This is a genomic window from Amycolatopsis pretoriensis (assembly GCF_900107925.1).
In the GTDB taxonomy this organism is placed as follows: domain Bacteria; phylum Actinomycetota; class Actinomycetes; order Mycobacteriales; family Pseudonocardiaceae; genus Amycolatopsis; species Amycolatopsis pretoriensis.
Map to the genome: position 1 here is coordinate 611,116 of NZ_FNUJ01000006.1, position 115,343 is coordinate 726,458.

General features: G+C 71.7%; 97 protein-coding genes and 3 tRNA genes (2 of these 100 only partly in view). 31 read left to right on the forward strand and 69 right to left on the reverse strand.

The window, feature by feature from the left end; genetic code table 11:
- From BLV96_RS51465 to BLV96_RS29050, 5 genes are all read right to left on the reverse strand, one after another.
- Positions 1-608, reverse strand: partial view of a sugar phosphate isomerase/epimerase family protein gene (locus tag BLV96_RS51465; RefSeq protein WP_086671574.1) — the 5' portion only. 214 nt of this gene lie to the left of the window's left edge; 608 of the gene's 822 nt are visible here — the first part of the coding sequence; its start codon is at positions 606-608; the stop codon falls past the left edge of the window.
- Complete coding sequence (locus BLV96_RS29035; RefSeq protein WP_086671577.1) at positions 605-1,444, reverse strand: SCO3242 family prenyltransferase; 840 nt, start codon at positions 1,442-1,444, stop codon at positions 605-607. The genes BLV96_RS51465 and BLV96_RS29035 overlap by 4 nt, the downstream gene beginning before the upstream one ends.
- On the reverse strand, positions 1,429-2,550 hold the full coding sequence (locus tag BLV96_RS29040) for an inositol-3-phosphate synthase (protein ID WP_086671579.1): 1,122 nt from the start codon (positions 2,548-2,550) through the stop codon (positions 1,429-1,431). The genes BLV96_RS29035 and BLV96_RS29040 overlap by 16 nt, the downstream gene beginning before the upstream one ends.
- Positions 2,551-2,769: 219 nt before the next feature.
- Positions 2,770-4,041 (reverse strand): ROK family transcriptional regulator, encoded by a 1,272-nt coding sequence (locus BLV96_RS29045; protein ID WP_244180542.1) that lies wholly within the window; start codon positions 4,039-4,041, stop codon positions 2,770-2,772.
- A gap of 243 nt (positions 4,042-4,284) precedes the next feature.
- Positions 4,285-4,746 carry a MarR family winged helix-turn-helix transcriptional regulator gene (locus BLV96_RS29050; RefSeq protein ID WP_086671581.1) on the reverse strand — a complete coding sequence of 154 codons (462 nt, stop codon included), beginning with the start codon at positions 4,744-4,746 and terminating at the stop codon, positions 4,285-4,287.
- Between the two features lie 136 nt (positions 4,747-4,882).
- Between BLV96_RS29050 and BLV96_RS29055 the strand changes: the two genes are divergently transcribed.
- Positions 4,883-6,067 (forward strand): MFS transporter, encoded by a 1,185-nt coding sequence (locus tag BLV96_RS29055; protein WP_086671583.1) that lies wholly within the window; start codon positions 4,883-4,885, stop codon positions 6,065-6,067.
- 24 nt (positions 6,068-6,091) lie between these two features.
- Positions 6,092-6,925 (forward strand): aldo/keto reductase, encoded by an 834-nt coding sequence (locus BLV96_RS29060; protein ID WP_086671585.1) that lies wholly within the window; start codon positions 6,092-6,094, stop codon positions 6,923-6,925.
- A 52-nt stretch (positions 6,926-6,977) separates the two neighbouring features.
- Here the strand turns inward: BLV96_RS29060 and BLV96_RS29065 are convergent, their stop codons facing one another.
- The 3 genes from BLV96_RS29065 to BLV96_RS29075 all read right to left on the reverse strand — a co-directional run bounded on the left by BLV96_RS29065 (position 6,978) and on the right by BLV96_RS29075 (position 9,536).
- The gene (locus tag BLV96_RS29065; RefSeq protein ID WP_086671614.1) at positions 6,978-7,817 is read right to left on the reverse strand and encodes an SAM-dependent methyltransferase; all 840 of its coding nucleotides are present in this window, start codon (positions 7,815-7,817) and stop codon (positions 6,978-6,980) included.
- 137 nt (positions 7,818-7,954) lie between these two features.
- On the reverse strand, positions 7,955-9,049 hold the full coding sequence (locus BLV96_RS29070; protein WP_086671587.1) for a beta propeller repeat protein: 1,095 nt from the start codon (positions 9,047-9,049) through the stop codon (positions 7,955-7,957).
- Positions 9,050-9,113: 64 nt separating this feature from the next.
- Positions 9,114-9,536 carry a helix-turn-helix domain-containing protein gene (locus tag BLV96_RS29075; protein WP_086671588.1) on the reverse strand — a complete coding sequence of 141 codons (423 nt, stop codon included), beginning with the start codon at positions 9,534-9,536 and terminating at the stop codon, positions 9,114-9,116.
- Between the two features lie 147 nt (positions 9,537-9,683).
- Between BLV96_RS29075 and BLV96_RS29080 the strand changes: the two genes are divergently transcribed.
- Positions 9,684-10,100 carry a hypothetical protein gene (locus BLV96_RS29080; RefSeq protein WP_086671590.1) on the forward strand — a complete coding sequence of 139 codons (417 nt, stop codon included), beginning with the start codon at positions 9,684-9,686 and terminating at the stop codon, positions 10,098-10,100.
- A gap of 61 nt (positions 10,101-10,161) precedes the next feature.
- Here the strand turns inward: BLV96_RS29080 and BLV96_RS49985 are convergent, their stop codons facing one another.
- The 3 genes from BLV96_RS49985 to BLV96_RS29090 all read right to left on the reverse strand — a co-directional run bounded on the left by BLV96_RS49985 (position 10,162) and on the right by BLV96_RS29090 (position 12,622).
- The gene (locus BLV96_RS49985) at positions 10,162-10,326 is read right to left on the reverse strand and encodes a hypothetical protein (protein ID WP_158104057.1); all 165 of its coding nucleotides are present in this window, start codon (positions 10,324-10,326) and stop codon (positions 10,162-10,164) included.
- Positions 10,327-10,449: 123 nt separating this feature from the next.
- Positions 10,450-10,992 (reverse strand): type 1 glutamine amidotransferase domain-containing protein, encoded by a 543-nt coding sequence (locus tag BLV96_RS29085; protein WP_086671592.1) that lies wholly within the window; start codon positions 10,990-10,992, stop codon positions 10,450-10,452.
- A 76-nt stretch (positions 10,993-11,068) separates the two neighbouring features.
- Entirely contained in the window at positions 11,069-12,622 is a 1,554-nt protein-coding gene (locus BLV96_RS29090; RefSeq protein ID WP_086671595.1) for a SpoIIE family protein phosphatase, read from the reverse strand.
- Positions 12,623-12,761: 139 nt separating this feature from the next.
- Between BLV96_RS29090 and BLV96_RS29095 the strand changes: the two genes are divergently transcribed.
- A complete protein-coding gene (locus BLV96_RS29095) occupies positions 12,762-17,426 on the forward strand; it encodes a HAMP domain-containing protein (RefSeq protein WP_086671616.1) in 4,665 nt (1,554 codons plus the stop codon).
- Here BLV96_RS29095 and BLV96_RS29100 read toward each other — a convergent pair.
- Positions 17,378-17,451 (reverse strand) — tRNA-Gly (locus BLV96_RS29100). The genes BLV96_RS29095 and BLV96_RS29100 overlap by 49 nt on opposite strands.
- 79 nt (positions 17,452-17,530) lie before the next feature.
- Between BLV96_RS29100 and BLV96_RS29105 the strand changes: the two genes are divergently transcribed.
- Positions 17,531-17,604, forward strand: a tRNA-Pro gene (locus BLV96_RS29105).
- 229 nt (positions 17,605-17,833) lie between these two features.
- Here BLV96_RS29105 and BLV96_RS29110 read toward each other — a convergent pair.
- Positions 17,834-20,773 (reverse strand): hypothetical protein, encoded by a 2,940-nt coding sequence (locus tag BLV96_RS29110; protein ID WP_091389633.1) that lies wholly within the window; start codon positions 20,771-20,773, stop codon positions 17,834-17,836.
- A 70-nt stretch (positions 20,774-20,843) separates the two neighbouring features.
- Complete coding sequence (locus BLV96_RS29115; RefSeq protein ID WP_086671600.1) at positions 20,844-21,623, reverse strand: NAD(P)H-binding protein; 780 nt, start codon at positions 21,621-21,623, stop codon at positions 20,844-20,846.
- 67 nt (positions 21,624-21,690) lie between these two features.
- On the opposite strand from BLV96_RS29115, the gene BLV96_RS29120 reads away from it, so the two are divergent.
- Positions 21,691-22,062 carry a winged helix-turn-helix transcriptional regulator gene (locus BLV96_RS29120; RefSeq protein WP_086671602.1) on the forward strand — a complete coding sequence of 124 codons (372 nt, stop codon included), beginning with the start codon at positions 21,691-21,693 and terminating at the stop codon, positions 22,060-22,062.
- Between the two features lie 7 nt (positions 22,063-22,069).
- Here BLV96_RS29120 and BLV96_RS29125 read toward each other — a convergent pair whose 3' ends face one another.
- The 3 genes from BLV96_RS29125 to BLV96_RS29135 form a co-directional block, all read right to left on the reverse strand.
- The gene (locus BLV96_RS29125) at positions 22,070-23,632 is read right to left on the reverse strand and encodes a carbohydrate-binding protein (protein ID WP_086671604.1); all 1,563 of its coding nucleotides are present in this window, start codon (positions 23,630-23,632) and stop codon (positions 22,070-22,072) included.
- Between the two features lie 116 nt (positions 23,633-23,748).
- A complete protein-coding gene (locus tag BLV96_RS29130; RefSeq protein ID WP_086671606.1) occupies positions 23,749-24,195 on the reverse strand; it encodes a nuclear transport factor 2 family protein in 447 nt (148 codons plus the stop codon).
- Positions 24,196-24,200: 5 nt separating this feature from the next.
- Complete coding sequence (locus BLV96_RS29135) at positions 24,201-25,076, reverse strand: TIGR03619 family F420-dependent LLM class oxidoreductase (RefSeq protein ID WP_086671608.1); 876 nt, start codon at positions 25,074-25,076, stop codon at positions 24,201-24,203.
- 147 nt (positions 25,077-25,223) lie between these two features.
- On the opposite strand from BLV96_RS29135, the gene BLV96_RS29140 reads away from it, so the two are divergent.
- Positions 25,224-26,042 (forward strand): hypothetical protein, encoded by an 819-nt coding sequence (locus BLV96_RS29140; RefSeq protein WP_086671610.1) that lies wholly within the window; start codon positions 25,224-25,226, stop codon positions 26,040-26,042.
- Between the two features lie 61 nt (positions 26,043-26,103).
- Here the strand turns inward: BLV96_RS29140 and BLV96_RS29145 are convergent, their stop codons facing one another.
- Together BLV96_RS29145 and BLV96_RS29150 are read right to left on the reverse strand one after the other, a co-directional pair.
- Positions 26,104-26,910, reverse strand: coding sequence for an Fpg/Nei family DNA glycosylase (locus BLV96_RS29145; RefSeq protein WP_086671431.1), 807 nt, complete (start codon positions 26,908-26,910; stop codon positions 26,104-26,106).
- Positions 26,910-27,383, reverse strand: a complete 474-nt coding sequence (locus BLV96_RS29150) for a ribose-5-phosphate isomerase (protein WP_086671433.1) — start codon at positions 27,381-27,383, stop codon at positions 26,910-26,912. The genes BLV96_RS29145 and BLV96_RS29150 overlap by 1 nt, the downstream gene beginning before the upstream one ends.
- Positions 27,384-27,427: 44 nt before the next feature.
- Here BLV96_RS29150 and BLV96_RS29155 point away from each other — a divergent pair, with 44 nt between their 5' ends.
- A complete protein-coding gene (locus tag BLV96_RS29155) occupies positions 27,428-28,150 on the forward strand; it encodes a 2-phosphosulfolactate phosphatase (protein ID WP_167379764.1) in 723 nt (240 codons plus the stop codon).
- Positions 28,147-28,956 (forward strand): MBL fold metallo-hydrolase, encoded by an 810-nt coding sequence (locus tag BLV96_RS29160; protein WP_086671435.1) that lies wholly within the window; start codon positions 28,147-28,149, stop codon positions 28,954-28,956. The genes BLV96_RS29155 and BLV96_RS29160 overlap by 4 nt, the downstream gene beginning before the upstream one ends.
- Here BLV96_RS29160 and BLV96_RS29165 read toward each other — a convergent pair.
- On the reverse strand, positions 28,953-29,573 hold the full coding sequence (locus BLV96_RS29165) for a mycothiol-dependent nitroreductase Rv2466c family protein (RefSeq protein WP_086671437.1): 621 nt from the start codon (positions 29,571-29,573) through the stop codon (positions 28,953-28,955). The two genes, BLV96_RS29160 and BLV96_RS29165, sit on opposite strands and share 4 nt — an antisense overlap.
- A gap of 163 nt (positions 29,574-29,736) precedes the next feature.
- Here BLV96_RS29165 and pepN point away from each other — a divergent pair, with 163 nt between their 5' ends.
- On the forward strand, positions 29,737-32,304 hold the full coding sequence (gene pepN / locus BLV96_RS29170) for an aminopeptidase N (protein WP_086671440.1): 2,568 nt from the start codon (positions 29,737-29,739) through the stop codon (positions 32,302-32,304).
- Positions 32,305-32,370: 66 nt separating this feature from the next.
- Here pepN and BLV96_RS29175 read toward each other — a convergent pair whose 3' ends face one another.
- Positions 32,371-32,859 carry a DUF5130 family protein gene (locus BLV96_RS29175; RefSeq protein ID WP_086671442.1) on the reverse strand — a complete coding sequence of 163 codons (489 nt, stop codon included), beginning with the start codon at positions 32,857-32,859 and terminating at the stop codon, positions 32,371-32,373.
- The gene (gene ctaJ / locus BLV96_RS29180; RefSeq protein ID WP_086671444.1) at positions 32,846-33,100 is read right to left on the reverse strand and encodes an aa3-type cytochrome oxidase subunit CtaJ; all 255 of its coding nucleotides are present in this window, start codon (positions 33,098-33,100) and stop codon (positions 32,846-32,848) included. The genes BLV96_RS29175 and ctaJ overlap by 14 nt, the downstream gene beginning before the upstream one ends.
- A 287-nt stretch (positions 33,101-33,387) precedes the next feature.
- Between ctaJ and BLV96_RS50845 the strand changes: the two genes are divergently transcribed.
- Entirely contained in the window at positions 33,388-33,759 is a 372-nt protein-coding gene (locus BLV96_RS50845) for a hypothetical protein (protein WP_086671446.1), read from the forward strand.
- A 116-nt stretch (positions 33,760-33,875) separates the two neighbouring features.
- Here BLV96_RS50845 and BLV96_RS29190 read toward each other — a convergent pair whose 3' ends face one another.
- Positions 33,876-34,334 carry an HNH endonuclease gene (locus BLV96_RS29190; protein WP_425266197.1) on the reverse strand — a complete coding sequence of 153 codons (459 nt, stop codon included), beginning with the start codon at positions 34,332-34,334 and terminating at the stop codon, positions 33,876-33,878.
- A 385-nt stretch (positions 34,335-34,719) separates the two neighbouring features.
- On the opposite strand from BLV96_RS29190, the gene BLV96_RS29195 reads away from it, so the two are divergent.
- The 3 genes from BLV96_RS29195 to BLV96_RS29205 all read left to right on the forward strand — a co-directional run bounded on the left by BLV96_RS29195 (position 34,720) and on the right by BLV96_RS29205 (position 37,781).
- Positions 34,720-35,709 carry a mechanosensitive ion channel family protein gene (locus BLV96_RS29195; RefSeq protein WP_208608345.1) on the forward strand — a complete coding sequence of 330 codons (990 nt, stop codon included), beginning with the start codon at positions 34,720-34,722 and terminating at the stop codon, positions 35,707-35,709.
- A 141-nt stretch (positions 35,710-35,850) separates the two neighbouring features.
- On the forward strand, positions 35,851-36,234 hold the full coding sequence (locus BLV96_RS29200; RefSeq protein WP_086671448.1) for a globin: 384 nt from the start codon (positions 35,851-35,853) through the stop codon (positions 36,232-36,234).
- Complete coding sequence (locus tag BLV96_RS29205; protein WP_086671450.1) at positions 36,231-37,781, forward strand: glycoside hydrolase family 13 protein; 1,551 nt, start codon at positions 36,231-36,233, stop codon at positions 37,779-37,781. The genes BLV96_RS29200 and BLV96_RS29205 overlap by 4 nt, the downstream gene beginning before the upstream one ends.
- Here BLV96_RS29205 and BLV96_RS29210 read toward each other — a convergent pair.
- The 8 genes from BLV96_RS29210 to BLV96_RS29245 all read right to left on the reverse strand — a co-directional run bounded on the left by BLV96_RS29210 (position 37,778) and on the right by BLV96_RS29245 (position 51,390).
- On the reverse strand, positions 37,778-38,212 hold the full coding sequence (locus BLV96_RS29210) for a hypothetical protein (protein ID WP_086671451.1): 435 nt from the start codon (positions 38,210-38,212) through the stop codon (positions 37,778-37,780). The genes BLV96_RS29205 and BLV96_RS29210 overlap by 4 nt on opposite strands.
- Positions 38,213-38,262: 50 nt before the next feature.
- Positions 38,263-38,511: a hypothetical protein gene (locus BLV96_RS29215; protein ID WP_086671453.1), complete on the reverse strand. Its 249-nt coding sequence runs from the start codon at positions 38,509-38,511 to the stop codon at positions 38,263-38,265.
- Positions 38,512-38,563: 52 nt separating this feature from the next.
- On the reverse strand, positions 38,564-39,199 hold the full coding sequence (locus BLV96_RS29220) for a DUF8010 domain-containing protein (protein ID WP_086671455.1): 636 nt from the start codon (positions 39,197-39,199) through the stop codon (positions 38,564-38,566).
- Positions 39,192-39,611, reverse strand: coding sequence for an acyl-CoA thioesterase (locus BLV96_RS29225; protein WP_086671456.1), 420 nt, complete (start codon positions 39,609-39,611; stop codon positions 39,192-39,194). The genes BLV96_RS29220 and BLV96_RS29225 overlap by 8 nt, the downstream gene beginning before the upstream one ends.
- On the reverse strand, positions 39,608-44,593 hold the full coding sequence (locus BLV96_RS29230) for an NAD-glutamate dehydrogenase (protein WP_086671458.1): 4,986 nt from the start codon (positions 44,591-44,593) through the stop codon (positions 39,608-39,610). The genes BLV96_RS29225 and BLV96_RS29230 overlap by 4 nt, the downstream gene beginning before the upstream one ends.
- A 421-nt stretch (positions 44,594-45,014) precedes the next feature.
- The gene (locus BLV96_RS29235) at positions 45,015-47,561 is read right to left on the reverse strand and encodes a hypothetical protein (protein ID WP_086671460.1); all 2,547 of its coding nucleotides are present in this window, start codon (positions 47,559-47,561) and stop codon (positions 45,015-45,017) included.
- A 16-nt stretch (positions 47,562-47,577) separates the two neighbouring features.
- On the reverse strand, positions 47,578-49,254 hold the full coding sequence (gene ettA, locus BLV96_RS29240) for an energy-dependent translational throttle protein EttA (RefSeq protein WP_086671462.1): 1,677 nt from the start codon (positions 49,252-49,254) through the stop codon (positions 47,578-47,580).
- A 117-nt stretch (positions 49,255-49,371) separates the two neighbouring features.
- Entirely contained in the window at positions 49,372-51,390 is a 2,019-nt protein-coding gene (locus BLV96_RS29245) for a bifunctional copper resistance protein CopD/cytochrome c oxidase assembly protein (protein ID WP_086671463.1), read from the reverse strand.
- Positions 51,391-51,446: 56 nt separating this feature from the next.
- Between BLV96_RS29245 and BLV96_RS29250 the strand changes: the two genes are divergently transcribed.
- Positions 51,447-52,085 carry a phosphoglycerate mutase family protein gene (locus BLV96_RS29250; RefSeq protein ID WP_086671465.1) on the forward strand — a complete coding sequence of 213 codons (639 nt, stop codon included), beginning with the start codon at positions 51,447-51,449 and terminating at the stop codon, positions 52,083-52,085.
- Here BLV96_RS29250 and BLV96_RS29255 read toward each other — a convergent pair.
- Positions 52,059-53,210 (reverse strand): sensor histidine kinase, encoded by a 1,152-nt coding sequence (locus BLV96_RS29255; protein WP_208608357.1) that lies wholly within the window; start codon positions 53,208-53,210, stop codon positions 52,059-52,061. The genes BLV96_RS29250 and BLV96_RS29255 overlap by 27 nt on opposite strands.
- 196 nt (positions 53,211-53,406) lie before the next feature.
- Positions 53,407-54,576 (reverse strand): MFS transporter, encoded by a 1,170-nt coding sequence (locus tag BLV96_RS29260; protein WP_086671467.1) that lies wholly within the window; start codon positions 54,574-54,576, stop codon positions 53,407-53,409.
- 226 nt (positions 54,577-54,802) lie between these two features.
- Between BLV96_RS29260 and BLV96_RS29265 the strand changes: the two genes are divergently transcribed.
- The 6 genes from BLV96_RS29265 (at position 54,803) to BLV96_RS29290 (ending at position 60,179) form a co-directional block, all read left to right on the forward strand.
- Entirely contained in the window at positions 54,803-55,177 is a 375-nt protein-coding gene (locus tag BLV96_RS29265) for a peptidase inhibitor family I36 protein (protein ID WP_086671469.1), read from the forward strand.
- A gap of 796 nt (positions 55,178-55,973) precedes the next feature.
- Positions 55,974-56,050, forward strand: a tRNA-Arg gene (locus tag BLV96_RS29270).
- A gap of 308 nt (positions 56,051-56,358) precedes the next feature.
- Positions 56,359-56,553: a hypothetical protein gene (locus tag BLV96_RS29275; RefSeq protein ID WP_086671471.1), complete on the forward strand. Its 195-nt coding sequence runs from the start codon at positions 56,359-56,361 to the stop codon at positions 56,551-56,553.
- A 517-nt stretch (positions 56,554-57,070) separates the two neighbouring features.
- Positions 57,071-58,444 (forward strand): TrpB-like pyridoxal phosphate-dependent enzyme, encoded by a 1,374-nt coding sequence (locus tag BLV96_RS29280; protein ID WP_086671473.1) that lies wholly within the window; start codon positions 57,071-57,073, stop codon positions 58,442-58,444.
- Positions 58,441-59,673: a hypothetical protein gene (locus BLV96_RS29285; protein ID WP_086671475.1), complete on the forward strand. Its 1,233-nt coding sequence runs from the start codon at positions 58,441-58,443 to the stop codon at positions 59,671-59,673. Before BLV96_RS29280 ends, BLV96_RS29285 begins: the two co-directional genes overlap by 4 nt.
- Positions 59,670-60,179, forward strand: coding sequence for a hypothetical protein (locus tag BLV96_RS29290; protein WP_086671477.1), 510 nt, complete (start codon positions 59,670-59,672; stop codon positions 60,177-60,179). The genes BLV96_RS29285 and BLV96_RS29290 overlap by 4 nt, the downstream gene beginning before the upstream one ends.
- Positions 60,180-60,370: 191 nt before the next feature.
- Here BLV96_RS29290 and BLV96_RS29295 read toward each other — a convergent pair whose 3' ends face one another.
- The 9 genes from BLV96_RS29295 to aroF form a co-directional block, all read right to left on the reverse strand.
- Positions 60,371-61,615, reverse strand: a complete 1,245-nt coding sequence (locus tag BLV96_RS29295) for an ATP-grasp domain-containing protein (RefSeq protein WP_086671479.1) — start codon at positions 61,613-61,615, stop codon at positions 60,371-60,373.
- A gap of 8 nt (positions 61,616-61,623) precedes the next feature.
- Positions 61,624-62,916 (reverse strand): MFS transporter, encoded by a 1,293-nt coding sequence (locus BLV96_RS29300; protein WP_086671481.1) that lies wholly within the window; start codon positions 62,914-62,916, stop codon positions 61,624-61,626.
- Between the two features lie 87 nt (positions 62,917-63,003).
- Positions 63,004-63,711: a transglutaminase-like domain-containing protein gene (locus tag BLV96_RS29305; protein ID WP_086671483.1), complete on the reverse strand. Its 708-nt coding sequence runs from the start codon at positions 63,709-63,711 to the stop codon at positions 63,004-63,006.
- Positions 63,712-63,740: 29 nt separating this feature from the next.
- The gene (locus BLV96_RS29310; RefSeq protein ID WP_086671485.1) at positions 63,741-64,886 is read right to left on the reverse strand and encodes an acyl-CoA dehydrogenase family protein; all 1,146 of its coding nucleotides are present in this window, start codon (positions 64,884-64,886) and stop codon (positions 63,741-63,743) included.
- 15 nt (positions 64,887-64,901) lie between these two features.
- The gene (locus tag BLV96_RS29315; protein ID WP_086671488.1) at positions 64,902-65,273 is read right to left on the reverse strand and encodes an ectoine synthase; all 372 of its coding nucleotides are present in this window, start codon (positions 65,271-65,273) and stop codon (positions 64,902-64,904) included.
- 4 nt (positions 65,274-65,277) lie between these two features.
- The gene (locus tag BLV96_RS29320) at positions 65,278-65,562 is read right to left on the reverse strand and encodes an acyl carrier protein (protein WP_086671490.1); all 285 of its coding nucleotides are present in this window, start codon (positions 65,560-65,562) and stop codon (positions 65,278-65,280) included.
- Position 65,563: 1 nt separating this feature from the next.
- Complete coding sequence (locus BLV96_RS29325) at positions 65,564-67,195, reverse strand: AMP-binding protein (RefSeq protein WP_244180544.1); 1,632 nt, start codon at positions 67,193-67,195, stop codon at positions 65,564-65,566.
- A 49-nt stretch (positions 67,196-67,244) separates the two neighbouring features.
- On the reverse strand, positions 67,245-68,549 hold the full coding sequence (locus BLV96_RS29330) for a PQQ-dependent sugar dehydrogenase (RefSeq protein WP_208608347.1): 1,305 nt from the start codon (positions 68,547-68,549) through the stop codon (positions 67,245-67,247).
- Positions 68,550-68,662: 113 nt separating this feature from the next.
- Positions 68,663-69,697 carry a 3-deoxy-7-phosphoheptulonate synthase gene (aroF, locus tag BLV96_RS29335; RefSeq protein ID WP_244180545.1) on the reverse strand — a complete coding sequence of 345 codons (1,035 nt, stop codon included), beginning with the start codon at positions 69,695-69,697 and terminating at the stop codon, positions 68,663-68,665.
- 244 nt (positions 69,698-69,941) lie between these two features.
- Here aroF and BLV96_RS29340 point away from each other — a divergent pair, with 244 nt between their 5' ends.
- Positions 69,942-70,358 (forward strand): SgcJ/EcaC family oxidoreductase, encoded by a 417-nt coding sequence (locus BLV96_RS29340; protein WP_086671496.1) that lies wholly within the window; start codon positions 69,942-69,944, stop codon positions 70,356-70,358.
- A 123-nt stretch (positions 70,359-70,481) separates the two neighbouring features.
- Positions 70,482-71,729: an RNA polymerase sigma factor gene (locus tag BLV96_RS29345; protein ID WP_086671498.1), complete on the forward strand. Its 1,248-nt coding sequence runs from the start codon at positions 70,482-70,484 to the stop codon at positions 71,727-71,729.
- 14 nt (positions 71,730-71,743) lie between these two features.
- On the opposite strand, the gene BLV96_RS29350 is transcribed toward BLV96_RS29345, so the two are convergent.
- The 3 genes from BLV96_RS29350 to BLV96_RS29360 form a co-directional block, all read right to left on the reverse strand.
- Positions 71,744-72,307 (reverse strand): dihydrofolate reductase family protein, encoded by a 564-nt coding sequence (locus tag BLV96_RS29350; RefSeq protein ID WP_158104054.1) that lies wholly within the window; start codon positions 72,305-72,307, stop codon positions 71,744-71,746.
- A gap of 77 nt (positions 72,308-72,384) precedes the next feature.
- The gene (locus BLV96_RS29355) at positions 72,385-72,714 is read right to left on the reverse strand and encodes a YciI family protein (RefSeq protein WP_086671500.1); all 330 of its coding nucleotides are present in this window, start codon (positions 72,712-72,714) and stop codon (positions 72,385-72,387) included.
- Positions 72,715-72,788: 74 nt separating this feature from the next.
- Positions 72,789-74,372: an MFS transporter gene (locus BLV96_RS29360; RefSeq protein ID WP_244180546.1), complete on the reverse strand. Its 1,584-nt coding sequence runs from the start codon at positions 74,370-74,372 to the stop codon at positions 72,789-72,791.
- Positions 74,373-74,651: 279 nt separating this feature from the next.
- Between BLV96_RS29360 and BLV96_RS29365 the strand changes: the two genes are divergently transcribed.
- The 3 genes from BLV96_RS29365 to BLV96_RS29375 all read left to right on the forward strand — a co-directional run bounded on the left by BLV96_RS29365 (position 74,652) and on the right by BLV96_RS29375 (position 79,149).
- Positions 74,652-76,181, forward strand: a complete 1,530-nt coding sequence (locus tag BLV96_RS29365; RefSeq protein ID WP_086671503.1) for a multicopper oxidase family protein — start codon at positions 74,652-74,654, stop codon at positions 76,179-76,181.
- 62 nt (positions 76,182-76,243) lie between these two features.
- Entirely contained in the window at positions 76,244-77,785 is a 1,542-nt protein-coding gene (locus BLV96_RS29370; protein ID WP_086671506.1) for a class I SAM-dependent methyltransferase, read from the forward strand.
- Positions 77,782-79,149, forward strand: coding sequence for an FAD-binding protein (locus BLV96_RS29375; protein ID WP_086671508.1), 1,368 nt, complete (start codon positions 77,782-77,784; stop codon positions 79,147-79,149). The genes BLV96_RS29370 and BLV96_RS29375 overlap by 4 nt, the downstream gene beginning before the upstream one ends.
- A gap of 302 nt (positions 79,150-79,451) precedes the next feature.
- Here BLV96_RS29375 and BLV96_RS29380 read toward each other — a convergent pair whose 3' ends face one another.
- On the reverse strand, positions 79,452-80,360 hold the full coding sequence (locus BLV96_RS29380) for a TIGR03560 family F420-dependent LLM class oxidoreductase (RefSeq protein WP_244180547.1): 909 nt from the start codon (positions 80,358-80,360) through the stop codon (positions 79,452-79,454).
- A gap of 149 nt (positions 80,361-80,509) precedes the next feature.
- Between BLV96_RS29380 and BLV96_RS29385 the strand changes: the two genes are divergently transcribed.
- The 3 genes from BLV96_RS29385 to BLV96_RS29395 all read left to right on the forward strand — a co-directional run bounded on the left by BLV96_RS29385 (position 80,510) and on the right by BLV96_RS29395 (position 83,938).
- Positions 80,510-81,574 (forward strand): DUF2855 family protein, encoded by a 1,065-nt coding sequence (locus BLV96_RS29385; protein ID WP_158104055.1) that lies wholly within the window; start codon positions 80,510-80,512, stop codon positions 81,572-81,574.
- Between the two features lie 110 nt (positions 81,575-81,684).
- On the forward strand, positions 81,685-82,377 hold the full coding sequence (locus BLV96_RS29390) for a DUF2306 domain-containing protein (RefSeq protein ID WP_086671511.1): 693 nt from the start codon (positions 81,685-81,687) through the stop codon (positions 82,375-82,377).
- 40 nt (positions 82,378-82,417) lie between these two features.
- Positions 82,418-83,938 (forward strand): FAD-binding oxidoreductase, encoded by a 1,521-nt coding sequence (locus BLV96_RS29395; RefSeq protein ID WP_244180548.1) that lies wholly within the window; start codon positions 82,418-82,420, stop codon positions 83,936-83,938.
- A 124-nt stretch (positions 83,939-84,062) separates the two neighbouring features.
- Here the strand turns inward: BLV96_RS29395 and BLV96_RS29400 are convergent, their stop codons facing one another.
- Genes BLV96_RS29400 through BLV96_RS29410 form a run of 3 tightly spaced genes read right to left on the reverse strand, consistent with a single transcriptional unit; the run spans position 84,063 to position 88,728 of the window.
- Entirely contained in the window at positions 84,063-85,391 is a 1,329-nt protein-coding gene (locus tag BLV96_RS29400) for an extracellular solute-binding protein (protein ID WP_086671543.1), read from the reverse strand.
- 20 nt (positions 85,392-85,411) lie between these two features.
- Positions 85,412-87,097 carry a thiamine pyrophosphate-binding protein gene (locus BLV96_RS29405; protein WP_086671513.1) on the reverse strand — a complete coding sequence of 562 codons (1,686 nt, stop codon included), beginning with the start codon at positions 87,095-87,097 and terminating at the stop codon, positions 85,412-85,414.
- A 50-nt stretch (positions 87,098-87,147) separates the two neighbouring features.
- Positions 87,148-88,728: a 4-hydroxyphenylacetate 3-hydroxylase family protein gene (locus BLV96_RS29410; RefSeq protein WP_158104056.1), complete on the reverse strand. Its 1,581-nt coding sequence runs from the start codon at positions 88,726-88,728 to the stop codon at positions 87,148-87,150.
- Positions 88,729-89,011: 283 nt separating this feature from the next.
- On the opposite strand from BLV96_RS29410, the gene BLV96_RS29415 reads away from it, so the two are divergent.
- A complete protein-coding gene (locus BLV96_RS29415) occupies positions 89,012-90,196 on the forward strand; it encodes an acyl-CoA dehydrogenase family protein (RefSeq protein ID WP_086671548.1) in 1,185 nt (394 codons plus the stop codon).
- Between the two features lie 26 nt (positions 90,197-90,222).
- Positions 90,223-91,554 carry an FAD-dependent oxidoreductase gene (locus BLV96_RS29420; protein WP_244180549.1) on the forward strand — a complete coding sequence of 444 codons (1,332 nt, stop codon included), beginning with the start codon at positions 90,223-90,225 and terminating at the stop codon, positions 91,552-91,554.
- A gap of 131 nt (positions 91,555-91,685) precedes the next feature.
- On the opposite strand, the gene BLV96_RS29425 is transcribed toward BLV96_RS29420, so the two are convergent.
- From BLV96_RS29425 to BLV96_RS29520, 20 genes are all read right to left on the reverse strand, one after another.
- Positions 91,686-92,936: a cytochrome P450 family protein gene (locus BLV96_RS29425; protein WP_086671552.1), complete on the reverse strand. Its 1,251-nt coding sequence runs from the start codon at positions 92,934-92,936 to the stop codon at positions 91,686-91,688.
- A gap of 51 nt (positions 92,937-92,987) precedes the next feature.
- The gene (locus tag BLV96_RS29430; protein ID WP_086671515.1) at positions 92,988-94,217 is read right to left on the reverse strand and encodes an acyl-CoA dehydrogenase family protein; all 1,230 of its coding nucleotides are present in this window, start codon (positions 94,215-94,217) and stop codon (positions 92,988-92,990) included.
- Between the two features lie 105 nt (positions 94,218-94,322).
- Positions 94,323-95,678: a condensation domain-containing protein gene (locus tag BLV96_RS29435; RefSeq protein ID WP_086671518.1), complete on the reverse strand. Its 1,356-nt coding sequence runs from the start codon at positions 95,676-95,678 to the stop codon at positions 94,323-94,325.
- Positions 95,675-95,899: an MbtH family protein gene (locus BLV96_RS29440; RefSeq protein WP_086671520.1), complete on the reverse strand. Its 225-nt coding sequence runs from the start codon at positions 95,897-95,899 to the stop codon at positions 95,675-95,677. The genes BLV96_RS29435 and BLV96_RS29440 overlap by 4 nt, the downstream gene beginning before the upstream one ends.
- The gene (locus BLV96_RS29445) at positions 95,896-97,644 is read right to left on the reverse strand and encodes a non-ribosomal peptide synthetase (RefSeq protein ID WP_091389636.1); all 1,749 of its coding nucleotides are present in this window, start codon (positions 97,642-97,644) and stop codon (positions 95,896-95,898) included. The genes BLV96_RS29440 and BLV96_RS29445 overlap by 4 nt, the downstream gene beginning before the upstream one ends.
- Before the next feature lie 27 nt (positions 97,645-97,671).
- Positions 97,672-98,808, reverse strand: coding sequence for an epoxide hydrolase family protein (locus BLV96_RS29450; RefSeq protein WP_086674828.1), 1,137 nt, complete (start codon positions 98,806-98,808; stop codon positions 97,672-97,674).
- 192 nt (positions 98,809-99,000) lie between these two features.
- Positions 99,001-100,545 carry an outer membrane protein assembly factor BamB family protein gene (locus tag BLV96_RS29455; RefSeq protein WP_158104112.1) on the reverse strand — a complete coding sequence of 515 codons (1,545 nt, stop codon included), beginning with the start codon at positions 100,543-100,545 and terminating at the stop codon, positions 99,001-99,003.
- Positions 100,546-100,870: 325 nt separating this feature from the next.
- Positions 100,871-101,419 carry a carboxymuconolactone decarboxylase family protein gene (locus BLV96_RS29460; RefSeq protein WP_086674830.1) on the reverse strand — a complete coding sequence of 183 codons (549 nt, stop codon included), beginning with the start codon at positions 101,417-101,419 and terminating at the stop codon, positions 100,871-100,873.
- Positions 101,391-101,849: a DUF6187 family protein gene (locus BLV96_RS29465; RefSeq protein ID WP_086674833.1), complete on the reverse strand. Its 459-nt coding sequence runs from the start codon at positions 101,847-101,849 to the stop codon at positions 101,391-101,393. Before BLV96_RS29465 ends, BLV96_RS29460 begins: the two co-directional genes overlap by 29 nt.
- The gene (locus BLV96_RS29470; RefSeq protein WP_086674831.1) at positions 101,842-103,170 is read right to left on the reverse strand and encodes an NAD(P)-binding protein; all 1,329 of its coding nucleotides are present in this window, start codon (positions 103,168-103,170) and stop codon (positions 101,842-101,844) included. The genes BLV96_RS29465 and BLV96_RS29470 overlap by 8 nt, the downstream gene beginning before the upstream one ends.
- A 19-nt stretch (positions 103,171-103,189) precedes the next feature.
- Positions 103,190-103,666, reverse strand: coding sequence for a DUF6423 family protein (locus tag BLV96_RS29475; RefSeq protein ID WP_167379778.1), 477 nt, complete (start codon positions 103,664-103,666; stop codon positions 103,190-103,192).
- A 266-nt stretch (positions 103,667-103,932) separates the two neighbouring features.
- On the reverse strand, positions 103,933-104,283 hold the full coding sequence (locus tag BLV96_RS29480) for a DUF6235 family protein (protein WP_425266198.1): 351 nt from the start codon (positions 104,281-104,283) through the stop codon (positions 103,933-103,935).
- Positions 104,284-104,412: 129 nt separating this feature from the next.
- Positions 104,413-104,538, reverse strand: coding sequence for a hypothetical protein (locus tag BLV96_RS51285; protein ID WP_279627558.1), 126 nt, complete (start codon positions 104,536-104,538; stop codon positions 104,413-104,415).
- Positions 104,539-106,006: 1,468 nt separating this feature from the next.
- A complete protein-coding gene (locus tag BLV96_RS29490) occupies positions 106,007-106,204 on the reverse strand; it encodes an acyl-CoA carboxylase subunit epsilon (protein WP_091389639.1) in 198 nt (65 codons plus the stop codon).
- Positions 106,204-107,913: an acyl-CoA carboxylase subunit beta gene (locus BLV96_RS29495; RefSeq protein WP_091389641.1), complete on the reverse strand. Its 1,710-nt coding sequence runs from the start codon at positions 107,911-107,913 to the stop codon at positions 106,204-106,206. Before BLV96_RS29495 ends, BLV96_RS29490 begins: the two co-directional genes overlap by 1 nt.
- A complete protein-coding gene (locus BLV96_RS29500; protein ID WP_086677140.1) occupies positions 107,910-108,089 on the reverse strand; it encodes a DUF6222 family protein in 180 nt (59 codons plus the stop codon). The genes BLV96_RS29495 and BLV96_RS29500 overlap by 4 nt, the downstream gene beginning before the upstream one ends.
- Positions 108,086-109,147 carry an NAD-dependent epimerase/dehydratase family protein gene (locus BLV96_RS29505; protein WP_086677139.1) on the reverse strand — a complete coding sequence of 354 codons (1,062 nt, stop codon included), beginning with the start codon at positions 109,145-109,147 and terminating at the stop codon, positions 108,086-108,088. Before BLV96_RS29505 ends, BLV96_RS29500 begins: the two co-directional genes overlap by 4 nt.
- A gap of 13 nt (positions 109,148-109,160) precedes the next feature.
- Positions 109,161-109,700 (reverse strand): flavin reductase family protein, encoded by a 540-nt coding sequence (locus tag BLV96_RS29510; protein WP_425266201.1) that lies wholly within the window; start codon positions 109,698-109,700, stop codon positions 109,161-109,163.
- 26 nt (positions 109,701-109,726) lie between these two features.
- Positions 109,727-110,176 (reverse strand): acyl-CoA thioesterase, encoded by a 450-nt coding sequence (locus tag BLV96_RS29515; RefSeq protein WP_086677138.1) that lies wholly within the window; start codon positions 110,174-110,176, stop codon positions 109,727-109,729.
- Positions 110,177-110,178: 2 nt separating this feature from the next.
- Positions 110,179-115,343 carry the 3' portion of a type I polyketide synthase gene (locus BLV96_RS29520; RefSeq protein ID WP_086677137.1) on the reverse strand. 664 nt of this gene lie beyond the right edge of the window, so only the last 5,165 of its 5,829 coding nucleotides appear in the window; the start codon falls outside the window, past its right edge; its stop codon occupies positions 110,179-110,181.

Here is a 115,343-nt window from a genome sequence, read left to right on the forward strand (position 1 = left end):
AACGCCCGCCGGACGCAGTCGGGCACGGACGCGGACTCGTTGCACCGGCAGTGCCCGATGTCCAGCGTCAGCCCGAACCGCTCCGGGTCGCCGAGGCGCCGGGACAGCTCGAAGTACCCGTCCAGGTCTTCGACGAGCATGCCCGGCTCGGGTTCGAAGCCGAGCTTGACGTCGTGTTCGTCGGCGGCCTTGAGCACCTCGGCGCACCCGTCGGCCAGGTGCGCCCAGGCGTCCTCTGTGGACAGGTCCGCGGGCTTGTTCCCGCTCCAGAACGACACGGCCTCCGCGCCCAGGTCCGCGGCGATCTCGACCGCTCGCGTCAGGAACTCGACGCGGCGCGCGCGGTCGGGGTCGAGGAACGTCGGCGAGTGCTTGCGCCACGGGTCGAGCAGGAACCGGGCGCCGGTCTCGATGACGACGGCCAGCCCGAGCCGGTCCAGTTCGGCGGCCAGCGACGCGACCTGCCGGGCGAGGTCCGGCCCGAACGGGTCGAGGTGCTGGTGGTCGAGAGTCAGCGCGACGCCGTCGTAGCCGAGGTCCGACAGGACGCGCAGGGCGTCGCCGAGGCGGTGGTTGGCAAAGCCGTTGGTGCCGTACCCGAACCTCATGTCGGCGACACCTTCCGGCTCAGCGCCCGCGCGATCGGGAACGCGGCGGCGACGGCCAGCGCCGAGCGCCACGCCCCGGTCCGCGCGATCAGCCCGGCCTGCAGCGGGATCATGCCGTGGATCCCGGCGCCGACCGCGCGGCGGATCTTCGGCGCGGCCGGGTCGCGGACGGCGTCGTACTGCGCCCGCCCGGTCGTCGCCAGGTACGTCCCGAGCAGCGCCGAGGCCAGCGGCCCGACGCGGCCCGCGGCGACGCGCACCCCGGCCGTGGCGGCGAGGGTGGCCGCCGGCAGCGCCGGCTTCGCACCGTCCACTTCGGACCGCGACAGCGTTGTCACGGCGTAGGTGTGCGCCCCGACGGTCAGCGCCGCCGGCAGGGCCGCCCGGGCCCCACCGCCGCCGAGCAGGACGTCGAGCGTGCGGGCCGCGGCCATCGCGGCCGGCCCGAACACGGTCTCCTTGAGCACGAAGTCGTACGCCCAGACGGTCGCGGCCAGCGGCAAGGCGACGCGCAAGGCACGGCTCCCGCCGGCGGCCGCGGCGATGCCGAGCCCGCCCGCGGTCAGCCCGGTCGCGACGCCGAGCGCGGTGCCCGGGGAGACCCGGCCCGACGGGATCGGCCGCTCGGGCCGTTCCATCGCGTCGAGGTGGCGGTCGGCGTAGTCGTTGAGCGCCATGCCCGCCCAGTAGATGCAGACGGACGCGCCGGTCAGCGCGAGCGTGCGGCGGCCGAACGGCCAGCCCGACGCGGCGGCCCCGGCGACGGCGTCCCCGGGCACGGTCAGCGCGGCGGGCGCGCGGACGAGTTCGACGAGCGCCTTCACCGGTTCGCCCACTCACGCAGAGCCGCGTACTGCGACGCGAGGTCGTGCGGGCCGTCCCCGACCGGATCCTTGAAGAAGAACCCGAACTCGGCCACCGGCCCGGCGACACCGTCGCGGCAGGCCTTGCCGGTCAGCCGGGCCAGGTCGAGCACCAGCGGCGCGGCGAGCGCGGAGTCGCAGCCCTGCCAGGTGAGCTGCAGCGTCATGCGCGTGCCGAGGAAGCCTTCGAACAGCACGTGGTCCCAGGCGGTCTTCCAGTCGCCGAGGGCCGGGACGTAGTCGATGTGGACCTCGCCGTCGACGGGGTGCCCGAGGTTCTGTTCGAGCACCTGCTGCTTCGACGCGTTCTTGCTCGACGCGGCACCCGGGTCGGCGAGCGTGGCGCCGTCCCCGCCGCCGAGCAGGTTCGTGCCCGACCACGCCAGGACGTTCAGCGCGCGCTGGGCGAACATCGGCGCGAGCACCGCCCGCAGCAGCGTCTCGCCGGTCTTGCCGTCCCGGCCCGCGTACGGTAGCCCGGTCTCGCGGGCGAGTTCGTCGAGCGCGGGCAGCCGCGCGCCCGTGGAAGGGGTGAAGTCGACAAAGCCACAGCCCGCCCGGAACGCGGCGTAGGCGTACAGCGCGCTCGCGGGGAGCACGTCCTCACCCGCGTCCAGCGCGGCTTCCAGCGCCGTGAGCGAAGCGTGCGCCGGGTGCGGCGCGCAGGGCGGCTCGGTGGAGGAGACGTTGACGACGACCACGTGGTCCAGTCCTTCGCCGAACGCCGTCAGGTCGGCGACGACCCGGTCGATCGCCGCCCGGCCACCGCCGTCGGGCGCCGGCCGCAGCCGCGCCTCGGCGGCCTCCAGGTCCGCCGCGACCGGGCCCGGCAGCGTCGCCGGCAGCACGCCCGCCGCGACCAGGTGCTCGGCCCGCTTGACCAGCGGCGTGTCGACGACGTCGTGGCCCCCGAAGACCAGGTCCCCCAGCCCGGGCAGCTCGGCCCCCGCGAAGTCCGGCTGCTCGGTCACGCACCCCGTGCGCGCGGCCAGTCCCGCGCGCATCGCGGCCGCCCCGGCGATGGCCGTCGTGGCCACCGACCCGCGGGCCCCGATCAGCCAGACACCGATCTTCCCCATGCTTCCTCCACCTGTTCGGTTCAGCCCGCGCCGAAAGCTCCTCCGGTGCCGCGGGGCAGGGCACCGCACGCGGCGTTCGTGTCGCCGCGCGTGCGGGTGCCCGCCAGAGCTACATCGCCGGAGTCGATCACGTGTTTCCACCCAGTCGTGAATGCGGCCCAGTCTGCCCGCTGGACCCGGCCCTGACACGTCCCATCTTGCGGACCGGTTGAGGGGTCTTCATCCGCTGTCCCTTTCCGCTCGCACCGGCACCAGCGCCGGGTCGTCGAACACCGCCTGGAGCGCGACGTGCGCACCGCCGCGCGAAGCCGCGGAGAACCCGAGCCACGACAGCTCGACGCGGCAGCCCCCGATGCCGGGGGCGATCACCCGGGCCTCGAGCTCGGCCAGCATCGGGCCGAGCAGGTACGGCCCGAGCTGGGCGAAGTAGCCCCCGAGCAGCACCACCCGGGGGTTGAAGACGTTGACCAGCACGGCCGCGCCGACGCCGAGCCCGGTGCCCACCCGAGCCAGCGCGTCGAGCGTCCGCCGGTCCTTCCGCTCGGCACGGCGGCGGATGATGTCGAGCCGCTGCTCGAGGTCGAGCGACGGGTCGTGCACCGGATCGGCGGGCGACGCGGCCAACCGCAGCATCCCGGCCAGCCCGACGAGCGTCTCCCAGCAGCCGCGGCGGCCGCACCCGCAGAGGCGCCCGGCCGGGTCGACCTGGATGTGCCCGATCTCACCGGCGAACCCCTCGGCTCCGCCGAGCAGCCGGCCGCCGGAGATCACCCCGCCGCCGACGCCGATCTCGCCGGTCAGGTAGACCAGGTCGGCGGTCCCGGCGACGCTGCCCATGGCGTACTCGCCGAGCGCGCCGAGGTTGGCGTCGTTGGCCGTGCGGATGGGGAACGACGGCGGGCCGAGCCGCCGGGTCAGCCGGTCGGTGATGCCGCGGACCACCGGGACGTCGGTCCAGTGCAGGTTGGGCGCGAAGGCGACGGTGCCGCTCGCGACGTCGACGAGCGCGGGGATGCCGACGGTCACCCCGGCCGGCATGACGCCGAGGCGCCGGCATTCCCGCAGCGCCCGCGCGGTCAGTTCGGCGCCGGCGTCGAGGACTTTCGCGACGGGGAGCGCCTGGACGTCGAGCGCCACGCGTTGTTCGAACAGGACGGTGCCGGTGAGGTCGAGGGCGAGCGCGGTCAGGTAGTCGACGTTGAGCTCGACGCCGATACCGCCGACCCCCCGGCCGTCCAGTTCGACGATGGTCCCGGGCCGCCCGACGGCGCCGGCGCGTTCCCGTTCGCCTTCCCGCGCCAGCCCGCGGCCGACGAGTTCCGAGACGAGGCTCGACACGGTCCCCTTGGTGAGCCCGGTATCGGCGGCGATCGCCGCGCGCGACCGGGGACCGGCGTCCCGCAGGTGCCGCAGCACCAGCGCCAGGTTGCTCCGGCGGACGGCGGCCTGGTCGGCCGGGCGCACCGGCTTGAGGGAGAAGGAGGAGTCCACGCCGACACCGCCCCGGTTCGTCTGGTGGACCAACAAATTAAGACGGGCGAAACGATCCGGTCAACGCGCCCGGAGACCGGACGAAAGCCGGACAAACGGTGCTGACCAGCGAAACTATCGAACGCGGCAAGCGAAAGTGTCCCTCGGATGGAGCAGGAGTTAGGGCGCGCGGACGCCGTAATCCGCCCGCCGATCGGGATGTCCCGCTCAGCGGGAGTATCGGCGGGGTTGCGCAAGTTTGCGTCAGGCCGAGGGCACGGCCGGGAAGGTGAGCGTGCTCAGCGCGGCGACCAACGGCGAAAGTTCCGGCAAGCTCCCCGCGTCCGCGAGGGCCTCCGCCAACGCCGCATCGTGCGTCGGACGCGCCGCCGTCAACAACGCCTGACCCGCCGGCGTCACCTCCGTGTAGATGCCCCGGCGATCATCCGCGCACAGGTACCGCGCCAGCAACCCCCGCCCCTCCAACCGAGTCACCAGCCGGGTCGTCGCCGACTGGCTGAGGACCACCGCGTTGGCGAGCTGGTTCATCCGCAGGTGGAAGCCGTCCTGGCGGGCCAGCGCGTCGAGCACGCTGTACTCGCTCACCGAAAGCTCGTGGTCGCGCTCCAGGGCGCGTTGCAGCCTGTCCTCGATCCGCGCGTGCAGCGCGGCCAGCGTCCGCCAGCCCTGCGCGCGCGCTTCGACGGCGTCGTCGTCCAGTGACACGGTTCACCTCTCCCCGGCTTGCGCGTGCTCCCTTGCACGCTGCACTATCAAGCCTGTGCAATATACGGCGTCTGCAACTATCTCGGACGCTCGTAGTTGCCAACGCCCTCAGTCTACCTCCGGAAGAAGGAAGTCCATGCCCGCCGCTCTGCTCGCACTGGCGATCAGCGCTTTCGGGATCGGCACCACCGAGTTCGTGATCATGGGCCTGCTGCCCGAGGTCGCGGGCGACTTCGGTGTCTCGATCCCGTCCGCAGGCCTGCTCATCTCGGGTTACGCGCTCGGCGTCGTCGTCGGTGCTCCCCTGCTCACCGCGCTCGCTTCGCGGGTGCCGCGCAAGACCGTCCTCGTCGCCCTGATGGGCCTGTTCATCGTGGGCAACGTGCTCTCGGCGCTGGCGCCGAGCTACGGCCTGCTGATGACCGGCCGGGTCGTCGCGGCGCTGTCGCACGGCGCGTTCTTCGGCGTCGGCTCGGTCGTCGCCGCGTCGCTGGTCGCCCCGGCCAAGCAGGCCGGCGCGATCGCGCTGATGTTCACCGGGCTGACCGTGGCCAACGTCCTCGGCGTGCCGGCCGGCACCGCGCTCGGCCAGGCCTTCGGCTGGCGCTCGACGTTCTGGGTCGTCAGCGCGCTGGGCGTCGTCGGCGCCGTCGGCATCCTCGCGCTCGTGCCGCACCAGCCGAAGAGCGGCAACGTCGGCCTGCGCGGCGAACTCGCCGTCTTCCGCCGCCCGCAGGTGTGGCTCGCCCTCGCCATGACGGCGCTCGGCTTCGCCGGCGTCTTCGCGTCCTTCACCTACATCGCGCCGATGATGACCGAGGTCGCCGGCTTCTCGAGCGGGGCCGTCACCTGGCTGCTCGTGCTGTTCGGCGCCGGCCTGTTCGCCGGCAACCTGCTCGGCGGCCGCGCCGCGGACCGCAAGCTCATGCCGAGCCTCTACGTCATCCTCGCCGCGCTGGCGCTCGTGCTGGTCGCGTTCGTCTTCACCGCGCACGCGAAGGTCCCGGCCGCGATCACCATCGCGCTGTTCGGCGCGGCGGGCTTCGCCACGGTGCCACCGCTGCAGGCCCGCGTCCTGGCCAAGGCCGAGGGCGCCCCGGCGCTGGCGTCGGCGGCGAACATCGCCGCGTTCAACCTCGGCAACGCGGGCGGCGCGTGGCTCGGCGGCCAGGCCATCGAGGCCGGGCTCGGCTACACGGCCCCCAACTGGATCGGCGCCGTGCTCGCCGCGGCGGGCCTCGCCGTGGCACTCGTTTCGGGGCTGCTCGACCGCCGGGCCTCCAGTAGTTTCACACCAGGGGAACGGGTACTCACCCGTTAACCCATGAACCGGAAAGGAAATCACGTGACCAGCGTGCCCGTGATCGAACTCAACAACGGCGTCCGGATGCCCCAGCTCGGCTTCGGCGTCTTCCAGATCCCGGACGACGAGACCGTCGCGGCCGTGCGGACCGCGCTCGACGCCGGTTACCGCAGCATCGACACCGCGTCCATCTACGGCAACGAGGCCGCCGTTGGCCGCGCGCTGGCCGAGTCGGACGTTCCCCGCGACGAACTGTTCGTCACCACCAAGCTGTTCAACAGCGACCAGGGCTACGACGAGACGCTGCGCGCGTTCGACGAGAGCTTGGGCAAGCTGGGCTTGGAGCAGCTGGACCTGTACCTCATCCACTGGCCGCTGCCCGCGCGCGACAAGTACCTCGACACCTGGAAGGCGTTCGAGAAGCTGCAGGCCGACGGCCGCGTCCGCGCGATCGGCGTGTCCAACTTCCAGCCCGCGCACCTCGAGCGGCTGATGGACGCGTCCGACGTCGTCCCGGCGGTCAACCAGGTCGAGCTGCACCCGTACCTGCAGCAGCGGGAGGTCCGCGAGTTCGACGCGAAGCACGGCATCGCGACGGAGGCGTGGAGCCCGCTCGCCAAGGGCGGCTCGCTGCTGGGCGACCCGGTGGTGGCCGAGCTGGCGGTCAAGCACAGCCGGACGCCCGCGCAGATCGTGCTGCGCTGGCACCTGCAGCTGGGCAACGTGGTGATCCCGAAGTCCGCGACGCCGTCGCGGATCGAGGAGAACTTCGACCTGTTCGAATTCACCCTGTCGGAGGACGAGGTGGAGTCGCTGTCCCCCTTGGACCGCGGCGAGCGCACCGGCCCGGACCCGGACACCTTCAACGCCGGCTGACCGCATGACCTGAACGACTCGTTCATGTCGTCCGACGACATGAACGAGTCGTTCATTGCTTGCGGGCCACGCCGCCCAGGGTCAGGAAGTTCAGCTCGCTCAGCGGGTTCAGGCGCGGGCCGTCCGGCCACCACTCGTGCAGGTAGACCAAGCCGGGCCGCAACAGTTCCGTGCCGTCGAAGAAGGCCGCGATCTGCTCGCGCGTGCGGTGCACGCTGCCCAGCCCGGTGCCCTGGAAGCTCGTCTCCAGCAGCCGCGCCAGCTCCTGGCGCGGCGAGTCCTCTTCCGGGTCGAAGTGGTGCGTGAGCAGCAGGAACGAGCCGGGCGCGAGCGCCGCCACGTACTCCGCGACGATCGACTTCGCGCGCTCGTAGTCGTCGATGTGGTGGATGATCGACGTCAGGATCAGCGCCACCGGACGGGTGAAGTCGAGGTACTCCGTCACGACGTCGTCGGTCAGCGTCTCCGCCGGCTTGGTGAGGTCGGCGCCGGTCACGTGGGTCAGGTAGTTCTCTTCCAGCAGCGCCCGGCCGTGCACCTGCACGACCGGGTCGTTGTCGACGTACACCACCTGCGCGTCCGGGTTGTACCGCTGCGCCACCTCGTGCGTGTTTTCCGCCGTGGGCATGCCGGAACCCAGGTCGAGGAACTGGTCGATGCCGCGCTTCCCGGCGAGGAACCGGACCGCGCGCACCAGCCAGTCGCGGTGCTCCTTCGCCATCGTGTGCGCGCCGGGCGCGATCGCCAGCAGGCGCCGCATCGCTTCGCGGTCGACCTCGTAGTGGTCGTGGCCGCCCAGCAAAGCGTCCGACAACCGGGCCAGGCTCGCCTTGGAGAAATCGAGGGACGCCGAGCCCCCCTCGGTTCCGGACCGCAGGTCGCCAGGCGTCATCGGCTGCTCTCCCTCGTCGTGCGGCGCCGGCCCCTGCCCGGGTTCGGCCACCTGTGTCCGGCAACGGACAGTGCTCAGACTACGACATGCCGTTCACCAAGTGAACCGGGCCGAAGGGCCTTAGCTGCCAGGCACAACTACCCGATCACCAGCTCGCGCCACCTGTGTCCGCCGTCCGTGGTGCGGTACAGGGCGGAGCCGCCGTCGGCGTCCGGCTGGCCGTCGACGACCACGCCGGTGCCGCCGCCCGGGAAGTCCAGATCGGTCAGGCTGAACCCGCGGTCCGGCAATTCGGTCGTGGTCCAGGTGCGGCCGCCGTCGGTCGTGCTGTGCAGGAACCCGGTGCCGCCGCCCTCGGCCGCGACGGTCGCCGACGTCGGTGACGCGGCCGCGAAACCCTGGTTGATCCCGAGGTAGGGCACCGGATCCTCGTCGCTGAACGGCCCGCCGAGCCGGTCCGCGTGCCGCAGCCGCCGCTCGGTCGAACCGGGCTGCGGCGAACCGGGGCTGCTGCTGCACAACGCCACGACCTGCCGGTCGCGCACGCCGGCGAGCGACGCGACCGTCCCGGCCGGGCAGGGCGGGGCCGCCGGGGTGAAGCGGACGCCGTCCGGCGAGGTCCAGTACCGCTCGGTGCCGTAGTCCGCGCCGAGCGCGACCTGCAGGCCGCCGCCGACGGCCAGGTCGCCGTAGGTGAGCCCGCCGGTCACCGCGAACCCGGGCACCGGGACCAGCACCGGCGAGCCGGCGGCGCCGGAGTACAGCCGCGTCGAACCGCGGCCTTCGCCGTAGGCGGTGAGCACGGCGAAGACGCGGCCACCGGTTTCGGTGAGCTTCGAGAGGTAGTACGGCTCCCGCGCGCCGATCAGGCCGACCGGGTGCCAGCTCGCGCCGCCGTCGCGGGTCGTGACGACGCGGACGCCGTCGCTGACGTAGGCGACGCGGTCGCCGGTGACCGTCAGGGCGACGTGGTTGTGGTTGTCGGGCAACGACATCGGCGGCGCGCCCAGGCGCCGCCAGTGGGTGCCGCCGTCGGTCGTGGCCAGCAGGGCCGGGCACCACTTCTTCGCGCACGGCGAGTAGCCCAGGACGTACCCGGTGGCGGGGCCGGTCCAGCTCGTCGACGCGGGCCGGAACCCTTGCGGGACCGTGCTTTCCGCGGTCGCGGGCAAGCCGGACACGGCCAGGAGGGTGAGGACGGACGCCAGCAGCGCCGGGATTCTCATGATCACCTGGACGTGTCGCGCGGGGCGGGGTTGCGCGGTCTCGCGAGGTTCCGCCGCGCGGCTCAGCGCGTCACGCCGGCCCCTCGGTGAACGAGGCGACGAACCGCAGCAGATCGGCGCCGGCGGCGAGGTCGCCGAGCACGATGATCTTCACGGTCGCGCGGTCCGGGTCGTAGATGGTCTCGACGCGCAGGGGCCGCCCGCCGGCGTCCCGCGGGCCGTTCACCGAGGCGACGACCACCGTGGCGATCCGATCGGCCATCTCCCGGTCGACGCCGGAGACCTCGGCGACGCTCGAAAGTTCGGCGACGGGCCGGTCCGGCCGCGGTTCCGCCACCGGCAGCCCGGTGAAGGCCTCGAGGTCGTCGGCGGCGATCCGGTACTGCTTGCCGATCCGGACGGCCTTGAGCCGCCCGTCCCGCACGTAGTTCCGCACCGTCCGGACGTGCAGCCCGAGCTTCGCCGCGACCTGTTCGACGGAGTAGACCTCCATGAGCCTCCTTAAACTGCCCTATCAGGCTACCCGTCAGGGCAGTTTGCGGAACTCGGGATTCGCACGACCGGGTCGCGGGTATTCCCCACTGTTGCTTCCACCCGCCAGATACGTCCACATCGGACAGTCGAAAGGACGGCGCCGACGATGCCGTATCCCCCTCCCCAGGAGCCGTACGAACCGCGGTACGAAGAGGCTCAAGCCGAAGAAGTCGTGGAACGCACCCACCCGCGCATCCGGATCGTGCGGACGGTCAACGCCCTGATCCACCTCGTGTGCGCGGTGTTCGCGCTGGTGCTCGCCGTCCACATCGTGCTGGTGCTGGGCGAGGCGAACATGGCGAACGGGTTCGCGCACCTGATCAACGAGTGGTCCGCGGGCGTCTCCCTCGGCCTGCGCAACCTGTTCACGCCGGATTCGGCGAAGCTGGCGACGTTCTTGAACGACGGCCTCGCCGCCGTGATCTGGCTGGTCATCGGCGCGATCCTGACCGACGTCATCACGCGGATCGGCGTGCCGGGGCCCCGGCGGGTCTGGTACCGCCGCGGCTACCGCTACCACTGACCGGTACGTGAAGAAGGCCTCCCCGGACGCGAGCCGGGGAGGCCTTCTTCATGCTTGAAAACTAGCCTTGCGGTTGTTCGACGACCGGTTCGTCGGGCTGCGCCTCGGGCTCCGGCCGCACCTCGGCGGAGTCGGCACCCCGCGGTGCGGGGACGCCCCGGGCGGGGGCGACCACGTCGAAGTGCTCCCGGCACCAGCGGCCGTAGCGGCGGGCCTGCACTGTCATCGCGTCCACCTCCTCTCCACGGGCGATCCTGGTCACACCCTCAGCGTCCTCCGCCGAGGCGGCGAAAGCCAACAGATTTAAGCGGGACTTAACACACGGCCGGGTGAACGTCTACAAAGGACTTCAGCCCGCGAACTCCCGCACGACCGTCCGGCAGAACGCCGGCAGGTCGTCCGGATTGCGGCTGGACACCAAGCCGTTGTCGACCACTACTTCTTCGTCGACGACGGTCGCCCCGGCGTTACGCAGGTCGGTGCGGATGCTCGGGTACGACGTCAGGGTGCGGCCACGGACGACATCCGCTTCGACGAGCGTCCACGGACCGTGGCAGATCACCCCGACCGGCTTGCCCGCGCGCACGAAGTCGCCGGCGAACTTGACCGCCGCGCCGTCCGTGCGCAGGTTGTCGGGGTTCATCGTGCCGCCCGGCAGCAGCAGCGCGTCGAAGTCGCCGACCTCGACGTCGGCCACCTTCCGGTCGACCGGGAACCGGTCGCCCTTGTCGATGTCGCCGTTCATCGCCTGGATCTCGCCGGTGTCGAGGGACACCAGCTCCACCGTCGCGCCCTCGTCGAGGACGGCCTGGCGCGGCTTCTCCAGCTCGACCTGTTCGACGCCGTCCGCGGCCAGGATCGCGACGCGGCGACCTTGCAGTGAGTTCGCCATGGGACTCCTGTCGTGGGGATCAATGCACGGAGGAGTTACCCGCTCGAAACCCGGTCAAACACGGTCCACAATGGACTCAGTCGGAGCACTCGACGGCCAGCACCGCGATGTCGTCGTGGGCCGAGCTCCCCAGCCAGTCGCGCACGGCCTGGCGCAGCCGCCGCACGACCTCGCGGGCCGGTTGCCCCGCCGCGGTCGCCAGTACCGCGCGCAGCCGGTCGTCGCCGAACAGCTCCGTCTGGTCGTGGCGGTTGCGGGCCTCGGTTATGCCGTCGGTGTAGAGCAGGCAGACGTCGCCGCGCTCGAGCCGCACCTGCGCCTCGGCGAAGCGGGCCTGCGGCGAGATGCCGACGAGCGTCCCCGGGACGGTGACCTCTTCGACGACGCCGGCGGCGCGCACGATCAGCGGCGCCGGGTGCCCGCCGGAGGCCAGCGTCAGCTCGACTCCGCCGTCGGACGGCCGCGCCGAGCCCAGCACCAGCGTCGCGAACCGGCTGCTGCCGCCGGCGATGAGCAGTTCGTTGAGCAGCCGCAGCAGCGTCCGGCCGTCGCGCTCGACCATGGCGAGCGCGGTCAGCGCGTGGCGGACCCGCCCGGTCAGCGCCGCGGCTTCGGCGCCCTTGCCGCAGATGTCGCCGAGCACGAGGAACGCGCTGCCGTCGTCGTGGGCGAGGACGTCGAAGAAGTCGCCGCCGACCGCGAGCACCCCGCCGGCCGGCTCGTACCAGGTCTCGAAGCGGGCGCCGTCCAGCTCGGGCGGGTCGACCGGGCGCAGCGTGGTCTCCAGGCCGCGCGTGGCCTCCTCCTGGCGGGCGTAGCGCTGCGCGTTGACCAGCGCCGTTCCGGCCGCCCTGGCGAACTCCGCCACCGCGCGCCCCTGCTCGGCGCCGAAGTCCGGGTCGGCGCGGCGGCCCAGCAGCAGCGCGCCGGTGACACCGGCGCCGGCGTTCGGGCCCAGCGACACCACGGCGACCTCGGCGTGCCCGGCGAACCGGTCGGCGACGACCGGGGGCAGGGTCGCCAGCTCGGGCGCGGGGACCGGGGCGAGCTCGGGCTTGCCGGTGGTCGCGAACGTCGCCGCCAGCACCGGGGCGACCTGCGCCGGGACCCGGCGGATCCGGCCGTGGCCGTGGGCCGACGGGCGCTCGCAGCTCCACCACTCCCACCGGCCGCGGGTGGTCGGCAGCAGCACGAAGACGGTTTCGGCCAGCGCGGACGCGGCCAGCTCGGCGATCACCCGCGCGGTGCCGTGCCGCCCGCGCGCGGCGGCGAGCCTCGGCCCGGCCTCGGCGAGGAAGTCGCCGACGTGCCGCTGCGGGACGTCCTCGGCGGGCACGGTCCAGGCGTGCCAGCCGCCGGGGAGGGCGCGGATCCGCGCGGGACGACGATTACCGGCCACTTCCACATGACCCGAGGTTTCGGCGAGCGGGTGCAGCCGGGGCTCGGCGCCGCCGGTCAGCGTCCGCGCGGCCGGGTTCGCCCAGCGCAGCACGCCGTCGGCGTCGGTGAGGAACACCGCGTCCCGCACGTCTTCGAGGACGGCCCGCCCGAAGGCGTCGAAGCCCGGCGGCGCGTCATCGGCCGTCATCGGTGGCAGGGCCGCCGACGCCGGGGCCGGACGTGACACCATGCACGGACCTCCTGCCTCCGGACTGCTATCGCACGGCTACCGCGTGAGCGGGCGGACTGGCTCGAAGTGTAGGGCGAATCATGACACGCTGGGTCGTGGACCATGGCTGGCGCATGCGTGGTGGAGAGGGTCGGCACACATGACAACGGAATCCCAGAGCGAGGCGGCGGCGCTGGAGCGGCTGCTCGTGGCGGTGCGGGATCTCGGGGACGGCAACTTCCGCCGGCGGCTCGTCCCGCACGGCGACGGCATCTCGGCGCAGCTCGCGGTCGCGTTCAACGACATCGCCGAGCGCAACCAGCGGCTGGTCAGCGAGCTGCTGCGGGTCCGCGCGGCGGTCGGCCAGGACGGCCGGCTCAGCGAGCGGGTGGAGGCCGAGGTCGGTCCCGGCGGCTGGAGCACGGCCGTCGACAGCGTGAACGGCCTGGTCGAGGACCTCACGCGGCCCACGATCGAGCTCGACCGCGTCCTCGGCGCCGTCGCCGAGGGCGACCTCTCCCAGCCGATGACCCTGACCTTGGACGGCCGCCCGTTGCAGGGCGCGTACGCGACGCTGGCCAAGACGGTCAACGGCCTCATCGCGCAGCTGTCGCGCTTCGCCGCCGAAGTGACGAGGCTCTCCCGTGAGATCGCGGGTGAGGGACGTCTCGGCGGCCAGGCGGTCGTCCCGGGCGTGTCCGGCACCTGGCGCGACCTGACCGACTCGGTCAACTTCATGGCCGACAACCTCACCGAGCAGGTCCGCAACATCGCGCAGGTCACCACCGCCGTCGCGCGCGGCGACCTGACCCAGAAGATCAACGTCGACGCCCGCGGCGAGATCCTCGAGCTCAAGAACACCATCAACACGATGGTGGACCAGCTGTCGTCGTTCGCCGACGAGGTCACCCGCGTCTCCCGCGAGGTCGGCTCCGACGGCAAGCTCGGCGGCCAGGCGCAGGTCCCGGGCGTCGCCGGGACGTGGCGCGACCTCACCGACTCGGTCAACCTGATGGCCGACAACCTGACCGACCAGGTCCGCGGGATCTCGCAGGTGGCGACCGCGGTGGCCAACGGCGACCTGACGAAGAAGATCGACGTCGACGCCCGCGGCGAGATCCTGCAGCTGAAGAACACGCTGAACACGATGGTCGACCAGCTCTCGGCGTTCGCCGGCGAGGTCACCCGCGTGGCGCGCGAGGTCGGTTCCGAGGGCAAGCTCGGCGGGCAGGCCGAGGTGGCCGGCGCGGCCGGGACGTGGCGCAGCCTCACCGACTCGGTCAACGGGATGGCCGACAACCTCACCGACCAGGTCCGCAACATCTCCCACGTGACCACGGCCGTGGCGAAGGGCGACCTGACGCAGAAGATCACCGTCGACGCGCGCGGCGAGATCCTCGAGCTCAAGACGACGATGAACACGATGGTGGATCAGCTGTCCGCGTTCGCGGACGAAGTCACCCGAGTGGCGCGCGAAGTCGGCACCGAGGGACAGCTGGGCGGCCAGGCGCAGGTCCCCGGCGTCGCCGGCACCTGGCGCGACCTCACCGGGTCCGTGAACTTCATGGCGAACAACCTGACCACCCAGGTCCGCAACATCGCCCAGGTCGCGACCGCCGTCGCGCGCGGTGACCTGACGCAGAAGATCGCCGTGGACGCGCGCGGCGAGATCCTGGAGCTGAAGGACACCCTCAACACGATGGTGGATCAGCTGTCCGCGTTCGCGGACGAAGTCACCCGAGTGGCGCGTGAGGTCGGTACCGAAGGGAAGCTCGGTGGCCAGGCCGCCGTGCCCGGCGTCGCCGGGACCTGGAAGGACCTCACCGACAACGTCAACTCGATGGCGAACAACCTGACCGACCAGGTCCGGAACATCGCCCAGGTGACGGCGGCGGTCGCGAAGGGCGACCTGACGCAGAAGATCACCGTCGACGCGCGCGGCGAGATCCTCGAGCTCAAGACCACGCTGAACACGATGGTGGATCAGCTGTCCGCGTTCGCGGACGAGGTCACCCGAGTGGCGCGCGAAGTCGGCACCGAAGGCATCCTCGGCGGCCAGGCCCGCGTCCGCGGCGTCGCGGGCACGTGGAAGGACCTCACCGACAACGTCAACGTCATGGCCGACAACCTGACCGACCAGGTGCGCAACATCGCCACCGTGGCGAGCGCGGTGGCCAACGGCGACCTGTCGAAGAAGATCCGGATCGAGGCCCAGGGCGAGGTCGCGGCCCTGGCCGAGACACTGAACGGCATGGTCGAGACGCTGCGCGCGTTCGCCGACGAGGTCACCCGAGTCGCGCGCGAGGTCGGCACCGAAGGCATCCTCGGCGGCCAGGCGCGCGTGCCCGGCGTGGCGGGGACCTGGAAGGACCTCACCGAGAACGTCAACTTCATGGCGCACAACCTGACCAGCCAGGTGCGCAACATCTCGCAGGTGACCACGGCGGTCGCGAAGGGCGACCTGACGAAGAAGATCGACGTCGACGCCCGCGGCGAGATCCTGGAGCTCAAGACCACGATGAACACGATGGTCGACCAGCTCTCGGCGTTCGCCTCCGAGGTCACGCGTGTCGCGCGCGAGGTCGGCACCGAGGGCAAGCTGGGTGGCCAGGCCGAGGTCGGCGGGGTGTCCGGCACCTGGCAGCGGCTCACCGAGAGCGTGAACCAGCTGGCCGGGAACCTGACCACGCAGGTCCGCGCGATCGCGCAGGTCGCGACGGCGGTGACGGCGGGCGACCTGACCCGGCACATCACGGTCGACGCGTCCGGCGAGGTCGCCGACCTCAAGGACAACATCAACCAGATGATCGCGAACCTCAAGGAGACGACGAGGACCAACCGCGAGCAGGACTGGCTGAAGACGAACCTCGCGCAGCTGTCGGGGCGGATGCAGGGCCACCGCGACCTGGCGTCGGTCGCGGCGCTGATCCTCTCCGAGCTGGCGCCGCTGGTCCGCGCGCAGCAGGGCGCGTTCTTCCTGGCCCGCGACGACGACCGCGACGGCACGGTGCTGGAGTGCATCGCCGCGTACGGGCTCGCCCAGTCCCGCGCCGGCCTGCGGTTCGCGATCGGCGAGTCGCTGATCGGCCAGGCCGCGGTCGACCACCGCACGATCCTGGTCCACAACGCACCGCCGGAGTACGCGCTGGTGTCGTCCGGCCTCGGCTCGGCCGCGCCGGTGAACCTGATCGTGCTGCCGGTGCTGTTCCAGGGCGAGGTGCTGGGGGTGCTGGAGCTGGCCTCGGTCAACGAGTTCAGCACGGTCCACCAGGACCTGCTGGAGCAGCTGCGGCACACGATCGGCGTCAACGTGAACACGATCCTGTCGAACTCGCGGACCGAAGCGCTGCTGACGGAGTCGCAGCGGCTGGCCCAGGAGCTGCGGGCGCGGTCGGAGCAGCTGCAGGCCCAGCAGGGCGAGCTGCGGCGGTCCAACACCGAGCTGGCCGAGAAGGCGGCGCTGCTGGCCCAGCAGAACCGCGACATCGAGGTCAAGAACAGCGAGATCGAGCAGGCGCGCCAGGAGCTGGAGGAGCGTGCCGGGCAGCTGACGGTGGCGTCGCAGTACAAGACGGAGTTCATGGCGAACATGTCGCACGAGCTGCGGACGCCGTTGAACAGCGCGTTGATCCTGGCGAAGCTGCTGTCGGAGAACCCGGAAGGGAACCTGACGGAGAAGCAGATCCAGTTCGCGAAGACGATCTACGCGGCCGGGTCGGACCTGCAGCAGCTGATCAACGACATCCTCGACCTGGCGAAGGTCGAAGCGGGCCGGCTCGACCTGCAGATGACCGACATCACGCTGCCGGAGCTGGTGGACTACGTCGAGTCGCTGTGCCGCCCGCTGACGGCGGACAAGGGCCTGGAGTTCGCGGTCCACATCGACCCGCCGGTGCCGGGCAGCGTCCACACGGACGAGCACCGCCTCCAGCAGATCCTGCGCAACCTGCTGTCGAACGCGGCGAAGTTCACCGACGAGGGCAGGGTGCGGCTGCACATCCGCGCGGCGGACCCGGCGGAGGTCGAGCAGGAGGCCCTGCGCGGCGCGCCGGGCATCATCGCGTTCGCGGTCGAGGACACGGGCATCGGCATTCCCGAGGAGAAGCTGGCGGTGATCTTCGAGGCGTTCCGCCAGGCGGACGGCACGACGAGCCGCAAGTACGGCGGCACGGGCCTGGGGCTCAACATCAGCCAGCAGCTGACGGAGCTGCTGGGCGGCGAGCTTCGCGTGGTCAGCGAGCCGGGCGTGGGCTCGACGTTCACGCTGTACCTCCCGGTGGCGGCGGCCAACCTGGTCGACCCGGCAGTGACGGCGCTGTCGTCCCCCCGGCTGCCGGCGGTGCCGAGCACGGTGCTGGTGGCAGCCCCGGACGTGACCCCGAAGCGCTTCCACGGCGAGAAGGTCCTGATCGTCGACGACGACCTGCGCAACGTGTTCGCGCTGGCAGCGGTCCTGGAGCAGGCCGGCCTGGAGGTGATCTACGCGGAGACGGGCGTGGACGGAATCCGGGCATTGGAGCGTCACGAAGACACGGCGCTGGTGTTGATGGACGTGATGATGCCGGAGCTGGACGGCAACGCGACGATCGCGGCGATCAGGGCGGAAGCGACCAACGCGGACCTGCCGGTGATCGCGGTCACAGCGAAGGCAACCCCGGAGGACCGGGCAAGGACCCTGGCCAGCGGCGCGGACGACTACATCACGAAGCCAGTGGACACGGACAAGCTGCTGGACGTGATCGCGGCGTCCTTGGAGGCGGACGCCGCGTCGTACGGTGGAGCGGGTGACGGGAATCGAACCCGCGTAGCTAGTTTGGAAGACTAGGGCTCTACCATTGAGCTACACCCGCGTGCCCCCGTCGGTACCCGGGTGCGAGGGTAGCTTAGCGGGACCCGCTAGGCTGATCACACACCCCCCTGGGGGTGTCACGGGATGTGGCGCAGCTTGGTAGCGCATCCGCTTTGGGAGCGGAGGGTCGCAGGTTCAAATCCTGTCATCCCGACTTGGGTCGAGGCTTCGCTTCGTGGGAGCCTCTTACCTCCTTTCTCCTACCCTGGGCCGCCCCCGGGCCCCCACGGTGCCTTTGGTCAGGCTTGGTGGGTCGTTCCAGCCGCCCTCCAGTCATCCGCGACGGTTCCCACAACCAGACGCACTGCCGGCGCGAAGTTCGCTCGATCAGGAAGACGTCCTGCCAAGTCCCCGCGCGGCACGGGCGACGCTCGGCGGCGATGTCACTCAGCCGGATCCGGCACCGGTCGCGAGACCGCAGCCTCCTCCACAGCCGACTGCCGGGCGCGCAGTGCCTGCATCTCGGTCGCGATCCTGGACAGCCGAACGCTCAACGACCAGCCGTAGCTCATCAGCCGGTTGACAATTGCCTCCGCCCGTCGGTCGCCGGTGGCGGAACTGGCTACAACAGCCGCTTCCAGCTGACTTTCCGTGTCTTCATCCCAATCCAATTCGTCCATTATTCGACCGACATACCGAGCGGCGAACTGGTCGTCGCCGAGCCGCAGGTACAGCTGGGCCATCCTGGCGCAGATGATGCCACCGGCGAAGCCCTCGACGCGTTCCAGCCGTCGAAGCAGCTCGAGTGCGCGCCGATGCTCGCCGTACCGCTCAGACCACCGGCGCGCCAGCTCCAACTCCGCCAGATGATGCATGGGGTTCTCGACGCCGGACAACGAATCGAGCTCAGCCAGAATCGTGTCGGTTTCTGCGCGCACCACTTCACCCGAAGAGCCGTTTGCATCAACGTTGGCCGTTTCCCACTCCGACCGCAACACAACCGCCTTGCTCTGACAATACCATCGATCCGGGCCGTCTGTGAGAGACTCAGCTTTCCGGAGCAGCTCCAACGCAGCCTCCGGCTCACCATCCGAAACCAGGATCCGACACGCCTTGTGCAGCACGAATATATCGGTGGGATAGCGACGAACGATTCGATCCAATAAAACTCGACTTCGACGCACATCACGCAAGCTCCAATAGACCTCGGCCAGGTGCGCGGCGTTCGTGGTCATTCGCTGCCGCTTGACAGCGCGGAAGGCAGCGCGAGGATCGCCGATTCCGTACAGCAAAAGAAGGCACGCCTGGCTGGCCAGCTGCAGATCCCGTGGATACTGCCGGGCCAACTGCTGCGTCAGCGGCCTCGACCGCGCAGCGTCGCGGTGTCCCAAAGCCGCGTCGACGATGTCCGGACCTCGATGGCCGGGAATCGTCCGAACCAACCGGCCGACCCGTCTGTCGTCGCGCACCAAGTCGAGTGCGATCCTGTCGGCGATCTCAAGGTGCACCAGCCGGAACCGATTGCCCTCAGCGTAGATCACACCCAACTCGTCCAAGCCGCGCAGCAAGCGCGGAGACAGACAGCGGACCGAACGTATCCGAACAGCGAAGAAAAGCAAATCCACGGCGCGATAGACCATCGTTGCCAACAAGAACAGCACCATAATAAGAACGAACTGATTATCGAGCCCGAGCGCCAGTACCAGAATGACTACCAATACCGGACGAGCCCACAATTTATCCGCAAAGGGCAGAGCTGACCAGAACGGCAACGCGTGCGCAGCGTCAGCCTTGGTGTCAAAAAGTGAGATCACTCTCCCAATGCTGACCACCTGCAACATCAATCCCAACCAGATGAAGTCGCGATAATTCCACTCGGTCGGCACCACGAGCGATACGTTCACCCAGAACGAGTCCATTATCGAGCCACCATGCCGATATAGCGCAACGATTGGGTCGTTATCGAACATTGCGACTATTTCAGTGAACATACCGACAGCTCGAGTCAGATGCAGAAAAACCGCATAAGTGATCACCGTCCCCAAAAGTGAAACACATATCTGGCCGACTTCTGAACGCTGAACGAACCAGGGCAAGGGAATACCGAAGACCCGCAAGGGCCGATACGGGTTCAGTCCGGCCGCAATGCTCACAGCAGTAGTCAACGCCATGGCGGGGGATCCGACGTACCAGCCTATCGAAAGCGCGGTGAGTGTCACGAGCACGATGGTCGTGCGGCGCACGCGAATGTCGTGATTCACCTCGCTGAGCCGGCCGGTGGACGAACTCGAGGAGAGCGCTACGGCCTCCAACACGCGGCTCAGGCGGGGATCATGCCTGGCCAATGCCGAACCATCCAGACGATCGCGCAAGAAGACCGACCAGAGCGCGGCTCGTGGGTCGGCGGAGTCCAAGATCTGCCGGGGAACTTCGGTTCGCGAACACACTTGGAGGGCGATGTGCAGCAGCAGCGGGTTGGTCAACACCTGCCGGAGCAAGTGGGGCCGACGCGCCTCCGCCAGCTGGTCGAACCAGGTGAACCGCTCACGAAGCAGTTTCGCCACGTCCCGCTCGCGCAATGGCCGGAGCGTGTACTGGCCGAACTCGTAGAACGACAGCCGTTCGGCTGTGACGGCGGATAGCGCGCTCCCCGGCCGGCGCAACACCAGCACCGGAAGCCGGGAGGCGTGGGCGATGATCGCCTGCCACAGCGAATCCGCGCCCTCACTGTCGACTTCATCGAAGCCGTCCACTGCCAGCATGATCCGGCCCTCGTCGACCAGCTGACGCAGGTTCGACCGGCGGAACTGCGGGTACCTGCGGTGGAGGACCCGGCTGGCCCAAACAGCGAGATCCCGGGCCCGGGCGGCCTCGGAATGCCGCCTCCACCGCCGGGGGTGCCAGTCCCGGGCGCTGACCAAGTCGACGACGCATGCCGGTTCATCGCCCGCCGCCAGCCCGGTTCGTCGCACTTCGACGGCCAGATAGGACTTGCCCGCACCGGCGTCACCGACCACCTCCGCACATCGACCCGCGGTGAGCATGGCGAGCAACTCACTGGCGGGTTCGGCCAGCGCGTCGTCGCTCGCATCCACCATCCTGATCGGGAGCTGGAACTCGTCGCGACGCTGTCGAAGTACCAGCGAGCGGTCGTTGCGCATAGTGGTGATCAACAATCGCCAGCGCTCCCGGTCGGACAGCCTGGCCGTTCGCAGCGTTCGGCCGACCTGCCACAGGTAGGGCACGAAGGGCACCAGCAGCGCCAGGAAGCCCCACCAGCCCTGGTTGTTGTTCAGGAAACCGTTCATCAACAGCTGAAGTCGGCCCTGCGCGCTCCGCGTTACGCGTATCACCCAGCCGGCGGTTGTCGGCTGCCAGCTCACCTTCTTGTCACATTGTGCAACTAATCGACAACCTTTAGTGACTACGCCCTCCGTCTCGAGTTGCGCACGGTCATTTGAACGCCACCACGTTTCGCGCCGCCCACTCCGCGAACGGACGCGGTGGGCGGCCCAGCACTCGCGAGACGTCCGGGCTCACCCGCTGCTCCGCCGGCCTCGGTGTCCCCAGGATGTCCAGCGTTGCCTCCGCGACCTCCGGTGGCATGAAGGCCGTCAACGAAGAAAACGCCTCCGCGCGCGTCTGCGGGATGAACTCCACCGGCTCCCCCAGCGCCTCTCCGATCGCCGCCGCTTGGGCGCGCGGCGAGATCAACCCCGGGCCTGTCAGCTCGTACGTACGCCCCGAGTGTGCGGAGTCCAAGAGCGCCGCCGCTGCCACCGCCGCGATGTCCGTTGGGTCGATCACCGGCAAGGCCACGTCGCCGAATGGGGCCGCCAGCTTGCGGGATCTACGCACGCTTTCCGCCCACTGCAACGCGTTTGACGCGAACCCAGCCGGGCGCAACACCGTCCACGGAAGGCCCGACACCCGCACCTCGTCCTCGAAGACCGCCGGGTGACGGCCCGTTCCGACGCCCTGCGACGACAACAACACGACCCGCGCGCCGTCGATCCGGTCCAGCACCGGCTTCAAAGGTCCTTGGAACCCTGGCGGCAGCAGCAAGAACACCGCCGAGGCCCCCTCGAAAGCCGGGCGCAACGTCGCCGCGTCCGACAAGTCACCCTGATGAGGCCCATTGCGGGACACCGCCCGCACCTCTTCACCCGCCGCGGTCAGCGCCTCCACCAACGGCCGTCCGACGTTGCCCGTCGCTCCCATGACTGTGATCATGCGAGCGACGCTACATTCCGACGTATAGTAGGTACCTAGAGGAAAGTAGTGGCTGGAGGCCCCGAAAGTGACCGGAACCACACCCGAGTTGGCCTGTCCGATCGCGCCTGTCGTCGACGTCGTCTTCAGCCGGTGGACCACGCCGATCCTGTGGACGCTCAACGAATACGGGCGGCAGCGGTTCGTCGAACTCGAACGCCGCATCGCCACCATCACGCCGAAAGTGCTCACCCAGCGGCTGCGCCAGATGGAACGCGACGGCCTGATCACCCGGACCTACCACGCCGAGGTCCCGCCGCGCGTCGAGTACGAGATCAGCGACCTGGGTCGCAGCCTTGGCCCGCTCTTCGCCAGTCTCGCCGACTGGTCACCCAACCTCGACAAGGTCGAAGCCGCGCGACAGGCCTACGACGACCGTTCGCGCAGCTCCGCCAGGTAGTTCACCACTAGGGCGAAACGTCCAGGTAGTCGAGGTTCGCCGGACCGTCGGCGGTGGTCGCGGTCAGGCGGATCGTGTGCGGGCCCGCGGCCAGAGCCACCGTGCGCGACACCGTGCTCCACGTCGTCCACGCACCGGTCGATGGGAACGGCACCCCCGCGGCGACGACCGTTCCGTCCACCGAAATGTCCACTGGGCGCGCCGTCGTCGTGCCGTTCGCGTAGCCGAACGTCAGCGTCGATGCCGGTCCGCTCACCTGCCACTCGACGTAGCTGCCGATCGCGTTCGCGCCGTTCGCGAAGCCCGTTCCCGAAAAACCTGCGTGATTCGAGTCGATCGTGCCGCCCGCCGAGAGTGACGCCGACTCCGCTTCGTAGCGAGAAGCACCCGACGACAAGCGGTACAGCACCGTCGCATGTGAAGGCACCGAAGCGCTGATCGACCCCGAAGTCGTGCGGATCGCCTTGGTCCACAAGTCCTTCAGCGTGTACGACGACGCGCTGCCGATGCCCGTCGCGGAAGCCGAAGTGCTGATCGTCGCCGTCGCCGTCGTCTCGTTGGACAGCGCCACCGCGCGGTCGCCGTTGGCCAGGACCTTGCTGTAGACGACCAGACCGCCGTTCGAACTGAGCACCGTCGCCTGCTTGCCCAGCGGATCCTGGTCCAGCGCGATCACGTCGGTGTTCTTCAGGATCGAGAAGCTGTCGTCGGACACCTTGCGCAGGTCGCTGCCGATGAGCAGCGGTGCGGCCATCATCGCCCACAGGCTGAAGTGCGTGCGGTACTCCGCCGCGGTCATGCCGCCGTTGCCGACCTCCAGCATGTCCGGGTCGTTCCAGTGTCCGGGACCGGCGTACTGCGCGAGACCGCGATTCGTCTGAGCTTTGGCGATCATGCTCGACCACTTGTCCGAGATGTCACCGGTGGAGCGCCACAGGTTGCCGACCGGGGCGGCCCAGGTCCACGGCTTGTTCTGGCCCCATTCGCAGATCGAGTACGCGATCGGGCGGCCGGACTTCGCGAGCGCGTCCCGCATCGCCTTGTACCGCTGCTGCGCGTCGACACCCTGGTTGTTGCAGTTGTCGTACTTCAGGTAGTCGACGCCCCAGGAGGCGAACAGGTTCGCGTCCTGCTGCTCGTGGCCGAGCGCGCCCGGGAAGCCCGCCTTGTTGCACGTGTGCGTCCCGGCGCTGGTGTAGATGCCGAACTTCAGCCCCTTCCCGTGGACGTAGTCGGCGAGTGCCTTGATGCCGTGCGGGAAGCGCGCCGGGTCCGGGACGAGGTCGCCCTTCGCGTCGCGGTCCGGCAGTGCCCAGCAGTCGTCGATGTTGACGTAGGTGTAGCCGGCGTCCTTGAGCCCCTTGCTCACGAAGATGTCGGCGATACCCCGGATCATCGTCTCGGTGAAGTCCGCCTTGCACTGCGTGGAGTTCCAGTTGTTGAACCCCATCGGCGGGGTGCGCAGGAGCCCGTTTTCCAAGGCGGAAGCCGGGGTTTGACTCAGGACGGTGCCGCTGGCCGCGAGCGCGAAGGCGGCCGCCGCGACCGCCGTGCGACGGAGGAAGGACATGCTTGCTCCCTGGTGGAGACATCGGAGGTCTACACCAGTTAGTAAAGAGTCCTGCCTAACCGGAGGTCAAGAGATCATGTATCAGATATGAAATTCGGGTTCCGCTGGCCGGGACGCTATTCCGTCACCTGCCGGGCCGTCGCCATCGCGCGTTCGGTCTCCCAGAACGCCCGCATCGACGTGATCAGCCCGTCCTCGCCCACGCGGTAGACGAACACGCCGTCGGTGTCGACGCGGTAGCCGCCCGGCAGGTACGTCGTGATCGTGCCGACGTTGGCGCACTCGTCCCCCGCCGCATGGGAGTCGCGGATCGTGAACTGGAAGCGCTCGACGTTCGCGATCGTCTTGTCCCAGAACGCGCTGATCCCGTCGCGGCCGTGGTGGCCTTTGCCCTCTTCGTCGAAGAGCGACGGCCCGACCGGGTCTTCGACGACCGCGTCACCGGCGAACAAGCCGAGCCACGCCTCCTTGTCCCCCGCCGTCACCGCGGTCATCGACGCGAACGCCGCGCGCCGCGCCGGCGGCTGCTCCGCCGCCGTGTCCCAGCTGACCTGCACGCCCATGGCCGTCACCCCTCGAACTTCGCGATGATCTCGGTGCCGAACTTGCGGATCGCTTCGAGCTTCGGCTCGATCGGCGCGTCGAAGCCGACGCCGTCGAACACCCACGGCATCGTGATGATGTCGGTGACGCCAACCTCGGCCTGCTCGCGGTAGCCGTCGAGGCCGAACTTGTCGATGCAGACGGCCTGGTACTCGAACGGGTCGTCGGCGCGGCCGCGCTCGGCCAGTAGTTCCTTGATCCTTGCGATGGTGTCGCGCAGCTCCTCGAGCTTCATCATCGCCGAGGACCAGCCGTCGGCGACGCGGGCCGCGCGCTTCAGCGCGACCTCGGTGTGGCCGCCGATGTAGAACGGCACCCGCGACGGCGGCGCCGGGCTCATCTGGATCTTGTCGAAGTCGTAGAAGTCGCCGTGGTACTCGACCATTCCGCCGTCGAGGATCAGCCGGAGGACGTCGATGGCCTCGTCGACGCGCTTGCCGCGCTTCTCGAACGGCACGCCGCAGTACTCGAACTCCTGCGGCAGCCAGCCGACGCCGAGCCCGAGGCCGAACCGGCCGCCGGTGAGCACCGACGCCGAGCCGACCTGGCGCGCCAGCAGCACCGGGTTGCGCGAGCCGAGCTTGAGCACGGACGTGTAGAAGTGGATCCGGCTGGTGACCGCACCCATCGCCGCGGTCGCGACGAGCGGGTCCACCCAGGGGGTGTCCGCGGTCCAGAAGCGGCTGCCGTCGGGGGTGTACGGGTAGTCCGTGTCCACCGTTTCGGCGTAGAAGAGCGAGTCCGGCAGGGCGATGGAGGCGAAGCCGGCCTCTTCGGCGGCCCGGGCGAGCCCGCCCAGCTGATCGAGGGGGTTCATCGCGATCGACAGGGTGAACTTCATGGTGTCGAACTATAACGTGTTCTAGTTTCTTCGGCCAGCTCTGACGGTGTGCCGGGTCACTCGCCGGGAACCCTCCGCGTAACGTCCGCGTTGTCCGAATCAAAGGTGACTTCCGGTCACCGAGCCCCGAACTTCTGGGAGTGGTCCATGGGCACCGCGATCTTCCTGATCGTGCTCGTCGTCGTGATCGTCGGTGGCGGCCTCTATTTCTCGCGGCAGCGCGCCGCGGCCCGGCAGCGGGAGCTCGACGACGCCAAGGCCGACGCCCGGCGCCTCGTCGAACGGCTCGGCGGCCAGGTCCTCAACCTCAACGGCAACGACACCGCCTCGATGCAGGCGATGGCCGACGCGAGCGAGCGCTACAACGCCGCCGGCTCGCAGCTGGAGCAGGCGCGCACGATCGAACAGGCCCGGCTGGTGAAGGACACCGCCGTCGAAGGCCTCTACTACGTCCGCGCGGCGCGGGTCGCGATGGGCATGGACCCCGGCCCGCAGCTGCCGGAGGAGGCCGAGCGCGAGCGCGCCGGCAAGGTCACCGAGCGCCGGGACGTCGACGTCGAGGGCCAGCACTACGCGGCCTCGCCCGACGCCGGCCAGGACACGCCGTACTACTACCCCGGCGGCCGCGTCGCCGGGCGGCCGGTGCCGCAGGGCTGGTACAGCGAGCCGTGGTGGAAGCCCGCGCTCGTCGCCGGCGCCTGGGGCCTCGGGTCGATGTTCCTGTTCAGCGCGATGTTCTCCGGCATGGGCGGCATCGCCAGCGCGTCGGCCTGGGAGTCCGGCTACGACGCGGGCCAGCAGGACGCGCTCGAGTCCGGTGACGCGGGCGGCGACGGCGGTGACGGCGGCGGAGACTTCGGTGGCGACGGCGGCGGCGACATGGGCGGCGGCGACTGGGGCGGCGGCGGTTTCGACGGCGGCGGCTTCGACGGTGGGGGCTTCGACGGCGGCGGTTTCGACTTCTGACGCCCGGAAAGCCATGAACGACTCTTTCCTGTCGTCTGACGACAGGAAAGAGTCGTTCATGTCAGTTCTGGCAGGTGGGGCACCAGTACAGGTTGCGGCCCACCAGTTCCGAGTTCGCCACCGGAGTCCCGCACACCAGGCAGGGATCGCCCGCGCGGCGGTAGACGTAGACCTCGCCGCCGTGGCGGTCCACCCTCGCCGCGCGGCCCATCGCCTCGGCCAGGTGCTCGGGCCGGACCGTGTCGATGCGGCCGACGCGGACGCCGTCGCGCATCAGGGCCACCAGGTCGGCCCACATGTCTTCCCACAGCGCCCGGTCGAGCGCGCGGCCCGGCGTCAGTGGGGCGACGCCGTGGCGGAACAGCACCTCGGCGCGGTACACGTTCCCGACGCCGGCCAGCACCGCCTGGTCCATCAGCAGCGCCGCGATCGACGTCTTCGAGCGCGAGATGCGCTCCCACGCCCGCTCGGGCTTCGCGCCGCGGCGCAGCGGATCGGGTCCGAGCCGGGCCTTGATCGCGTCGGCCTGGTCCGGGGACAGCAGTTCGCACCGAGTCGGCCCGCGCAGGTCCGTCCAGTGCGTCCGGCCCGCCAGCCGGAGCCGGACCTGGCCCACCGGTTCCGGCGCGGGCAGCGGGGACTCGCCGAACGTGCCGTAGAGGCCCAGGTGGATGTGCACGATCCCGGCCGGGCCGTAGTCGTGGAAGAGGTGCTTGCCGTACGCCTCGGCGCCGGCGAACACCCGACCGTCCAAACGGGACGCTTCGGCGGCGAACCGGCCCTGCGGGCTGCTCACCGCGACCGGCGCGCCGGCGTACCGGTGCTTGTGCAGCCGCGCGAGCCGGTGGAGCGTGTGCCCCTCGGGCATCAGGCCTCCGGCAGCGCCGGCGGCGTCCCGGTGCGCTCGTAGTCCAGCAGCTGCTGGACGCGGCGGGCGTGCCGCTCCTCCGGTGAAACCTCGGTCGCCAGGAAGGCTTCGACGATCTCGGTGGCCTGCTCGGCGGTGTGCATCCGAGCACCGACGCCGATCAGCTGGGCGTGGTTGTGCTCGCGGCACAGCTGGGCGGTCTCGACGCTCCACGCGAGGCCGGCACGGGCGCCGGGCACCTTGTTCGCGGCGATCTGCTCGCCGTTGCCCGAGCCGCCGACCACGATGCCGCGGCTGCCCTCGTCGGCCACGACGCGCAGCGCCGTCTCGACGCAGAAGGCCGGGTAGTCGTCGGCCGCGTCGTAGACGTGCGGACCGATGTCGGTGACCTCGTGGCCCTGCTTCTCCAGGTGAGCCACCAGGTGGTTCTTCAGCTCGAAACCGGCATGGTCGGATCCCAAGTAGACACGCACGGCTGGAGTCTGCCATCAGGTCCGAATTCGGGCATGCTCCGGGGGTGGGGATCCGGGAGCAGAGCGGGTACGACGTCCGGCTCGACTGGGGTGGCGAAGGCGTGGCCGCGCTCGGCCGGGAATGCGCCGTGCTGGTCGTCGTCGACGTGCTTTCCTTCAGCACCACCACGGATCTCGTGGTCGGGCGCGGCGGCCGCGTGCTGCCGGTGCGGTGGCGAGACGAACGCGGGATCGCCCACGCGCGGGCGGCCGGCGCGGTGATCGCGGGCGAGGGTGCGTTCACCCTCCGGCCGTCTTCTGTGACGGAGATCCCGCCGGGGACGCTGCTCGCGCTCCCGTCGCCCAACGGCGCCACGCTGTGCGACGCGGCCGCGGCGACCGGCGCGCACGTCCTCGCGGGCTGCCTGCGCAACGCGTCCGCCGTCGCCGCGAAGGCACTCGAGCTGGGCGGGCCGGTTGGGCTGATCGCCGCCGGGGAACGCTGGGGTGTGGACATCTTCGGCGGCGGCGAGACCTTCGGGCCGCTGCGGCCGTGCGTCGAAGACCAGATGGGGGCCGGCGCGATCGCCGCCGCCCTGGCCGGACTGGGCGCGAAGCTGTCCCCCGAAGCCGCGCTCGCCGCCCGGTCGGTCGACGTCGGCGCCCTGGCGTCCTGCGTCTCCGGCCGCGAGCTGACCGAGGCGGGCCACGGCGGCGACGTCGCGCTGGCTTCCCGGCGAGACGTGAGCGATGCTGCCCCGATGCGGATCGAAGGAGTACTGGCATGACCGGCCGCTGGATCGAGGTCGCCGACGGCGTGCACGCGCGCCGCTACGAGGAGCTGGACCTGACCGTCGGGCTGGTGGTCGGCGCCGACCGCTGCCTGGTCGTCGACACCCGCGGCGACCTGGAGCAGGGCGCCGAGCTGGCGGCGGCGGTCCGCGAGCTGACGCCGCTGCCGTGGTCGGTCGTCTTCACGCACGCGCACTTCGACCACACCTGGGGCACCGAAGCGTTCGGCCCGTGCGCCGTCTGGGCGCACGAAGGCTGCCGCGCCGAGCTGACCGAATACGCCGAGGGCGCCCGCGCCAAGTGGATCGACTACTACCGCGAACAGGGCAAGGCGCAGACCGCCGACGCCATCGCGCGCACCACGTTCGTGGTGCCCGACCACCTGTTCACCGACCGGACCGAGCTCGACCTCGGCGGCCGCACGGCCGTCCTGCTGCACCCCGGCCGGGCCCACACCGACCATGACGTCGTCGTGCACGTGCCGGACGTGGACGTACTCTTCGCCGGCGACGTCGTCGAGAACGCCGAACACGGCTTCAGCGCGTTCTCCTTCAGCGCCGAATCGGACCTGACCGCCTGGCCGGACACCTTCGACCGGCTCCTCGAGCTGCGGCCGCGGGTGATCGTGCCCGGTCACGGCGACCCCGTCGACGCCGACTTCGTCCGCTACCACCGCCACGGCCTGCACGAGCTGATCGCGCTCAAGGCCGCCATGGGCCGCGGCGAGACGACCGAGGCGGCCGCCGTGGCAGCCTCCCGCTACCCCAGCGACGTCACCTTGGCCGCCCTCGCGACGCCCTAGTCGAAGTTCAGCTCGCCCGAACGAGTGCGCTTGAGCTCGAAGAAGTCCGGGTAGCTCGACAGCGCGACAGCGCCGTCGAACACCTTCAGGGCGTCTTCGCCGCGCGGGATCGAGCTGAGCACCGGGCCGAAGAACGCGACGCCGTCGATGTGGATCGTCGGGGTGCCGACGTCCATGCCGACCGGGTCCATGCCCTCGTGGTGGCTCTTGCGCAGCGCCTCGTCGTACTCGGTGGAGTGGGCGGCGTCGTAGAGCTCGGCCGGCGCGCCGATGGCGGCGAGCGCCTCCTTGATCACCGCGTCGCGGTCCTTGTTGTCCTGGTTGTGGTAGCGCGTGCCGAACTCGGTGTAGTAGTCGCGCAGCACCTCTTCGCCCTTGAGCTGCGACAGCGCGACCGCGACGCGCACCGGGCCCCAGCCCTGCGCCAGCGACTCCTTGTACTTCTCCGGCAGCTCGTCGCGGCCCTCGTTCAGCACCGACAGGCTCATGATCCGGAAGTGCAGGTCGAGGTCCCGGTGCTTCTCCACCTCCAGGATCCAGCGCGAGGTGATCCAGGCGAACGGGCAGATCGGGTCGAAGTAGAAGTCGACCCTCGTGGGCTGCTGGGCAGCGGTCATCAGGTACTCCTGTGCGGTGTCAGGTCCGGTCCCGGGGGCGGGCACACCCCCACACAGCGGGCCAACACCGCCGGGCGCGGGCTTGTTCCCTTATCGCCCGCCACCCCGTCCCCATGATTGGATGCGGGGAGTTGAAAACCGATACCAACGACCAGAGGTGCCTGTGCCCGCCCCCAACCTGACCCGCGACCAAGCCAAGCTGCGCGCGGACCTGCTCGAAGTCACCGCGTACGACGTCGAGCTGGACCTCACCGACGGCCACGGCGGTCCCGGGGAGAAGACCTTCGCGTCGACGACGACCGTCCGGTTCTCCAGCGCCCGGGCCGGCGAAGACACGTGGGTCGACCTCGTCGCCGACCGCGTGCACTCGGCCACCCTGAACGGCGCGGACGTCGACGTCAGCGCGTACATCGAGGACAAGGGCATCGCGCTCGCCGGCCTGGCCGAGGCGAACGAGCTCACGGTCACCGCCGACTGCCGGTACATGAACTCCGGCGAGGGCTTGCACCGGTTCGTCGACCCGGTCGACGACGGCGTCTACCTGTACACGCAGTTCGAGACGGCCGACGCCAAGCGGATGTTCGCCTGCTTCGACCAGCCCGACCTCAAGTCCGTCTACCGGCTCACCGTGATCGCGCCGAAGGACTGGAAGGTCATCTCGAACACCGCGGCCGAATCCACCGAGGAGACGCCCGAAGGCGCCGTCCGCACGGTGTTCAAGGAGTCCGAGCGGCTCTCGACGTACCTGATCGCGCTGATCGCCGGCCCGTACGCCGAGTGGCGCGACGAGTACACCGACGAGCACAAGGCCATCCCGCTCGGCATCTACTGCCGCGCGTCGCTGGCCGAGCACATGGACGCCGATCGCCTCTTCACCGAGACCAAGCAGGGCTTCGGCTTCTACCACGAGAAGTTCGGCACGCCCTACCCGTTCTCCAAGTACGACCAGCTGTTCGTGCCCGAGTTCAACGCGGGCGCGATGGAGAACGCCGGCGCGGTGACCTTCCTGGAGGACTACGTCTTCCGCAGCCGCGTCACCCGCTACGCCTACGAGCGGCGCGCCGAGACGCTGCTGCACGAGATGGCGCACATGTGGTTCGGCGACCTCGTCACCATGCGCTGGTGGGACGACCTGTGGCTGAACGAGTCGTTCGCGACCTTCGCGAGCGTCCTGGCCCAGGCCGAGGCGACCGAGTACAAGAACGCGTGGACCAGCTTCGCGAACATCGAGAAGTCCTGGGCCTACCGGCAGGACCAGCTGCCCTCGACGCACCCGATCGCGGCCGACATCGTCGACCTGCACGCGGTCGAGGTCAACTTCGACGGCATCACCTACGCCAAGGGCGCGAGCGTGCTCAAGCAGCTCGTCGCCTACGTCGGGCTGGACCACTTCCTCGACGGCCTCAAGGTGTACTTCGGCAAGCACGCCTGGGGCAACGCGACCCTGGCCGACCTGCTGGGCGCGCTGGAGGAGGCGTCCGGGCGCGACCTGTCGTGGTGGAGCGCGCAGTGGCTGGAGACGACCGGGCTCAACTCCCTGAGCCCGCGCTACGAGGTCGGCGCGGACGGGAACTTCGCCTCGTTCGCCGTCGTGCAGTCCGGCGCGAAGCCGGGCGCCGGTGAGCTGCGCACGCACCGCGTCGCCGTCGGGATCTACGACGAGGACGGCTCGGGCAAGATCGTCCGGACCCAGCGCGTCGAACTGGACGTCGACGGCGAGCGCACCGAGGTGCCCGACCTGGTCGGGCGGCCCGCGGGCAAGCTCGTGCTGGTCAACGACGACGACCTGACGTACTGCACGATGCGGCTCGACCCGGCGTCCCTGACGACGCTGATCGACCGCGTCGCCGACATCACCGAGCCGCTCCCGCGGACGCTGTGCTGGTCGGCGGCGTGGGAGATGACGCGCGAGGCCGAGCTGAAGGCCCGCGACTTCGTCACGCTGGTCCAGCGCGGCATCCACACGGAGACCGAGGTCGGCGTGGTCCAGCGGCTGCTGCTGCAGGCCCAGACGGCGTTGAACTCCTACGCGGAGCAGGAGTGGGCGGCCTCGACCGGCTGGCCGGCGTTCACGACCCGGCTGCTGGAGCTGGTCCACGGCGCCGAAGCTGGCTCGGACCACCAGCTGGCGTTCGTCAACTCGCTGGCCGGGTCGGTGCTGGACGCTGCTGTCCTGGACGTGGTGGCCGGCTGGCTGGACGGATCGGCGCCGCTCGAGGGTCTGACGGTGGACACGGACCTGCGCTGGCGCCTGCTGCACGCGCTGGTGGCGCACGGCAAGGCCACGGCGTCCGAAATCGACGCCGAGCTGGCCCGCGACAACACGGCGACAGGCCGCCGCCAGGCGGAGCGCGCACGGGCGTTGCGCCCGACGGCGGAGGCCAAGTCCGACGCGTGGCAGCGCGCGGTGTACGACGACGAGCTGCCGAACGCAGTCAGCGACTCGCTCATCTCGGGCTTCTCACACCCGGGTCAGAAGGCGCTGCTGGGCTCGTACGTCGAGAAGTACTTCGAGGTGATCGACGAGGTGTGGCAGCGGCGCTCGAGCGAGCGGGCGCAGCCGATCGCGATCGGGCTGTACCCGTCGTGGGCCGTGGCCCCGGAGACGGTGACGGCCTCGGACGAGTGGCTGAAGGACGAGCACTCGCACGCCCTGCGCCGGTTGGTGTCGGAGGGCCGGGCGGGGATTGTGCGGGCGCTGGCGGCGCGGGACTTCGACGCGCAGGCCTGACTGGACGCGGCAGACATGAGAAGAGCCCCGCACCTGACCGAGGTGCGGGGCTCTTCGTCAAGACACTCAGCGGGGCGCGGGGCCCGCCTGGTCGGACAGCATGCGCAGCGCGTTCACCAGGCCGCTGACCAGCCCGCGCACCAGGTCGCCCTCCTTGAAGGACGCCACCATGCTCGCCACCGCCAGCTTGGCGCCGCGGTCGGGCAGGCGGACGAACGCCGTCTTGCCCGTCACGATCTCGATCAGCTTTTCGCCCGGCGAGACGGCGATCAGGACCGAGTTCGCCGGGTCCGCCATCGTCGCGTGCAGCTTCTCCGCCGCCACCCGGCTGTCCGCGCCCAGCTCGCCGAGGTACAGGCTGAAGTCGAGGCCGGTTTCCCGGCTCGCGAACGTCAGCGCCTCGTCGAGACGGCTCAGCTGGCGGGTGTTGAACGGGCTCGTCGGCGCCTCGGGCTCGTACATCTTCGCGGCCGACACGCGGCCGCTCGACGTCAAAGCCTCGCCGTAGCCCAGCTCGGACTCGTCGACGCGCTTCGTCAGCTCACCAGTTGCCACGAGCGCCTCCCGCCGCGGTCGGGGCGCCCTCGGGCGCGCTGTTCTCGGCTCCGGCGTGCCGGTGCCCCGCGCCGACCCCTTCGGGGTTGGCGCTCCACCACATGGCCGGGTACTCCCAAGCCTGGCCGGACCGGTACCGCGAGGCGCCGGCGGACCTGCGCCGGAGCGTCAGCAGCCCGGCGAGACCGTAGATGGCCAGCGGGATCACGGCGAAGACCACGATCGTCTCGACAACGTTCACGGCGCTGAGCGTATCGGATGACCTCCGAGAACACTTCAGGCACCGCGCGCGCCGCACTCGACCGTTCGTCGTAAGCCGAGTGCCGTCCGCCGCTTGGCTCGCGGTCACTGGAACGTTGGGGCGAAGACCGTCGGGCCGAAAGGTTGCAACTCAACGTACAGGCGGCCGCACCCGCCGCTGTCGTCTTGTCGCAGCCTTGAAATCCTCGTAGCTTTTTCACCTGTACGGGCCTTGCGCCCCGCTCCCCAGCCCCAGCAGGTAACGCACCGGTCCCAGGAGGCCTTGCCATGAACAGCGCCCACACCCCCGCACAGGCGATCACTGAGACCACCTCGTCACCCAGCGACATCGAATTCGTGCCCGGAACGCGTGTGACGGCGGGCACAAGGGTTACCCGGGGTACACGCGTCACTCGCGGTACACGCGTGACGGCGGGAACGCGGGTCACGGCGGGCACCCGGGTGACGGCGGGGACGCGCGTCACGCGGGGTACGCGAGTCACCAGGGGCACTCGCGTCACGATGGGCACGCGTGTGACGGCCGGCACGCGAGTCACGTGCGGCACTCGTGTCACGCGGGGCACGCGGGTGACCCGCGGCACGCGCGTCACGATGGGGACCCGCGTCACCTGCCAGAGCGACTACGCGCTCGCTGCCTGACCCGTACTCCAGGGCCGCCCGCACTACCTGAACACGCGCAAGCACCCGGCTCGCCCCGGCCGCCGCACAGGCAGCCGGGGCGCCGGCATGTTCAGGGCTCCGTCAACCTGCCGACACTAAGCGGCGGAGCCCAGATACGGACGCCAGAGCGGATCGGCCTCCTTGGAGTGCGCGAGCAGCCGCCAATGCGGGCCGTGGGGCGCCCGCGGGACGACGCGCAGCCGCCAGCCGATCTCCGAGAGCAGCCGGTCCGCCTTGCGGTGGTTGCACTTGGCGCAGCAGGCGACGCAGTTCGTCCAGGCGTGAGGTCCGCCACGGCTGCGCGGGATGACGTGGTCGATCGTCTCGGCCCGCCCCCCGCAGTACGCGCAGCGGTACCGGTCGCGGTGCATCAGCCCGGCACGGGTGAGCGGCACCTGCGCCCGGTAGGGCACCCGCACGTACGTGCTGAGCCGGATCACCGACGGCACCGGCAGCGAAACCTTCGCCGAATGCAGCTCGATGCCGCCCGGGTCGCCGTGCACCACTTCGGCCTTGCCGCACATCACCAGCACCACGGCCCGCCGCAACGGCAACGCGGTCAGCGGCTCGAAGGTGGCGTTGAGCAGGAGAACCCGGCGCCGGCCCCAAGACGGGGCGGCTCTACTACGCTGTCCGGGCGGGCGGGTAACTCCCCCTGGGCGGTTCCCCGCTCCGGCCGGGACGGGACCGCCGGATGCGGTACCCCCCGGATAGGCGCGCAGGACCACCTCTGGCGTCTCGTCGGCCATGGCTTGGCCGGAGGCGCCGCGGGGGCTGGGTTGTCGGTCTGGCACTCGACCACCTCCAGGGGCGTAGGCATAGTCGACCACAGAACAGGCCCCCAGCGCACGTGTGTTACAAGACGTGTCACATCCGCGCGACCCAACATCCACTTACAGTTGGGCTCCCCGACCTGATCGGAAGGATGATCGAACTCCCGTGTCCCCCTTGCTCACCGCCGCCGGCCAGACGCCGTGCATCACCGACGCGTCCACCTTGTGCTACCAGGTGTACAAGGCCACCGGCAACGAGTGGCTCGCCGGCTCGACGAACTGGCTGCTGACCAAGCCGCTCAAGATCCTGATGATCATCGTGATCGCGTTCGTCGTCCGGCTGCTGATCAAGCGGCTGATCAACCGCGTCACGACGCTCCCCCGAGGCAGCGGGAAGCTGCCCGCGCTGCTGCGCCCCCTGCGTGAGCGCGCTCCCGAGGTGCTCGGCTCCGCCGTGATCGAACGGCGCCGCCAGCGCGCCCAGACCATCGGCTCGGTGCTCAAGTCGATGTCGACGTTCCTGATCTACGGCCTCGCGTTCATCCTCGTGCTGGGCGAGCTGGGCATCAACCTCGGCCCGATCATCGCCTCGGCCGGCATCATCGGCGTCGCGATCGGGTTCGGCGCGCAGAACCTCGTCAAGGACTTCCTGTCCGGCATCTTCATGATGGTCGAGGACCAGTACGGCGTCGGCGACGTCGTGGACATCGGCGAGGCGACCGGCACGGTCGAGGCCGTCGGCCTGCGGATCACCACGCTGCGCGACCTCAAAGGCACGGTCTGGTACGTCCGCAACGGTGAAGTCCTGCGCGTCGGCAACTCGAGCCAGGGATTCGCGGTCGCGGTCGTCGACGTCCCCCTCGGCTACACGACCGACGTCGAGCGCGCGACGACCGTGCTCGGCGAGGCGGCTTCGGCCGCCGCCGAAAGCGACCTGCTCAAGGACAACGTCCTGGAGCCGCCGGAGATGCTGGGCGTGGAGAGCGTCACCCCGGAGGGCATCCAGCTGCGGCTGACCGTGAAGGTGCGGCCGGGCAAGCAGTGGGCGGTCCAGCGGGCCTTGCGCGCCCAGCTGCTGGCGGCCCTGGAAGAGGCCGGTTTCGAGCCCCCGCTCGGCCGGCTGTTCCCCGGCGCGGCCGCGGCCATCGACAAGTAGCGCCCCGGGCCCGGGCCGTGAGCTGCCTCACGACCCGGGCTTCGTCGTTACGCTGGGAAGCGGGTTCACGACCTTCCGGGCACGGGCGGACCGGGCGTCGGGAACGCGGAACCGAAGGGCAAAATGGAAGGCGTGTCTGCAGTGAGCGAACCGGCGAACCTCTACGAAGCGGTCGGCGGCGAACCGACGTTCCGCCGCATCGTCGGGCGGTTCTACGAGGAAGTCGCGAAGGACGAGATCCTCCGCCCGCTCTACCCCGAGGAGGACCTCGGCCCGGCCGAGGAGCGCTTCCGGCTGTTCCTCATGCAGTACTGGGGCGGCCCGCACACCTACTCCGACCGGCGCGGGCACCCGCGGCTGCGGATGCGCCACGCGCCGTTCAAGATCGGGCCGATCGAGCGGGACGCCTGGCTGCGCTGCATCCGGATCGCCGTCGACGAGGAGAACCTCGAGGAGCCGTACCGCGGTCAGCTCTGGGCGTACCTGGAGATGGCGGCGCACAGCATGATGAACAGCTTCGTATGAGACCCGGAGCCTGGTGGCAGGACGCCGTCTTTTACCAGGTCTACGTGCGCTCGTTCGCCGATTCGGACGGTGACGGCGTCGGAGACCTGGAGGGCATCCACTCCAGGCTCGGTTACCTTGAGCTGCTGGGCGTGGACGCGCTGTGGCTGACGCCGTTCTACCGCTCCCCGATGGCCGACCACGGGTACGACATCGCCGACCCGCGCGACGTCGACCCGATGTTCGGCACCCTCGGCGACTTCGACGTGCTGCTGACCGAGGCGCACAAGCGGAACATCAAGGTCACCGTCGACGTCGTGCCCAACCACACCAGCAACCAGCACGCCTGGTTCAAGTCGGCGATGGCGGCCAAGCCGGGCAGCCCGGAGCGCGACCGGTACATCTTCCGCGACGGCGTCGGCCCCAAGGGCGAAGACCCGCCGAACAACTGGGTCAGCGCGTTCGGCGGCCCGGCGTGGACGCGGGTGCCGGACGGCCAGTGGTACCTGCACCTGTTCGCGCCGCAGCAGCCCGATCTGAACTGGACCAACCCCGAGGTCGCCGCCGATCTGGAGCGCACGCTGCGGTTCTGGCTCGAACGCGGGGTCGACGGCTTCCGCATCGACGTCGCGCACGGCATGGCCAAGCCGCCCGGCCTGCCGGACATGGACCCGCGCGCGGACGCGCTCGGGCCGAGCCACTACTACGACCCGCGCTGGGACCACGACAGCGTCCACGAGATCCACCAGATGATCCGCAAGGTGCTCGACGAGTTCCCGGACGCGATGGCGGTCGGCGAGATCTGGGTGACCGACGAGGAACGCCTCGCCCGCTACCTGCGGCCCGACGAGCTGCACCTGGCGTTCAACTTCCGCCTGGTGCTGACGCACTTCGACGCGGACGCGATGCGCACGGCCATCGACCGGTCCTTGACGGTGCCGGCCCGCTCGGGCGCTCCGGCGACGTGGACGCTCGGCAACCACGATGTCTGGCGCCAGGTCAGCCGCTACGGCGGCGGGGCGGCCGGCGTGCGGCGCGCGCGGGCGATGGCGCTGGTGGAGCTGGCCCTGCCGGGTGCGGTGTACCTGTACAACGGCGAAGAGCTGGGGCTGGCGAACGTCGAGCTGGCGCCGGCCGACATGGCCGACCCGCGCGCGAAGACGAGCGGCGCGGAGTTCGGCCGCGACGTCTCCCGCGTGCCGCTGCCGTGGGAGGGCGACCTGCCGCCGTTCGGGTTCTCGCGCAACCCGCGGACGTGGCTGCCGATGCCGCCGGCGTGGTCCGGGCTGACGGTCGAGAAGCAGATCGAGGACGCGGATTCGACGCTTTCCCTGTACCGGCAGGCGATCGAGCTGCGCAAGACGCATCCGGCGTTCGGCGGCGACGAACTGGAGTGGTACGGCGCCCCGGCGGGCTGCTTCGCGTTCCGGCGCAAGGGCGGCGGGCTGGTGTGCGCGTTGAACACGTCCGCGTCGCCGATCGCGCTGCCGCCGGGTGAGGTGCTGCTGTCCAGCAGCCCGCTCGTGGACGGCAAGCTGCCGGCGGATTCGGCCGCCTGGCTGGTTTAGAGCGGCACCCACCGGCCGGGCTTGACGACGTCGGCCGCCTCGAGTGCGGTGCCGCGCGCGAGCTGGTTGACGCGCTGGTGCGACAGGCCGAGCAGATCGGCGATCGCGCGTTGTGAGAGCTGGCCGTTCAGCGTCGCGACCAGACGGGCGCGGACGCCTTCCCGCCACTCGGCGACGTCCTCGGCGATCCGGTGCGCCTCCTGGTACTGCAGGACGAGGTCGGTGGCGTCCTGGTCCTCGAACTCGTAGCGCCAGCGGAGGTAGAACCGCTCGGGTGGGAGGCCGGTCAGGTTCGCGATGACCTTGCGCATGCCCGGATCGACGTCGGGGAACCGCTTGAACTCACCGGCGGCTTCGACGCCGTCGACCGTCTTCGCGATCCACTGGCCGGCCTCGCGGGTCACGGTCACGGTGAACGCCGGAAACCTCATCGCTCGCCTCTCGCCGTCCCCTCCCACGGGAAGGCGCGGACTCTAACACGTCAACCGCTTTGGTCGCCCGAGCCGTCGTCGAACGCGCCGCTCGCGAGCCACGCGACGAGCGCCGCGGCCTGGAGGTAGGGCGCGGCTTGGGCGGCCGCCCGGCCCGCCGCTCGCGCGCGGCCCCACCTCTCAGGACGCTCGGCGCGCTCCGGCGCCTGCTCCCCCGGCGGACGGTCGCGCCGCCACGGCGTCTCCTCGGCGCGGACACCGTCGAGGAACTCCGCGGTCGGATCGTCATCCGGGGTCATGCCTCCAGCGTGCCACCGTTCTCCGAAAACGGTGGCCGCCGTAAGCAATCCGTCAGAACAGCAACGGCAGCAGCGCGTGCCGGCGCCGGACGATCGCGCCGTACCGGGCGTCCAGGCGCAGCCACGAATCCGTCGCCGACACGCGGACCACGTCCTCGGTCAGGTCCGAATCCACGAACCCCATCCCGGACATCGCGAACAGGCAGCGCATCTGGACCTTGACCTCGGTCGCTTCGCCGGACACCGTCAGCACCGCCTGGTCCATCAGCGACGCGGGCGGGTTGCCGTGCGGGCCGGCGTTGTCCCGGGCCAGCGTCACGCCCCGGTCGGCCAGCTCCGCCACGACCCGCGCCGGCAGCTCGTCGACCAGCGGCCAGCGGCCGGACGGCGGCAGCTCGCCGTGCCACAGCAGGTCGCGGGCCGGGCCCGGGTCCATTCGCGGGCCACCGGCCACCGTCAACGCCGCCAGCAGCTCGTTGCCGGACACCGTGACGTCGCCGGGGGTGACGTCACCGGCGACCGCGCGCGTCGCGAAGCACTCGAACGGCGTCGCCGTCCAGGCCTCGACCACGCCGTCGCCGCGCTGCCGCAACCGGACGGCGGTGGCGCCGTCCAGCCGGACCGCGCGGGCGACGAACGCGCCGAGGGTCTCCCGGTCGGCCGCGTCCGGCACGAACAACTCAGGCATCCGCGAACCCCTGCTTCAGAAACTCCGACTCGGGCGGGCTGAGCCTACGCGGCCGCAACGCGACGGTGTCGTACGGCGCCAGCACCGTCTCCGCCGTCACCGCCACCGGGTCGGCCTCGCCCGGCCCGGTGTGGACCCGGTAGGCCAGCGTGAAGCTCGCCGCCCGCAGTTCCGTCAGGTCGATGTCCACGCGCAGCTGCTGCCCGGACACCACGATCGGCGCCTTGTAGGCCACCTCCAGCTTGACCACGACGATGCCCTTCGGCAGCTGGTCGAGCCCGGCCTCCACGGCCCCCTTGAACAGCAGCGGGATGCGCGCCTCTTCGAGCAGCGTCACCATCTTCGCGTGGTTGATGTGGCCGTAGACGTCCATGTCCGTCCAGCGCGGGCGGACGTGCGAAACGTAGGTCACCGCACCGTGCTCCGGATCTGGCGGGCCGCCACCGAAAGCGTCGCGAGGTCGAGCCGGCCGGAGTTGTGGATCTCTTCCAGCGCGACGCGCGCCCGCTGCAGGCGCGAGGAGTTCGTCTTCTCCCACTGGGCGATCTTCGCGTCGCCGGACGAGCCGGGATCGCTGTGCCGCAACGCGTCCAGCGTGATCGCCCGCAGCGAACCGTAGACGTCGTCGCGCAGCGAAAGCCGGGCGAGCGCGTGCCAGCGGTTGCCGCGTTCGAGCGCGCTGATCTCGGTCAGCATCTTGTCGACGTCCAGGTGGTCCGAAAGCGCGTAGTACAGCTCCGCGGTCTCGGCCGGGCTGTGCGTCGCGTCGACGCCGATCTGCTGCTCGGCGAGCTCGGCGACCTCGGTGACGTCCAGCAGGCCGTACGTGTGCAGCAGCAGCGAGACGCGGCGCGCCAGCTCCTCCGGCACGTTCGCGGCGATCAGCTCGTCCACGTGCTTCTGCACCGACTCCGCCTCGCGGCCGCGCAGCAGATCGCCGATCTTCGGGACGAGCTTGCCCAGCACGCGGCCGAAGCGCTTGATCTCCGACAGCAGCGCCAGTGGCTGCGGCCGGTTGGTGAGGAACCAGCGCGCGGCCCGGTCGAGCAGCCGCCGCGTCTCCAGCACCATCGCGTCGGCGACGTCGGTCGAGACGACGTTGTCCAGCGCGTCGATCTCCGCCCACACGGCAGGCAGGTCGAACACCTGCGTGACCACGGCGTACGCGCGCACCGCGTCGGTCGCGGTCGCGTTCATCTCCTCCATCAGCCGGTAGACGAACGAGATGCCGCCGCCGTCGACCACCTCGTTGGCGATCAGCGTGGTGATGATCTGGCGGCGCAGCGGGTGTTCGCCGATCGCGGAGCCGAACCGCTCGCGCAGCGGCTGCGGGAAGTACTCCGGCAGCCGGGCCGCGAACACCTTCGAGTCGGGCAGGTCGCTGGCCAGCAGCTCGTCCTTCAGCTCCAGCTTGACGTGCGCGAGCAGCGTCGCCAGCTCCGGTGAGGTGAGGCCCTTGCCCGCCTTCTCGAGCTCGCGGAACTCCGAGTTGCTCGGCAGCGCTTCGAGCTTGCGGTCGAACGCGCCCGCCGACACCAGCGCCTGGACCTGGCGCGCGTGCACCGACAGCATCGGCGCGGCGTGCGCCCGGCTGACGCCGAGGACGGCGTTCTGCCGGTAGTTGTCCTTGAGCACCAGCGCGCCGACCTCGTCGGTCATCTCCTCCAGCAGCTCGTTGCGCTGCTCGCGCTCCAGCTTGCCGGTCTGCACGAGGTGGTCGAGCAGGATCTTGATGTTGACCTCGTGGTCGGAGCAGTCGACGCCGGCCGAGTTGTCGAGCGCGTCGGTGTTGATCTTGCCGCCGTTGCGGGCGAACTCGATCCGGCCGAGCTGGGTCAGGCCGAGGTTGCCGCCCTCGCCGAAGACCTTGACGCGCAGCTGCTTGCCGTCGACGCGGATGGCGTCGTTGGCCTTGTCGCCGGCCGCGGCGTGGGTTTCGGTCTCCGCCTTGACGTAGGTGCCGATGCCGCCGTTCCAGAGCAGCTCGACCGGCGCCAGCAGGATCGCCTGGATGAGGTCCATCGGCGCGAGCGCGGTGACGCCCTCTTCGAGCCCGAGCGACGCGCGGACCTGCGGGCTGATCGGGATCGACTTCGCCGTGCGCGGGTAGATCCCGCCGCCTTCGCTGATCAGCGAGCGGTCGTAGTCGTCCCAGGAGCTGCGCGGCAGGTCGAACAGGCGCCGGCGCTCGGCGAACGTCGACGCGGCGTCCGGGTGCGGGTCGAGGAAGACGTGCATGTGGTTGAACGCCGCGACGAGCCGGATGTGCTCGCTCAGCAGCATGCCGTTGCCGAAGACGTCACCCATCATGTCGCCGATGCCGACGACGGTGAAGTCCTCGGTCTGGGTGTCCTTGCCCAGCTCGCGGAAGTGCCGCTTGACGCTCTCCCAGGCACCCTTCGCGGTGATGCCCATGGCCTTGTGGTCGTAGCCGACCGAGCCGCCGGAGGCGAACGCGTCGCCGAGCCAGAAGCCGTACTTCGCCGACATTTCGTTGGCGATGTCGGAGAACTTCGCGGTGCCCTTGTCGGCGGCGACGACCAGGTAGGAGTCGTCGGCGTCGTGCCGGACGACGCCCGGCGCGGGCACGGTCTTGCCCTCGATCCGGTTGTCGGTCAGGTCGAGCAGGCCGGAGATGAACATGCGGTAGCAGGCGATGCCCTCGTTGAGCTGGGCGTCGCGGTCGATGCTCGCGTCGCCGGTCGCGGCGGGCGGGTTCTTCACCACGAAGCCGCCCTTCGCGCCGACCGGCACGATCACCGCGTTCTTCACCGCCTGCGCCTTGACCAGGCCGAGGATCTCGGTGCGGAAGTCCTCCCGCCGGTCCGACCAGCGCAGGCCACCGCGCGCGACCTCGCCGAACCTCAGGTGCACGCCCTCGACGCGCGGCGAGTACACGAAGATCTCGAACCGCGGCCGCGGCTCCGGCAGGTCGGGCACGCCCGCCGGGTCGAGCTTGATCGCCAGGTACTGGCGGGAGTTCCCGTCCTGGTCGCGGACGTGGTAGTTCGTCCGCAGCGTGGCCCGGATGACCGCCATCAGGCGGCGGAGGATCCGGTCCTCGTCGAGGCTGGTGACCTCGTCGATCATCGCGCTCAGCTCGCTCGCCAGCGCGTCGGTCGCGGCTTCGCGATCGGTGTCGCCCAGCTGCGGGTCGAAGCGGGCCTCGAACAGCCGCAGCAGCTTCGTCGCGACCTGGGTGTGGTTCACCAGCGTGTTCTGGATGTAGTCCTGGGAGAACGCGCTGCCGGCCTGGCGCAGGTACCGCGAGTACGCGCGCAGCACGGCGACCTGGCGCCAGGTGAGCCCGGCCCGCAGGACCAGGCCGTTGAGCCCGTCCACCTCGGCGTCGCCGCGCCAGGCGGCCTCGAAGGCGTCCTGGAACCGGGAGCGCAGCTGGTCGACCGCGTGGTCGTCGCCCTCGTCGAGCACCTTCTGCGCGACGCGCAGGCCGAAGTCGTAGATCCAGCAGGCGCCGCCGTCTTCGCGGTGCAGCTCGTACGGCCGCTCGTCGACCACCTCGACGCCCATGGCCTGCAGCACCGGCAGCACCTTCGACAGGGTGACGCCTTCGCCGCGCAGGTACAGCTTGAAGCGCCGTTCGCCCGGCTCGGCGTCGGACGGCCGGTAGAACGACAGCGCGAGGTCGCCCTCGTCGGTCAGCGAGTCGAGGGCGCGCAGGTCGGCGAGCGCTTCCCGGGCCGAGAAGTCTTCCTTGTAGCCCTCCGGGAAGACGGTCGCGAAGCGCTGGCCCTGTTCGGTCGCCGACTCCTCGCCGAGGACGCCGACGGCCACGCCGCCGTCCGACTGCTCGCGGCGCTCGTCGAGGACCGCCTCGACCATCCGGTCGTCCCAGCTGCGGACGGCGTCGTTCAGCCGCTCCTGGATCCGCTGCGTGTCCGGCTCCAGCCGGCGCGCGGGATCGGTGTGGACCATGAAGTGCACCTGGGCCAGGACGGTCTCGCCGATCCGGGCGCTGTACTCGAGCTGGGTACCTTCGAGCTCTTCGAGCAGGACCTCCTGCATGGCCAGCCGCGACCGGGTCGTGTAGCGGTCCTGCGGCAGGTAGACGAGGCAGGAGTAGAAGCGGCCGTACGGGTCGCGGCGCAGGAACAGGCGCAGCCGGCGGCGGTCCGACAGCGTGATCGCGCCGGTGGTCGTCGAGTACAGCGAGTCGGTGTCGGCGGAGAACAGGTCCGCGCGCGGCCAGTTCTGCAGGACCTCCAGCATCCGCTGGCCGGAGAAGGACTCCATCGGGAACCCGGCGCGGTGGATGACCTCGCGGACGCGGTTGCAGACCACCGGGATGTCGAGGACGTTCTCGTGCAGCGCGGTGGTGGTGAACATGCCGAGGAAGCGGTGTTCGCCGGTGACCTTGCCCTCGGCGTCGAAGGTCTTCACGCCGACGTAGTACGGGTAGACCGGCCGGTGCACGGTCGAGGGCGCGCTCGCCTGCGTCAGCACCAGCAGCGTCGGCGAGAGCGCGGACGCGGCGGTGTCCGGGCCCGCGGTGAGGCCGCGGGCGGCGAGGCTGTCCTGGCGCAGCACGCCGAGACCGGACGCGAGGACCGCGCGCAGGGCGGGCTCGTCGGCGTCCGGGTGCGGGTTGTCGATCAGTTCGTAGCGGCGGTACCCGAGGAACGTGAAGTGGCCGTCGGCCAGCCAGCGCAGCAGGCGGGCGCCCTCGGCGACCTCGGCCTCGGGCAGGTGCGGCGGCTCGGTTTCGAGCTCGCTCGCGAGCTGGCAGGCCGTCTGGGCCATCTTCTCGGCGTCCTCGACGACCTCCCGGACGTCCCCGAGGACGCTGGAGAGGCGGTTGTCGAGTTCGCGAGCCCGGTTCGGGTCGGTGACGAAGTCGATCTCGATGTACATCCACGACTCGGCGGCCGAGTTCGCGGGCGGCTCGGCCGGGTCGGCGTCGGGGTGGACTTCCTGGAGCTCGCCGGTCAGGTCGCGGCTGACGACGACGATCGGGTGGACGATCCGCTGCACCTGCACGCCGTCGCGGGCGAACTCGGCGGCGATCGAGTCGACCAGGTAGGGCATGTCGTCGGTGACGACCTGCACGACGGTGGCTTCGCGCGCCCAGCCGTCTTCGGCGACGGTCGGGTTCAGCAGCCGCACGGCCGGGCGGCCGGGCATCCGGGACTTCGCGAGCTGCAGGTGCGAGCGCACCGCGCCGACCAGGTTGACGGGCTCGTCACCGACGATCTCTTCGGCGGGGATGTGCCGGTAGTAGAGCCGGATGAGCTCCCCGATCTCCGGCGCCAGGCCGGCCGCGGCGTCGATCAGGTCGTCCCTGATCTGTTCCGGGCTGGCCGGGGAACGCCGGCCGAACTCGGGTTCGGTGGCGGCTCCGGTTCCGGGTAGGGACGAGACTCCGGTCGAGCTCATTTGAGGCAACTCTCCAGTATTCGTGGGTGGCACCGCGCCGGTTCGACGGTGAACCGGACTACCCCACACTAATGCGCCGCGCTCGTGGATCACATGAAGACCCGGGGGTTCCCCGATGTCGAAAAACCCTTCCCGGCCAGCGGATTCGCGTGATCGGTCAAGCTACTGACGGGTTGCGTTCCGGGGGCGTTCGCGGCGCTGACCAGCCGGGCTCGACGGGCGTTACCTGCTGCGGAGCCAACATGATCGGTTCAGTCGGGCCGGGCGGGTGCCGTTCGGCGAAGCCCGGCGGCCGGTCGGCGACCTCCGGGGTGCGACGGAGGCCACTGCGCCGGGCCCGTGGCGAGTCGGCGACGAATAGGGGTGTCTCGGCGACCGGAGGCCGATCGGACGAACCTCCGCCGGCCGCGCGGGCTCCGGGTCAGTCGCCCGAGCCGTGGCGGCGGGAGTCCGAGACCTCGGCTCCGTGACCGTTGCGGCCGTGGCCGTTGCGGCGGCCGGTGTCCTGCGAACCCAGCTGCTTGACGAGCGCGGCCGCGCTCGCGGTGCCCGCCTGGTGCTCGGCCAGCGCGCGGGCGAGGAGGTCGGCGAGCCCCGCGTCCGGCGGGGGCTCGTCCTCCGAAATCGCGCGCGCGTAGCTCTCCGGGAACGGGGCCGTCGCCGGCGTCCAGTGGCCGAAGTCCTCCATCGGCTCCAGCGACGGCGGCATCCGCAGCCGCGGCAGCCAGGGTTCGGCTTCGTCGCGGTAGTCCGGCACCGACGGCGGCTCGTCCTCCGGCCGCGGCGGCGGGGCCAGTTCGGGCTCGGGCCGCGGTGGTGGTTCCTCCGCGCGGGTTTCGGCGTCTTCGGCGCGACGACGTCCGCCGCTCGCCCCACCCGACGACGAGATGCCCAGGCGGTCCAGCACCGACCGGGCGGCCTCGGAACCGTGCTCGGCGTCGTGCCGGGTCGACGGCTGCGGTTCGCGCCGCGGCTCCCGCTCGGCAGCCGGCTCGGGCGCGAGCGGCAAGGCGGGCGTGATGCGGGTGGGCGCCGATTCGCGCTCGGCGGCGGTCTCCCGCAGCCGCTCCTCCGCGACGGCGGCCCAGGAGAACTTGGGCTTTTCGGGCTCCCGCGGTGGCTCGGGCGCCGGTTCGGGCGCGGTCCGGACCTCGATCGGCTCGGCCGGGACCTCCGGCGCGCGCCGGCGTCCGGACGGCTGGGCCTCGGCGGGTTCCGCCGGGATCGGCCGCGCCTGGCCGGGCGACTCGCGCCGCCACGGCGGGTCGACGGACGCCGACCGTGCCTCGATCGGCTCACGCCGGCGTGCGGGTTCGACGGGCTCGGGCCGGCGTTCCGGCTCGACGGGCGCCGTCTTCACCTCGATGGGTTCCAGCGCGGGCCGCCGCACCGGCTCGACCGGCCGGACCTCGACGGGCTCCGGGTCCCGCCGGACCGGCTCGGACTTCACCTCGATCGGTTCCGGCCGGCGCTCCGGCTCGCGCCGGCGTCCGGTCGGCGGGGCCTCGCTCGGCTCGGGCCGCCGTCGTTCCACGACCACCGGCTCCGGGCGCACGCGCGGCTCGGCCGGTTCGTCGCGCACCGCCGGCATCACCGACGTCTCGGCGGCATCGGCGGTCACCCGCGGCCGCTCGAACGACCACGCGGGCGCCGGCTGCCGCGGTTCTGGCTTCTCCTCGCGGCCGAATGACCAAGCCGGTGCGGGCGGCTGGGCCACTTCGGGCTCGGCGGCCACGACCGGAACCGGCCGCGACGGCACCCCGCTTTCGGGGGTCCGGGTGGCGGAGCCCGCGGCTCGGGACGGAGCCCCGGATGGCACTGCCTTGAGCACCTCGTCGAGGTCGATCGAGGCCGGCTCGCCCGTGCCGAACTCGCCGGCCAGCACGTTGCACGCCTGCCGCCGGGCCCGCGCGTGCAGCTGTTCGGCCGCCCGCGAGCGGTACAGGCACGCGATGGCCTCCTCGGCCTGCCCGAACCGCTCCTCCAGCTGCGCCAGCTCCAGCCACAACCGCGCGGTCACCGCGGACAGCCCGTGCCGGTCGGTGCTCGCCACGGCTTCGCGGACCAGTTCGGTGGCCGCTTCCCCGGCGCCCGCGGGCAGGTGGATGCGCGTCGCGACGGCCAGCCGCAGCCAGCCCATCGGCGCGACCCCGGCCGCGCGCACCGGCTCGGCCAGCACCGGCTCGGCGATCTCGTACGCCATTTCCGCGTCGCCGCGGTCGAGCAGCGTGCTGACCAGCAGCAGGACGAGGCGGATCCGGACGAGGCCGCCGTCGTCGGCCGGATTGGCCAGCTTCTCCAGGAAGCCGAGACCGGTCCGGGCGGCGTCGGCCGCCGCCGTCAGATCACCGTGGCGGCGCCGGTGTGCTGCCGTGCCGACGCGCAGCAGCGCGCGGACCAGCAGCTGGGTGTCGGCGCCCAGGGACTCGTCGCCGAGGACGAGCTTGTCCGCCTCGACGAGCACGCGGTCCAGCTCGGCCTTGCGCCCCAGCAACCCGAGGCAGCCGACCAGGTGCGTCAACGCGGCGGCGCGGTGCACCGGCGAAACGACGGGGTCGGTGAGCACCGGCCGCAACGCGGCGAGGCCCGTCAGCGGCACGCCCAGGCTGCGGGCGCACACGGCGAGGTCGATGCGCAGCCGGGCGGCGATGTCGCCGTAGCCGGCGTGTTCGGCCGCACGCAGGGCCGCGACCGCACGGCCGACCGTGCGCGGCCGTTCGCCGAGCCGGACGCGCGCGGAGACGACCAGGCTCTCGGCCCGGATCCACTGCTCGTCGGCACCGGCGGCTTCCGAGAGCGCGGCGGCGCGCTCGCCGAGGACCAGCGCGAGTTCGGGCGCACGCAGGTGCAGCGCGTCCGCGCGTTCGATGAGCCGGCCGACTGCGGAGAGGGTTTCCCCGGCATGGACGGGACGCCCGCCCTCCTTCTGGGAGAGCGGGCCCGTCCGGTGCTGTTCGCTGGCTTCCACGGGGAAACCCGCCCCCTCAGTCGCGGGTCAGCTTGCGGTGGGTGACACGGTGCGGGCGGGCAGCCTCGGCGCCCATCCGCTCCACCTTGTTCTTCTCGTACCCTTCGAAGTTGCCCTCGAACCAGAACCACTTGGCCGGGTCTTCGTCCGTGCCTTCCCAGGCCAGGATGTGCGTCGCGACCCGGTCGAGGAACCACCGGTCGTGGGAGATCACGACGGCGCAGCCGGGGAACTGCTCCAGCGCGTTCTCCAGCGAGCCCAGGGTCTCGACGTCCAGGTCGTTCGTCGGCTCGTCGAGCAGGATCAGGTTCCCGCCCAGCTTGAGCGTCAGCGCCAGGTTGAGCCGGTTGCGCTCGCCACCGGAGAGCACGCCCGCCGGCTTCTGCTGGTCCGGGCCCTTGAAGCCGAACGCGCTGACGTACGCGCGCGACGGCATTTCGGTCTGGCCGACGTGGATGTAGTCCAGCTCGTCGGAGACGACCTGCCACACGGTCTTCTTCGGGTCGATCCCGCCGCGGTTCTGGTCCACATAGGACAGTTTGACGGTCTCGCCGATCTTGACGACGCCGTTGTCCGCCTCTTCGAGGCCCACGATCGTCTTGAACAGCGTGGTCTTGCCGACGCCGTTCGGGCCGATCACGCCGACGATGCCGTTGCGCGGCAGGTTGAACGACAGGCCGTCGATGAGGACGCGGCCGTCGAAGCCCTTCTGCAGCTTCTCGACCTCGACCACGACGCTGCCCAGCCGCGGGCCCGGCGGGATCTGGATCTCTTCGAAGTCGAGCTTGCGGTGCTTGTCCGCCTCCGCCGCCATCTCCTCGTAGCGGTCGAGGCGCGAGCGCGACTTGGTCTGGCGCGCCTTGGCGTTGGACCGCACCCACTCGAGTTCGGTCTTCAGCCGCTTCGCGAGCTTCGCGTCCTTCTTGCCCTGGACCTCGAGGCGCTCGCGCTTCTTCTCCAGGTACGTCGAGTAGTTGCCCTCGTAGCCGACGACGCGGCCGCGGTCCAGCTCCATGATCCACTGGGCCACGTTGTCGAGGAAGTACCGGTCGTGGGTGACGGCGAGGACAGCGCCGGCGTAGCGGGCCAGGAACTGCTCCAGCCACAGGACACTCTCGGCGTCCAGGTGGTTGGTGGGCTCGTCGAGCAGCAGCAGGTCGGGCGCCGACAGCAGCAGCTTGCACAGCGCGACGCGGCGGCGCTCACCCCCGGAGAGGTGCGAGACGCCTTCGTCCGGCGGCGGGCAGCGCAGCGCGTCCATGGCCTGTTCGACGGTCGAGTCGAGCTCCCAGGCGTCGGCGTGGTCCAGGTCCTCCTGGAGCTGCCCCATCTCCTCCATCAGCTCTTCGGTGTACTCGGTCTCCATGAGCTTGAGGACCTCGTTGTACCGGTCGAGCTTGACCTTGACCTCGCCCAGGCCCTCTTCGACGTTCTCGCGGACCGTCTTCTCCTCGTTGAGCTCCGGCTCCTGCATGAGGATGCCGACGCTCGCACCGGGCTGGAGGAACGCCTCGCCGTTGCTGGCCTGCTCGATCCCCGCCATGATCTTGAGAACGGTGGACTTACCGGCACCGTTCGGCCCGACCACGCCGATCTTGGCGCCGGGGTAGAACGCGGTGCTGACGTCGTCGAGGATGACCTTGTCCCCGACGGTCTTGCGCACCTTCTTCATGGTGTAGATGAACTCGGCCATACCCACGATCGTAGAGCGCGCCTGATCGCGTCTCGACGCCGGTCACCACCGGACTACCGAAAGTCAGTCCCGGATCACCGGAAGCGCTGTTTCCGGCGTCCGGACGAGCCCTCAACCTCAACTGGAACCCGAGGGTCGCTTTCCCTCCGCGAGGTTCTTCAGCATCGCGTTGTAGGCGGTCAGCTCCTCGTCGCCGGTCACCGCTTCGCGCCGGTCACGCCGCTTCGCTTCGCGATCGTCCTGGCGCGACCACTGCACCAGCAGCGCGATCAGCACGAGCAGAACGGGGACCTCGCCGGACGCCCACGCGATGCCGCCGCCGAGCCGCTGGTCCGACAGCAGGTCGGTCACCCACGGCAGGTGCAGCTGGCTGTAGAACGCCTGCCCGATCACCGTCTGCTTGCTCATCAGGATCACGCCGAAGAAGGCGTGGAACGGCATCGCGGCGAACATCATCCCGAGCCGGCCGAGGTACGGGATCCGCCGCGGCGCCGGGTCGACGCCGATCACCGGCCAGTAGAAGACGTACCCGGCGAGCAGGAAGTGCGCGTTCATCGCCAGGTGCGCCCAGTGGTAGTTCAGCGCGGTGTCGAACAGCCCGGAGAAGTACAGCGCGTAGAACGAACCGACGAACAGCAGCAGCGCGACGACCGGGTGCGTGAGGAACCGCGACACCGGGGAGTGCACGAACGCGACGATCCACTCGCGCGGCCCCGGCGGGGCGTCCTTGCCGGCCGCGGGCAGGGCGCGCAGCGCGAGCGTCACCGGCCCGCCGAGCACGAACAGCACCGGCGCGACCATCGACAGCAGCATGTGGTTGCCCATGTGCACGCTGAACATCGCGGGCGCGTAGCGGCCGATGCCCGACGACGTCGCGATGAGCAGCACGACGCAGCCGACGATCCAGGCGGCCGTGCGGCCGGCCGGCCACGCGTCGCCGCGGCGCAGCAGCCGCCGCACGCCGGCCAGGTAGAGCCCGCCGAGGACGAGCGCGAGCGTGCCGTAGACCAGGTCGAACCGGGTGTCGAAGAGCAGGCGCCACACCGTCGGCGCGCCGTCGAGGTTGTAGCCGATCAGCAGCTCGGTGGTGGACGGCTGGGTGACCGCGTCCGCCGGTGGCGGCGTCCGGGCCAGCCCGGACGCGATCCCGATGGTGACGAACATGATCAGGATCTCGACCGCGGCCAGGCGCATCAGCTGCGCGCCGCCCTTGCCGTCGACGAGGTCCGCCACGCCCTTCTGCCGCTGCTGGTGGCCGAAGACCCCGAGCAGCAGCAGCGCGACCGTCTTGGCGACGACCAGGAGGCCGTAGTCGGTGGTGAAGAGGTCGTTCAGGCCGATCCGGACGAGCGCGTTGATCACGCCGGAGATCGCCATCACGATCCAGCACACCAGCGCCAGCCGCGAGAACCGCTGCGCGGCCAGGCTCAGGTGGTTGCCGCGCCGGTACCCGAGGGCCAGCAACGCGATCAGGCCGCCGACCCAGAGGGACGCGGCGACGAGGTGGAACAGCAGGCTGTTGGTAGCGACGTCGTGCGAGCCGCCGCTGGCCGAGTGACCGGTGACGGCGACCGGGATCAGCCCGCCGACGGCCAGGAAGAACAACACGGCCGTCCAGCCCCAGGACAGCGCGAGCCGGCAGCCGAGGGCGACGAGGACGGCGATCAGCGCGGTCCACAGCCACGCCTTCGGCTGTTCGATGGCGCCGACGAGGTCGAGCAGCGTCTGCGGGTCGAGGACGTCACCGAACGGTTTCCCGGCGGTGTCGGCCGCGGTGAACGCGACCGAGAACAGGGCCGCGCCGAACCACACCCACGCGGCGACGCCGGCCGCGCGCAGGGCGCCGTAGCCCTCCGGGCCGAGCGTGCCGGACTTCTGCGGCGGCACCAGGAACGCGGCGAGCAGCAGCGAGCCGACGCAGATCACCGACGCGGCTTCGGACAGCACGCGCATGACCGTGATGCCGTACTTGGTGACCAGCCCCGGATCCGGCAGGCCGGCGATGACGTAGCCGGCCCCGCCGGTGAGCGCGATCAGGCCGATCGCGACGACGGCGGCCAGGAGCACGCCGACCGCGAGCAGGGGCAGCACACTGGCCCGGCGCTGCGTGGGGACGTCGGATTTCGTCGCGGACACGCCACTGAGGGTATGCCCAGGCCCGGTCAGGCCCGTGTGACGGGCAGGATGGGAGCGTGAAGATGATCCTCCTGCGGCACGCCGAGTCGCTCGGCAACGTCGACGAGCTCGCCTACACGCGGATCCCCGACCACGCCCTGCCGCTGACCGAAAAGGGCAGGCGGGAAGCGCTTGCCGCGGGTCCGGAGATCGCCCGGCTGCTCGACGGCGAGCGGCCCGCGGTGTACGTCAGCCCGTACCTGCGGACGCGGGAGACGTTGCGGCTGCTGGACATCGAGGCCTCGTGCGAGCGGCTGCTGCAGGAGCCGCGGCTGCGCGAACAGGACTGGGGCAACCTGCAGGACCCGGCCGACCAGGAGGTCCAGAAGGCGCGGCGCAACGAGTTCGGGCACTTCTTCTACCGGCTGCCGTTCGGCGAGTCGGGCGCCGACGTCGACGACCGCGTCGCGGCGTTCCTCTCGGACCTGCGCCTGCGCGACGAAAGTCACCCCGAGACGGTCCTGATCGTCTCGCACGGGCTCACGCTGCGGCTGCTGTGCCGCCGGCTGTTCGGCTGGAGCATCGAGCTGTTCGAGTCGCTGTCCAACCCCGGGACCTGCGAATACCGCGTCCTGTCCGAGTCCGACGGCAAGTGGGCGCTCGACCGTCCGTTCGCGCAGTGGCGCGCCTCACCCGACGGGGAAACGCAGCTCTAGCGGCGCGGTCAGCACGACGCGGGTGCCCTGGCCGGGCGCCGAGTCGATCCGCGCGGTGCCGCCGATCTCGGCCATCCGGGCGTGGATCGAGTTCTCGATGCCGAAGCCGCCGCGGCGTGCGCCGACGTCGAAACCCGTTCCGTGGTCGCGCACGGAGACCGTGACGATGCCGTCGTGCTCTTCGAGACACATGACGGCTTTCGACGTTTTCGCATGCTTCAACGTGTTTCGCAGCGCTTCGCGAGCGGCGTCGTGCAAGGAGTTGACGACGCTCTCGGGCACGTCGGACGGCTTCGCGAGCGGCACGAGGTCGACGCGCAGGCCCTCCGCCGTCATCTCGACCGCGAGCGCGCCGAGGCGGTGCTCGAGCCCGCCCGGCTCGGCGGGCGCGTCGCCGTCGAGGCTCAGCCGCAGGCGCAACGCGTGCGCGCGGGCGATGCTGCGGACCTGATCGAGGCTGCCGACCGGGTCGAGGGCGTCGCGGGGTGCCGGCAGCGCGAGCGACTCCATCACCTGCAGGACGGTGTCGTGGACGTCGCGCCGGTGCCGCTCGCGCTCGGCGGCCCGGCCGCGCTGCTCCCCCAGCCGGTGCGCGAACCGCATCGAGCCGGCGACGAGCAGGACGATCGCCAGCGCCGTCGCGGCGGCCGCGACCAGGGCGAGCACGATCCACGTGGCGGGCGCGGACGTCCCGGACACCACGGCCATGCCGTAGCGCAGGAGCACGGCGCCGGTGATCGCGATGGCTCCGGCGGGAGCGCCGCGCAGGAGCGTCCAGACCATGACCGTGCCCATGATGTTCGGCCAGGTCAGCGGGAGCAGACCCGGTGCGAACAGCGCCGCGGCGAGGCTCGTGACGAGCGTGTACGCGGTGTCGGCGGCGAGCACCGGCCGGATGCCGGTGCTGCGGTGGAAGACCCAGGCCACCTCGGCCAGGTTCGGCACGAGGTAGAGCGCGATGGCCAGGCCGAGCACCGGAGCGCCCAGCGGGCCGCCGGCCCAGATCGCTTGCAGGAACAAGGCGAGCCGGAACGCGACCGGCACGAGCACGAGCCTCGGCACCGCCCCCTGCACGAGCGGGAGCCCGGCTCCGCCGGCGAGCGCCCCCGCGCCGCCGAGCAGCACAACCCTCACGACGTCCTCCCCGGGTCAAGGCCCCTACCCTGACCAGCCCACCTGAACTCGTAACGTCGGTTCATTCATTTCAGCTTACGACCCGCTCAGCTTGCCCCGCTTGGTTCCGCACTGTCAACGGGGCCACGGCGGTAGGGGCCGTACGGGAAGAGACGCACGCACGCCGCGCCCGGCTCCCGGCGTTGGGTCACGATTCGACGGTCACCGCGGCTTCCTCCCGGTTCCGCGCGCGCCGGGCGCCGAGAGCGGCGGGCAGGATCAGCCCGGCGACCAGCGCGACGAACCCGAACGCCAGGCCGTAGTCCGTCACCTGCGCGATGCCGCCGACGATCGGCGGACCGGCGAGGAACCCGGTGTAGGCGATGGCCGTGACGAACCCGATCTCGCGCTCGCCGCCGCCTTGTTTCCCGGCGTCGCCGGCCAGGCTCAGCGCCATCGGGAACGAGGCGGCGAGACCCGCGCCGGCGAGCGCGAACCCGGCGTACCCGGCCGCGGCGACCGGGATCGCGGCCGCGGCGAGCAGCCCGGCGGCGGCCAGCACCGATCCCGCGGCCAGGCAGCGGGTGGGGCCGAACCGGCGTTGCGCGTACGTCCCGGCGAGCCGGGTCAGGGCCATGACCAGCTGGAAGGCGGCGAACGCGAGCGCGGCGGCGCCTTGGCCGACGCCGCGTTCGACCGTCATCAGCAGCGCGGACCAGTCCGAGGACGCGCCTTCGGCGATCGCCGAGCACAACGCGACCGCGGCGAGCAGCCACAGCACCGGACGGCGGATCGGCGCCCGGCCCGGCTTGAGCTGCTCACGGTGTTCGGGACGGCTGCCGGGGACCGCGCGGAGGACGGGCAGCAGCACCGCGGCGGCGACGACGGCGGCCACGCTCAGGTGGCGCGCCGGCGACCAGTCGTGACCGGCGGCGAGGCCCGCGGCCAGCGAACCGGCGAGCGCGCCGAAGCTGAACCCCGCGTGGAACTCCGGCATGATCGCGCGGCCGAGCCGGCGTTCGACGGCGACCGCGGCGACGTTCATGGCGACGTCGAGCATCCCGACGCTCGCGCCGATCAGGAGCAGGGCGCCGGCCAGCAGCGGCACGGTGGGCGCGAACCCGACGAGCACCATCGACCCGGCGGTGGTCGCGGTGCTGCCGGCGACGACCACGCGCGCACCGGCGCGTTCGATGATCCGGCCGGCCACCGACGCGGCGGCGAGCATCCCGGCGCTGGCGCCGAGCAGCGCCAGGCCGAAGACGCCGGGTGAGGCGTGCACCTGCGTCGCGAGCGCGGGCGTGCGGGACGCCCAGGACCCCAGTGCGATGCCGTTGACCGCGAACACGACGAACACCGCGATCCGATCCCGTTGCATGGCTCCAGCGTGACTGAAGCGCCTCGGGGTTGCACTGCGCTGCGGCTGTGTAGCACCGTCCTCTTCCGCCCGCAAGACCGTTCGCGGATCTGTGGACAGCTCGCCGGACGGGGTCCGGTTGTCCACAGATCCGAAATCGCGTACTGACAAATCTTCCGCCGCCCGCCAATCTGGAATCACCAGTTCACCGCGGCCCGCAAGCCGCGAATCCAGAGGGGAACCCACGATGTCTTCACGCCGTTTCCGCGCCCGGCTGCCGCACTTGCTGATCCTGGCCGCGCTGGGCCTGCTGACCAGCGTCGGAACCGCGCAAGCAGCATCCGGTCCCGGCTGCCAGAAGGGCGAATTCTGCCTGTGGTCGGCCAACGACTACGGCGGCGAGATCGCGCGCTTCGACTTGCGCACGGCGAATCCCGGGGAATGCATTCCACTGCCCGATGGATTCGCGGGATCATCGTTCGCGAATCTGCTGACGCGGGACGTGACGGTGTACCAGAGCGACGAATGCTCGACAGAGGGCGATTTCGTCACGTACCCGGGCGGCGGCACGTACGTCCCGGACGCACCGTTCCTGGTCCGCGGCATCCAGCTCTGGGAGTGACGCTCTGACTGGGGTGCACGACGTAGCCCACCGATCCGGGCCTGCTCGACCGCAACCCACCGCCCCGGGCCGCGTCTCGACAACCCACCGACCCAGGCCACACCGCCATGACCCACCACCGACCCGGGCCCGCACCGCCGTCCGCTCCAAGGGGGAGCCGGCTCGCGGCGGCGGCCGGACCCGACCGGGGCCGCTCCCCCGAAGCGGCCCCACCCCGTGGGCGCGCCCCAGCGGCGGGGCGCGCCCACGGGCTTCCCAAGCGATCTCCCGTCGCCACCGGGCGGATCAGGGCTGCGATCGGGTCCAGCGCGGTCCTATGGCCGATCAGCCGGGCTTTCGGGCCGTCCCACCGGCGACCGCACCAGGCAAGCTCGGGGAAGACCATCTCGGCCACCTCACCCCGGGAGATCACCCGGTCGGCAGCCAAGGCGGAAACATGCAGGTGAGGAGACCACCGCGCCGCCCGCCGCGGCGGGCAAGCAGCGGCGTGCGGACGCTCGCGGCGCTGCCTGCCCGGCCGCAGGGACGTGCGGGCGAGCGTGGTCGGGCTGGACACAGCAAGAGCCTTCTGATCGCCAGATTACAGGTTCGGGGCTCGTCCGGAAGCCCGTCCGGTCACCCTCAGCACCGCACCCGACACTCAAGGAGGTCTACACCACGCTCTCGACGACGCTTCCACCGAACTTCCGAATTCCGTCGAACGAGACCTGAAACGATTCGCCGGTGTCGAACGATCGAGAGGATGGCGACGACTAAGCTGCCAGTGCCGGGTTGCCGGCAGCAGCCGTCGGCGCGGGCCCTCGTAGCTCAGCTGGATAGAGCAAGAGCCTTCTAATCTCTAGGTCGCAGGTTCGAGTCCTGCCGGGGGCGCCACCAGGGAAGACGTCGTGCGCGGCTGCGCACGACGCCCCCTGGCCATCGTGACCGGTCCCACGTCGGGGCCCGTCTCCAGCGCCGTCGGCCTGACCCACTTTGGACAGTCGCACCGGCTCGGCGGACTCCGGAAGTCGCATCGTGCGAGCGGCCAGGTGGCCCAACGGTTCCGACCGAGCCCATCCCGAGACAACCTTGTTACCTGAGGCTTTCCGCACGCGATCGGTCACGCCCAGCGATCACACCCGCCGTGCGCCCGAAACGTCACCCGATCGAGCGAATTTCGCGCCCACTGAAGGAGGCACTTCATGGACCACCAAGAAGGACGGCACCGCAGGCGGCGCGCCAACCGCGTCACGCGAAACGCCCTCGACGAAGCCCGGCGCGCGGGGCTCGTCCGGCGGCACCTGACGAAGCTGCGGCACCTGGCCGACCGCGCCGCGCGCGCACCGGCACCGGAGCCGGCGCCCGACGGGCCGACCTCTACATCGGACGCCGCATGAGGCAGCGTGCGGCGCCGCACGTTCGGCGGGGCGTCGGTCAGCGCTTGGGCGGCGCCGCCGAGGAGGGTGCTGTCGTAGACCAGCGTCGGCGTGACGCCCAGGAACTCCGACCACAGCTCGACCGCGTCGGCACGGCGGTCGTACTCGAAGCGCCGTCAGCTTCGGCAGGAACGCCGGGGACGGCCGGGGGCGGGTGTCCGCCGGGGCGGACGGCGTCGGCGATCAGGGCTTCCAAATCCTCCAACTCGCGCTCGACGTGCTGCCAACCAACGGTGGGCCGGAGCCGACCTCGTCGAACTCGATGACGGTGCCGTCGGCCGACGTGACGTGTCCGGCGGAAGCTCCACCCGCGTTTTCGTGGTTATAGCGCGAAATTGGCGCACCTCGCGCGCCGGCGGCTCAGAGCGCGCACTCCGGGAGATGAGCCCGGGCGGGCGGGGGCGGCAGCATCGGGGCGTGCCGGCGGGCACCGCCGTGCGTCGGATCCGGTACTGCACAACGACGAGAGGCCTCCGCGATGGAGAGAAGCAAGTTCCAGCTCGACGAGTCCCAGATTCCGAGCACCTGGTACAACATCGCCGCCGACCTGCCCGGCGCCCCGCTGGCGCCCGCGCTCAACCCGGCGACGGGGGCGCCGCTGACTCGCGACGAGATGGGCGCGACGATGCCCGAGCCCATCATCGACCAGGAGCTGAGCACCGAGCGGGACATCGAGATCCCGGAGCCGGTGCGTCAGCTCTACGCCCAGTGGCGGCCCAGCCCGCTCTACCGCGCGCGCCGGCTCGAGAAGGCCCTCGGCACGCCGGCCAAGATCTACTACAAGTACGAGGGTGTCGCGCCGTCGGGCAGCCACAAGCCGAACACCGGGATCCCGCAGGCGTACTACAACAAGCAGGCGGGCAAGACCGGCCTGATCACCGAGACCGGCGCCGGGCAGTGGGGCAGCGCGACGGCGCTGTCGGCCGCGCTCTTCGGGCTGACCGCCAAGGTGTTCATGGTCAAGGTGAGCTTCCAGCAGAAGCCCTACCGCCGGGCGCTGATGGAGTCCTACGGCGCGACGTGCGTCCCCAGCCCGAGCCCGGAAACCGCGGTGGGCCGGGAGATCCTCGCCAAGTACCCCGACTCCCCCGGCAGCCTCGGCATCGCCACCTCGGAGGCGCTGGAGACGGCGGCCACCGACCCGTCGCTGGGCTACGTGCTCGGCAGCGCCGCGAACCACGTGCTGCTGCACCAAACCGTCATCGGGCAGGAAGCCCTGCTGCAGATGGAGCTGGCCGGGGACTACCCGGACGTCATCGTCGGCTGCTCCGGCGGCGGCAGCAACCTGGCCGGCCTGACGTTCCCGTTCATCGGCGCGCAGCTGCGCGGCGGGCCCGCGGTGCGGGTGCTGGCCGTCGAACCGGCCGCCTGCCCCACGCTGACCCGCGGCTCCATCGCCTACGACTACGCGGACACCGGCCGGCTCGGGCCGCTGTTCCGGATGCACACCCTCGGCCACGAGTTCATGCCGCCGCCCGTGCACGCCGGCGGCCTGCGCGCGCACGGCATCGGCCCGCTGGTCAGCCGCGCGGTCGAGGACAAGCTGATCGAGCCGATCGCCGTCGGGCAGACCGGCTGCTTCGAGGCGGGCGTGCAGTTCGCCCGCACCGAAGGGATCCTGCCGGCGCCGGAGTCGACGCACGCCATCCGCGGCGCGATCGACGAGGCGCTGAAGTGCAAGGCCGAAGGCGTCGGCCGGACCATCCTCTTCGGACTGTCCGGACACGGTCACTTCGACCTTGTCGCCTACGACAAGTACTTCGCCGGCACGCTGGAAGACGACGTCGTCAACGAAGAGCAGCTCGACCTCGCGGCGGCCTCGATCCCGCAGCTGGGCGGAGCCACGTCGTGAGGGTCGCGGTCGTCGACGCGGACGGCATCGCCGCGCACCTGCCCGCGGCGCTCGCCGCGCACGGGCTGGAGACGGTGCGCGTCCGGTCGGAGGCACCGGACGTGCACCTGCGCGGGTCCGCGGAGGCCGACGTCCGGCACCAGGGCGACGTCGGCGAGACCGCGGAAGCGTTGCGGCGCCTCGACGTCGGGTTCGTGCTGGCCGGGACCGAGTCGGGGGTGCTGCTGGCCGACGAGCTGTCGGCGGCGCTCGGCACCCCCGGCAACGGGATGCGCCGGCCGCGGGCGCGGCGCGACAAGTACGAGATGGTGGCGGCGGTGCGCGAAGCGGGGGTCACCACCGCCGCGTCGTTCTCGTCACCGTCCGTCGACGAGGTCGTCGCCTGGGCGGAAGCGCTGGGCAAGTGGCCAGTCGTGCTGAAGCCGCTGGCGAGCGCGGGCACCGACAACGTCCGCATCTGCGGTTCGGTCGACGAGGTGCGCGGCGGGCACGCCGCGATCCTGGCCGGCACCACCCGGTACGGCTCGCGCAACGAAACCGTGCTGGCGCAGGAATACCTGCACGGGGACGAGTACTTCGTCAACACGGTCAGCCGCGACGGCGTGCACCACGTGGTCGAGGTGTGGCGCTACCACAAGCGGGCCCTCGACGGCGGCCACTGGATGTACGACTACGAACAGCCGGTGCCGCTGGAGGAGCCGCGCGTGGCGGACCTGGTCGGCTACACGCTGGACGTCCTGGACGCGCTCGAAATCCACAACGGCGCCGGGCACACCGAGGTGATGCTCACCCCGACCGGGCCGGTGCTGGTCGAGTCCGGCGCGCGGATGGGCGGTTCGCACCAGCCGTCGGTGATCTCGCGCTGCATCGGCACCAACCAGGTCGAGTGCCTGGCACTGGCGGTGGCGCGCCCCGAAGAGGTCACGCAGCGGCGGCTGCCGACGTACCGGCCGCGGTCGTTCCTGCGGTACGTGACGCTGATCAGCCCCGGCGACGGCGTGGTGCCGGACGAGGCCGGGTTCGCGGCGGTGCGCACGCTGCCGTCGTTCGTCGACCTGGTGCTGACCACCCCGCCCGGCGGCCCCGTGCGGCGGACGGTCGACCTGGCGACGTCGGTGGGTTACGTCTACCTCGAGGCGGACGACCCGGAGCAGGTCGAGTCGGACTACAAGCAGCTGCGCGAGTACGAACTGAACGGGCTCTACACAAATGAGGCGGTAGCCAAGTGACGAAAGCGATCACGGAACTGAGCGAGCTGGCGGACATCCCGGAGGAGTGGGTGCACGTCGCGAAGCGCATCTACCCGGGTGAAGACCTGCGTCTGCCGGGCGCGTACCTGAAGTGGTACGACGTCCGCGAAGAGGGCGAAGAGGCAGCGCCGGCGATCAGCGAGCAGGCGCGCCAGTACCTGCGCGACCAGGCGGAGTCGGGCGAGCTGGAGTTCGAGAACGAACTCGGCTACGCGCAGCTCCACCACGACGGCGGCTACTACCTGATCGTGGGTCTGTGGCGCAAGGACGAGCTGTGGACGGGAATCTTCTTCCTCGACGGCGACGAGTTCAAGCGCTACCCGGCCAAGCCGGGAGCGTTCCGGGCCACGCAGAACGTGGTCGAACTGGACACGACCGCACACGAGCGCCGTGCGTGGGCCCGCTTCCTGCGCACGGACCGCGGCGAAGCGGCCAAGCGCGCGTACATCGAGGACTACTGCACGGGTGTCGTCGGAGTGCCGTGACCCCGCGCGCGTGAGAACGGGCCCGCTCCCCGATTGGGGCGGGCCCGTTTCGCATGTGTGGGAAGGGAAATCGGGCGGGTCACGCGGCCGAGCTGGCTGGCGGCTCCCGGCTGGCGGCGAATCATCCGCCCACGCATGCGAAAGCCCCGGTGCGCCGGCCGGCACCGGGGCCCCCGCTCGCCGCCAAACCCCTACTGCGCCGGCCTCGTGCGGACCTTGATGTCCGCCACCCTCGCCTGGCTGAACTCGATCGCCGCCGTGGTGTCCGCGGCCGTTACTGCCACGTGGCCCAGCCCGTCCCATGATCCGTCCAATGAGCGCACCACATCCCCCGGTGCTGCTCCGCCCAAGTCGATCGCCAGCGTTGCCGGGTCCGCCGATACCCCGTCCACGCCCGCGATCTCCACGATCTCGCCCGGCTCCGCCACCGCCAGCCAGCTCGCCGCCGCGCCTGAGGCGGGTGGGGCGGCCACGATCGGGGACACCGAGCCGTGGGGCCACTTCATCGTCAGCTCGTGCATGTCGACTCCGTGCACCGCGAACACCATCTCGTTGATCAACGCCCCGCCGATGCGGTTCTGGGACTCGATCACCACCGGGCCGCGGGGGCTGAACTTGAACTCCGTGTGGCTCGGGCCGTCCGGATAGCCCAGCACGTCCAGGAACGCCGGGATCATCCGCTCCACCGCCGCCACCTGCTCGGGCGACAGCCGGGCCGGGACCGCGTGGCCCGCGTGGACCACCGTTCCCGGCAGCGTCACCGCCTCCGTGATCGCCAGCACCCGGTGGTTCCCCCCGAACGAGAACGCTTCCGCGCTGTACAGCGTCCCGTCGATGTACTCCTCCAGCACGTACTCCTCGAGGTCGTACTGGCCCAGGAACGGGTGGTCCGAGACGTCGCGGTCGCGCGAAATCGCCGCGTAGACCGAGTCCACCTGGTCCGCGCTGTCCACGCGGTGGACGCCGAAACTCGCCGTGCCCGCTCCCGGCTTCACGATGAACGGGTAGCCGTGGCGCTCTCCGAACTCCGTCAAACTCGAGCGGTCCTCGAGCACCGCCGCGCCGATCGCCGGGACGTCCGGGTGGGCCGCCTCCGCCAGGCAGCGGCGCATCACCGCCTTGTCCGTGAACCGGTGGCTCACCTCGTACGACGGGCCGCCCAGCCCCAGCAGGTCGCGGACGCGGCCGGCCGGGTCGAGGCCCGGCTCCGTCAGCGACACCACCGTCGAGAAACCCCACGCCCGGTGGGCCGCCTCGACGAGCGGGGCGAACGTCGGCCAGTCCGTGTAGTCGGCCAGGATCGCGCCCACCACCAGGGGGCCGTACTCCGGCTTGAACTCGTCCGGGTTCTGGACGTACACCACCTCGCACCCGGCCGCCTTCGCCGCGTGGAAGTGCTTGGGGTTGCCGCCGATGAGCAGGATGCGTGGCGCCATTTCGCTGGTCACTCCTGGGAGACTCGGACCGGTTCGGGCTCGACGTGCGGTGCGGGTACGGGCTTCTCCGCGCGGACCGACGGCAGGCACAGGCACAACGCGCCGCCGAGCACGCACGCCAGGCCCGACAGCGCGACCACCTGGGACCCGCTGAAGTGCTCCAGCAGCAGACCACCGAGGGCCGCGCCCGTCGGGGAGGACGCGACGATCACCGAACGGCGGGCGCCGAACACCGCGCCGTACTGCTCGGACGTCACCGCGTTCTGGATGACGCTGATCTCCGTCGACGCGTACGGCGCCCACACGAACCCGCCGACGAACATGATCACCAGCGCCAGCGGCAACGCGTGCACGAACACCAGGGGCAGCAGGATGAGCCCCCAGACCGTCGCGCCCACCGCGTTGACCACCGCCGGGCGGAACCGCGCCAGCCTCGGCACCATCACCAGGCCCAGCAACGCTCCCACGCCCATCGCCGACCACATCGCGCCGTAGCCCGCGCCGCCGGCGCCGAGGTTCTGCTCGGAGAACACCGGGATCGCGGTCAGCAGCGGGCCGTAGGACAGGAAGTAGATGACCGTCAGGATCATCATCGCGCGGACCACCGGCACGGTGATCAGCGGGCCGAAGCCGGCGACGAAGCTGTTCTTCTTCGGCGAAGGCGACGACACCGGGGTGACCGCCAGAGAAGGGTTGACCCGCACGCCGAGCACCAGCGCCGTCGCGACCAGGCACATGATCGCCGGGATGAACAGCGACCAGATGCCGATGAACCCCGCCAGCGAGCCGCCGAGGACCGGGCCGACGAGGTACGGGAACTGGTCGCCGATCGTCAGCACGCCGTTGGCCACCTGCAGCTCGCGGCGCGGGATCAGCAACGGCGTGATGACGCGGGTGCCGACCTTCGCCAGCGGGTTCGTCACGCCCATGACGAGGCACAGCCCCAGCACCACCGGGATGCTGAACGTGCCGACGACCGACAGCAGCGCGATGCCGCCGATCGCGATGCCGCGGACGGCGAACCCGATCGCGGTGAGCTTCACCGGCGACCAGCGGTCGAACCACGCGCCGAGCAGGGGCCCCGAGACGATCTCCGGGAAGCGGCGGAACAGCACCGCGAGCCCGGCGAGTCCCGGGGAACCGGTTTCCACCAGCACGATCCAGATCAGGGCGACGGAGGCGAACTCGTCGGCGGTCTCCGACAGCAGGCTGCTCACGGTGAGCTTGCCCAGTCCCGGGAACCGGCCCAGCACCGACCGCTGCCACCGGCTCCGGACGAAGCCGGGCGCCAGATCCACCATCACTGCCCCTTTCCGGGGTCGACCCCCGCAGCCGGGGGTCCACCGTCCTACCGCGCGACGGTGGACCGCATCTCCCGCTGTGCTCGGTTACGCGGCCTTCAGCCCGGACTCGCCGGTCTCGTCGGCCGCCTCGGCGACGAGCGAGCCGCCCGCCGTCTCGTACCGGCTGGCGAACAGCGCCGGGTGCGCCGAGCGGATGCCCTCGACCACGAGCTCGTACGGGAAGTCGTCGAAGTCGCCGTAGTCGTGGAGGAACTCCATGTACCGGCGGCCCTTGCTGTCGTACGGGTGCGACATGCTGTCGGCCGTGCCGTCGAACTCCAGCGGCGTGATGCCGTACAGCTTGCACAGCAGCTTGGTGAACACCGGGGTCGCGCGGACCCACTTGCCGTCCAGGTACACGGAGTTCAGCGCGTGGAAGCGGAACACGTCGCCGCCGACCAGCTCGCGCAGCCGCGGCGACGCGAGGTGGTTGCGGACGTCGGTGAGCGCGATCCGGCTCGGCACCCCCGCCGCGCGGCACACGGCGGCGTACACAATGGACTTGTGGACGCAGAACCCGCGGCCGCGGCTGATGATCGAGCTCGCCTTGAGGCCCTCGCGGCTCAGCGCCGCGCCGTAGACCTCGTAGTGCAGCTTGTCGCGGACCGCGTAGTACAGCGCGACCGCCTTGTCGGTGAGGGTCTGCTCGCTGCCGTCGAGCGCCTGCCCGACGAACTCCCGCACGACCGGGTGGTCGTGGTCGAGGAACGGGGTGACCCCGAGCAGGTCTTGCGGAGGCGTCTCGGCCGCCATGTCGTCCTTCTTCCGGTTCCGGCGCCTTCTCAGCGCACTCCGAGCATTCTGGCGACCTTGTCCCGCTGGACCTCCGACGTGCCGGAGTAGATCGTGCCGCCGGTGGCGTCGCGCAGTTCCTTCTCGATGCCGAACTCGCTGAGGTAGCCGCGGCCGCCGAAGATCTGCACGGCGTTGGTCGCGGACCGGACGTTGGCCTCGCTCGCGAGCACCTTCGCCATGGCCACGTCCACCATCACGTCCTCGCCGGCCTCGAACCGCTTCGCGGTGTCGTAGAACCAGTTGCGGGTGGTCTCCAGGTCCATCTTCATCTGCACGATCTTTTCCGCGATCAGCTGGCAGGACGCGATCGGCGCCCCGAACTGCTTGCGGGTCTTGGCGTACTCGACGCTCTGCTCGAGGCGGTGCTCCATCGCGCCCAGGCTGATCGCGAAGGAGAGCAGCACCTCCCACTTCATGACGTAGTCGAGCAGCAGGAAGCCCTTGCCCCGGCGGCCGACCATGTTCGCCGCGGGCACCACGCAGTCGGTGAACGTCAGGTTCCCCAGTGGCGACGTGCGCAGGCCCATCTTGTCGACCGGCGGGCCGGCTTCGAAGCCGGGCGTGCCCTTCTCGACGGCGAACACGCTGATGCCGAGCGGCCCGGTGCCCGGCGACGTCCGGGCGTACACGAGGACGACGTCGGCCACGGGACCGTTGGTGATGAAGAACTTCCGGCCGTTGAGGACGTAGTGGTCGTCGTCCGCGCGCTCGGCCGTGGTCTGCATGGCGGCCGCGTCGGAGCCACCGTGCGGCTCGGTGATCGCGTGGGCGCAGATCACCGAGCCGTCGATGACCCTCGGCAGCAGCCGGTGCTTGAGCTCCTCCGAACCGAACCGGTGGACCGGCACGCCGGTGCTGACGAGCTGGGTCGAGATCGAAAAGCCGAGCCCCCCGTCGCGGCAGTGGCGGCCGAGGCCCTCCAGCACGTGCATGGTGGTCGGCAGGTCGTGCCCGCCACCGCCGTACTCCGTGCCGAACGGCAGGCCGAACAGGCCCGTCGCGCCGATCTCCGGCCACAGCTCGCCGGCGAACTCGGCTTCGCGGTCGCGCCGGAGGTGGTCGGCGCCCCAGGCCTGGAAGACCTCGGTGTAGCCGTCCCGCAGCTCCTGCTGCTTGTCGGTCCACTGCTGCATCGGGGGAGCTCCGGCTCAGTAGTTGGAGAATTCGTCGTCGAGGTTGTGCGACTCGTCGCCGATGAGGGCGGGCGTGAACATGCAGACCAGCACCATGTCCTCGTGCGGCGAGGCGATCAGGTGGTGCGGGTCGTGCTTGTCGAGGGCGTAGATCGTGCCGACCTCGATGACGTGCTCGTCACCGGCGGAGTCGATGACCTTGCCGCTGCCGGCGATGCAGTAGCACGCCTCGAGGTGGTTCTTGTACTCCAGCGCGGAGTCGGTGCCGGCGCGGACGATCGTGTGCGTGACCGTGTAGCCCATGCCGTCCCGCAGCGTCAGGAAGCGGTGGCTCAGGCCGTTGCCCCACTCGACGCCTTCGACTTCCGAAAGTTTGCGGATGATCACGGTGTCAGGCCGCCTTTCCCAGGTAGTCCACATCGGACGAGCCCGACGCCGAGTGCAGCTCGACGAACCGGGAGATCGAGGTGATGGAGGTGAAGTCCTGCTCGACGATCTCGACCTCCTCCATCGGGATCTCGAACGTGGCCTCGAGCCAGGTGACCACGCGCAGCAGGCCGAGGCTGTCGACGACGCCGTTGGCGCGCAGGTCGTAGTCGGCTTCGAGCTCCTCCGGGCCGACGCCCGGCAGGAACTCGTCGAGGACGTACTGCTTGATCTGCTCGGAATAACTCATGTCAGCTCCCGTTCAACAGGTCTCGGATGACGGCTTTGCGGTCGGTCTTGCCCGTCGAGGTCGTCGGCAGCGGGTCGTCGACGACGCGGATCGTGGTGGGCAGCGCCGCCCGCGCCAGGCGCTCGCGGCAGAACTGGCGCAGCGCGAGCACGCCGAGCGGCTCGGTCGTGTCGCGGCGGACGACCGCGTGGATGACGAGCCCCGCGACGTCGTCGGGCACCACCACCACGGCCGCGCCGGCGATCCGCTCGTGGCCGAGCAGGACCTGCTCGATCTCTTCGAGGTTCACGCGCACACCGCGGACCTTGACCTGGGAGTCGGTGCGCCCGACGAGCGTGAACACGCCATCGGCGTCGCGCGCGACGAGGTCGCCGGAGCGGAAGTAGACGCGCCCGCCCTCGCGTTCGACGAACTTGTCCGCCCCGCCGCCGACCGCGTACCCGGCCGTCTGGAACGGCGTCGACACGAGCAGCTCGCCGGTGGCCGGGCCGTCGACCACCTCGCCGGCGGCGTCGAGCACGAGCGCGTCGACGCCGGGCAGCGGGCGGCCGATCGGCAGCGGGCCCTCGCCCGCGAAGCCGGTGATCTCGTGGATGAAGCTGTCGTTGGTCTCGGTGGCGCCGTAGATGTTGTGGAAGCGTGCGTTCGGGAACAGCCGCGGCAGCTCGGGCAGCAGCTTCGCGGGCATCTTGTCGCCGGTGACGATCACGTGCTTGACCGACTCGAACGGCTGCACGCCGGGAACGTCGGCGAGCAGCCGGTAGAGCATCGGGACCGACTGGACGACCTCGACCCCCTCGGTGCGGATCACCTCGGCGAGGTGCTTGCCGTTGGTCGCCTTGTCCGGCTCGACCAGGACCGTCGTGCCGCCGGCCTTGAACGTGGCGCGGATGTCGAGCAGGCACAGGTCGAAGTTGAACGGCGCGTAGTTCAATACCACCGTGCCGGGCCGCAGCCGGAACTTCGTGACCGCCCACTCGGTGAAGCGCTCGACGGCCTGGAAGCTCAGCGGAACCACCTTGGGCAGGCCGGTGGAGCCCGACGTCGTGAAGATGAACGAGGTGGCGTCCGGGCTGACGTCGGGACCGGTGATGCCGTCGAGGCCGGCCAGGTCGCCGTCCGGCGCGACCGCGGTGGTGTCGATCTTGTGGATCCGCCGGCCGCCGACGCCCGCGCCGGGCTCGGCGGTCAGGACGTCGGTGCAGTCCGCCTTCTCCAGCAGCTCTTCGAGCGCCGTCGCGCCGAGCTCGGTGGAGGGCAGCATGAACGGGCGGCGTGCCAGCAGGCAGGCCACGATGAGCGCGACCGTGCGCGGGGTCTTCGCGGCGTGAACGGCGACGCGGGCCTCGGCCGGCAGCTGCAGCGCCGACAGGCCCTCGTAGGCCGACATGGTCATGGCGGCGAGATCGGCGTAGGACACCCGGACGTCGCCCAGCACCAGTGCGGTCGACTCCGGCCGGGTGCGGGCGAAGTCGGCCAGGCAGCCGAGCAGCGAACGCGAGTACGGCACAATGTCTCCAACCCCGGCCGGGCGGCGACCACCGTCGCGCACCAGCCAGTCACCCCAGCTCCCCCACGGGGAGTCCACTTCGGACTCCGGCGGGGCCCGGGCCGGGCTCCGCGTGGACTCCACCGTAGCTTCGTGCCGGAGTGACTGGCTTCTCGTGCGGTGCGGCTCCCGATCAGCCGATCGGTGTCCGGTGTGGACGGTCCGACCAGGACTCCCAGCGCCACAGCCGCCCGGTCCCCTGGGTCGCCTGGACCCCGTCCTCCGACATCTCGAACTTGCCGAAGTCGAGCAGGTACAGAGCGTCGTCGCCGGGGGCGAACCCGACGTCGATCGGCCGGGCCAGCACCGGTGCGCCCGGCAGCTCCCGCGGCGACCAGTCCGCCGGGTCGACGACCACGAGGCTGCGGCCGACCGGCGGCCCGCCCGCCGGCAGGCACATCGGGGCTTCGTCGCCGAACAACGTCACGACGAGCTGCCCGGCCAGCGCCCCGCCCGGCACGACGGCGAAGCGGGTGGCCGAGACGTGCGGCTCGAACTCGAGCAGGGCGCGCTCGGGAAGCGGCAGGTCGTCGTGGTTCGCCAGCAGGAACTCCGGCTGCGCGCCGCGCTCGGGCGCGAACGCCGGGTCGGTCACCGGGCGGTCGCCGACGAAGTCCGGCCAGCCGTACCAGCCGCCCTGCCGGACGTCGAACAGCAGGTCCGGGGCGTTGCCGATCGGGCGGCTGCCCCGGTCGTCGGCGCCCTGGTCGAGCGCGATCAGCCGGCCGTCGGGCAGGAAGCCGAGGCCGAACGCGTTGCGCAGCCCCCAGGCCACCAGCTCCATGCCCGAGCCGTCCAGTTCGCACCGCAGCACGGCGGCGGTGCACGGCAGCTGCGCCGCGATCTTCTGCCCCGCGGTGGTCTGCGTGCCGAACGGGCCGAACGCCCCGGTGTCGACGGTCGCGCCGGGCTCGTCGGAGAACGGGTCGCGGGTCGTCGCGTTGAACCCGGTCAGCTCGATGTCCAGGCCGGGCAGGTCGAACGCGTGCGGCAGCCGGCGCAGCCAGCCGAGCTCGTAGGCGTCCAGGCCGATCACGCCGAGGTTCGACATCGCGCCCTGGCTGAAGTAGAGCTTCCGGTCGGCGCCGACCACGGCCATGTTCGTGTGGTAGTTGCCGGGACCGGGCATGCCGTCGACGACGCCGTGCTTGCGCCCGGCCGCGTCGACGCGGGTGATCCGGCCGGCCCCGCCCTCGGAGACGAACAGGTCGCCCTCGAACCAGCACAGGCCGGTGACCGGCGCGGCGAGCTCGCCGGCGACGAGTGTCCGCTCGCCGCCGGCGAGCCGCCAGACCTTCCCGCCGGGCGCCGCGCCGCCGAAGGCGAGACCGGATTCGGCGACGTAGACGCCGCCCGCGTCGTCGAAGGCGAGGCTGGTCGGGAACTGCAGCCCGGTGGCGACTTCCACCGCCTCGGGGTGCGTCGGATTCAGGGGCACGGCGAAACCTCCTGGCTGGTCGACCACCGGCCGGGCGGCACCCGGCCGGCTCCGCTGGGCGACGCTAACCGGCGCGGGCCTCCTTCCGCGTCTCCGCACGTGCCGTCCTGCCGTCAGCCGGCCAGCAACCGCCGGTTCCACCACGTCGACAGGCCCCGCCCGACGACGCCGCTGAGCGCGTCGAGCTCGGCGGCCAGCCGCTGGAGGTCCTCGGCGACCAGTGCCTGCGGGCCGTCGCAGAGCGCCTGCTCCGGGTGAGGGTGGACGTCGACGAGCACGCCGTCCGCGCCGACGGCGACCGCGGCGCGCGACAGCGGCAGGACGAGGTCGCGGCGCCCGCCCGAGTGCGACGGGTCGATCATCACCGGCAGGTGCGAAAGCCGTTGCACCACCGGCACGGCCGAGATGTCGAGGGTGTTGCGGGTCGCGGTCTCGAAGGTGCGGATGCCGCGTTCGCAGAGCACGATGTCGAGGTTGCCGCGCTGCGCGATGTACTCCGCGGCCATCAGCCACTCTTCGATGGTGGCGCTCATCCCGCGCTTGAGCAGCACCGGCTTGCCGGCCGCCCCCACCGCCTGCAGCAGCCCGAAGTTGGACATGTTGCGGGTACCGATCTGCAGCATGTCGGCGTACCGGGCGACCGTTTCGACGTCGTCGGCGGCGACCACCTCGGTGACGATCGGCAGACCCGTCTCGGCCCGCACGTCGGCCAGGATCCGCAGGCCCTCCTCCCCCAGGCCCTGGAAGGCGTACGGCGACGTGCGCGGCTTGTAGGCGCCACCGCGCAGCAGCACCGCGCCGGCCGACTGCGCCATCCGCGCCGCCTCGAGGGTCTGCTCCGGCGTCTCGACCGCGCAGGGCCCGGCGATCAGCGTGACGGTGTCCGGCCCGACCGGCACGCCCCCGACGTACACAGTGGACCGTTCGGGGTGGTGCTCCCGGCTGACCAGCTTGTACTTGGCCGAAATCCGCGTGACGCTCTGCACCGCGGGCAGGCTGCCGAGGTTCAGCGTTTCGAAGCGGTCGACGTCGCCGACCAGGCCGATGACCACGCGGCTCACGCCGCGGCTGACGAAGGCCTCTCCTCCGGCGGCGGCCACCCGCTCGACGATCGCGTCGACGTCCTCCGCGGTGGCGTCGGTTGCCATGACGATGACCATGGTGTCAGCACTCCTCCGGCACTACGTGGTCCCGTCGCCGGCGGCGGCCGGTGCGGGCTCGTGCGGTCCATGCTCCCCGGGCACCGGCGGGGGCGACGTCTCCGCGGTTGCGCAGCCGGGTGCGGAAGCCGTTGCCGGGCAATGGTTCTCGCAATCGAGCGGTAGTACCGGCCGGGGCCCCGCCCCTACCGTCGGGGTACTCGTGCCCACCTGAGGAAGAGGGATCCCGAATATGTCCACCAGCAATGGCACTTCCACCGTGGCGACCGAGCAGGCCGCCGCCGCCGCGGTCCCGCAGCGCATCGTCGCGGCGTGGGCCGGCAACGACGCGAAGGCGTTCTCGGAAGTCTTCACCGAAGACGGCACGATGGCGCTGCCCGGCGGGATCTTCGTCAAGGGCCGCGCCGCGATCCAGGAGTTCATGGCGGCCGGCTACGCCGGGCCGTACAAGGGCACCCGCGTCCACGGCGACCCGGTCGACATCCGCTTCCTCGGTGAAGAGGCGGCGGTCGTCGTCACCGTCGGCGGCGTGCTCGCGCCGGGCGAGACCGAGGTCAGCCCGGAGCGCGCCGTCCGCGCGATCTGGGTGCTGGCCAAGCAGGACGGCGCGTGGCAGCTCGCCGCGTACCAGAACACCCCGCTGGGCTGACACGCTCCCCCGGCTTCTCCCGGCGTGCTCGATTTTCCGGCCGGGGCCCGGCACCGCGCTAGCGTGGATCGGTTACCGGCCGGCCGACCGAGGGGAAGCACCGATGTCGCAAGGGAAGCCCGGATGAGCGACGTCGAACGGGCGGTCGCCGACGCGTACCGTCGCGAGTGGGCCTTCGTGCTCGCCGCGACGGTACGGGTCACCCACGACCTCGACCTCGCCGAGGAATGCGTCCAGGAGGCCTTCCTCTCCGCGCTGGACGGCTGGCGCCGCGACGGGGTCCCGGCCAAGCCGGGCGGCTGGCTGACCACCATCGCGCGCCGGAAGGCGATGGACCACTTCCGGCGGCAGGACGCGTTCCGCACGCGGATGCCGCTGCTCCTGGAACCGGACGTGACCGAGATGAACGACCTGGACGACCTGGTGGCGGGCGACGCGATCGCCGACGACCGGCTGCGGCTGATCTTCACCTGCTGCCACCCCGTGCTGCCGCGCGAGGCGCAGATCGCGCTGACGCTGCGGCTGGTGTGCGGGGTCACCACCGGCGACATCGCGCGGGCGTTCCTCGTGCCGGAGCCGACGATGGCCGCCCGGATCACCCGGGCGAAGAAGAAGATCGCCGCGGCCGGCGTGCCCTACCGCGTCCCGGCGGCGAGCGAGCTGCCGGACCGGCTGGACGCGGTGCTCTCGGTGATCCACCTCCTGTTCACCACCGGGCACACGGCCCCGTCGGGCGATTCGCTGGTGCGCGACCACCTCGTCGACCGGGCGCTGGACCTCGCCCGGCTGCTGCGCGACCTGATGCCGGACGAGCGGCAGGTCTGGGGACTGCTGGCGCTCCTGCTCGTCACCGACGCCCGGCGCGCGACCCGCACCGATGCCGGCGGCCGGTTGCTCCTGCTCGAAGAGCAGGACCGCACGCGCTGGGACCGCGCCGCGATCGCCGAAGGCCACCAGCTGGTGCTCGACGCGATGCGCGCGGGCCGGCCGGGCAAGTTCGTGCTGCAGGCGGCCATCGCGTCGCTGCACGCGCAGGCGCCGAGCTACGCCGAGACCGACTGGGCGCAGGTGGTCGTGCTCTACGACGAGCTGCTGAAGGTGTGGCCGTCGCCGGTGGTGACGCTCAACCGCGCGATCGCGGTGTCCATGGTGGACGGTCCGGCGGCCGCCCTCGCCGAGGTGCGGGCCCTGGAGGACGACGGCCGCCTCGACGGCTACCACTACCTGCCGGCCACCAAGGCCGACCTGCTGCGCCGGCTGGGCCGCCGCTCCGAGGCGGCGGCCGCCTACCGGGCCGCGCTGGGCCTGGTGGACAACGAAGCCGAGCGGGCGTTCCTCAACGCGCGGCTCGACGAGGCGACCGCCGCCTGACCGCCGGCGGCGAGTCAGTTCCGGCGGTAGCGCAGCGATACGACGCCGGAGCCGAACGTCTCCGCGGTCGCCTGGTGGAAGTCCGAGCCCGGGAACAAGTCGGGGAACAAGCGCCGGCCGCCGCCGAGCAGGATCGGGTTCACCAGGAGGCGGTACTCGTCCACCAGGCCGGCCGCCACCAGCGTGCGGGCGAAGTCCACGCCGCCCAGGGCCAGCAGCGCGCCGCCCGGCCGCGTGCGCAGCCGCTCGACCTCGGCGACGACGTCGGTGACGGCGCGGGCGTTCACCCAGCCCGGCTGGTGCGAGGTCCGCGAGCACACCAGCTTCGGCGTGGCCTCGAGCCACCGCGCGTGCGACGCCTCGCCGCCCGCCGCCGCCGGGTCCGTCGCCACGGCGGGCCAGTGGGTCAGGAACTGCTCGTAGGTCCGCCGGCCCACCAGCGCCGTGTCGGCGCGCTCCTGCAGTTCGCCGACGACCCGCCAGGTGTCGGCGTCGACCTTGATCCAGTCCATCGCGCCCGCCGGGCCCTCGGCCCGGCCGTCGACGCTCAGCTGGAGGTACAGCACCACTTCACGCACAGGTTCTTCCTCTCCCGCAACGAAAAACGCGTCGCCGTGCCGGGCGGCACGGCGACGCGCACTGGAACGGTTCCCGGTCAGCCCATCAGCGGACGGACCTCGACACCGCCGTCCATGATCGGGACGAAGCTCGCGATTTCGAGCGCGTGGTCCAGGTCGCGGGCCTCCACGACGAAGAAGCCGGCGAGGGCTTCCTTGGCCTCGACGAACGGCCCGTCGGTGACCTTCTCCCCGCGGAGCGAGCGGGCCTCGGCGGACGGCTGGGTGGCGTAGCCCGCCACCAGCTTGCCGCCGGACTCCGCGACCCGGCCCTCGACCCGGCCGTGCGCCTCCAGGACCTCCGGCGGGATGTCGGCGATCCCACCGGGGGTTTCCCGCTCGAAGATCAGGATTGCGTACTGCGCCATGCGAATTTCTCCTTAGTGGGTTGTTACCTGGGGGCTGCTCCCGCCGTGACCGGGCGGACCCGGCCGGCGAGGGGTCAGGACACCGGTTCCGGTGCCTCGTCGGCTTCCTCCGCGGCGGGGGCCGGAGCCTCCTGCGCGGGGGCACCGAGCGCACCGATGTGCCGGCACTTCACGAAGAACAGCACGCCGACCCCGGCCAGGACCACGGCGCTGATCAGCGCCGCGGTGTGCAGGCCGCTGGTGAACGCCTCGCGTGCGGCGGACAGCAGCTGGTCGGCGACGCCGCCCGGCAGCCCGTTCGCCGCGGTGGTGGCGCCGGCGAGGCTCTCGCGGGCCGCGTCGGCGGCACCGGCCGGCACGCCGGCCGGGACGGTGAGCGTCGAGCGGTACACGATGGCCCCGACGCTGCCGATGATCGCGAAGCCCATGGCGGCGCCGAGCTCGTTGCTGATCTGCGGCATGGACGCGGCCGCGCCCGCCTTCTCCGGCGGGGCCGAGCCGATGACCTGGCCGATGCCCAGCGAGAGCAGCGGACCACCGCCGAGGCACCAGACCGCGAAGCCCAGGATCAGCAGCCAGCTGCCGCCCGACGAAGCCGCCTGCGTCATCAGGAGCAGGCCGACCGCGACGATCAGCAGGCCACCGGAGATGAGGTAGGCGGGCCGGATCCGGCGGGCCAGGATCGGTGACACCAGCACGGCGACGGTCGAGACCGCCATGCCCGGCAGCAGCGCGAGCCCGGCCGGCAGCGAGCCGAGGCCGTCGACGAGCTGGAAGTACTGCGTGGCCAGCATCATCACCGCGCCGGTCAGCAGGCTGTAGGCGAGCAGGCTGACCAGCCCGACCGTGAACACCGAGTTCTTGAACAGGCTCAGGTCCAGCAGCGGGTCGGCGAGCGTGCGCTGCCGCAGCACGAACAGCACGCCGAACACGACACCGACCACCACGGCCAGCACCGGCACGAACTCGAAGCCGTTCTTCGCGAGCTCCTTGAAGCCGTAGACGAACGGCAGGATCGCGGCCAGCGACATGCCGACGCTGATCAGGTCGATCCGGCCGCCCGCGGGCGACTTGAACTCGGGCAGCAGCACCGGGCCGAAGACCAGCAGCACGGCCATCACCGGGATGTTGATCAGGAACACCGAACCCCACCAGAAGTGGGCGAGCAGCACGCCGCCGATGATCGGGCCGAGGATGGCGCCGACGGTGAAGAACGCCGACCAGATCCCGATCGCCAGCCCCATCTGCTTGGGGTTGCGGAACATGTTGCTGATCAGGGCCAGTGTGCACGGCCCGAGGGTCGCGCCGGCGATGCCCAGCAGGGCCCGGGCACCGATCAGCATCTCCGGGGTCGTCGACCAGGCCGCGAGGGCCGACGCGATCCCGAAGGCCGCGGCACCGATCAGCAGCAGCTTGCGCCGGCCGATCCGGTCGCCGAGGCCGCCCATCGTGACCAGGAACCCTCCGACCATGAACCCGTAGATGTCCATGATCCAGAGCTGTTCGATGCTGTCGGCACCCAGATCGGCGCTGAGGTGCGGAAGCGCCAGCAGCAGCACGAACACGTCGACGGACACGAGCATCGCGGTCAAGGCCAGTACGGCCAGGCCCACCCACTCTCGTCTGCCGGCCCGCGGTGCCGCAACGTCAGTCGTCACGATTGTCTCCTCCCTAATACGGGTCCAGCTTCCATTCAAGCGGTGACGCCCGGGGCGGACATCTTCCGCTGTGCTCTGTTCGGGCCCCTCGGTACTACGTCGTTCGGCAGGTCGCGGAATCGACAACTTCGCGCGACTGACTCTGCGCACCCTGAAAGAGGACACCCGTTCGGGTCCGATGTGACGATCCGTTGGCCGGCCTGGGGCGCCGGCGGGACGTCTTGTGCTGCGCCCACTCGGGCGCGTCACCCGTGTGGTGCATCACCGATTGGGGAGCTGATGCTGAACAGACGACGCTTGCTGGCACTCGGGGCCGCGGCGGGCGGGGCGGGCGCCGCCGCGGCGCTGCTGCCCAAGGGGACCGCGCCGGCCGGGGCCGTGGCGGCGCCGGCGCCGGTGGCCACCCCGCAGGCGGCCGGCGGGGGCGCCGCCGCCGGGCACGTCGGCCACTCCGTCCCGAGCGGTTTCGCCAAGGCGGCCGGACCGGCGGTCAAGCCCGCGACGACGCCGTTCACCGTGCCGATGCCGCTCGCCCCGGAGCTGCGGCCGGTGCGCTCCACCGCCGCCTTCGACCGCTACGAGCTGAGCGTCAAGCAGGCCGACGTCGAGATCCTGCCCGGGCAGAAGACTCCCATGTGGACCTACGGCGGCGGTTTCCTCGGCCCGGTGATCCGCGCGCGCAGCGGCCGCGCGACCCAGGTCGCGTTCCGCAACGAGCTGCCGCTGGCCACGAACGTCCACCTGCACGGCTCGCACGTCGACGCGGCCAACGACGGCTACCCGATGGAGCTGATCGAGCCCGGCCAGACCCGCACCTACACCTACCCGAACACGCAGCAGGGCGCGCTGCTCTGGTACCACGCGCACTCGCACGGCACCGACCCCGAGCACGTCTACCGCGGCCAGCACGGGTTCTACATCGTGGAGGACCCCGCCGAGGCGGCGCTCAACCTGCCCTGCGGGGCCTTCGACGTCCCGATCATGCTGCGCGACGCGCTCTTCGACGCCTCGAACAACCTCGTCTTCGGCGGGAACCCGGCCGACCGCAACGTCGCGCTGGTCAACGGGAAACCGCAGCCGTACTTCCAGGTCGCCGCGCGCAAGTACCGCTTCCGGATCGTCAACACCGCGACCGAGCGCGTGTTCCGGCTGAGCCTGGCGGGCGCGAAGATCGTCCAGATCGGCACCGACGGCGGCCTGCTGCCGGCCCCGGTGGAGAAGGCCGAGCTGAAGTTCAGCTCCGGCGAACGCGTCGACGTCGTCGTCGACTTCTCCCAGGTGCCCTTCGGCACCGGCATCGTGCTGACCGACGCCACCTTCGGCCCGATGCTGCGCTTCGACGTCGTGCGCCGCGCGGCCGACACCAGCCGGGTGCCCGCCCGCCTGCGCCGGCTCGAGGTGCTGCCGCCGGCGACGGTCACCCGCGAGGTCGCCATCGGCACCGACTTCTCCCAGGGCGGGCCGATCCCGGTCGGCACCATCAACGGCCGGCCGTTCGACCACGACCGGATCGACATGACGGTGAAGCGCGGCTCGACGGAGCTGTGGAACATCAGCAACGCCGACGGCGCCTACGGGTTCACCCACAACTTCCACATCCACCTGGTGCAGTTCCAGGTGGTGAGCCGCAACGGCGGCCCGCCGGCGCCCGAAGACGCCGGGCTGAAGGACACCATCCTGCTGCCGCCCGGCGACGTCGTCCAGGCCAAGGTGCACTTCACCGACTACCTCGGGAAGTACGTGTACCACTGCCACTTCCTGGAGCACGCGGCCATCGGGATGATGGGCCAGATGGAGATCGTCGACTAGCGGACCGGTTCCGGGGACCGGCCGGCCGGTCCCCGGGGCGCCCGCGCGAAAGGACGCCTGTCATGACTGAAAGCGGCACCCCGGCACAGATCGCCGAGCTGGCCGACGACTTCGTCAACGCGCCGACCGACCAGGTCGACGAGCGGTTCCGGCGGCTCACCGGCGCTCTGTGGGACGACGGTGTCCTGACGGATCTCGCGCTGCCCGCCGTGCCCGCGCTGGTCGCCCGGCTGGACAAGGCCGCCGACGACCGCAAGGGTCACCTCGCCGTGCTGCTGGGCGTGCTGGCCGAGGCCGAGTTCCCGGACACCACCGGTCCGGTGGCCACGGCCGTGCGCGCGGGCCTCGACCGCTACCTCGAACTGCTGGCGCAGGGCGCGGACCGCGACCCGCTGACCCTCGGGCTGGTCTACCTGCTGGCGCACTTCCCCGCCGACCGCGAACGGATCCTCGCCGCCGTGCCCGCGCTGTCGCCCGACGACCTGACCCGCCTGGTCCGGCTGCTCACCCCCGCCGACCAGGCGCACGCCGACCTGGGCCGCGTCTGGCCGTCGCCGTCGGTGTGGGGGCTCGGGGAGTCCGAAAAGGACTTCGACAACGGCTGGATCAGCGCGTTGACGCCGGAGCAGTTCACCGCCGCGTGGCGCAACGACCAGCGCACGCTGTTCGGGCACGCCGGGGCCAAGGCCTACTGGGCGGCGCGCCACGGCTCGCCGGCCGAGATCGTCGCGGCGCCCGTGCCCGACCCGGAGACCCTCGAAGCGGGCCGCACGGCCGCGGTGGGCACCGGCCTGTTCGGCCGGCACGCCGCCGCGCTGCGCTGCCCGAACTGCCACGAGGCCCTCGCCTTCGCCGGCGGCGTGACCTGCACCGGCTGCGCGACGGCGTTCCCGGTCGCCGACGGCATCCTCGACCTGATGCCGGGCGAGCGGGTCGCACCGGGCGACGAGGACACCGGCGACGCGCTGCACAAGCTCGCCGCGATGCCGAGCATGGGCCTGTACTACGAAGCCGTGCTGCGGCCGGCGTTCCTGCGGGCCATGGGGTCCAACTGGGACGAGGCGGTGACCCCGGCCGACGAGGACCGCTACATCGCCGAGCACGTCGACCCGGCCGAGGGTCCGGTGCTGGACCTCGCGGCCGGCGCGGGCCGCTGGACCGCCGTGCTCGCCGGCGCCGTCGGTCCCGAGCGGCTGGTCGCGCTGGACGTCAGCGTGCCGATGCTGGCCGCGCTGCGGGTCGCGCTGCCCGAAGTGCCCGCGCTGCAGGCGAGCGCGCTCGAGCTGCCGTTCGAAGACGGCTCGCTGGGCGCGGTGCTCTGCTGGAACGCGCTGCAGGCGCTGCCCGACGCGGCCGCGGGCATCGCGGAGGTCGGCCGGTGCCTGCGTCCGGGCGGCACCTTCACGCTGCTGACGTTCCGCTGGGGCGACGACGCGCTGTACAGCTACTTCCAGCACGCGCACCGGTTCCCGAACGCCGAGGACGGGATGCGGCTGTTCGGCCTCGACGAGCTGCGCGGCTGGCTCGCCGCCGCGGGCATGCGGATCCGCGACGAGTCCGGGTCGGGCACGTTCGTCTTCCTCACGGCCGAGCGCGTGGCATGACCGAGCCCGGCGAGTTCGTGCCCGGCCGGCCCGGGGACCCGGAGTACGAGACGGCGACCCGGGTCTTCAACCTGGCGGCCCCGGTCCACCCCGCGGCCGCGGTGACGGCCCGCTCGGTGGACCAGGTGCGCGCCGCGGTGCGCCACGCGGCCGCGGCCGGGCTGCGCGTGCGGATGTTCACGAGCGGCCACGGCGCGGGTGCGGCGCGGCCGATGCCCGAAGCGCTGCTGATCCGGACCGAGCTCGGCGGCGGGGTCGAGGTCGACCCCGCCGGCCGGGTCGCGCGGGTCCCGGCCGGCACCCGCGCGGGCGAGCTCGTCGCCGCCACCGCGAAGCACGGGCTGACCTCGGCGCACGGCTCGTCGGCCAACGTCGGGCTGGTGAACTACCTGCTCGGCGGCGGGTTGAGCGGGTACGGGCGCTTCGCCGGGCTGGCCGTCAACGGTGTGCGCGCGGTCGAGCTGGTCACCGCGGACGGCGAGGCCCGGCGCGTCGACGCCGCGCACGACCCGGAGCTGTTCCGGGCACTGCGCGGCGGGGGCGGCGGGTTCGGCGTGGTGACGGCCGTGGAGCTGGCGCTGTTCCCGGCCGGGCAGCTGTTCGGCGGCGCCACGTACTGGCGCGGCGAGCTCGCGGAAGCGGTGCTCGCCCGGTGGAACGCGTGGACCGCGGGGGCACCGCGCGAGGTGACCGCCGGCCTGCGGCTGCTCAACCTGCCGGCCGTGCCGGGCGTGCCGCCGGCGTTGGCGGGCAGTACGACGATCTGCGTGGACGGCCTCGTGCGCGCGGCGTCCACCGGGGAGGCCCACCGGGTGGCCGACACCCTGCTGCGGCCGCTGTACGCGCTCGGCGAGCCACTCGCCGACACCTGGCAGGACCTGACGCCCGAAGGCGTGCTCGGCATCCACATGGACCCGCCGGAGCCGGTGCCGTTCCTGGGCGAGCACCACCTCCTGTCCACTTTGGACGACCGGGGCGAGGCGGCGCTGCTGGGCCTGCTCGGCCCGGGGTCGGGCTCGCCGTTCGTCGGCGCGGGCCTGCGCCAGCTGGGCGGGGCGTTCGCCACGGCACCGGCGGGCGCGGGCGTGCTCGGGCACCTCGACGCGGCGTTTTCGTTCGCCGCGTCGGGGGTTCCGGACCCGACCGGTCCCGAGCGGCTGCTGGCGCACGGCGCGAAGGCCCGGGTGGCGCTCGAGCCGTGGCGGACCGGCCGGACGGTCCCCAACTTCGTCGAGCACTTCGAGCAGCCGCAACGCCATTTGGACGCCGACCAGGTGGCCGAGGTGGACCGGGTGCGGCTGCGCGTCGATCCGGAGGGGCTGTTCCGCGACGACATCGCTCCGAACGCCACCGCGTTGAGCTGAGCTTCGTACGCGACGAGCCGTGACCCCGGGTGGGGTCACGGCTCGTCCGGCGTTCGGGCGCCGGCCGGTTTCCGGCACGCGTCAGGCCGGCTCGGCCGGCGGTGGGCTCGGCGCCCATCAGGCGACGGCCGGACTCGACCGCCACCGGGTGAGCTCTCGTCGCGGGCTCGGGCGCCGGCCGTCGCTACCGGACCGGTGGTTGCCTGCGCCGGAGTCGACCACCACGACGTGCCGCGCGGGCGGGGCCGGTCCGCGCCGTGCGTCCCGCGCGGACCGGCGACCGCCGGTGGCTTCCGGCCCCCTCAGGCGACGGCCGGGACGATCTTGTTGCCCACGATCTCCGCCTGCGCCACTGGGTCCGGGCCCGAGATGATGCCGATCGCCGTGTCGACGCCCAGGTCGCCCAAGCCGCGCAGCAGGCCCGCCAGCTCGTCGGCGCGCTCGCCGTACGTGCCCAGCTCGAACGGCAGGATCACCGTCTTCTCGATCGCGTCGTACTCCCGGCCTTCGGCCTCGCACAGCCGGCGCAGGAGCGCGAGCTTGTCGGCCAGGTCCGGGGTCGGGTACAGGTTGCACGCGTCGCCGTAACGGGCGACCAGGGGCAGCGTGCGCCGCTCGCCGCCGCCGGCGATGAGGATCGGGGGGCGCGGGCGGGCCAGCGGTCCCGGCACCAGCAGCGGCTTGGGCAGCCGGTAGTGCTTGCCCTCGAAGGGTTCCGTGCCGCCCTCCCACAGCCGCAGGCAGATCCGGATGGTCTCCTCGAGCCGCTCGAAGCGCTCGGCCACCGGCGGGAACGCGATCCCCATCCCGGCCGACTCCTCGGCGTCCCAGCCGACCCCGACGCCCAGCACGGCCCGGCCGCCGGACAGGACGTCCAGCGACGTGATCGCGTTGGCCAGCACCGCCGGCTCGCGGAAGTGGACCCCGGCCACCACCGGCGCCAGCCGGGCGCGCGAGCTGTGCACCGCCATCACGGTGAGCGCGGTGAAGCACTCCAGGTAGGGCTGCTCGGGCCCACCCGCCTGCGGCCCCTGCCACAGGTGGTCGCCGACGCCGAGCAGGTCCACCCCGGCGTCGTCGGCGGTGCGGGCGAAGCGGGCGATGACCTCGGCCGCCTTCGCCGGGCCGCCCGCCCAGCCGAACTCCCCGAACTCCAAACCGATCTTCACGTGGTCCTCCCGGTCTCCGCGGTAGTCGTGGCGGTCCTTCATGGTGTCAGCGCGGCCGGGCACCGGGTTCTCGCCGCGTGCGGTCTCCCGCCCCGGCGACCCGCGCCCGGCACTGCGGGAGATGCGGGACTCCCCCGCCGCCGGTGACGATGCGAGACGGCGATCGACCCGCGACGCGAGGAGTGTCTCCTGTGGACGGATACGGAGTGCTGGTCCGGAAGGACGACCTGACCGCGACCGAGGTCGTCGCGGAACCGGTGCGCCCGCCCCGCGAAGGTGAGGTAACCCTCGAAGTCGAGCGTTTCGCCCTCGGGCAGATCAACGTCACCTACGCCCGCCTCGGCGGGGCGCTGCTGCCGTTCTGGAACGCTTTCCCGGCGCCGGAGGGCCGCGGCCGCGTACCGGTCTGGGGCTTCGCCACCGTCGTCGCGTCGCGCCACCCCGCGGTGGCCGAGGGCAGCCGCTGGTTCGGCTTCCTGCCCTTCGGCACGCACCACACCCTCGCCGTCGAGCCGGCGGGCGCCGGGTTCGTCGACGCCGCGCCGGAACGCGCCTTCCTGCACCCGTGGTACCGCACCTACCAGCCCGCCGGCGCCCCCGCGGCGACCGACGACCTGGTCGCGGTGGCCCGGCCGGTGTTCCCGGCGTCGTACCTGCTCGACGAGTTCGTCGGCGAGCACGCCGCCCAAGGCGCGCGCACCGTCGTGATCACCAGCGCCTCCAGCCGGACCGCGCTCGGCCTGGCGGAGCTGCTGGAGCACCGCGGCGACCTCACCGTCGTCGGCGTGACGTCGCGGCGCAACTGGGACTTCGTGGCCGGGCGCGGGATCTACGACGTCGTCGCGGCCTACGACGACGTCGCCGCCCTGCCGGTCACCACGCCCGCCGTGCTCGTCGACTTCACCGCCGCGCCCAAGCTGCTGCGCGAGATCCACGAAAAGCTCGGCGACGGCCTGCGGCACAGCGCCCTCGTCGGCTACACCAGCCCGGACGCCGTCGTGCAGCCCGACCCGATGCCCGGTCCCGAGCCGCGGATCTTCTTCACCCCGGCCGTCGAATCGGAGACTGTCGCGCGCGAAGGCGCGGAAGCGTTCTACGCCCGCTACCACGCGGCCGAGGCGCGGTTCGTCGCTCGCGCGGCGTCCTGGTGCGCGGTGCGCCCGGTCTCCGGCCTGTCCGCCGCCGCGGACGTCTTCCGCGCGCTCGTCGCCGGCGAGCAGCGGCCGGACGAGTGCCACATCGTCAGTCCACAGTAGAACGTGTACCCGGCAACCGGGGAGATGCCCGCGCACCCCCAGCGGGGTGAGGCTGGCTCCCGACACCGGCGGCCGCCGTGGGCGCCCCGCGCCGAGCAGGAGGAACAACCGTGACGCAGCACATCGACGAGGTCCGGGTACCGGGTCCGCGGCGGCCGGGCCGGCCGCCGTCCGCGCCCGCCACCGCCGTGAAGTTCTGGCAACGACCGTGGATCGTCCCGCTCTGGCTGGTCGTCGCCGCGTTCCTGTACGTGCAGACGAGCCCGTTCGTCGGCACGCCGGAGAGCCAGGCGCCGACCCCGCCCCACGACGGCTTCGCCGCCTACTACCCGCTGCTCATCGCGCACATCTCGTTCGGCACGGTCGTCATGCTGTCGGCCTGCCTGCAGATGTGGCCGATGATCCGGCACCGCTACCCGAAGGTGCACCGCGCCTTCGGCCGCGTCTACGCCATCGCCGCCATCCCCACCGGCGTCGCCGGCCTGATCATCGTGCCGTTCGCGCCGCCGGTCGGCCAGATCGGCGTCACCCTGACGACGGTGCTGTTCCTGGCGAGCACGGTCGCCGCCTGGGTGCTGGCGGTGAAGCGGAAGTTCAAGCTGCACCGGCGGTTCATGATCTACAGCTTCGCACTGCTGATGAACAACGTGTGGGGCCCGGTCATCGTCAAGATCGGGATGCCGCTCGGCGTCGACATCACCTACCTGCTCGAGTCCGCCCGCTGGGTGGGCTGGGTCGTCAACCTCATGATCGCGCAGTGGTTCCTGTACTGGACCGCTTCACGACGGCGCGAGTTCGCGTGACACGGCCGGGGACCACCGGCGGGAATCAGGGAGGATCACAGTGAGCACCAACGGCCACCCGACCGGGTTCGGCGCGTCCACCATCACGTCCGCGGACCCCCGCTACGCCAGCATGGTGCGCGGCCACAACCACCGGTTCGTCGCGAAGCCCGACTACGTGCGCGTGGTGACCACGACCGAGCAGGTCGTCGAGACCGTCGGCGCCGCGGTGGCGGCGGACGAGCGGATCACCGTCCGCAGCGGCGGGCACGGGTTCGAGGACTTCGCGACCGCCGACAGCGGCGTGCTGCTCGACATGTCCGAGATGAACCAGGTCTACTACGACCCCGAGCGGCTCGCGTTCGCGATCGAGTCCGGCGCCACCCTCGGGCACGTCTACCGCGTGCTGTTCAAGGGCTGGAACGTCACGCTCCCGGCCGGCGAGTGCACCGAGGTCGGCGTCGGCGGGCACTTCGCCGGCGGTGGGTACGGCACGCTCTCGCGGCGCATCGGCGCGGTCGTCGACTACCTCTACGCCGTGGAGGTCGTGGTCGTCGACGAGGACGGAACCGCCCGCGCGGTCGTCGCGACCCGCGAGGACGACGACCCGAACCGCGACCTGTGGTGGGCGCACACCGGCGGCGGTGGCGGCAACTTCGGCATCGTCACGCGGTACTGGGTGCGCTCGCCCGGCGTCACCGAAGGCGCCCCGGAGGAGCTGCTGCCGAAGGCGCCGAGCATGTGGCGCAACGGCATGGTGGCGTGGGACTGGAGCTCGATCACCGAGGCGGACTTCAAGCGGCTGCTGAAGAACGTCGGCGACTGGTTCGAGCGCAACAGCGACGCGGGCTCGCCGCACGCGCAGCACTCGGCGTTCTTCTACTCCTCCCACCGCTCCAACGGGATCCTGTCGATCGGCGGCATGGTCGACGGCGCGGTCGAGGGCGGCGAGGAGCTGCTGGAGGCGTACTTCGACGCGGTCACCGAAGGCGTTTCGGCGCAGCCGGTGTTCCGCCAGCAGACCCACCGGCCGTGGCTGTACTTCGCGGCGTACCCGAACTGGGGCGACCAGGGCACCCCGGACATCCGCCGCGTCAAGATCAAGGCCGCGTACCTGCGCAAGGGCTACACGGACGCGCAGATCGACACGATCTGGGAGCACCTGGGCACGGGCGCGAGCAGCCGCAAGGAGCTCATCCTCATCGGCTACGGCGGCGCGGTGAACACGGTGGCCCCCGAGGCGACGGCCACGGCCCAGCGCGACTCGATCCTCAAGGCCGCGTTCATGGCCTGGTGGGGCGACGAGGCGGACGACGAGCTGGTGCTCGGCCAGGTCCGCGACTTCTACCGCGACGTCTACGCGGAGACCGGCGGCGTCCCGGTGCCCAACGAGTACAACGACGGTTCGTACATCAACTACCCCGACGCGGACCTGGCCGACCCGGCGCACAACAAGTCGGGCGTCGCCTGGACGACGTTGTACTACAAGGACAACTACCCGCGGCTGCAGCGGGTGAAGAAGCGGTACGACCCGCGGAACGTGTTCCACCACAGCCTTTCGATCGAGCTGCCGGAAGACTGATCCCGATCCCGAACGCCCCCGGTGCGCCCTACCCGCACCGGGGGCGTTCGGCGTGTTCGGATGCCGGGCCGGGCACGCGAAAAAGGGGCTCCAGGTCGCCCTGGAGCCCCTTTCGCCGTCGTCCTCAGTCCACCGTGAAGCAGTGCGGCCCGCGCGGCCCGCCCGCCGCCACATCGCGGTTGTACGCGTCCAGCTTCTCCTGGGCCTCCGCCTCCGCGCGGCGGAAGCGCTCCGCCGGGTCCGCGCCGCGGGCCAGGACGTCGTCCATCGCCGTCGTCAGCACGTCGTGGATGCCGCCGTAGTCGCCCATCAGGGGGCCGCTCGCGGCCAGTGAACCGTCGCCCGCGTGGAGCTGGTCCGGGGCCACCCGGTGGTACGGGTGCTCGGCGAAGTAGCCCTCGTCCTCCAGCCGGGCGATCGCCGCGTTCGTGACCGGGATGAAGCTGCTGATCTTGTGCCACTCCGCCGCGTTGCGCGGGTTGTTCACGAACTGCAGGAACGCCAGCGCGCCCTCCTCGACCACCGGGTCCAGGCCGGCGCCGAGCCACAGGGACGTGCCCGCGACGACGTTGCCCGCGAACGGCACCTGCTCGTTGTACGGCAGCCGGCTCACCACCAGGTCGAACCCGGCGTCCTTCGCCGCCGCCACCGTGTAGCGCACGTCGGTGCACGAGCTGAAGCGGAACGCCGTCTGCCCGCCGATGAACCGCTGGAACGTGCCGAGCCAGTCGTTCACCGCGCCCGTGTAGAGGTACGTGCCCTCCGCGTGCAGGCGCCGCCACCACTCCACCCACGTGAGCATTTCCTTGCCCGCCAGGCTGATCCGCGTACCGCGGGTGGTCCGGCCGTTGTCCGGCTCGACCATCGGCGCGCCCTGCGTGCCCAGTGCCTGCTGGAAGAAGATGCCGTGGTTGGCCCACGTGACGCCGTGGGAGGGACCGCCGGGCAGCCGGCCGACCGCGGCGCACGCCGCCTCGAGCTCGGCCCAGGTCCGCGGGATCCCGCGGACACCCGCGGCGTCCAAAACGGACTTGTTGGTGTAGAGCAGGCTCGTCGTGCCGACCGTCGGCATCGACACCAGCACGCCGTCGTGGCTGTAGAACTCGCGCAGCGGGCGGATGACGTCGCCGGTCACCACCGGCTCGCCGAGGATCTCGGTGCGGCCGGCGACGGCGCGCTCCACCGGCGTGAACAACGGCGCGCCGGCCTGGTCGACGGCGTCGCGGGCGATCTGCGTCGCCGTGTAGTAGTACTCGGCGATCGCCGGACGACGGCCGCCGAGCGCCGCTTCGTGGATCTCCTGCGGCATCCGGCGGAAGTTGCTGCTCTGGATCTTGATCTCGTACTCCGGGTGCCGCCGCTCGAACTCCTCGCCGAGCCGCAGCAGCGGTGCCATGTAGTCCGGGAAAGTCAGGTCGGCGAGCCAGACGTCGACCACGGTCCTCGTACCCATCGGGGTCTTCTCCTCCCAGTTCACGCGGCGGCCCGGGGCGCCGCCGCCGGGCCACCGCCCGCCTGCAGCTGTCCGGCCAGGTCCGCCAGGAACCCGGCCACCACGTCCGGGACGACCTTGCAGTCCAGCACGAGCGTGCCCGCGCGGCCGCGGTCGAGCCACGTCCGGACGGCGTCGAGGTCCTCGACCGTCCGCACGACGGCGGCCGTGGCCCCGAACGCGCGGGCGACGCCGGCGAAGTCGGTGTCGGCGAACGCGATCGTGTCCGGGTCGGCGACGTCGCCGTAGACGTGCACCTCCCAGCCGTAGGCGGCGTCGTCGTAGACGACCACCAGCGCGGATTCGGCCGTGCGGACCAGCGTCTCCAGGTCGGGCAGGCCCATCAGGGCGCCGCCGTCGCCGAGGGCGACCACGGTCGTGCGGTCCGGGCGCCCGGCGACCGCGCCGACCGCGCCCGCGAAGCCCAGCCCGATCACCTGGAACCCGACCCCGGTGAAGACCAGGCCCGCGGGGTCCGGGGCCGGCAGGTACATGATCGGCCAGCCGGCGAAGTGCCCGCCGTCGGTGACGAGCGTGCGTTCCGGGGGCAGCAGCCGGGCCAGCTCCGCCGACAGCGCGCGCGGGTCGATCCGGTCGGCGGTGCTGCGGTCCTCGAACGGCGCGTCGGCCCAGCCGGTCTCGCCGAGTTCGCCGAGCTCGGTGCGCCAGCCGGACGCGCCGGCACCGCGGGCCCGGAGCGTGTCGAGCAGGGCGACGGCGACGTCGGCGGCGTCGCCGGTGACCGCGAGGTCGACCCGCGGGGTCGTCGGGGCGGCGGCGGCGTCGATCTGCACCAGCGTCGCGTCGCGGCCGGGCAGCTTGCCCCCGTGCAGCGTGAACGTGTTGAGCGTGGCGCCGAAGGCGAGCACGACGTCGGCCTCGGCGATCAGCTCGGCCGCGCGCGGCGAGGAGAACCCGCCGCACAGCCCGACCGACCACCGGTGCCCGGCGAACAGCCCGGCCGCCTGCACGGTCGTGGCCAGCAGGCCGCCGAGCTCGTCGGCGAGGTCGGCCAGGATCTTCGCCGCCCCGGCCTGCCACGCGCCGGCACCGGCGAGGACCAGCGGCCGCCGCGCCTGCGCGAGGGCTTCGAGGACGGGCGCCAGCTCGCCGGGCGCGGGCGGGGTCACGTGCACCAGGCGGGTGGTCGCCACCTGGGGCGCCGGCGCGGCCGGGACCTCGGCCTTCAGCAGGTCGTCGGGCAGGCAGAGCACCACCGGGACGCGGTCCCGGCGGGTCAGCTCCAGCGCGTCCGCCGCGGTTTCGCGCGCGGTCGCCGGGTCGGTGACGCGGACCGCGCGGGCCCCGAGGCTCTCGATGAACTCGCGCTGGGCGAAGTCGGTCGGCCGCGGCGGGCGGCCCACCGGGGCGTCCCCGCAGACGAGCAGGACCGGGCTGCGCCGCTTCACCGCCTCGGTGAGCCCGGTCGCGACGTTCGTCAGGCCCGGGCCGTAGGTGGTGGTGCAGACCGCCACCTCGCCCGTGGTGCGGTAGTACGCCTCGGCCATGGCGATGGCGCCGCCCTCGTGCCGGGCCGGCACGTAGCGGGCGCCGGTGCCGGTGAGGGCCTCGACGAAGTAGATGTTGCCGTTGCCGACCACGCCGAAGGCGTGCCGGATGCCGTGGTTCGCGATGGTCTCGGCCACCGCGGCCGCGAGCGTCGTCATGTGCCGTCCTTCGTCGTCCCGGACCTCGCGGCCCGTGCCGGTTCGCGGTCTCAGAGCCCGGACAGCCCGTCCCGGAGGTGGCGCAGCTCGCCGAACGACGAGAGGTCGGGCACGGTCCAGCCGTCCAGGTCGTACTCGGCCAGGCATTCGTCCACAAAGGACTTGTAGCCGTCGACCGTGCCGTCGGCGAGCTGGCCGTAGAGCAACTCCACCCGGGTGTTCTCGTGGCTGCCCGCGTAGTTGCGTTCGTAGAGCTCGTGCCGGCCGCCGAACTCGGTGCCGACGGCGTCCCACAGCAGCTTCATCACCTTCGCGCGCTCCACCGAGTCGACGCCGCCCGAACCGCGGACGTACTTGTCGAGGTACGGCCGGACCTCGGGGTTCTTGAAGTCCTCCGCGCTGGAGTTGGTGTAGATCAGCCCGCTCGCGACGTCCTGCATGACGATCTCGCGCACCCGCGGGTAGCCGACCTGCATGAACCACCGGTAGGCCAGGCCGTACTGCGGGTTGGGCAGGTACGCGCCGTTGCGCCACGGCACCGGGTTGCGCACCGCGGAGTCCGACAGCGACCAGAACAGGTTGCGCCACGCCAGCACTTCGCCGACCCGGCTCTGCACGCCGCGGAAGTCCTTGGTACCGGTGATCTCCAGCGCCTTGATCAGCAGCCCGGCGATGAACTCGAGCTTCACCGCCAGGCGCGTGCAGCCGTGGAAGGTGAACCGCTCGATGAACCCGGACTGGCCGGTGAACAGCTGCACCTTGCCGATGTCGCCGTAGATGAACACGTCCTCCCACGGGACGAGCACCTTGTCCAGCACCAGGATCGTGTCGTTCTCGTCGAGCCGCGACGACAGCGGGTGGTCGAACGGGCTGCCCATCACCGCGCTGGTGGCCGAGTAGGACGGCCGGCAGATCAGCTTGGTGCCGGGCGCGCCGGTCGGGATGGTGCAGACCAGCGCGAACTCGCGCTTCTTGATCGGGATGCCGTAGTGGGCGATGAAGTTCGCGTGCGTCAGGGCGGACCCGGTCGCGACGACCTTGGCGCCGCTGACGATCAGCCCGGCGTCGGTTTCCTTCTCCACGTGCACGAAGACGTCGGCGACCTCGTCCGGCGGCCGGTTCCGGTCGACCGGCGGGTGCACGATCGCGTGGTTCCAGTACAGGACCTTTTCCTGCGCCTCTTTGTACCAGCGCCGGGCATTGGCGTCGAAGGGGGCGTAGAAGTCCGCGTTCGCGCCGAGCGTGCCGAGGAACGCGGCCTTGTAGTCCGGGCTGCGACCCATCCAGCCGTAGGACAGCCGCGACCACGCGGCGATCGCCCGCTGGTCGCCCACGAGGTCCTCGACGCTGCGCGGCGTGGCGAAGAAGCGGTGCGTGTAGCCGTCGCTGCCGGTGTCGGTCGGCTTCGTGAGGACGTCCTTGGTCGCCGGGTCGTGCAGCGCGTCGTAGAGCCGCGCGGTCATCCGGATCGGGTTGTGGAACGCCGGGTGCGACGTGACGTCCTTGACCCGCTCGCCGTAGAGGTAGACCGCGCGGTCGTCGCGGAGGCTCTCGATGTACTCGTCGCCGGTCAGCGGGCGCGTCACCCGCCGGCCGGCCTCGTCCGCGGCGTGGCTCGGTCCCTCGGTCACGGCAATGGTCTCCTCTTCCCGGCGCGAAGCGCGCCGAAGCGGGACTGGCGGGGCGAACGGGTGCCGCCGAAGTCGATGTTCGCACCGGCGGCGGCCCGCGCGCTTCTCGTGCGATGCGGGACCGGCCGGTTTTTCCCTTGCCCCGCAGCGCGTTCGCAATCGGGGAGATGCCGCGGCCGGACGGCGGGTGCGACGGTCGACGACGGGATTGAGGGCGGCTCGTGGGTCGCCGGTGGTTCCGAACCGCTCAGTCCACCGTCGGAGAACTTACCTGGAGGAAATGGTGACGACGAGCGACGTCCCCGCCCGCGAGGAGATCGTCGGCCGCGCGGCCGACCTGGTTCCCGTGCTGGCGAAGAACGCGGAATGGTCCGAGGAGAACCGCCGGCTGCACGACGACTCCGTCCAGGCGCTCGCCGACGCCGGGATCTTCCGCCTGCGCACGCCGAAGCGCTACGGCGGCTACGAAGCCGACACCCGCACCCTGGTCGAGGTCGGCAAGCAGCTGGGCCGCGCCGACGGCTCGACGTCGTGGACCGCGTCGGTCTACTGGATCCCGACCTGGATGACGTGCCAGTTCCCGGACGCCGTGCAGGACGAGGTGTTTTCGACCCCCGACGTCCGCGTGTGCGGCACGCTGAGCCCGACCGGGATGGCGGCCCCCGCCGACGGCGGCATCGTCGTGAACGGCAAGTGGGGCTTCATCTCCGGCGCCCAGCACGCGCAGTGGCAGGAGATCATCGCGATCTTCGTCGACCCGGCCGGCGGCGAGCCGTACCCGGTGATGGCGCTGGTGCCGATGAGCGACCTGGTCACGATCGACGACTGGCACACCGCAGGCCTGCGCGGCACCGGCAGCATCACGACCATCGCGGAGAACCTCTTCGTGCCGCAGGAGCGCGTGCTGCCGCTGCCGGCGATCCTCGGCGGCCAGGGCGCGTCCGAGGCGAACGCGGGCTCGGCGATCTACCGCGCGCCGCTGCTGCCGGTCGCGTCGGCGTCGTCGGTCGGCACGGTGGTCGGCTTGGCCCACGCCGCGCGCGAGGCATTCCTCGAGCGCCTGCCGAACCGCAAGATCACCTACACGAACTACGCGAACCAGGCCGAGGCCCCGCTGACGCACCACCAGCTGGCCGAGGCCACCCAGAAGATCGACCAGGCCGAGTTCCACGCGTTCCGGCTCGCGGACTCCGTCGACGCGCACGCCGTGAGCGGTGCGGAGTGGACGTTGCCCGAGCGCGCGCAGGCCCGCGGCGACCTGGGTGCCGTCGTCCGGCTGGCCAAGCAGGCCGTCGACATCTTCGCCGCCGCCAGCGGTGGCTCGTCGGTCTTCCTGGACGTCCCGATCCAGCGCATCGCGCGGGACATCGCCGCCGTGCACCAGCACGCGCTGATGCACCCCAACACCAACGCCGAGCTGTACGGCCGGGTGCTCGCCGGTCTCGAGCCCAACACGCTCTACATCTGAGCCGGGAGAAGGTGGAGGTGACCGCGGTGCCGAATCTTGGCGACCGGGCGGTGGTGCTCGGCGGGAGCATGGCGGGGCTGCTGGCCGCGCGCGTGCTGTCCGAGGCCTACGCCGAAGTGGTGATCGTGGACCGGGACACCCTGACCGGGGTGGACACCGCCCGCCGGGGCGTCCCGCAGGGCCGGCACGTGCACGGCCTGCTCGCGCGGGGCCAGCAGATCCTGGAAGAGCTGTTCCCGGGCTTCACCGAGGGCGCGATCGCGGCCGGCGTGCCGACCGGCGACCTCGGCGAGCTGCGCTGGTTCTTCAACGGGCAACGGCTCCAGCCCGGAACGACCGGCCTGACCTGCGTCTCGGCCGCCCGGCCGGTGCTGGAGAGCCACGTCCGGCGCGGCGTGGAGAAGCTGTCGAACGTCCGGCTCCTGGAGCGGACCGACATCGTCGCTCCGGTGGCTTCGGCCGGCAACGACCGGATCACCGGGGTGCGGATCCACCCGCACGACGGGGTCGAGCAGGTGCTCGAGGCCGACCTGGTCGTCGACACGACCGGCCGCGGCTCCCGGACGCCGAAGTGGCTGGAGGAGCTCGGCTACGAGCGGCCGGAGGAGGACCGGGTCAAGATCGACCTGACGTACACGACCCGCGTCTACCGCCTGCCGGACGAGTCGATCCTGAACGGCGACCTGTCGATCAACCCGGTGGCGAGCCCGTCCCACCCGCGCGGGGCGTTCTTCTCCCGCATCGAGGGCGGGAAGTCGGCGGTGTCGCTGACCGGCGTGCTCGGCGACGCCGCGCCGACCGACCCGGAGGGCTTCCTCGAGTGGGCCCGGACGCTGCCGGTGCCGGACGTCTACGACGTCATCAAGGACGCCGAGCCGGTCGACGACCCGGTGGCGTTCAAGTACCCGGCGAGCGTGCGCAAGCACTTCGAACGGCTGCCGCGCTTCCCGCGCGGCTTCCTGGTCATGGGCGACGCCGCGTGCAGCTTCAACCCGGTGTACGGCCAGGGCATGACGGTGGCCGCGCTCGAGTCGCTGGTGCTGCGCGAGCACGTCGGGCGCGGCGGCGAGGTGGACGCGAAGGCGTTCTTCAAGGACATCGACGGCGTCATCGCGACGCCGTGGGAATTCTCGGCCAGCGGCGACCTCGCCTTCGCGGCGGTGGAGGGCAAGCGCACGGCGAAGGTCAAGGTGGGCAACGCCTATATGGCGAAGCTCCAGTCGGCCGCGACGCGCGACGGCAGCATCACCCGCACGTTCATGCGGGTGGCCGGCCTGGTCGACCCGCCCCAGGCGCTGATGAGCCCGGGCATGGTGCTCAAGGTGCTGCGCAAGGCGAAGAACACCAGGGCCGCCTGACCGGCCCGCGGAAGCGCCCCCGGCCACTCCTGGCCGGGGGCGCTTCCGTGTTCGGGTGGAGGGTGGCCGGGCCGTGCGCACGCGGAAGTGCCCCGGCGCTCGGGGGCGCCGGGGCACTCGGGGAAACGACCTCAGGCCGCGTCGGCCGCTTCCGCCGCTTCCGTCAGGCGAACCGGGAGCGCCCGGTGGCCGTTCATGATGAACGTCGGCAGCGGCTGCAGCTCGGCGCGCTCCACCGCCAGGTTCAGCTTCGGGAACCGCTCGAACAACGTGGACAGGCCGGTCGTCGCGACCGCGCGGGCGATGCCGGCGCCGAGGCAGAAGTGCGGCCCGTGGCCGAACGACAGGTGGTGCTTGTCCGCGCGGGCCAGGTCGAACTCCTCCGGCCGGTCCTCGTGCAGCTCGGGATCGCGGCCGACGGCGCTGTAGTTGACCAGGATCGGGTCGCCGGCCGGGATGGTGACGCCGCCCTCGAGCTCGATGTCCTCGACGGCGTAGCGCAGCGGCAGGTGCGCCAGCGGGGACTCGACGCGCAGGGTCTCGTCGATCACGTCGTCCCAGCTCGCGCGGCCCGACCTGACCAGCTCGAGCTGGGCCGGGTCGGCCAGCAGCGCCGAGATGGAGTTGTCGAAGAAGTTGATCGTCGTCTCGGAACCGGCGCCGAGGATCGCGAAGATCGTGTCGGTCAGCTCGACCTCGCTCAGCTTGGAGCCGTCCTCGTCGCGCGCCGCGACCAGGTCGCTGGTGATGTCCTCACCCGGGTTCGCCCGCTTCTCGGCGATCAGGTCGCCCATCGCGCCGCGCCAGCCCGCCAGGACCGACTGGGCCTGCTCCGGCGTCACCGTGGTGTCGACCATCATGTCGATCACCTTCGCGGTCTTGACGCGGGCCTCCTCGCCCATCCCGATCAGGTCGGCGACGAGCCGGGCGGGCAGCGGGTAGGCGAACCGCGCGCGCAGGTCGACGACCTCGCCCGGGGCGGCGGCCGCCAGCCCGTCGATGAGCTCGTTGGTCAGCTCGACGATCCGCGGCTTGATCGCTTCGGTGCGCCGGGGCGTGAACGCCTTGCCGACCAGCCGGCGCAGCCGCACGTGGTCCTTGCCGTAGGAGGTCACCATGTTGTCCATGGCGATCCAGCTGATCATCTCCCAGTCCGGCGGGATCTCGCCGTTGATGAACGCCGGCCAGTGGTTGCGGGCGCTCTTGGTCACCCGCGAGTCGGCGAGCAGCTGCTTGATCACGCGGTAGCTGTTGACCGACCAGGCGTGCACGCCGCCGGGCAGCTGCACCCGGACCGCCGGCCCCTGCGCGCGCAGGGCGGCGGCCTCCGCGTGGATGTTCGTTCCGCTGGTGTCGAGGGCGAAGGGACAGCGCTCATCCATGACTTTCTCCATGAGGTTCGGGCGATTCCTGGTACCGCGCGGCGCCGGGGGTCATTCCGGGACGCCGAAGGTGAGGCGCGCGAGCTCCCGGTTGGCCTTGCCGCCGAGGAACATGCCGACGCCGGCGTGGCTGTGCACCATCGACAGGTCCCGCCAGACCCGCTCGACCCGCTCCCCGGCCTTGACGGCGCTCGAGCCGGCGGTCGGGAACAGGTGGTCGGCGACCGCCGACCAGGTGAGGGCGATCGCCTGCTTGCTGATCAGGGCCAGCCGCAGCTCCGCTTCGCGGGTGAACGCGGCCGCACCGCGCGCGGACGTTTCGCTCCACTGCCGCAGCGCGCCGAACACGGCGGCCTCGGCGGCGCCGATCTTGCTGACCGCTTCGCCGTAGTGGAACTGGTAGTCGGTGTCCTCGGTGCGCGGCACGATCGGCAGGTACGTCGTGGTCCGGGTGCGCATCAGCTCCGCGTACGCGTCCAGCGCGCCCTGGGCGATGCCGACCGACAGGACACCGAGCTCCAGCAACATGAAGCTGAGCGGGCCGCCGCCGTACTCGGGGTTGCCGTGCAGCTCCCGGCCCGGCGTCCCGCCGGTCACCGGCAGCTGGCTCACGTGCGCTTCGATCGCGCGGTGCGCGGGCACGACGACATCCTCGACGCGGATGGTGTGCGAGCCGCTGCCCTTGAGGCCGAGGCCGTTGCCCCAGTCGTCGAGCCGCTGCCACTGCGCGCGCGGCACGAGGAACATCAACGGCCGCGGGCCGTTCTCGCCGGCCACGAGCGTGTGCCCGACGAAGTGGGTCGCGTACGGCGCGCCCGAGCTGTAGCCCCAGTTGCCGTTGACGACGTAGCCGCCGTCGCCGGTCGGGACGCCGGAACCGGTGGGGCCGACGGTGATCGGGCAGAGGAAGTCGCCGCCGGCGAACACCTCGTCCTGCGCCTCGCGGCCGAACAGGCTGGCCACCGGGAGCGCGTGGGCCGCGCCGAAGAGGTACTGCCACCCGGTCGAGGGACAGCCGCGGGCGATCGTCATCGCCACCCGCATGAACGTCTCGACGCCGAACTCGTAGCCGCCGTAGCGGCGCGGCACGAGCAGCCGGTAGAAGCCGGCCGCGCGGAACTGCTCATGGGTGTCTTCGGCGTAGTAGGTGCGCTTCTCGGTCTCGGCCTGGCGCTCCACCAGCGTCGGCGCGATCGCCTCGGCCCGCGCGACGACCTGCGCGGGCGTGAGGTCCGGTTCCGGCGGGGGCGGGAAGTCCTCTGTGGATGGACGGGTCGTCATGACTGGACAGATCCTTTGCCTCGGGTGGGTATCACTCCAGAACCGGTGCGCCGCCGGCCCAGCGTGGCACGGGCGGGCCGGCGGTCTCGTCTCCCCGCTTGCCGATCAGGAACCCGCCACCGGCGAGTCCGGCGCGCCGGTCAGCTCCGCGAGCAGCTCGCGGAACTCCTTCGCGGTGGCCTCGACCGTGGCGCGGTCGTAGAGGTTGGCGTCGTACTTGAGGCTCGACGCCATCTCCCCCGAAGGCAGGATGTCGGTGGCCCACAACCCGCCGTCCGGGATGCCGCAGCTGACCGCCTGCGAGATCGTGCGGCGGCGGATCTCGGTGCAGGTGAGGTCCCCGACGACGGTCTCGTCGAGCGCGTCCGGCGACTGCAGCACCTCGAACGCGACGACCGCGCGGTCCGCGGCGGCGAACTGGGTGACGACCTGCGGCACCTCGGGCACGACGAGGCTGAACGGGATGTCGTTGGCGTAGGCGTCGAAGCAGGTCTTGCGGACCCGCTCCAGCAGGTCGCGCAGCGTCGCGGCGCCGTCGAGCCGCACGCGCAGCGCGACGAAGTTGAAGTACGGCCCGACGGAGTCGGCGTACTCCCGCTGGAACCGGCCCGAGGTGAAGGTCGGCACGACGACGTCGGTCTCCCCGGTCTGCCGGTGCAGCAACGCGACGTAGGCGGCCAGCAGCACCATGAACGGCGTGCTGCGCGCCGACTTCGCGAACGCGAGCGTCGCGGCCGTCAGCTCCCGGTCGATCAGGAACCGGTGCACGCCGTAGGCGCTGGGGCGCGCCGGGTCCTTCGGGGTGTCCGTGGGCACGGCGAGGATCTGCGCGCCGGCCAGCTGCTCCCGCCAGTAGGCCAGCGGCTTGGCGACCGCGGCGGCCGCGGCGCCGGAGTGCTGCCACGCGGTGAAGTCCCGGTAGTGCCCGACCGGCGGCAGCTCGCGCGGGGCGTTGCCGCGGCGGCCCGCGTACAGCAGCGTCAGGTCGCGCATCAGCACCTGCATCGACCAGCCGTCGGTGGCGCTGTGGTGGGTGACGAGCACGAGCACGGCGTCCCCGTCGTCGAACCGGCCCAGCACCGCGCGCAGGTGCGGCAGCGGGCCGACCGGGAACGGGATCGCCTCGATCTCGTTGGTGAACTCCTCGGCGCGGGTGTCCCGGCCGCTCGGGTCGGCGAGCAGGGTCCGGACCTCCAGCTCGACCGGCGACGGCGGGTGGACCCGCTGGGACCGCTCGTCGCCCCGGGTGATGGTGGTGCGCAGCGTCTCGTGCCGGACGACGAGGTCGTCGAGCGCGGCCCGCAGCGTCTCGACGTCGAGCGCGCCGCGGACGCGCCAGCCGTAGGCGAGCGTGTGCAGGTGCCCGAAGGCGCCGTCCGTGTCGCCCTTGTCGTAGGCGCAGAGGAACTCCTGGTTGAGCGAAAGCGGCAACGGGCCTTCCGGCACCGCGGGTCCGGTCATCGGGCGTCCCTCCTCGGGTCGGCGGCGGCCAGGCTGCGCGGCCGCGGGTCGGTCCAGTGCGTGCGGACGTACTCGAGGCAGCCGTCCTTGGCCCCCGGGCCGTACGCTTCGGTCCAGCCGCGCGGCACGGTGAGGTCCGCGGGCCACAGCGAGTACTGGTCCTCGGCGTTGACCAGCACCCGGAACGTGCCGTCCGGGCCGTCGAACGGGTTGGTGCTCATGCGTCCCCTCCGCTGGGCAGCAGGTCGTCGAGCGCGGCGACGGTCGGTGCGTTGAAGAGGTCGCCGATGGTCAGTTCGGCGCCGAGCTCGGCCTGGATGCGGCTGATCAGCTGCATGGCGAGCATCGACTGGCCGTCGAGGTCGAAGAAGCTGTCGTCGAGCCCGACCCGCGCGGCGCCGAGCACCTCCTCGAACAGTCCACAGAGGACGCGCTGGCGGTCGGTGCCCGGCGCGCGGTAGTCCCCGGCGACCGCGGTCTCCGGCACCGGCAGCGCCTTGCGGTCCAGCTTCCCGTTGGGCGTCAGGGGAAGCGTGTCGAGCACGACGAACGCCGGGACCATGTAGTCGGGCAGCAGCTCGGCGGCGTGCGCGCGCAGCGCGGGCACGTCGACCGTGCCGCCGGCCGCGGGCACGACGTACGCGGCGAGCTTCGTCTCGCCGGGTTCGTCCTCCCGCGCGACGACGGCCACGTGCGCGAGACCGGCGAACTTCGACACCACGGTCTCGATTTCGCCGAGCTCCACGCGGAAACCGCGGATCTTGACGAGGTCGCCGGCCCGGCCGACGAAGTCGAGCACGCCGTCGGCGGTGTACCGGACGAGGTCGCCGGTGCGGTACATCCGGCCGCCGTCCCCGGCGAAGGGGTCGGCGACGAACCGGTCGGCGGTCAGGTCGGGCCGGCCGTGGTAGCCGCGGCCGAGCCGGCTGCCCGCGAGGTACAGCTCGCCGGCGGCGCCGTCGGCGACCGGTTCGAGCCGGTCGTCGAGCACGTACGCCCGCAGGCCGTCGAGCGGCTCGCCGACCGGGACACCCGCCTCGACGTCGGCGAGCGTCCGCATCGGCCAGCTGACGGCGAACGTCGAGAGCTCGGTGGCGCCGTACATCGCGCGGACGACGGTGCCGGGGCAGGTCTCCAGCACGCGGCGCACGGCGTTCGGCGCGATCACGTCACCCCCGGTCAGCACCTCGCGCACGCCGGCGAAGCACTCGGGGGCTTCCGACGCGACCAGCCGGAACAGCCCGGCGGTCAGGTGCAGGCCGGTGATCGCCCGGTCGGTGATCAGCCGGCGCAGCGTCGCGATGTCGAGGTCGCCGGGCGGGGCCAGCACGATCGTGCCGCCGCGCAGCAGCGGCACCCACAGCTCGTAGGTGGAGACGCCGAACGCGTGCGGCGCGACGAGCAGCAGCCGGTCGTGCCAGCCGGTCTCCCACCGCGTGTCGGCGGCGAGCCCGAGCACCGCGCGGTGCGGGATCGAGACGCCCTTGGGCTCCCCCGTCGTGCCGGAGGTGTACATGACGTAGGCGACGTCCTCCGGGTGCCCGGCCACCTTCGGGTCGCTCTCCGGCAGCGCGGACCGGTCGTCCTCGTCGACGACGACCACGCGTCCCGCCCGCGGCAGCCCCTGCGCGCGCAGGGCGCGGTCGGTCAGCAGGATCGGGTCGCCGGCGTGCTCGAGGATCCACTGCTTGCGCTCCACCGGGTACGAGTGGTGCAGCGGCAGGTACGCGGCGCCGGCCTTGAGCACGGCCAGCACGGCGACGACGACGTCGGGCGAGCGGTCCATCAGCACCGCGACCGGCCGCTCCGCCCCGGCGCCGAGGCCGAGCAGGCGGTGCGCCAGCCGGTTCGCCAGCCGGTCGAGCTGCCGGTAGGTGAGCACCACGCCGTCGGCGGACACGGCGACCGCGTCCGGGGTGCGGTCCACCTGCCCGGCGAAGTGCTCTTGAAGGGACCGGGAAACCATCGGGACTCCTATCCGTGCTCGGCCGGGCTACAGGGAACGGGCGAACTTGGCGATGTCGCCGGCCAGCAGGTCCGGCTGCTCCATCGCGGCGAAGTGGCCGCCGCGGTCGAACTCGGTCCAGTGCTTGATGGTCGGGATGTCGCGGTCGGCCCAGCGGCGGATCGGCAGGAACAGGTCGCGCGGGAACACCGCGACGCCGACCGGGACCTCGATCGGCGGCGGCTTGACCCCGCTCGCGGCGAGCCGGACCCCTTCGGCGCCTTCGTAGTAGAACTGCGCCGACGAGCCGCCGCTCGCGGTCAGCCAGTAGGTCGAGACGATGGTGAGCAGGTGGTTGCGGCAGACGGCGTCCTCCGGGACGAGCGCGGCGTCGGACCACTCGCGGAACTTCTCGACGATCCAGGCCAGCTGCCCCACCGGCGAGTCGGTGAGGCTGTAGGCCAGCGTCTGCGGCCGCTGCGCCATGACGCGCATGTAGCCCGACAGCTCGGCGTCGAACTGGCCGAGGCGGCCCAGCCGCGCCTGGTCGACCTCGTCGAGGTCGGCGAAGTCGGCCGGGTCGCCCGACGGGAAGGTCATCAGCATGTTGACGTGCACGCCGAGCACGTGGTCGGGCGCGGTCCGGCCGAGCTCCAGCGAGATCACCGAGCCGGCGTCGCCGCCCTGGGCGATGTAGCGGTCGTAGCCGAGGCGGCTCATCAGCTCGGCCCAGGCGCGGGCGATGCGCGGCACGTCCCAGCCGGTCTCCTCCAGCGTCGAGAAGCCGTAACCGGGGATCGACGGGACGACCAGGTGGAACGCCTGCTCGCCGGGCGCGGGGCGGGTGAGCGGCTCGACGAGGTCGACGAACTCGACCACGCCACCGGGCCAGCCGTGGGTGAGCAGGAGCGGGATCGCGTTCTCGTGCGGCGAGCGCACGTGCACGAAGTGGATGTCGGAACCGTCGATGCGGGTCCGGAAGTTGGGGAACGAGTTGAGCTTCGCCTCGGCGACGCGCCAGTCGTACTCGGTCCGCCAGTACTCGGCGAGTTCTTTGAGGTACCCCAGCGGAACACCGCGGCTCCAGCCGACGCCGGGCAGTTCGGCGGGCCAGCGGGTGGCGGCGAGGCGGGCGTTCAGGTCGTCGAGGTCGGCCTGCGGGATGGAGACACGAAACGGCTGCATAGGTCACGGCCCGTTCGTCGGCGAGGACAGCTGACCCTTGGATCCTCACACCGCACGGGGCCGCGGGACGTCTTCCCGATTGCGTCTGCTGCGCACGATCCCCTGGTACGGGTGGGAAAACGCGGCCGCCGGCGAACGAAACCGTCCCGGGCACCGGCTGGTGCCCGGGACGGCCGGGGAGAAGCGAACCGCTCAGCGCCGCGGGCAGTCCGCGGGCAGGCGGTACGCCACGATCGTCGGCTTCTGGTCCGGGGTCAGCGGGTACCCGCCGACCGCCACCACCGTGTCGCCGTCGATCATCACCGGGGAGTTGGAGCCCGCCGGCAGCTGGGCCGACCAGATCTCCGCGCCCGTCTTCGTGCTCAGCGCGTGGACCTTGCCCTCGTAGGTCGTCGTGAACACGACGTCGTTGACGATCGAAGACGCGCCGTAGGGCGAGTGGTCCAGCGGGTGCTGCCACTTGATCGCGCCGGTGACCTTGTCGAGCGCCACCATCACGCCCTTGCCCTGGTCGAACGGCGGCAGCGTGGGCAGGCCCTGGGTCGTCCAGGTCGCGCCCATGTCGTTGACCGCCGCGTAGATCGTCGTGTCGTCGACCGCCAGCGGGGCCGGCATGCCGCCCAGCACGCCGGGGAAGATCTCCACCGGCAGCTGCGGCAGCTTGTCGTACTGGCCGTTCATGGCCAGCAGGTTGTCACCCTCGTGTCCATTGTGGATCCCGACGGCCGTCTTCCACAGCGTCTTGCCGGTCGCCTGGTCGTAGGAGTAGACGAAGCCCGCCTTGCCGGAGCCGATGACCACCGGCCGCCGCCCCGCCGTCGTCACGATCGGCGAGTTCTGCAAGTCCCAGTCGTAGATGTCGTGCGGGCTCGCCTGGTTGTACCAGACCAGCTTCCCGGTCCGGCCGTTCAGCTTGACCACGGAGTTGGTGTACAGGTTCGCCCCCGGCCGGCTCTGGCCCCACGGGTAGTCGCTGGTGCCGGGGAACGGCGCCGGGTTGGTCACCGCCAGGTAGACGTCGCCGCGGGCGTCGAAGCTCGGCGGGTACCAGAGGCCACCGCCGGAGTTGACGTCCGGCATGCCCCACAGGTCGGCCGGGACCGTTTCGAACTTCCACTTCGTGGCGCCGGTCCGGCCGTCGAGCGCCCAGACGACGCCCTGGCCGTTGCCCTTGTAGAACCCGCCGTAGACACCGGGGACCGTGGACATGAGCACGGTCCCGTTGTCGTACCCGGGGGCCATGTCGATGCCCTCGTTCTCGTTGCGGGTGATCTTCTTGATCCACAGCTGGGTCCCCGTGCGCGCGTCGAGCGCGAACACCGAGTCGGCGGTGCCGCCGAACACGCGGCCGTCGCCGACCGCGACACCGGTGGGGCCGTTGCTCTCGGAGTGGTACAGCTTCGTCCACAGCTGCCGTCCGGTCCGCAGGTCGATCGCGTACACGTTGGAGCTGTGGTCCTGGGTGTACATGACGCCGCCCGCCACGACCGGCGTCGCCGAGTGCGTGCCGACGTAGCGGTCGGTGTTGCCGACCAGCGGTGCCGTCCAGACCTGCTGGAGCGAACCGACGTTGCCGCTGTTCACCGGCCCGCCGACCCGGCGGGTGCTGGCCTTGTCGCCGTTGGGCTCTCCCCAGCCCGAGGCGACGCGGGTCCGCTCGACCCCGGCCGGGCCGGCGGAGGCCGGGATCACGTGGATCGACGTGAGCAGCAGCGCGCTCGCCAGGACGGCGACCACCGGCCTGCTCTTCCGTAGGTGTATCAGGCGCATGTTCGCGACCCCCATCAACGGGCGACTCGGGAAAACCGGCGCGCGGACCGGCTCTGTCACCAGGCGACGGTACCGGGCGGGGGCGGCGGATCATCTCCCACGATGCCCTGGTTGCGCGATGCGGCAAAGCGAAACCTGTTGCCACAGAAGCAAATCCGTACACTTCGCCCAGCGCCGACCGAGCGTGTCCACCCGGACACCGAGGGCCACCGTCCGTCCACTGTGATCATCCTTTGTGGACATACGACAGGGCCCCCGGCGCGTCCGCGCCGGGGGCCTCCGCGAGCCGGGTTCAGGCTTCGGCGAGCAGGCCCGTCAGGCCCGCGTAGCCGCCTTCCTTGAGGCGCTCCCCCGAGGTCACCGTGTAGGCCGCGTCGGCCTCGATGCCGAGCCCCTCGACCATCCGGTTCATGAAGTTGAACAGCGCGCAGACGAGGACGGCGTCGTGCAGCGCGCGCTCGTCCCAGCCCGCCGCGAACACGGCTTCGGCGTCGGCCTCGGTCATCCGCGACGGCGTCCGCGTGAGCTTGCCGACGTAGGCCAGCACGGGCTTGAGCTTCTCTTCGACCGGCGCCGAGTCCAGGTCCGCGACCGCCGCGGCGAGCACGCCTTCGGGGACGCCGAACGCCTCCGCCGTCACGGTGTGGATGCCGTGGCAGTAGTCGCAGGCGTTGACCCCGGACACGTACGCCGCGATCATCTCCCGCTCGCCCGGGGTGAACGGCGACTCGCCGCGCAGCAGCTCCTCGTGGAAGGCCAGCAGGTGCTTGGCGGGACCCGGGTAGGCCCGGAAGACCTGCAGCAGCGTGGTTTCAGCCGGCAGGGACTTCAGGTACGACATCGAAGGGTTCCTTTCCGTCCGCCAGCCCGGCGGCGAGCTGGTCGACCTCGGTGCCGCGCAGCGCGCACGCGGTCAGGTACGCGATCGTGCCCGCGCCGGCGCCGGGCACCGCGGCCGCGACGAGGTCCAGGCGGCGCTCCCACTCCCGCCGCAGCGAACCCGGCGACGACCTCGACGGCGGGTCGCCGACCCGGTCGCGCAGGGCCAGCCAGTGCTCGCGGCCGGACTCCAGCAGGCCGCCGAGGCCGAACCGGGCCGAGCCGTGCCGGGCCTGGTCGACCACCTGCGTGACCAGGGCCGGGTCGTCGGCGAGCCGGGCGAGCGCGAGGCCCGCGAGCAGCCGGTCGGCGTCCAGGCCCAGCAGGATGATCCCGGCTTCGGTGGTACCGGGCGCGTCGACTTCCGGGAGCGCGAACCGCGAATCAGACACCGACGACCGCCTCGGCCGGCGCGGCGGCCACACCGCGCAGCTGCGCGGCGATCGCCGCGGCGACCCGGGTGGTGGCGACGCGGTGGCCGTCGATGTTGCGGGCGGCCGGGCCGAGCACCATCCCGGCGGCGGCCCCGACCACCGACACGCGCGGCTCCCGGCGGTAGGACAGCGTGCGTTCGTCCAGCGACGGCCAGCCGTCGCGGGCGTCGACGAGCTCGTCGGGCAGCAGGCCGGTGCCGATCGACGGCGTCGTGCCCAGCGCCAGCACGACGTGGTCGCCCGCGACCCGCCGGCCGCTCTCCAGCCGCAGCACGACGCTCCCGCCGACCGCCGGCGCGATCTCCTTGACCGCTTCGCCGCGGTGCACGACCAGCCGGCCTTCGGCTTCGGCGCGCTCGAGCAGCGGCCGGAACTCGAACATGATCGACGCGCGGCGGAACCGGCCCATGAGGTCGAGCCGCTCGGTCCAGCCGACGCCGTCGAAGCGCTTGCGGCCCTCGGGCCGGAAGAAGGTGGAGTTGACGTCCGCGCACTGGTAGCGCTCGCCGGTCTCGCGCACCACCCAGTGCACCTCGCGCCCGGCTTCGAGCGCGCCGCTGATCAGGTGGGCCGCGGTGAGCCCGGCGCCGACGACCACCTGGCAGCGCGCGCCCGCCGGCGCCGATTCGTCCCAAAAGGACACTCCGCGCGGCGGGTGGCCGCCGCCCCACCAGGTTTCCGGCGCGGGCCGGCGTTCCTCGCCGGGGCACAGCACGACGTGCCGGGCGGCGATCGAGAAGCGGTCGGTGTGCACGGTGACGGCGTCGGGGGTGGGCACGACCTCGCGCACGGTCGCCTGCCACGTCTTCTCGCCGACGTGGTGGGTGGTGACCAGGTGCGCGCAGTAGGCGTCGAAGACGTCGACCGGGACGACCGAGCGGTGCCCGGACTGCGACATCCGGATCTCGCGGCGCTCGATCGGCGTCAGCCGGCCCCAGTGCAGCCGCGCGAAGTCGAGCAGCTCGCAGTCGCGGAAGCCCTCGACGCCGGGGTGGTGCTCGTAGGGCGAGCGCAGCACGCGCTGGCCCAGCAGGTCGATCCGGTCGAAGAAGCGCCCGCACGGCCGCCCGGCGCGGTCCACGACGACGACGTCGGACACGCCGTGGTGCCACAGGGCGGAGGCGACCGCGAGGCCGGCCGGGCCGGCCCCGGCGATCACGACGTCCGCGGCCGCCGCGGGCGACGCCCCCCGCGCCGGGGACGGTGGCGCGGGTGGACGCGGCCAGGCGCGGCCACGCGGTGAGTCGAGCAGGTGCGGTTCCGGTACGAACGAGATCACTGCTCGGCCCGCCGCCGGCTCAGAGCACCGTGACGGGGACGATCAGCTCCACCACCGGCCGCTGGCTCATCCCGTTGGTGACCAGCTCGTCCAGCGTCTGCTGGGACTGCTCGGCGCTGTCGGTGGCGATGGGGCTGTAGCGCGAGTAGAAGTACGCCGGCTTGCGGCCGCCGGTCTCCATCGAGTACATCTTCAGGACGGTTTCGCCGGGGCGGACTTCACCGTCGTAGAAGGTGAGGCGGCGCGCGTCCGGCGTCATGAAGCTCTTCGAGAACTGCGGCGACATCAGCATTTCGTCGTCGAGGAACGTGGAGTCCTCGTCCATGACGGCCTGCATCGCGACCCAGGTCTGGTCGGTGAGGTTGGTTTCGGCCTTGATGACCTGCCAGCGACCGGGCTCGGGCAGGTTGACGCTCACCGAGACGTCGTGGTCGGTCGTGTCGATGGCGCCGGTGATCATGAGCACCCGGCGGCCGACGTCGGCGGTCCCGGTCATCTGGACGTCCCGGGCACGCACCCGGCTGGAAACGTCGAGTCCTGGCAATTCGGGTGAAGACATGGTGCAGCCTCCTACGTTTACCCACCCCAGAAATAGCGGCCTGACCAGCGAACACGCAAAGGCTTTCACATCGCCGGAGACACTGTCAAGGTGAGGAATGCACGTCTGGGAAGCCGAATAAACGGCGACCGATCAGCGGAGGTACCGGCACCCGGCTGCGGAGGACGGATTGGTCCGTTCAGCTCAGCACTTTCGAAGAGCAATCACTCCGGGCTGGCGGTCTCCTGAGCCGCGGCCGCGGTATCGACGCCGTCTTCGACCGTGCCGACATAGCGGATTTCGAAGGCGGAATCGGCGCGTCGCACCATTACTTTCATGGCCAGTCCCGCTTTCACCATGACGATGAAATGACCGGGATCGCGAGGGTCACCGAAAATGTCGTAAACGAGAAAAGCGGAGCCGTCACCGACGGCGAACAAGGCTTCGTAGACGACGTTCCGTTCCGCCTGCGACGCCGTCTCGGCCCAGCTTTCGAGGACCTCGAGGCCCGCCGTGAGCTGGAGGCGCATTGCCATCCGCCGGCCTCCCAACCGAACGTCGCAGATCGCCGTCACGCATGGGCCACCGTGCTGCGGTGACACTCCGGCCCGAACACCATCGATTCTCCTGGTCGGGAAGCGCGGTGCTCATCTCCGAGCGTGCGCTCCGGCACCGTCCGTGTCCGGCGCCGGAGCCCGCGCCGCTCAGTTGTAACCGAGCACGATGTGCTCTTCGATGTCCGGTTCGGGCGCTTCGACGAGCCGGAGCCCGCGCGGTTCTTCGGCGGGTGGCGGGGTCCAGTCGTCGGCCGGGACCGCTGCTGCTGTCATGGCGTTCCTCCGTGCTTTCGGTGTGGATCCACCATGCGCCACGGAGGTCGAGGATCGGACGTGCGCAGCTTTTGAGTGGTCGGGATAGGGGTGCGCGGAGTGCACTGGGAGTGACTCGATGGCGAGGTGCGACATGGCGGAGGAAGGCAAACCGCTCGGCGGCGCGGCCGACCGGCAGCGAACGTGCGCGGTGTGCGGAGCGGAGTTCAGACCGGGCGAGCGCACGGAGGTGGAAGCGTTTTCGGACGGAGCGGTGCGGTATGTGGCAGTGCACCCGGGGCACACGACCCATTCGCCGAGCCGGGAACGCGCCGCCGAGCGGCGGTTGAGGGGCCAGGCGGCTTGAGGGCTCGCTCCTCCGGATTCGGCCGCTCGGCCGGCGGATCAGCCGGCACCCGGAGACGGGCGGCAGCCGCTCGGCGAGCATGAAGCGCCGCCGGGCAGGTACGCCGCACGCCGGGTTCGGCGGACCGGTCGCTCCTTGGCCCGAGCGCCCCAATGTGGCCTTGGTTGCGTCAGACGCACCCAATGTGGCCTTCGGTGCGTGAGACGCAACCAATGTGGCCTTGGGGCGCTCCCTGCCGAGAGCCGCGAAGGCCACCTTCACGGCCCTCAGCCCGGTTGACCGCAAGCCTGGCCCGGCCTTGTGCCGCGCGCGAAGCGCGAGCGCGCGGCGCGGGCAGCTGCGCCGCACGCCGGGTTCGGCGGACCGGTTGTTCCTTGGCCCGAGCGCCCCAATGTGGCCTTGGTTGCGTCAGACGCACCCAATGTGGCCTTCGGTGCGCCAGACGCAACCAATGTGGCCTTGGGGCGCTCCCTGCCGAGAGCGGTGAAGGCCACCTTCACGGCCTTCGGCCCGGTTGGCCGCAAGCCTGGCCCGGCCTGGCGCCGCGCGCGAAGCGCGAGCGCGCGGCGCCGACAGCAGGCGCGAACAGGGCGGGCCGCGGCCGGCGGGACGGCGCGCACGCGCGACGCCGACAGTAGGCGCGAGCGGGGTGGCGGCGGGCCAGCGGGACCGGCCGCGGGGCGCGCGGGAGGAAGAGGGGCGAGCCGGGCGGGGCCGCTGCCAGCGGGCGAGGCACACACCCGGCAGCGGCAGCACGCGCGAGCGGGATGGCAGCGAGGGCCGCGGCCGGCGGGGCGGCGCGCACGGCGCCGACAGTAGGCGCGAGCGGGGTGGCGGCGGGGCCGGCCGCGGTGCGCGCGGGAGGAAGAGCGGCAAGCGCGGGGCTGGAGGGCGAGCCTCGGCACCGCGCGGAACCGGAAACCGGCGCAGGGTCGAAGGCTTCCTCGGCACCGCGCAACGGCAGTGGGCGGGGTCCGGAAGAGCAAGCGCGGGGCTGGGCCGGAGGGCCGGAAGAGGTGCAGCAAGGGGCCCACATGGGGCGGCGGAAGAGGCCGGAGGCAAGGCCCGCACAGCGCGGCGGCGGCGAGCGGTCACCCCTCCGAACCGAAGCCCACCACCGGCTCAGTGCGGCAGACCCGAAACCCGCCAAGCCCCCAAAGCAGCCCGCACCTCACGCCCCCGCCAAGCCGGATCCCCCCACACGGACGGCCCCGGCACCTCCGCCACCGACCCGCCACCCGAAACCATCCCCAGCACAGCCACCAAAGCCGCCAGCTCGCAGTCGTCCGGAGCGCCCCGGACCACACGGATCGCGGACATCAGATCGGCAGGTTGCCGTGCTTGCGACCCGGCGCCGGCTTGCGTTTGTCCCTCAGCATCGCCAACCCCCGGGCCACCGCCGCTCGCGTCTCGGCCGGGTCGATGATGTCGTCCACCAACCCGCGCTCCGCCGCGTACTGCGGGTTCAGGTACTCCTCCGTGTACTCCGCCACCAGCTTCGCGCGCAACGCCGCCGGGTCGGACGAGGCCGCCAGGTCCCTCCGGTACAACACGTTCACCGCTCCCTCCGCGCCCATCACCGCGATCTGGTTCGTCGGCCACGCCAACGACAGGTCACAGCCGATCGAACGGGAATCCATCACGATGTACGCCCCTCCGTACGCCTTGCGCAGGATCACCTGGATCCGGGGCACCGTCGCCTCGCAGTACGCGTGCAGCAGCTGCGCGCCCTGGCGGATGATGCCGCCGCGCTCCTGCTCCACCCCCGGCAGGAACCCCGGGACGTCGACCAGGCTCACCAGCGGGATGCCGAACGCGTCGCAGAACCGGACGAACCGCGCCGCCTTCTGGGACGCCGGTCCGTCGAGCACGCCCGCGAACACCACCGGCTGGTTGCCGACCAGGCCCACCACGCGCCCGTCGATGCGGGCCAGCGCGCACAGCACGTTGCGCGCCCAGCCCTCGTGCAGCTCGAAGAACTCGCCGTCGTCGGCGACCTCGGCGAAGACGTCGCGCATGTCGTACGGCTGGTTCGGCTCCACCGGGACCAGCTCGGCCAGCCGCGGCCGGTAGTCGTCCGTCGCGTTCGTCGGCACCGTCGCCGGCGGGGGGTCCAGGTAGTTCGACGGCAGCAGCGACACCAGGTACCGGACGTCGGCGAGGCAGCTCTCCTCGTCGTCGTGGACCACCGTCGCCACCCCGGAAGCGCTGCCGTGGACGTCCGCGCCGCCGAGCTCCTCGTGCGTGACGCGCTGGCCGCTGACGGCCTCGACCACGTCCGGCCCGGTCAGGTACATCCGCGCGGTGTCGCGCACCATGAACGTGAAGTCCGCCAGCGCCGGCGAGTACGCCGCGCCGCCCGCGCACGGGCCGAGGATCACGCTGATCTGCGGGATCACCCCGGACGCTTCGACCTGGCGGCGGAAGATGCCGCCGTAGCCGTTGAGCGCGAGGACGCCCTCCTGGATCCGGGCGCCGCCGCTGTCGTTGAGCCCGATCACCGGGGCGCCGTTGGCCACCGCGAGGTCGAGCACCTTGTGGATCTTCGCCGCGTGCGCCTCGCCGAGCGACCCGCCGAAGAGCGTGAAGTCCTGGGCGTAGACGAACACCCGGCGCCCGTCGATCGTGCCGGAGCCGGCGACGACGCCGTCGGTGTGCGGGCGGTTGCCCGCCAGGCCCGGCCCGCTCGCCTGGTGGCGCCGGTAGGGCTCGATCTCGGTGAAGGAGTCTTCGTCGAGCAGCAGGGCGAGCCGCTCGCGCGCGGTCAGCTTGCCCAGCGAGTGCTGGCGCCGGACGGCGTCGAGCTTGCCCTCGTGGATGTGCGCGCGCAGCTCCTCGCGGCGCCGGCGCAGCAACGGCATGTCGGCCGGCTCCGGCCGCGCCAGGCCGGCGGTGCGGGCCAGCTCGATGACCTGGGCGTCCCCGGACGGCGCGGGACGGCCGAGCCGGCGGCGCCGGACCCCGTCGGGGACCGGCACCACCTCCGCGTCGTCCGCCCGGGCCGCGCCGGACTCCTGGCTTCCGCTCACGCGGCATCCCTCATCCGGGCCCGGTGGTCCCGCTCGATCTCGGCGACGATGTCGGACCACACGATGCCGCGGCCCAGCCGGGGCATCGGGCGGACCAGCGCCTCGACGGGCGGCGGCGTGGTCACCGCGGGCGCCCGGTCACCGGTGTCCGCGTGCCCGGCGTCGCTGGTGGTCATGGCAGGACCTCCTCGGTCTGGACGGCCCCGGGTCCGGGACCGGTGAGAACTGCGTTTCTTACGTCCACAGTGGACACGGCCGTGCCCGCCTGCCGCCGCGTGATCCGCCCGGCGGCGTGCAGCCACGCCACGGTGTCGCGCACGGTCTCGAGCACCGGCCGGGCCGCGACCCCGCCGCTGGGGACGTCCGCGGCGACCGGTACCGCCGTCGCGCAGACGTGGATCGCGCCGTACTGCACCGGCAGCGCCCGCGGCCAGACGCGCTGCAGGCGGTCGGCCAAGCGCCCCACCGGGTACAGCGCCCGCGCCGGCAGGACCACGGCGGGCAACGCCCGCCCGGTCGCCTCCCGGACGGCCGCCAGGTACTCGCGGGTCGTCGAGTAATGCCCCGGGCCGAAGAACGCGGCCCCGGACACCGAACCGGCCAGGATCCGCGCGTGCAGCTCCGCCGAGTCGCGGACGTCCCCGACCGGGAGCCCGCCGCCCGGCCAGATCGGCGTCAGGCCGCGCAGGACGTCGCGCAGCCGCGCGTTCTGGTCGCCCAGGCGCGGGTCGTCCGGGCCGAGCAACGCCGGCGGGTAGGTGACGACGACCGGCGCGCCCGCCGCCCGGAGCTGCCGCGCGACCCGCTCGGCCGCCGCCTTCGACGCCAGGTAGGGCTCCCGCGACCCGCCGATCGGGCTCGCGACCCCGATCGACGGCGCGGTCGTGGGGTACAGCGCCCCGACCGTCGACACGTGCACGATCCGCTCGACGCCGGCCCGGCGCGCGGCGGCCAGGACCACCTCGGTCCCCCGGACGTTCACCCGCCACAGCTCGTCGCGGCGCCGGCTGTCGAACGTGTAGAGGCCGGCCGCGTGCAGCACCGCGTCCGCCCCGGCCACCAGCCCCCGGACCGCCGCGACGTCGGTGACGTCGCCGCCGACGACCTCGACGCCGGGCCGGGCCGGGCCGACCGGGTCACGGGCGAGCAGCCGGACCCGGTGCCCCCGCCGCAGCAGCGCCGCGACCGTGTGAGCGCCCAGGAAGCCGGTGCCGCCCGTGACCGCGATCAGCATGACTTCCCCTCCCTCAGGCCGCGCGGGCCCTGCCGTCGACGTGGTGGTAGCCGCCGCCGTAGAAGACGAGCGCGTGCTCGCCGGTGCCGCGGCTGGTCGCGACCACCCGGCCCAGGAAGATCGAGTGGTCACCGCCCGCGACCACCTCGGCCAGCTCGCACTCCAGCCAGGCCAGCGCCCCGTTCAGCAGCGGGGCCCCGGTCTTGCCGCCCGGCGTGTAGCCGACGGCCTCGAACTGGGCCATCCCGTCGGGCCGGCGCCAGTCGGCGAAGTACTTCGACGTGTCCTGCTGGTCCGCCGCGAGGATGTTCACCCCGAACGAGCCGGCCGTGACGATCGCCGCGTGCATCCGGGCCGCCTTCGACACGCAGCACAGCACCATCGGCGGTTCCAGCGACACCGACGAGAACGCGTTGGCGGTCATGCCGTGCGCGTCCTCCCCGCCCGCCGTCAGCACCGTGACCCCGGTGGCGAACTGCGCCATCACCTGCCGCAGTCCCGGCTGCGCCGAGAGGCCGCGGCGTGCCGGCGACTTGGGCAGCCGCTTCAGCACGGGGGGATCGGATTCGTAGCCCACTTTCAGACTCCCTTGCCGTTGACCGCGGCCGTCGCGTAGGGAACCAGCGCGTCGCGCAGCTGCTCGGGGACCCGGGACGGCACGGTGGCCGTGTTGGGCCCGCGCATGCAGGCGATCCGCTGCCGTCCCCGGGCCACCAGCACTTCGCCCTCCGCACGCAGGTGGACGTAGTCGAACGCGAACTGGATCTGCGTCGAGGTGAGCTCCTCCAGCCGCAGCCGGATGGACAGCTCGTCGAACGCGGTGATCTCGGCGAAGAACTCGCACTCCACCTTGAGGGTGAACAGCTTGAGGTCGTGGCGGACCTCTTCGAGCACCGCCGGGGCCTTCTCCTTGAGGAACATCTCGCGGCACCGGCCCTGCCAGCGCACGTAGTTCACGTAGTAGACGTTGCCCACCAGGTTGGTCTCTTCGAAGCCGACCGTGTGGCGGATCTCGTAGTAGTCGGACATCCTCAGTTCCCCTCTGCGTGGAGCACGGCGAAGACGATCGGGTCGGTCCGGTCGTTGACGGTGGTCGACCAGGTGGCGATCCGGGCCCCGCCGGAGGCGAGCAGCGCCCACCCGTCGGCGTCGACCTGGCGCACGGTGAGGGCCTGCGTCATCGAGCCGGTCTTGCGGACGCACTCCAGCGCGCTCCAGACCCGCGTGTTGGCCACGCTGATCGGTTCGCCGGTGTCCGCCGCCAGCAGCCGGCCGAGGGCGAGGAGCTCTTCGCCCAGCAGCCCGGCCCAGTCCTCTTCCGTGCGTTCGATCGCCGTCTCGATGTCGCAGGCGACCTGGTCGGCGCCGGCGACGACGAGGGTCAGCTCCGAGGTGTGCGACGCGTTGACGTGCACGCCGCCGTCGCACTCCGGCTTGCCGTCGGGGCGGTAGCGGACCTCGACCGGCTTGTCGAGCGCGCGCCCCGCGGCGAGCGCGGTCTGCGCCCTCCGCTCGGCGATGCCCTCCGCCGGGCGCCCGGCCGGGTCCGGCTCGAGCACCACCGACCGCGTTCCGCCGAGCAGCCGCTCGCACGCACGCTCCAGGTAGGACCCGAGCATCGACGGGACCCACGGGCCCGCGCCGTCGCGCTTGCGGACCGCGCGCAGCTTCAGGCCTTCCCAGCGCTCGACCAGCGTCCCGTCCGGGTTGCGCACGTCGAGGTCGTAGACGTAGCTGTCGCCGTCCTGGAGGCGTTCCTTCGCGTCCAGCAGGACGTACTCGTCGTGCTGCTTGCCCGGCTCGGCCAGGTACAGCTTCTCGATGCCCTGCGGCAGCAGCGTCGCGTCGGGGACGCAGCACTGGATCGCGTGCATCATCGCGTCCCGGGTGCCGGGGTCGGCCAGCAGCCGCTCCTGCGGGAGGAACGGCGCGAACCAGTAGTGGTCCGCGTTCGTCGAGATCTCGGCGACGGCGTGCCGGGCGCTCGCCCGCTGGTAGCCGAGGACCCGCTGGAACCGCTTGCCCTGGAACAGGACCGAGCCGTAGAGCTCGCTGATCGGCTCCACCGGGACCGGCGGCAGCGCGACGTCACGCGGGACGCACTCGCCGATCCGGTCCGGCCGGGCGAAGCTCAGCCGCGCCTTGAAGTGGTCGGCGCTGAAGCCGGTCTCGTCGCTGCGGATCACGACGTCGACGGTGTCGGCGTCGCGGGCCAGCGTGGCCAGCCGGACCGTGGTCGACCCGCCCGGCGAGACGATGATCGGCCGGAGGAACTCGACGTCCGACAGCACCGGGGTGCCGGTGCGGTCCAGCGTCGCCGCCGCGGCCTGCGTCATGGCCTCCATGCCGAGCACCGCCGGGAACAGCAGCTGCCCGTCGAGCAGGTGGTCGGTCAGGTACGGGTCGGCACCGTCGGAGAGGTCGGCCTCGGTGATCAGCTCGACACCCGGGTAGTGCACGACCGCGCGGTCGACGAACCGGGTGAGCGGCAGCTCCCGCTTCTGGATCGGCAGCGTGGCCAGGCCCGACGTGCGGCCGCAGACCACCAGCACCGGCGGCGCGGCCGGGTCGGCCAGCACCTGGCGGAGGATGGTGATGCCCTCCTCGGTCGGGATCGGCGTGATGCCGTCGCGCATCAACGCGCTGACCACGCCGAGTTTCTCGCCCATGCCGGTGCCCGACCAGACCGACCACTCCAGCGCGATCGCCCGCGCCTGCGGGTGTTCCTGGCCGAAGCGCAGGGTCAGCTCGGTCATCCAGTCGTTCGCCGTGGCGTAGTGCGCTTCACCGCGCAGGCCCGCCCGGCCGATGATGCTGCCGAAGGTGACCAGGAGCTTGATCTTGTCCTGGTCGACGGCGGCGAGCACCGCGTTGAGCCCGCCGATCTTCGGGGCGAGGGTCTTGCGGAAGCTGTCCTCGGTCAGGGAGAAGAGGGCGGCCGGCTCGTTGCGGCCCGCGCCGTGGAGGATCGCCGTGACCGGGCCGAGCTCGGCCTGGACCCGGGCGACCGCCTCGGCGATCTGCGGGGCGCTGGTGACGTCGGCGCGCTCGTAGCGGTAGCGGATGCCCGCCGCCTCCATGCGGTCGAGGTTCTCCGCCAGCTCGGTGTCGGACTCGGGGTCCGACCGGCCGAGCAGGGCCAGCCGCGCTCCCGAGTCCTTGGCCAGCGCCAGCGCGCTTTCCGCGGTGATGCCCTTGCCGCCACCGGTGACGAGCAGGACGTCGGTCGAGTCCAGCGAGTCGCGGATCGGGCCGGGCTTCGGCGCGGCCAGCGCCGACAGCCGCGGCACCGTGCGGCCGCCGTCGGCGCCGTAGCGGGCTTCGGTGAAGTCCGTGGTCGCGGCGACCTCGGCCACCACGGTGGACACGGCCGAAGCGAGCTCGTCGGCACCCGAAGGCGTCGGGTCCGCGAAGTCGATGATCGTCGTCTTCGCCGAGGGGTCCTCGAGCCGCAGGGTGCGGGCCAGGCCGGCGGCGCCGTAGCCGTGGTGCACGACCACGAAGCGCGTGCCGTTGGGAGCGGCCATGACGGCGCGGCCGGCGTCGAGGAACAACCCGACGTGGCTCGAGTCGCAGTCCGCGGGCAGGCAGAGCAGCACGCCGTCCCCGGAGCCGGACGCGGCGAGCGCGGCCTTCAGCGGTTCGGCCAGCGGGTGCCGCGGCGTCGAGAAGACCTGCCACTCGGCGCGCCCGGCACCCGGCGTCAAGTCCGCGGTGGGCCGCGGCGCGGGCACGTACTCGACCGCGAACGGCCGGACCCACGGGCCGACACCAGGAGCCTCGCCGACGTGGGTGTCGGTCGGTTTGGCCGTCTGCGCCAGCTCGTCGATCATCTCGGCGAGCTCACCGAGGCACACGGTCGCGAAGTTCGGCATGCCCTCCAGGGCGGGCCGGCCCAGCGCCCGGGTGACGTCGTTGACCAGCTGCCCGACCGTGATCGACGACAGGTGCAGGTCGTCGAGCGGGTGGGTGTCGGCGGTGACGGCTTCCAGGGGCAGCTCGACGCGCTCGGCGGCGAGCTTGCGCAGCAGGTCCAGCGTCGAACCGGAGTCGCCTTCCGCGGTGCCGGCGTCGGCCTCGGCGGCCTGGGCCTTCTCCGCGGCCAGTTCGGCGGCCAGCTCGCTGTCGATCGACGGCGCCGCCTCGCAGGGGCTGGCGAGGAAGCTGAACTCGCCGTCGGCGGGCAGGGCCCGCACGACGCGGCCTTCGAACAGCGCGTCGGTCGTGATCGGGGCGCCGAGCGCGAAGGCTGCGCCGACGATCCGGAGCAGGGCCTGCAGCGACGCGTTGTCCGTGTCGATCGCGAGCACCGGGGTGTCCGGGGCGATCTCCTCGAAGAGCCCGGTCAGCACCCGGCCGGGACCGACCTCGACCACCAGGTCGCTGCGCTCGGCCACCTTGGCGGCGGCTTCGCGGAAGCGGACCGGCAGCACGATCTGGTCGCGCAGCAGCTCGGGCAGGTTCTCGGCGGCGTGCAGCACGTCGCCGCTGACCGTCGAGACGACCGGGCGTTCCAAGCGGGCGAAGGCGAACTCGCCGAGCTTCTCGGTCATGGCGTTCGCGGCCGGCTCGACGGCCGGCGAGTGGAAGGCGTGCGAGACCTTGATGCGGGTCGCGCCGACGCCCTGGGCCTTGGCGCGCGCGACGATCTTGTCGATCGCCCCGGCCGGCCCGGAGATGACGGTCTGCTCGGGCGCGTTGTAGCCGGCGATGACGACGTCGTCGCCCAGCCCCAGCTCTTCGACGCGGCCGGGCGAAGCGGCGACCCCGGCCATCGCGCCGGTGCCGTCGCCGGTCGTCGTGGCCATCACCTTGCCGCGCACCTTCGCCAGGTCCAGCAGCCCGCGCTCGTCGAGCGCGCCGCCCCAGTGCAGGGCGGTCAGCTCGCCGAGACTGTGGCCGGTGGCGGTCGAGGCCTCGATGCCGAAGGAACGCAGCACGCGCAGCGCGGCCAGCGAACCGGTGACGATCCGCGGCTGGGCCACCTCGGTGGCGACCTGGTCGCCGCTGGCCGGCAGGCCCGCGGCGCGGAAGATCTCGTCGGCCGCGGTGAACCGGCGGCGCAGGGCGCTGTCGCCGCCGCGTCCGGAACCCTGACCCGGGAACAGGTAACCGATCTTCGGCGCGGTGCCGCGGCTGCTCGAGAAGATGCCGTCGGTCGAGTCGAAGACCGCGTCACCGGACTCGAGCTGCTCGAGGAGCTTCGTCAGCTTCCGCTCGGCGTGCTCCGGGTTGGCCGCGACGACCGCGGCGCGCACCGAGCGGCCGGCCAGCTTCCCGGCCAGCTCGCCGGCGAGGTCGGTCAGCTCGGCGAACGACAGCTTCGGCACGACCTCCAGCGTCGCGGCGATGTCACCGCGCAGGGTCGCGACGTCGTCGGCGTCGAACAGCAGCAGTTCGGCGTCCTGCCGGCCGGCCACCAACGTCCGGGCCCGCTCGTCGAGCTCGCGGCGGCGGGCCGCGGTCGGCGCCTCGGTGACCGTGACGTGGGAGTTGATGCCACCGAAGCCCATCGCCGAGACCCCGGCGCGGACGGGCTGGTCCTCAGGCCAGAGCGACGCGTCACGCGGGACGTACATCCGCGCCGACGTGCCGGTCAGCGACTCGTGCGGCTCGTAGTGGCCGGTGGCGGGCGGGATGACCTGGTGGTAGACCGCCAGCGTCGCCTTGATCAGGCCGGCGACCCCGGCCGCGGCCTTGGTGTGCCCGATGTTGCCCTTGATGGTCGACAGCGCGGCCTGCTTGGCCAGCGGGTCGGCGTCGCGGCGGGCGGTGGACAGCGCCTCGATCTCGGTGGCGTCGCCCAGCGCGGTGCCGGTGCCGTGGCCCTCGAAGTAGGAGACGGTCTCGACGCCGTAGCCCGCGCGGTCGTAGGCGCGCTTGAGGGCCAGCCGGTGCCCGGCGGCCTCGGGCCGGGTGATGCCGCCCTTGCCGTCGGAGGAGACGCCCCAGCCGCCGATCGAGGCGTAGATCCGCTTGCCCTGCTCCAGCGCGTCGCTCTCGCGCATCAGGACGAGCATGCCCGAGCCCTCGCCGGGCCAGAAGCCGTTGGAGTCGGCGTCGTAGACCTTCATCTCGCGCTTGGCCAGCGCGCCGGTCTTGGCGAAGCCGATCACCTCGAACGGGTCGATCGAGAGGTCGACGCCGCCGGCGATGGCGAGGTCGAGGTCGCCCTGGGCGAGCGCGTTGGCCGCGG

Coding starts and splice junctions, on each gene's coding strand:
- BLV96_RS51285 (WP_279627558.1), bottom strand. CDS start 104,538: ATGACAGCAGCAGCGGTCCCGGCCGACGACTGGACCCCGCCACCCGCC.
- BLV96_RS29380 (WP_244180547.1), bottom strand. CDS start 80,360: ATGAAGGACCGCCACGACTACCGCGGAGACCGGGAGGACCACGTGAAG.
- BLV96_RS29265 (WP_086671469.1), top strand. CDS start 54,803: ATGTCTTCACGCCGTTTCCGCGCCCGGCTGCCGCACTTGCTGATCCTG.
- BLV96_RS29435 (WP_086671518.1), bottom strand. CDS start 95,678: ATGACCGGACCCGCGGTGCCGGAAGGCCCGTTGCCGCTTTCGCTCAAC.
- BLV96_RS29230 (WP_086671458.1), bottom strand. CDS start 44,593: ATGAGCTCGACCGGAGTCTCGTCCCTACCCGGAACCGGAGCCGCCACC.
- BLV96_RS29300 (WP_086671481.1), bottom strand. CDS start 62,916: ATGGTGGATCTGGCGCCCGGCTTCGTCCGGAGCCGGTGGCAGCGGTCG.
- BLV96_RS29500 (WP_086677140.1), bottom strand. CDS start 108,089: ATGACCACCAGCGACGCCGGGCACGCGGACACCGGTGACCGGGCGCCC.
- BLV96_RS29215 (WP_086671453.1), bottom strand. CDS start 38,511: ATGACCCCGGATGACGATCCGACCGCGGAGTTCCTCGACGGTGTCCGC.
- BLV96_RS29370 (WP_086671506.1), top strand. CDS start 76,244: ATGACTGAAAGCGGCACCCCGGCACAGATCGCCGAGCTGGCCGACGAC.
- BLV96_RS29165 (WP_086671437.1), bottom strand. CDS start 29,573: ATGACCGCTGCCCAGCAGCCCACGAGGGTCGACTTCTACTTCGACCCG.
- BLV96_RS29075 (WP_086671588.1), bottom strand. CDS start 9,536: ATGGAGGTCTACTCCGTCGAACAGGTCGCGGCGAAGCTCGGGCTGCAC.
- BLV96_RS29430 (WP_086671515.1), bottom strand. CDS start 94,217: ATGACGACCCGTCCATCCACAGAGGACTTCCCGCCCCCGCCGGAACCG.
- BLV96_RS29405 (WP_086671513.1), bottom strand. CDS start 87,097: ATGACGACGCTCGCGGCCGCGGTGGCCGAGACCATCGCGAACCACGGC.
- BLV96_RS29260 (WP_086671467.1), bottom strand. CDS start 54,576: ATGCAACGGGATCGGATCGCGGTGTTCGTCGTGTTCGCGGTCAACGGC.
- BLV96_RS29400 (WP_086671543.1), bottom strand. CDS start 85,391: ATGGGTACGAGGACCGTGGTCGACGTCTGGCTCGCCGACCTGACTTTC.
- BLV96_RS29365 (WP_086671503.1), top strand. CDS start 74,652: ATGCTGAACAGACGACGCTTGCTGGCACTCGGGGCCGCGGCGGGCGGG.
- BLV96_RS29340 (WP_086671496.1), top strand. CDS start 69,942: ATGTCCACCAGCAATGGCACTTCCACCGTGGCGACCGAGCAGGCCGCC.
- BLV96_RS29445 (WP_091389636.1), bottom strand. CDS start 97,644: ATGGTTTCCCGGTCCCTTCAAGAGCACTTCGCCGGGCAGGTGGACCGC.
- BLV96_RS29450 (WP_086674828.1), bottom strand. CDS start 98,808: ATGCAGCCGTTTCGTGTCTCCATCCCGCAGGCCGACCTCGACGACCTG.
- BLV96_RS29040 (WP_086671579.1), bottom strand. CDS start 2,550: ATGGGGAAGATCGGTGTCTGGCTGATCGGGGCCCGCGGGTCGGTGGCC.
- BLV96_RS29505 (WP_086677139.1), bottom strand. CDS start 109,147: ATGCTGATCGCGGTCACGGGCGGCACCGGCTTCCTGGGCGCTCACACG.
- BLV96_RS29375 (WP_086671508.1), top strand. CDS start 77,782: ATGACCGAGCCCGGCGAGTTCGTGCCCGGCCGGCCCGGGGACCCGGAG.
- BLV96_RS29205 (WP_086671450.1), top strand. CDS start 36,231: ATGAGACCCGGAGCCTGGTGGCAGGACGCCGTCTTTTACCAGGTCTAC.
- BLV96_RS29490 (WP_091389639.1), bottom strand. CDS start 106,204: ATGTCCGCGATCCGTGTGGTCCGGGGCGCTCCGGACGACTGCGAGCTG.
- BLV96_RS29085 (WP_086671592.1), bottom strand. CDS start 10,992: ATGGCGAACTCACTGCAAGGTCGCCGCGTCGCGATCCTGGCCGCGGAC.
- BLV96_RS29115 (WP_086671600.1), bottom strand. CDS start 21,623: ATGATCACAGTCATGGGAGCGACGGGCAACGTCGGACGGCCGTTGGTG.
- BLV96_RS29135 (WP_086671608.1), bottom strand. CDS start 25,076: ATGAAGTTCACCCTGTCGATCGCGATGAACCCCCTCGATCAGCTGGGC.
- BLV96_RS49985 (WP_158104057.1), bottom strand. CDS start 10,326: ATGACAGTGCAGGCCCGCCGCTACGGCCGCTGGTGCCGGGAGCACTTC.
- BLV96_RS29320 (WP_086671490.1), bottom strand. CDS start 65,562: ATGAGTTATTCCGAGCAGATCAAGCAGTACGTCCTCGACGAGTTCCTG.
- BLV96_RS29140 (WP_086671610.1), top strand. CDS start 25,224: ATGGGCACCGCGATCTTCCTGATCGTGCTCGTCGTCGTGATCGTCGGT.
- BLV96_RS29145 (WP_086671431.1), bottom strand. CDS start 26,910: ATGCCCGAGGGGCACACGCTCCACCGGCTCGCGCGGCTGCACAAGCAC.
- BLV96_RS29460 (WP_086674830.1), bottom strand. CDS start 101,419: ATGTCGTACCTGAAGTCCCTGCCGGCTGAAACCACGCTGCTGCAGGTC.
- BLV96_RS29280 (WP_086671473.1), top strand. CDS start 57,071: ATGGAGAGAAGCAAGTTCCAGCTCGACGAGTCCCAGATTCCGAGCACC.
- aroF (WP_244180545.1), bottom strand. CDS start 69,697: ATGGCAACCGACGCCACCGCGGAGGACGTCGACGCGATCGTCGAGCGG.
- BLV96_RS29055 (WP_086671583.1), top strand. CDS start 4,883: ATGCCCGCCGCTCTGCTCGCACTGGCGATCAGCGCTTTCGGGATCGGC.
- BLV96_RS29440 (WP_086671520.1), bottom strand. CDS start 95,899: ATGAGCACCAACCCGTTCGACGGCCCGGACGGCACGTTCCGGGTGCTG.
- BLV96_RS29475 (WP_167379778.1), bottom strand. CDS start 103,666: ATGACCGGGACCGCCGACGTCGGCCGCCGGGTGCTCATGATCACCGGC.
- BLV96_RS29345 (WP_086671498.1), top strand. CDS start 70,482: ATGAGCGACGTCGAACGGGCGGTCGCCGACGCGTACCGTCGCGAGTGG.
- BLV96_RS29275 (WP_086671471.1), top strand. CDS start 56,359: ATGGACCACCAAGAAGGACGGCACCGCAGGCGGCGCGCCAACCGCGTC.
- BLV96_RS29160 (WP_086671435.1), top strand. CDS start 28,147: ATGACCGGCCGCTGGATCGAGGTCGCCGACGGCGTGCACGCGCGCCGC.
- BLV96_RS29080 (WP_086671590.1), top strand. CDS start 9,684: ATGCCGTATCCCCCTCCCCAGGAGCCGTACGAACCGCGGTACGAAGAG.
- BLV96_RS29310 (WP_086671485.1), bottom strand. CDS start 64,886: ATGCAGCAGTGGACCGACAAGCAGCAGGAGCTGCGGGACGGCTACACC.
- BLV96_RS29090 (WP_086671595.1), bottom strand. CDS start 12,622: ATGGTGTCACGTCCGGCCCCGGCGTCGGCGGCCCTGCCACCGATGACG.
- ettA (WP_086671462.1), bottom strand. CDS start 49,254: ATGGCCGAGTTCATCTACACCATGAAGAAGGTGCGCAAGACCGTCGGG.
- BLV96_RS29515 (WP_086677138.1), bottom strand. CDS start 110,176: ATGTCCGACTACTACGAGATCCGCCACACGGTCGGCTTCGAAGAGACC.
- BLV96_RS29130 (WP_086671606.1), bottom strand. CDS start 24,195: ATGGGCGTGCAGGTCAGCTGGGACACGGCGGCGGAGCAGCCGCCGGCG.
- BLV96_RS29220 (WP_086671455.1), bottom strand. CDS start 39,199: ATGCCTGAGTTGTTCGTGCCGGACGCGGCCGACCGGGAGACCCTCGGC.
- BLV96_RS29095 (WP_086671616.1), top strand. CDS start 12,762: ATGACAACGGAATCCCAGAGCGAGGCGGCGGCGCTGGAGCGGCTGCTC.
- BLV96_RS29305 (WP_086671483.1), bottom strand. CDS start 63,711: ATGGCGGCCGAGACGCCTCCGCAAGACCTGCTCGGGGTCACCCCGTTC.
- BLV96_RS29425 (WP_086671552.1), bottom strand. CDS start 92,936: ATGGATGAGCGCTGTCCCTTCGCCCTCGACACCAGCGGAACGAACATC.
- BLV96_RS29355 (WP_086671500.1), bottom strand. CDS start 72,714: ATGGCGCAGTACGCAATCCTGATCTTCGAGCGGGAAACCCCCGGTGGG.
- BLV96_RS50845 (WP_086671446.1), top strand. CDS start 33,388: ATGAACAGCGCCCACACCCCCGCACAGGCGATCACTGAGACCACCTCG.
- BLV96_RS29295 (WP_086671479.1), bottom strand. CDS start 61,615: ATGGCGCCACGCATCCTGCTCATCGGCGGCAACCCCAAGCACTTCCAC.
- BLV96_RS29125 (WP_086671604.1), bottom strand. CDS start 23,632: ATGTCCTTCCTCCGTCGCACGGCGGTCGCGGCGGCCGCCTTCGCGCTC.
- BLV96_RS29210 (WP_086671451.1), bottom strand. CDS start 38,212: ATGAGGTTTCCGGCGTTCACCGTGACCGTGACCCGCGAGGCCGGCCAG.
- BLV96_RS29065 (WP_086671614.1), bottom strand. CDS start 7,817: ATGACGCCTGGCGACCTGCGGTCCGGAACCGAGGGGGGCTCGGCGTCC.